The sequence below is a fragment of the Streptomyces sp. NBC_01244 genome (genome assembly GCF_035987325.1).
GTDB lineage: Bacteria > Actinomycetota > Actinomycetes > Streptomycetales > Streptomycetaceae > Streptomyces.
Genome location: NZ_CP108488.1, coordinates 6,905,448 through 7,020,790, shown reverse-complemented (window position 1 = coordinate 7,020,790; position 115,343 = coordinate 6,905,448). Strand labels below are relative to the sequence as shown.

Annotated in this window: 90 protein-coding genes, 2 pseudogenes and 1 riboswitch (2 of these 93 cut by a window edge); of the genes and pseudogenes, 29 read left to right on the top strand and 63 right to left on the bottom strand. The window is 72.4% G+C overall.

Going from position 1 to position 115,343, the window contains the following annotated elements; translation table 11 throughout:
- The 5 genes from OG247_RS31505 to OG247_RS31485 form a co-directional block, all read right to left on the bottom strand.
- Positions 1–200 carry the 5' portion of a response regulator gene (locus OG247_RS31505; protein ID WP_327255348.1) on the bottom strand. The gene continues 487 nt to the left of window position 1, outside the view, so 200 of the gene's 687 nt are visible here — the first part of the coding sequence; its start codon is at positions 198–200; its stop codon lies off the left edge, out of view.
- The gene (locus OG247_RS31500; RefSeq protein WP_327255347.1) at positions 197–2,821 is read right to left on the bottom strand and encodes a sensor histidine kinase KdpD; all 2,625 of its coding nucleotides are present in this window, start codon (positions 2,819–2,821) and stop codon (positions 197–199) included. Before OG247_RS31500 ends, OG247_RS31505 begins: the two co-directional genes overlap by 4 nt.
- Before the next feature lie 199 nt (positions 2,822–3,020).
- Positions 3,021–3,809: a DUF3710 domain-containing protein gene (locus tag OG247_RS31495; RefSeq protein WP_327255346.1), complete on the bottom strand. Its 789-nt coding sequence runs from the start codon at positions 3,807–3,809 to the stop codon at positions 3,021–3,023.
- 1 nt (position 3,810) lies between these two features.
- Positions 3,811–4,344: a dUTP diphosphatase gene (dut, locus tag OG247_RS31490; RefSeq protein WP_327255345.1), complete on the bottom strand. Its 534-nt coding sequence runs from the start codon at positions 4,342–4,344 to the stop codon at positions 3,811–3,813.
- Positions 4,344–4,928: a PaaI family thioesterase gene (locus tag OG247_RS31485; protein WP_327255344.1), complete on the bottom strand. Its 585-nt coding sequence runs from the start codon at positions 4,926–4,928 to the stop codon at positions 4,344–4,346. Before OG247_RS31485 ends, dut begins: the two co-directional genes overlap by 1 nt.
- Before the next feature lie 58 nt (positions 4,929–4,986).
- On the opposite strand from OG247_RS31485, the gene OG247_RS31480 reads away from it, so the two are divergent.
- On the top strand, positions 4,987–5,448 hold the full coding sequence (locus OG247_RS31480; protein ID WP_327255343.1) for a DUF3093 domain-containing protein: 462 nt from the start codon (positions 4,987–4,989) through the stop codon (positions 5,446–5,448).
- 66 nt (positions 5,449–5,514) lie between these two features.
- On the opposite strand, the gene OG247_RS31475 is transcribed toward OG247_RS31480, so the two are convergent.
- From OG247_RS31475 to OG247_RS31460, 4 genes are all read right to left on the bottom strand, one after another.
- Positions 5,515–6,492 carry a hypothetical protein gene (locus OG247_RS31475; RefSeq protein ID WP_327255342.1) on the bottom strand — a complete coding sequence of 326 codons (978 nt, stop codon included), beginning with the start codon at positions 6,490–6,492 and terminating at the stop codon, positions 5,515–5,517.
- 12 nt (positions 6,493–6,504) lie between these two features.
- On the bottom strand, positions 6,505–6,801 hold the full coding sequence (locus OG247_RS31470) for a DUF4193 domain-containing protein (protein WP_112451146.1): 297 nt from the start codon (positions 6,799–6,801) through the stop codon (positions 6,505–6,507).
- Between the two features lie 384 nt (positions 6,802–7,185).
- The gene (locus OG247_RS31465) at positions 7,186–8,430 is read right to left on the bottom strand and encodes a sensor histidine kinase (RefSeq protein ID WP_267820394.1); all 1,245 of its coding nucleotides are present in this window, start codon (positions 8,428–8,430) and stop codon (positions 7,186–7,188) included.
- Between the two features lie 5 nt (positions 8,431–8,435).
- Positions 8,436–9,089 (bottom strand): response regulator transcription factor, encoded by a 654-nt coding sequence (locus OG247_RS31460; protein ID WP_112451148.1) that lies wholly within the window; start codon positions 9,087–9,089, stop codon positions 8,436–8,438.
- Between the two features lie 270 nt (positions 9,090–9,359).
- Between OG247_RS31460 and OG247_RS31455 the strand changes: the two genes are divergently transcribed.
- On the top strand, positions 9,360–9,533 hold the full coding sequence (locus OG247_RS31455; protein WP_204357838.1) for a hypothetical protein: 174 nt from the start codon (positions 9,360–9,362) through the stop codon (positions 9,531–9,533).
- A gap of 148 nt (positions 9,534–9,681) precedes the next feature.
- On the opposite strand, the gene OG247_RS31450 is transcribed toward OG247_RS31455, so the two are convergent.
- Both OG247_RS31450 and OG247_RS31445 read right to left on the bottom strand, forming a co-directional pair.
- Positions 9,682–10,485, bottom strand: a complete 804-nt coding sequence (locus OG247_RS31450) for an inositol monophosphatase family protein (RefSeq protein ID WP_442813672.1) — start codon at positions 10,483–10,485, stop codon at positions 9,682–9,684.
- A 67-nt stretch (positions 10,486–10,552) separates the two neighbouring features.
- Positions 10,553–11,728 carry a ferrochelatase gene (locus tag OG247_RS31445; protein WP_327255341.1) on the bottom strand — a complete coding sequence of 392 codons (1,176 nt, stop codon included), beginning with the start codon at positions 11,726–11,728 and terminating at the stop codon, positions 10,553–10,555.
- A gap of 191 nt (positions 11,729–11,919) precedes the next feature.
- On the opposite strand from OG247_RS31445, the gene OG247_RS31440 reads away from it, so the two are divergent.
- Positions 11,920–13,182 (top strand): MFS transporter, encoded by a 1,263-nt coding sequence (locus OG247_RS31440; protein ID WP_327255340.1) that lies wholly within the window; start codon positions 11,920–11,922, stop codon positions 13,180–13,182.
- Positions 13,127–14,461 (top strand): D-arabinono-1,4-lactone oxidase, encoded by a 1,335-nt coding sequence (locus OG247_RS31435; protein ID WP_327255339.1) that lies wholly within the window; start codon positions 13,127–13,129, stop codon positions 14,459–14,461. The genes OG247_RS31440 and OG247_RS31435 overlap by 56 nt, the downstream gene beginning before the upstream one ends.
- 26 nt (positions 14,462–14,487) lie before the next feature.
- Here OG247_RS31435 and OG247_RS31430 read toward each other — a convergent pair whose 3' ends face one another.
- Positions 14,488–15,339: a hypothetical protein gene (locus OG247_RS31430; protein ID WP_327255338.1), complete on the bottom strand. Its 852-nt coding sequence runs from the start codon at positions 15,337–15,339 to the stop codon at positions 14,488–14,490.
- Between the two features lie 537 nt (positions 15,340–15,876).
- Between OG247_RS31430 and sepH the strand changes: the two genes are divergently transcribed.
- Positions 15,877–16,890 carry a septation protein SepH gene (sepH, locus tag OG247_RS31425; protein ID WP_327255337.1) on the top strand — a complete coding sequence of 338 codons (1,014 nt, stop codon included), beginning with the start codon at positions 15,877–15,879 and terminating at the stop codon, positions 16,888–16,890.
- Positions 16,891–16,944: 54 nt separating this feature from the next.
- Here sepH and OG247_RS31420 read toward each other — a convergent pair whose 3' ends face one another.
- Positions 16,945–17,805 (bottom strand): sulfurtransferase, encoded by an 861-nt coding sequence (locus tag OG247_RS31420; RefSeq protein ID WP_327255336.1) that lies wholly within the window; start codon positions 17,803–17,805, stop codon positions 16,945–16,947.
- A 194-nt stretch (positions 17,806–17,999) separates the two neighbouring features.
- Here OG247_RS31420 and OG247_RS31415 point away from each other — a divergent pair, with 194 nt between their 5' ends.
- On the top strand, positions 18,000–18,794 hold the full coding sequence (locus OG247_RS31415) for a VOC family protein (RefSeq protein WP_327255335.1): 795 nt from the start codon (positions 18,000–18,002) through the stop codon (positions 18,792–18,794).
- Between the two features lie 4 nt (positions 18,795–18,798).
- On the opposite strand, the gene OG247_RS31410 is transcribed toward OG247_RS31415, so the two are convergent.
- Positions 18,799–21,321 carry an MDR family MFS transporter gene (locus tag OG247_RS31410; RefSeq protein ID WP_327255334.1) on the bottom strand — a complete coding sequence of 841 codons (2,523 nt, stop codon included), beginning with the start codon at positions 21,319–21,321 and terminating at the stop codon, positions 18,799–18,801.
- Between the two features lie 145 nt (positions 21,322–21,466).
- Between OG247_RS31410 and OG247_RS31405 the strand changes: the two genes are divergently transcribed.
- Positions 21,467–22,486, top strand: coding sequence for a TIGR00341 family protein (locus tag OG247_RS31405; protein ID WP_327255333.1), 1,020 nt, complete (start codon positions 21,467–21,469; stop codon positions 22,484–22,486).
- Positions 22,487–22,528: 42 nt separating this feature from the next.
- Here the strand turns inward: OG247_RS31405 and OG247_RS44920 are convergent.
- Positions 22,529–22,909, bottom strand: a pseudogene (locus tag OG247_RS44920) (MgtC/SapB family protein); the annotation flags it as partial.
- 161 nt (positions 22,910–23,070) lie between these two features.
- Positions 23,071–23,430, bottom strand: coding sequence for an ArsR/SmtB family transcription factor (locus OG247_RS31400; RefSeq protein WP_327255332.1), 360 nt, complete (start codon positions 23,428–23,430; stop codon positions 23,071–23,073).
- A gap of 138 nt (positions 23,431–23,568) precedes the next feature.
- On the opposite strand from OG247_RS31400, the gene OG247_RS31395 reads away from it, so the two are divergent.
- The 5 genes from OG247_RS31395 (at position 23,569) to OG247_RS31375 (ending at position 31,603) form a co-directional block, all read left to right on the top strand.
- Positions 23,569–24,954 carry an MFS transporter gene (locus tag OG247_RS31395; RefSeq protein WP_327255331.1) on the top strand — a complete coding sequence of 462 codons (1,386 nt, stop codon included), beginning with the start codon at positions 23,569–23,571 and terminating at the stop codon, positions 24,952–24,954.
- Between the two features lie 156 nt (positions 24,955–25,110).
- Positions 25,111–26,520, top strand: a complete 1,410-nt coding sequence (locus OG247_RS31390; protein WP_327255330.1) for a DUF11 domain-containing protein — start codon at positions 25,111–25,113, stop codon at positions 26,518–26,520.
- An 80-nt stretch (positions 26,521–26,600) separates the two neighbouring features.
- Entirely contained in the window at positions 26,601–28,742 is a 2,142-nt protein-coding gene (locus tag OG247_RS31385; RefSeq protein ID WP_327255329.1) for a lectin-like domain-containing protein, read from the top strand.
- A 132-nt stretch (positions 28,743–28,874) separates the two neighbouring features.
- Complete coding sequence (locus tag OG247_RS31380; protein ID WP_327255328.1) at positions 28,875–30,965, top strand: DUF11 domain-containing protein; 2,091 nt, start codon at positions 28,875–28,877, stop codon at positions 30,963–30,965.
- Between the two features lie 200 nt (positions 30,966–31,165).
- A complete protein-coding gene (locus OG247_RS31375) occupies positions 31,166–31,603 on the top strand; it encodes a DUF7144 family membrane protein (protein WP_327255327.1) in 438 nt (145 codons plus the stop codon).
- 117 nt (positions 31,604–31,720) lie between these two features.
- Here OG247_RS31375 and OG247_RS31370 read toward each other — a convergent pair whose 3' ends face one another.
- Both OG247_RS31370 and OG247_RS31365 read right to left on the bottom strand, forming a co-directional pair.
- Entirely contained in the window at positions 31,721–32,230 is a 510-nt protein-coding gene (locus OG247_RS31370; protein WP_327255326.1) for a DUF3291 domain-containing protein, read from the bottom strand.
- A 31-nt stretch (positions 32,231–32,261) separates the two neighbouring features.
- The gene (locus OG247_RS31365; RefSeq protein ID WP_327255325.1) at positions 32,262–32,978 is read right to left on the bottom strand and encodes a helix-turn-helix transcriptional regulator; all 717 of its coding nucleotides are present in this window, start codon (positions 32,976–32,978) and stop codon (positions 32,262–32,264) included.
- Positions 32,979–33,220: 242 nt separating this feature from the next.
- Here OG247_RS31365 and OG247_RS31360 point away from each other — a divergent pair, with 242 nt between their 5' ends.
- A complete protein-coding gene (locus OG247_RS31360; RefSeq protein WP_327255324.1) occupies positions 33,221–35,203 on the top strand; it encodes a CASTOR/POLLUX-related putative ion channel in 1,983 nt (660 codons plus the stop codon).
- A gap of 63 nt (positions 35,204–35,266) precedes the next feature.
- Here OG247_RS31360 and OG247_RS31355 read toward each other — a convergent pair whose 3' ends face one another.
- The gene (locus OG247_RS31355; RefSeq protein WP_442813671.1) at positions 35,267–37,240 is read right to left on the bottom strand and encodes an FAD-dependent oxidoreductase; all 1,974 of its coding nucleotides are present in this window, start codon (positions 37,238–37,240) and stop codon (positions 35,267–35,269) included.
- Between the two features lie 388 nt (positions 37,241–37,628).
- Here OG247_RS31355 and OG247_RS31350 point away from each other — a divergent pair, with 388 nt between their 5' ends.
- The 3 genes from OG247_RS31350 (at position 37,629) to OG247_RS31340 (ending at position 42,225) form a co-directional block, all read left to right on the top strand.
- Positions 37,629–39,239 carry a phospholipase A2 gene (locus OG247_RS31350; RefSeq protein ID WP_327255322.1) on the top strand — a complete coding sequence of 537 codons (1,611 nt, stop codon included), beginning with the start codon at positions 37,629–37,631 and terminating at the stop codon, positions 39,237–39,239.
- Between the two features lie 204 nt (positions 39,240–39,443).
- A complete protein-coding gene (locus tag OG247_RS31345; protein WP_327255321.1) occupies positions 39,444–41,831 on the top strand; it encodes a proprotein convertase P-domain-containing protein in 2,388 nt (795 codons plus the stop codon).
- A 238-nt stretch (positions 41,832–42,069) separates the two neighbouring features.
- The gene (locus OG247_RS31340; protein WP_327255320.1) at positions 42,070–42,225 is read left to right on the top strand and encodes a hypothetical protein; all 156 of its coding nucleotides are present in this window, start codon (positions 42,070–42,072) and stop codon (positions 42,223–42,225) included.
- Positions 42,226–42,237: 12 nt separating this feature from the next.
- Here the strand turns inward: OG247_RS31340 and OG247_RS31335 are convergent, their stop codons facing one another.
- Positions 42,238–45,246: an AfsR/SARP family transcriptional regulator gene (locus tag OG247_RS31335; protein ID WP_327255319.1), complete on the bottom strand. Its 3,009-nt coding sequence runs from the start codon at positions 45,244–45,246 to the stop codon at positions 42,238–42,240.
- A gap of 147 nt (positions 45,247–45,393) precedes the next feature.
- On the opposite strand from OG247_RS31335, the gene OG247_RS31330 reads away from it, so the two are divergent.
- Positions 45,394–46,197, top strand: a complete 804-nt coding sequence (locus tag OG247_RS31330) for an AfsR/SARP family transcriptional regulator (protein WP_327255318.1) — start codon at positions 45,394–45,396, stop codon at positions 46,195–46,197.
- Positions 46,198–46,216: 19 nt separating this feature from the next.
- Here the strand turns inward: OG247_RS31330 and OG247_RS31325 are convergent, their stop codons facing one another.
- Together OG247_RS31325 and OG247_RS31320 are read right to left on the bottom strand one after the other, a co-directional pair.
- Positions 46,217–46,807, bottom strand: a complete 591-nt coding sequence (locus tag OG247_RS31325; RefSeq protein WP_327255317.1) for a hypothetical protein — start codon at positions 46,805–46,807, stop codon at positions 46,217–46,219.
- Positions 46,808–46,957: 150 nt separating this feature from the next.
- On the bottom strand, positions 46,958–48,220 hold the full coding sequence (locus OG247_RS31320) for a sensor histidine kinase (RefSeq protein ID WP_442813670.1): 1,263 nt from the start codon (positions 48,218–48,220) through the stop codon (positions 46,958–46,960).
- Between the two features lie 217 nt (positions 48,221–48,437).
- Between OG247_RS31320 and OG247_RS31315 the strand changes: the two genes are divergently transcribed.
- Positions 48,438–49,019 carry a GlcG/HbpS family heme-binding protein gene (locus tag OG247_RS31315; protein ID WP_327255316.1) on the top strand — a complete coding sequence of 194 codons (582 nt, stop codon included), beginning with the start codon at positions 48,438–48,440 and terminating at the stop codon, positions 49,017–49,019.
- Between the two features lie 111 nt (positions 49,020–49,130).
- Positions 49,131–49,727, top strand: coding sequence for an ankyrin repeat domain-containing protein (locus OG247_RS31310; protein ID WP_327255315.1), 597 nt, complete (start codon positions 49,131–49,133; stop codon positions 49,725–49,727).
- Between the two features lie 8 nt (positions 49,728–49,735).
- On the opposite strand, the pseudogene OG247_RS31305 reads toward OG247_RS31310, so the two are convergent.
- From OG247_RS31305 to OG247_RS31295, 3 genes and pseudogenes are all read right to left on the bottom strand, one after another.
- Positions 49,736–50,068 (bottom strand): annotated as a pseudogene (locus OG247_RS31305) (thymidine kinase); the annotation flags it as partial.
- Between the two features lie 507 nt (positions 50,069–50,575).
- Positions 50,576–51,289: a DUF4386 domain-containing protein gene (locus OG247_RS31300; RefSeq protein ID WP_327255314.1), complete on the bottom strand. Its 714-nt coding sequence runs from the start codon at positions 51,287–51,289 to the stop codon at positions 50,576–50,578.
- A gap of 120 nt (positions 51,290–51,409) precedes the next feature.
- The gene (locus OG247_RS31295) at positions 51,410–51,847 is read right to left on the bottom strand and encodes a DUF4345 domain-containing protein (protein ID WP_327255313.1); all 438 of its coding nucleotides are present in this window, start codon (positions 51,845–51,847) and stop codon (positions 51,410–51,412) included.
- Between the two features lie 87 nt (positions 51,848–51,934).
- Between OG247_RS31295 and OG247_RS31290 the strand changes: the two genes are divergently transcribed.
- The gene (locus OG247_RS31290; RefSeq protein WP_327255312.1) at positions 51,935–52,555 is read left to right on the top strand and encodes a TetR/AcrR family transcriptional regulator; all 621 of its coding nucleotides are present in this window, start codon (positions 51,935–51,937) and stop codon (positions 52,553–52,555) included.
- Between the two features lie 139 nt (positions 52,556–52,694).
- On the opposite strand, the gene OG247_RS31285 is transcribed toward OG247_RS31290, so the two are convergent.
- Positions 52,695–53,294: a thymidine kinase gene (locus OG247_RS31285; RefSeq protein ID WP_327257708.1), complete on the bottom strand. Its 600-nt coding sequence runs from the start codon at positions 53,292–53,294 to the stop codon at positions 52,695–52,697.
- 372 nt (positions 53,295–53,666) lie between these two features.
- Between OG247_RS31285 and OG247_RS31280 the strand changes: the two genes are divergently transcribed.
- Positions 53,667–54,182, top strand: a complete 516-nt coding sequence (locus OG247_RS31280) for a hypothetical protein (protein ID WP_327255311.1) — start codon at positions 53,667–53,669, stop codon at positions 54,180–54,182.
- Positions 54,183–54,909: 727 nt separating this feature from the next.
- Here the strand turns inward: OG247_RS31280 and OG247_RS31275 are convergent.
- The 4 genes from OG247_RS31275 to OG247_RS31260 all read right to left on the bottom strand — a co-directional run bounded on the left by OG247_RS31275 (position 54,910) and on the right by OG247_RS31260 (position 60,457).
- Positions 54,910–55,560, bottom strand: a complete 651-nt coding sequence (locus OG247_RS31275; RefSeq protein WP_327255310.1) for a thymidine kinase — start codon at positions 55,558–55,560, stop codon at positions 54,910–54,912.
- A gap of 52 nt (positions 55,561–55,612) precedes the next feature.
- Positions 55,613–56,821, bottom strand: coding sequence for an alkaline phosphatase family protein (locus tag OG247_RS31270; protein ID WP_327255309.1), 1,209 nt, complete (start codon positions 56,819–56,821; stop codon positions 55,613–55,615).
- The gene (locus OG247_RS31265; RefSeq protein WP_250746479.1) at positions 56,821–57,417 is read right to left on the bottom strand and encodes a DUF5998 family protein; all 597 of its coding nucleotides are present in this window, start codon (positions 57,415–57,417) and stop codon (positions 56,821–56,823) included. The genes OG247_RS31270 and OG247_RS31265 overlap by 1 nt, the downstream gene beginning before the upstream one ends.
- Before the next feature lie 85 nt (positions 57,418–57,502).
- The gene (locus OG247_RS31260; protein WP_327255308.1) at positions 57,503–60,457 is read right to left on the bottom strand and encodes a bifunctional acetate--CoA ligase family protein/GNAT family N-acetyltransferase; all 2,955 of its coding nucleotides are present in this window, start codon (positions 60,455–60,457) and stop codon (positions 57,503–57,505) included.
- Positions 60,458–60,641: 184 nt separating this feature from the next.
- Between OG247_RS31260 and OG247_RS31255 the strand changes: the two genes are divergently transcribed.
- Complete coding sequence (locus OG247_RS31255; RefSeq protein ID WP_250746483.1) at positions 60,642–60,923, top strand: HPr family phosphocarrier protein; 282 nt, start codon at positions 60,642–60,644, stop codon at positions 60,921–60,923.
- A gap of 295 nt (positions 60,924–61,218) precedes the next feature.
- Here OG247_RS31255 and OG247_RS31250 read toward each other — a convergent pair whose 3' ends face one another.
- From OG247_RS31250 to OG247_RS31235, 4 genes are all read right to left on the bottom strand, one after another.
- Positions 61,219–61,884: a GntR family transcriptional regulator gene (locus tag OG247_RS31250; protein WP_327255307.1), complete on the bottom strand. Its 666-nt coding sequence runs from the start codon at positions 61,882–61,884 to the stop codon at positions 61,219–61,221.
- Positions 61,885–62,098: 214 nt separating this feature from the next.
- Positions 62,099–62,893 (bottom strand): M23 family metallopeptidase, encoded by a 795-nt coding sequence (locus OG247_RS31245; protein ID WP_327255306.1) that lies wholly within the window; start codon positions 62,891–62,893, stop codon positions 62,099–62,101.
- Positions 62,894–62,905: 12 nt separating this feature from the next.
- Positions 62,906–63,065, bottom strand: a riboswitch (cyclic di-AMP (ydaO/yuaA leader).
- A 239-nt stretch (positions 63,066–63,304) separates the two neighbouring features.
- Positions 63,305–64,672 (bottom strand): M16 family metallopeptidase, encoded by a 1,368-nt coding sequence (locus tag OG247_RS31240; protein ID WP_327257707.1) that lies wholly within the window; start codon positions 64,670–64,672, stop codon positions 63,305–63,307.
- A 20-nt stretch (positions 64,673–64,692) separates the two neighbouring features.
- On the bottom strand, positions 64,693–66,054 hold the full coding sequence (locus OG247_RS31235; protein WP_327255305.1) for a M16 family metallopeptidase: 1,362 nt from the start codon (positions 66,052–66,054) through the stop codon (positions 64,693–64,695).
- A gap of 248 nt (positions 66,055–66,302) precedes the next feature.
- Here OG247_RS31235 and OG247_RS31230 point away from each other — a divergent pair, with 248 nt between their 5' ends.
- The gene (locus tag OG247_RS31230) at positions 66,303–68,759 is read left to right on the top strand and encodes a DNA gyrase/topoisomerase IV subunit A (RefSeq protein WP_327255304.1); all 2,457 of its coding nucleotides are present in this window, start codon (positions 66,303–66,305) and stop codon (positions 68,757–68,759) included.
- 117 nt (positions 68,760–68,876) lie between these two features.
- Positions 68,877–70,979 carry a restriction endonuclease gene (locus tag OG247_RS31225; protein ID WP_327255303.1) on the top strand — a complete coding sequence of 701 codons (2,103 nt, stop codon included), beginning with the start codon at positions 68,877–68,879 and terminating at the stop codon, positions 70,977–70,979.
- A gap of 16 nt (positions 70,980–70,995) precedes the next feature.
- Here the strand turns inward: OG247_RS31225 and OG247_RS31220 are convergent, their stop codons facing one another.
- Entirely contained in the window at positions 70,996–72,111 is a 1,116-nt protein-coding gene (locus OG247_RS31220; RefSeq protein ID WP_327255302.1) for a CobW family GTP-binding protein, read from the bottom strand.
- 181 nt (positions 72,112–72,292) lie between these two features.
- Positions 72,293–73,453: a citrate synthase gene (locus tag OG247_RS31215; RefSeq protein WP_327255301.1), complete on the bottom strand. Its 1,161-nt coding sequence runs from the start codon at positions 73,451–73,453 to the stop codon at positions 72,293–72,295.
- Between the two features lie 79 nt (positions 73,454–73,532).
- On the opposite strand from OG247_RS31215, the gene OG247_RS31210 reads away from it, so the two are divergent.
- A complete protein-coding gene (locus OG247_RS31210) occupies positions 73,533–74,786 on the top strand; it encodes a citrate synthase (RefSeq protein WP_327257706.1) in 1,254 nt (417 codons plus the stop codon).
- 79 nt (positions 74,787–74,865) lie between these two features.
- Here OG247_RS31210 and OG247_RS31205 read toward each other — a convergent pair whose 3' ends face one another.
- The 6 genes from OG247_RS31205 to OG247_RS31180 all read right to left on the bottom strand — a co-directional run bounded on the left by OG247_RS31205 (position 74,866) and on the right by OG247_RS31180 (position 85,598).
- A complete protein-coding gene (locus OG247_RS31205) occupies positions 74,866–76,482 on the bottom strand; it encodes a glycoside hydrolase family 13 protein (protein ID WP_327255300.1) in 1,617 nt (538 codons plus the stop codon).
- Positions 76,483–76,564: 82 nt separating this feature from the next.
- Positions 76,565–77,440: a carbohydrate ABC transporter permease gene (locus OG247_RS31200; protein WP_327255299.1), complete on the bottom strand. Its 876-nt coding sequence runs from the start codon at positions 77,438–77,440 to the stop codon at positions 76,565–76,567.
- Between the two features lie 15 nt (positions 77,441–77,455).
- Positions 77,456–78,364: a carbohydrate ABC transporter permease gene (locus tag OG247_RS31195; RefSeq protein ID WP_327255298.1), complete on the bottom strand. Its 909-nt coding sequence runs from the start codon at positions 78,362–78,364 to the stop codon at positions 77,456–77,458.
- Positions 78,365–78,468: 104 nt separating this feature from the next.
- On the bottom strand, positions 78,469–79,869 hold the full coding sequence (locus OG247_RS31190; protein WP_327255297.1) for an ABC transporter substrate-binding protein: 1,401 nt from the start codon (positions 79,867–79,869) through the stop codon (positions 78,469–78,471).
- A gap of 234 nt (positions 79,870–80,103) precedes the next feature.
- Positions 80,104–81,123, bottom strand: a complete 1,020-nt coding sequence (locus OG247_RS31185) for a LacI family DNA-binding transcriptional regulator (protein WP_243331733.1) — start codon at positions 81,121–81,123, stop codon at positions 80,104–80,106.
- Positions 81,124–81,305: 182 nt separating this feature from the next.
- The gene (locus OG247_RS31180) at positions 81,306–85,598 is read right to left on the bottom strand and encodes a galactose-binding domain-containing protein (protein WP_327255296.1); all 4,293 of its coding nucleotides are present in this window, start codon (positions 85,596–85,598) and stop codon (positions 81,306–81,308) included.
- A 215-nt stretch (positions 85,599–85,813) separates the two neighbouring features.
- On the opposite strand from OG247_RS31180, the gene OG247_RS31175 reads away from it, so the two are divergent.
- Together OG247_RS31175 and OG247_RS31170 are read left to right on the top strand one after the other, a co-directional pair.
- On the top strand, positions 85,814–87,445 hold the full coding sequence (locus OG247_RS31175; RefSeq protein WP_327255295.1) for a sensor histidine kinase: 1,632 nt from the start codon (positions 85,814–85,816) through the stop codon (positions 87,443–87,445).
- A gap of 56 nt (positions 87,446–87,501) precedes the next feature.
- Positions 87,502–88,194 carry a DUF7342 family protein gene (locus OG247_RS31170; protein WP_327255294.1) on the top strand — a complete coding sequence of 231 codons (693 nt, stop codon included), beginning with the start codon at positions 87,502–87,504 and terminating at the stop codon, positions 88,192–88,194.
- A gap of 46 nt (positions 88,195–88,240) precedes the next feature.
- Here the strand turns inward: OG247_RS31170 and OG247_RS31165 are convergent, their stop codons facing one another.
- From OG247_RS31165 to OG247_RS31155, 3 genes are all read right to left on the bottom strand, one after another.
- Positions 88,241–89,833, bottom strand: a complete 1,593-nt coding sequence (locus OG247_RS31165; protein WP_327255293.1) for a solute symporter family protein — start codon at positions 89,831–89,833, stop codon at positions 88,241–88,243.
- Positions 89,830–90,378: a DUF485 domain-containing protein gene (locus tag OG247_RS31160; protein ID WP_327255292.1), complete on the bottom strand. Its 549-nt coding sequence runs from the start codon at positions 90,376–90,378 to the stop codon at positions 89,830–89,832. Before OG247_RS31160 ends, OG247_RS31165 begins: the two co-directional genes overlap by 4 nt.
- Positions 90,379–90,554: 176 nt before the next feature.
- Complete coding sequence (locus OG247_RS31155; protein WP_327255291.1) at positions 90,555–92,675, bottom strand: DNA gyrase/topoisomerase IV subunit B; 2,121 nt, start codon at positions 92,673–92,675, stop codon at positions 90,555–90,557.
- 446 nt (positions 92,676–93,121) lie between these two features.
- Here OG247_RS31155 and OG247_RS31150 point away from each other — a divergent pair, with 446 nt between their 5' ends.
- Entirely contained in the window at positions 93,122–93,358 is a 237-nt protein-coding gene (locus tag OG247_RS31150) for a DUF7455 domain-containing protein (protein WP_327255290.1), read from the top strand.
- A gap of 107 nt (positions 93,359–93,465) precedes the next feature.
- On the opposite strand, the gene OG247_RS31145 is transcribed toward OG247_RS31150, so the two are convergent.
- The 9 genes from OG247_RS31145 to OG247_RS31105 form a co-directional block, all read right to left on the bottom strand.
- Positions 93,466–94,425: a S1 family peptidase gene (locus OG247_RS31145; protein WP_327255289.1), complete on the bottom strand. Its 960-nt coding sequence runs from the start codon at positions 94,423–94,425 to the stop codon at positions 93,466–93,468.
- A 130-nt stretch (positions 94,426–94,555) separates the two neighbouring features.
- The gene (locus OG247_RS31140) at positions 94,556–96,157 is read right to left on the bottom strand and encodes an RNA polymerase sigma factor (protein WP_327255288.1); all 1,602 of its coding nucleotides are present in this window, start codon (positions 96,155–96,157) and stop codon (positions 94,556–94,558) included.
- A 483-nt stretch (positions 96,158–96,640) separates the two neighbouring features.
- Complete coding sequence (locus OG247_RS31135; protein WP_327255287.1) at positions 96,641–97,582, bottom strand: FadR/GntR family transcriptional regulator; 942 nt, start codon at positions 97,580–97,582, stop codon at positions 96,641–96,643.
- Between the two features lie 150 nt (positions 97,583–97,732).
- Positions 97,733–99,529, bottom strand: coding sequence for an ATP-binding cassette domain-containing protein (locus OG247_RS31130; RefSeq protein WP_327255286.1), 1,797 nt, complete (start codon positions 99,527–99,529; stop codon positions 97,733–97,735).
- A 206-nt stretch (positions 99,530–99,735) separates the two neighbouring features.
- Positions 99,736–100,482, bottom strand: a complete 747-nt coding sequence (locus tag OG247_RS31125; RefSeq protein ID WP_250748883.1) for an NUDIX hydrolase — start codon at positions 100,480–100,482, stop codon at positions 99,736–99,738.
- A 135-nt stretch (positions 100,483–100,617) separates the two neighbouring features.
- Positions 100,618–102,618 (bottom strand): glycogen debranching N-terminal domain-containing protein, encoded by a 2,001-nt coding sequence (locus tag OG247_RS31120; protein WP_327255285.1) that lies wholly within the window; start codon positions 102,616–102,618, stop codon positions 100,618–100,620.
- Between the two features lie 317 nt (positions 102,619–102,935).
- On the bottom strand, positions 102,936–104,234 hold the full coding sequence (locus OG247_RS31115; RefSeq protein ID WP_327255284.1) for a DUF4192 domain-containing protein: 1,299 nt from the start codon (positions 104,232–104,234) through the stop codon (positions 102,936–102,938).
- 94 nt (positions 104,235–104,328) lie between these two features.
- Positions 104,329–104,574 (bottom strand): hypothetical protein, encoded by a 246-nt coding sequence (locus tag OG247_RS31110; protein ID WP_327255283.1) that lies wholly within the window; start codon positions 104,572–104,574, stop codon positions 104,329–104,331.
- Positions 104,575–104,632: 58 nt separating this feature from the next.
- Positions 104,633–106,783: a RecQ family ATP-dependent DNA helicase gene (locus OG247_RS31105; RefSeq protein WP_327255282.1), complete on the bottom strand. Its 2,151-nt coding sequence runs from the start codon at positions 106,781–106,783 to the stop codon at positions 104,633–104,635.
- A gap of 361 nt (positions 106,784–107,144) precedes the next feature.
- On the opposite strand from OG247_RS31105, the gene OG247_RS31100 reads away from it, so the two are divergent.
- Positions 107,145–107,771 (top strand): hypothetical protein, encoded by a 627-nt coding sequence (locus tag OG247_RS31100; protein ID WP_327255281.1) that lies wholly within the window; start codon positions 107,145–107,147, stop codon positions 107,769–107,771.
- A 218-nt stretch (positions 107,772–107,989) separates the two neighbouring features.
- Here the strand turns inward: OG247_RS31100 and OG247_RS31095 are convergent, their stop codons facing one another.
- The 9 genes from OG247_RS31095 to OG247_RS31055 all read right to left on the bottom strand — a co-directional run.
- Complete coding sequence (locus tag OG247_RS31095) at positions 107,990–108,586, bottom strand: hypothetical protein (RefSeq protein ID WP_327255280.1); 597 nt, start codon at positions 108,584–108,586, stop codon at positions 107,990–107,992.
- A gap of 59 nt (positions 108,587–108,645) precedes the next feature.
- Entirely contained in the window at positions 108,646–109,356 is a 711-nt protein-coding gene (locus tag OG247_RS31090) for a ribonuclease HII (protein WP_327255279.1), read from the bottom strand.
- Positions 109,357–109,480: 124 nt separating this feature from the next.
- Complete coding sequence (locus OG247_RS31085) at positions 109,481–109,672, bottom strand: hypothetical protein (protein ID WP_327255278.1); 192 nt, start codon at positions 109,670–109,672, stop codon at positions 109,481–109,483.
- A 161-nt stretch (positions 109,673–109,833) separates the two neighbouring features.
- Positions 109,834–111,522, bottom strand: coding sequence for a DUF4153 domain-containing protein (locus OG247_RS31080; RefSeq protein ID WP_327255277.1), 1,689 nt, complete (start codon positions 111,520–111,522; stop codon positions 109,834–109,836).
- Positions 111,523–111,694: 172 nt separating this feature from the next.
- Positions 111,695–112,609, bottom strand: a complete 915-nt coding sequence (locus OG247_RS31075) for an ADP-ribosylglycohydrolase family protein (protein ID WP_327255276.1) — start codon at positions 112,607–112,609, stop codon at positions 111,695–111,697.
- Between the two features lie 11 nt (positions 112,610–112,620).
- Positions 112,621–113,280: a histidine phosphatase family protein gene (locus tag OG247_RS31070; RefSeq protein ID WP_327255275.1), complete on the bottom strand. Its 660-nt coding sequence runs from the start codon at positions 113,278–113,280 to the stop codon at positions 112,621–112,623.
- 121 nt (positions 113,281–113,401) lie between these two features.
- Positions 113,402–114,007, bottom strand: a complete 606-nt coding sequence (locus tag OG247_RS31065) for a YdbC family protein (protein WP_250748831.1) — start codon at positions 114,005–114,007, stop codon at positions 113,402–113,404.
- Positions 114,008–114,039: 32 nt separating this feature from the next.
- Positions 114,040–114,864 carry an arylamine N-acetyltransferase family protein gene (locus OG247_RS31060; protein ID WP_327257705.1) on the bottom strand — a complete coding sequence of 275 codons (825 nt, stop codon included), beginning with the start codon at positions 114,862–114,864 and terminating at the stop codon, positions 114,040–114,042.
- 86 nt (positions 114,865–114,950) lie between these two features.
- Positions 114,951–115,343, bottom strand: the final stretch of a protein-coding gene (locus OG247_RS31055) for a hypothetical protein (protein WP_327255274.1). Its footprint extends 726 nt past the window's final position; 393 of the gene's 1,119 nt are visible here — the last part of the coding sequence; its start codon lies off the right edge, out of view; its stop codon occupies positions 114,951–114,953.

The window sequence follows — 115,343 nt, the reverse complement described above, 5'->3', positions numbered from 1 at the left end:
AGCCCCTTGATCACCTCGATCCCGTCCATATCGGGCAGCCCAAGGTCCAGCACGACCACGTCGGGGTGTCGGGCGGCCGCCAGTTCCAGGGCGCTCGCCCCGTCGGCCGCCGCGTCGACCTCGTACTTGCGCGCCTTCAAGTTGATCACGAGGGCTCGGACGATCTGAGGTTCGTCGTCCACCACGAGCACCCGGGTCATTGAGGTCCTGCCTTCTGTCGTATCGAATCGAGATCAAAATCCGCCGGGTGCCCCCCGGCCCCGTCCGGCGCGCTGTGCCCCTCGCCGTCCACGCTCACGTGGATCCGCTGCCGCCCGCCGGTCACCGCCCGCAGCGTGAGCACCATCGTGAGCCCGCCCCCGGGGGTGTCCTCGGCCTCCAGGGTGCCGTCCATGGCCTCGGCGAAGCCGCGCGCGACGGCCAGCCCGAGCCCGACCCCGGCGCCGCGCGGCGCGTCGCCGTGCCGCTGGAACGGGGCGAAGATCCGGCCCTTGGCCTCGTCGGGCACGCCCGGCCCGCGGTCCACGACCCGTACCTCGACCCGGTCGCCGAGGAAGCTGGCCGCCACCAGCACCTGCTCCCCGGGCGGGCTGTACTTCACCGCGTTCTCCACCACGTTGGCCACGGTCCGCTCCAGCAGCCCCGGATCCACCGCCACCATGGGCAGGGTCTCGGGGACGTCCAGCAGCACGCTGTCCTCGGGTACGCCGCCCAGCGCCATCGGGACCACCTCGTCGAGGTCGATCTCGCGGATCAGCGGGGTGACGGTGCCGGTCTGGAGCCTCGACATGTCGAGCAGGTTGCCCACGAGGTGGTCGAGCCGGTCGGCGCCGTCCTCGATGCCCTCCAGCAGCTCGGCGCGGTCCTCCTCGGACCATTCCACGTCGTCGGAGCGCAGGGAGCTCACGGAGGCCTTGATGGAGGCCAGCGGCGTACGGAGGTCATGGCTGACGGCGGCCAGCAGCGCGGTCCGGATCCGGTTGCCCTCCGCCATCCGGCGGGCCTCCTCCGCCTCGCCGACCAGCCGCTGCCGGTCGAGCACGACGGCGGCCTGGGCGGCGAAGGCGCCGAGCACGCGGCGGTCCTCGGCGGGCAGCACCCGCCCGGACAGGGCCAGCGCCATGTGGTCGCCGATCGGCATGTCCACGTCGGCGTCCTCGGGGCGGGTGACCGGGTTCGGGCCGACGCTGCCGGCCGGCCGCCAGGGCTCGACGTCGCTCTCGCGCTCGAGCAGGGCCACCGACTCCATGGCGAAGGTCTCGCGCACCCGCTCCAGCAGCGCGTCCAGGGTGGTCTCGCCGCGCAGCACGCTGCCGGCGAGGAAGGAGAGGATCTCGGACTCGGCGCGCAGCCGGGCGGCCTGGTGGGTGCGGCGGGCGGCGGCGTCGACGACGGAGGCCACGGAGCCCGCGACGCCGAAGAAGACCGCGATGGCGACGATGTTCTTGGGGTCCGAGATGGTGAAGCGGTGGATGGGCGGGGCGAAGTAGTAGTTCAGCAGCAGGGAGCCGACGGCGGCGGAGGCCAGCGCCGGCCAGAGCCCGCCGAGCAGGGCCGCGGCCACGGTCAGGGCCAGGAAGAGCAGCATCTCGTTGGCGAGGCCGGGGTCGCTGTCGACGTGCGTCAGCACCGCCGCGAGCAGCAGCGGCAGGATCACCCCGGCCACCCAGCCGGCCACCAGCCGGGTCCGGCCGAGCCGGGCCGCCGAGCGGGCCACGGGCCGCAGGCCCCGGCCCTTGGCCACCTCCTCGTGGGTGACGATGTGCACGTCGAGGTCGGGCCCCGAGTCGCGGGCGACGGTGGCCCCGACTCCGGGGCCGAAGACGTACCGCCAGGAGCGGTGGCGGCTGGAGCCGAGCACGATCTGGGTGGCGTTGACCCCGCGGGCGAATTCGAGCAGCGCCTCGGGCACGTTGTCGCCGATCACGTGGTGAAACGTTCCGCCGAGGTCCTCGACCAGCGTCCGCTGGACCGCGAGCTCCTTGGGCGAGGCCGCGGTCAGCCCGTCGCTGCGGGCGATGTAGACGGCCAGGATCTCGCTGCCGGACCCCTTGGCCGCCACCCTGGAGGCGCGCCGGATGAGGGTGCGCCCCTCGGGCCCCCCGGTGAGGCCCACGACGATCCGCTCGCGCGCCTGCCAGGTCGAGCGGATGTTGTGCTCGCCCCGGTACTGCTGGAGGTACTCGTCGGCCCGGTCGGCGACCCAGAGCAGCGCGAGCTCGCGCAGTGCGGTCAGGTTGCCGGGGCGGAAGTAGTTGGACAGGGCCGCGTCGACCTTGTCGGACTTGTAGATGTTGCCGTGCGCCATGCGGCGGCGCAGGGCCTGCGGGGACATGTCGACCAGCTCGATCTGGTCGGCGCGGCGCACCACCTCGTCCGGGACGGTCTCCCGCTGCCGCACGCCGGTGATCGACTCCACCACGTCGCCCAGGGACTCCAGGTGCTGGATGTTGACGGTGGAGATCACGTCGATCCCGGCCCGCAGCAGCTCCTCCACGTCCTGCCAGCGCTTGGCGTTGCGCGAGCCCGGCACGTTGGTGTGCGCCAGTTCGTCCACCAGGGCTATGGCGGGCTTGCGCGCGAGCAGGGAGTCCACGTCCATCTCGGTGAAGGCGGCGCCCCGGTACACGAGCTCCTTGCGCTCCACCTGCTCCAGACCGTGCAGCATGACCTCGGTGCGCGGCCGCCCGTGGTGCTCGACGAAGCCCACGACGCAGTCGGCGCCGCGCTCGATCCGGCGGTGGCCCTCCGAGAGCATGGCGTACGTCTTGCCCACGCCGGGGGCCGAGCCGAGATAGATCCTGAGCTTGCCGCGTCCCATGCGCCCATTCTCCGGGACGTCCACCCCGTTCACGCGCCGATGACCGGCCGCGGGCGGATCTCTGACGGTTCCCTGACGCCCGACACCGACACCGACACCCACGGGCACGGGCACGGGCACGACCGTACGGCCGCGGACACGGCTGTGGGCCGCACCCCCGGAGGGGTGCGGCCCACAGCCGCGATCGATCGAGCCGGGGTCAGCGGACCTCGGTGATCTCCGGACCGCGCTCCAGCTGGCCCATGCCACCGCCGAAGCGGGAGCCCTCCTGGTCACCGGCGTCGTCGGTCTGCACGCCGTCCGGCACCATCTGCGCGTCGTTCGGCAGCTTCAGGACGATCGGGTCGCGCGGGGCCATCGGGCCCTCGCCGCGGACCACGACGGTGTCCAGGAAGATCCGCTCCAGCACCCCGGCCGACTCCGGACGCACCGCGCCCTGGCCGGAGATGACACCGCGCAGGAACCAGCGCGGGCCGTCCACCCCGACGAAGCGGACCAGCTGGGCGCCGGTCTGCCCGTCCGGGAGCGGTACGGGGACCTGCGCGCGCAGCTCCCAGCCCAGCGGACCCTCGACCTCGTCGATGATGCCGCCCTGCTTGGTGATGCCCTCGGCGATCTCCTCACGGACCTCGCCCCAGATGCCTTCCTTGCGGGGCGCGGCGAAGGCCTGCAGCTGCACGGCACTGTCGCCGAGCACCACGGTCGCGGCGACGATCGCGTCCCCGGCGACCTCGACCCGCAGCTCCATGCCCTCGACACCCGGTACGAGGATGCCGCCGAGGTCGACCCGGCCTTCCTCGGGGTTGCCGGGGACCTCGGAGATGTCCCACGGGCCGTCGGGACGCGGGGCCGGCGGCAGGTTCACCCTGCGCGGCTGGACCGCGTCGTTCTCCGTGCCGTCCTGCTCATCGGCACCGACGCCGTCGACGACCTGCTCGGCCGCGCCGCCGTCCTTGACGGAGTCGTTCTTCTTGCGACGTCCGAACACGTCACTGTCCTTCCCGGTCGGATACGACCGAAGCGTAGCCATTCCCACCCTGCTGACCAGCGCCGGATCCGGCCACGGCCGCATGACCACCGGTGGAGCCGAAACCCCCCTCGGCCCGCGCCGAGTCGGGAAGCTGCGCCACCTCGCGGAAGCGCACCTGCTCGACTCGCTGGACAACCAGCTGGGCAATGCGGTCGAAACGCTCGAACCTGACGCTCTCGCGAGGGTCGAGGTTGACCACGATCACCTTGATCTCCCCACGGTACCCGGCATCCACCGTCCCGGGGGCATTCACGAGTGCGAGCCCGCAGCGTGCGGCCAGGCCCGAGCGCGGGTGCACGAAGGCGGCGTACCCCTCGGGCAGCGCGATGGAGATCCCGGTGGGCAGGACCGTCCGCTCCCCCGGCTCCAGCTCCGCGGCCACGGTGGTGACCAGATCGCAGCCGGCGTCGCCGGGGTGCCCGTAGGCCGGAATCGGCACCTCCGGGTCGACGCGCCGGATGGCCACGTCCACGCCGGTGTTGTTGTCAGACATCAGGGGTTCACCTCGAAGGCGCGTGCGCGCCTGACCTGGTCCGGGTCGGCCATCGCCGCCCGGATCTCCTCGGGCCGTCCGTTGTCGATGAAGTGGTCGACCTTCACTTCGATGAAGAGGGCGTCGGCGCGCAGTGCGACCGGCCCCTGCGGTCCGCCTATTCGGCCGACCGCGCTGGAGTAGATCTTCCGGCCGGCGACGGCGGTGACCTCGGCCTCCAGGTACAGCACCGTGTCCACGGGCACGGGCCGGACGAAGTCCGTCTCCAGCCGGCCGGTGACGGCGATGACGCGCAGCAGCCAGTTCAGGGAGCCCAGGGTCTCGTCGAGCGCGGTGGCGAGGACGCCTCCGTGCGCGAGGCCGGGCGCACCCTGGTGGGCCGCCTTGACGGTGAACTCGGCGCTGACGCGCACGCCCTCCCCCGCACGGGCCTCCAGGTGGAGTCCGTGCGGCTGGCCGCCGCCGCAGCCGAAACAGTGCTCGTAGTGCGCGCCGAGCAGTTCGCCGGGGGCCGGGGCATCGGGGTGCCGCACCGGCGCCGTGGCATCGGCGGGGGGCGTCAACGCTGTGTTTCGTCCACTCACAGCCGCAGACCTTACCCGCGCGGCTACCCGCCGGTCGCCTCGTGGCAGGCTTGGCCGCATGCAGCCCTCCCCCGCGCACCACGACGAACGCCTGACAGCCCCCCGTTCCTGGTGGGCCGTCGTCGCCCTCGCCGGCCTGGCCTGCGCGCTGATGCTGTTCCCGCTGGGCACGCTGCCGCTGCTGGCCGGGCTGGTCGGGGGCACCGCGCTGACGGGGCTGATGGTGAGTTCGTACGGTTCCCAGCGGGTGCGCGTGGTGGGCGGCGCGCTGGCCGCCGGGGAGGCCAGGATCCCGGTGGCCGCGCTCGGCGACCCGGAGGTGCTGGACGAGGAGGAGGCCCGCGCCTGGCGCACGTACAAGGCCGACACCCGCGCCTTCATGCTGATGCGCAGCTACGTGCCGACGGCGGTGCGCGTCGAGGTGACCGACCCGGCCGACCCGACCCCGTACGTCTACGTCTCCACCCGCGAGCCGCGGGCCCTGGTGGCGGCCATCCGCGCGGCGCAGGGCCGGGACTGACCCCGGCCGGGCTCGGACCCGGGGTTCGGCGGCGCCGGGCTCGGTCCCTGGGGGCAGTCCCCGGGCTCAGTCCCCGGGGTCGACGGCCCGCGGGTCGACGGCGCTCGGATCGGCGGTGCTGGGGTCGATGGCCCGCGGGTCGAACATCCGGCCCTCGACGGCGGCCCTGACGCCCTCGGGAAGGGCCTCGGCGGGCCGCTCCAGGGGCGGGAGCTGCGGCAGCGCGTTCCACTGCACGGCGCGGGTCCGCAGGTCCGTACGTACCTTCTCGGCGAGTTTGCGGGTGTCGCGGCGGTTCATGACCGCTCCGACCGCGGCGCCGACCATGAACGGCATCAGGTTGGGCAGGTTGCGGAACATCCGCTTCATGATCTGCTGGCGCAGTTCGCGCTTCATCTGGCCGCCGAGGGCCGCGTTCAGCGTGGTCGGCTTGGTCAGGTCGACCCCGCGCTCCTCCGTCCACGACGTGAGGTAGGCGACGCTGCGCTCCTTGAGGCCGCCGGGCGCTCGCAGGCCGTAGACCTCGTGGAGTTCGGCGATGAGCTTCAGCTCGATCGCGGCGACCGCGGTGATCTCGGCGGCCAGCTCGGCCGGCATGGCGGGGGGCACGGGCAGCATGGCGGCCGCGCCGATCCCGGCGCCGACCGTGGAAGTGGCGTTGGCGGCGCCCGAGATCAGCTTGTCGGCCAGCTGATCGGGCCCGAGGCCCGGGAACTGCGCGCGCAGGGTCGCGAGGTCCCGAACCGGAACGCGCGGTGCGTTCTCGATGACTCGGTCGGTGAGGTAGAGGGCGGCGGCCCTGGCACTTTCGCCGCCCTTGCGCACACCGTTCTTGACGGCTTGCAGCCGACGGACCCCGGAGTGCTTCCGGGGCCCCTCGCCGGCCTCGGAGGCCGACGGCACCGCCTCGGCGGTGTCGGGGAGCACGGCGGGTACGCCGGGGGCTCCAGGGCCTGTTCTCAGGCCCTCGGTTCCCTCGCGCGTCTCCGCCGGATCACCAGCTTTTCGGAAGCGCCGCTTCCGAAAGGGTGTCGAGCCAGTCACGGCCGACGCCTCTCAGTCGCATTCGCGGCAGATCGGCTGACCGTTCTTCTCGCGTGCCAGCTGGCTGCGGTGGTGCACCAGGAAGCAGCTCGTGCAGGTGAACTCGTCGGCCTGCTTCGGCAGGACCCGTACGGCCAGTTCCTCGTTGGAGAGGTCTGCGCCGGGCAGGTCGAGGCCCTCCGCGTTGTCGATTTCGTCCAGGTCGACGTTCGAGGACGACTTCTCGTTGCGACGAGCCTTCAGCTCTTCGATGCTGTCGTTGTCTACGTCGTCGTCGGTCTTGCGCGGGGTGTCGTAGTCCGTTGCCATAGTTCGCTCTCCCCCTCTGGGATTTAGCGGGTGTCTCAGCGCACGTAACGCGCGAGAGGCCGGACTTGTGCCCGACCTGAGGCGGAGATTTTGCCTCACATCAAGGTCTGTTACTCAATCGACACCCAGCCGCACATTCGGAAGAGCGATTGGCTGGGATGACGACCGGGACCGTACACGGTCCGGGGGCCGTCTTGCACAAACGCCACCCCATGTATTTCCCGCCGCTAGGGGGGCCGGAAACCCGGACTTCCCGGGCTTTCCGGCCCCGCCAAGGTCACTGAACGCATATGACCGGACACTCGACACTGTGATCGATCGCACAGAAGTCACTGCCTTCATGACCCAAGCATTCAGCCAACAGCGAACACGGGGTGGTCGCGCTCACAAGGGCAGAGTGACACGCATCACGAGGCCACCGCCCTCGCGCGGGACCGCCTGGATCCTCCCGCCGTGTGCGCGCGCCACGGAGCGCGCGATGGAGAGGCCGAGCCCGACACCCTTGTCGCTGCCCGTGCGCTCCGTACGCAGCCGTCTGAAGGGCTCGAAGAGGTTGTCCACCTCGTACGCGGGAACCACGGGACCCGTGTTCGATACCAGCAGGACAGCCTGCCCGTGCACGGCCTCGGTGGTGACCTCCACCCAGCCGCCCTCGGGCACGTTGTAGCGAACGGCGTTCTGCACCAGGTTGAGCGCGATCCGCTCCAGCAGCACACCGTTGCCCTGGACGACGGCCAGCGCGCGCTCCCCGCGGATCTCCACGCCCTTGGCCTGCGCCTCCCCGCGCGCCTGGTCGAGGGCGCGCGAGGCCACCTCCGCCAGGTCCACGGGCTTGCGCTCGATGATCTGGTTGTCGCTGCGGGCCAGCAGCAGCAGGCCCTCGACCAGCTGCTCGCTGCGTTCGTTGGTGGCGAGCAGGGTCTTGCCGAGCTGCTGGAGCTCCACTGGAGCCCCGGGATCGGAGAGGTGCACCTCCAGCAGCGTCCGGTTGATGGCCAGCGGGGTCCGCAGCTCGTGCGAGGCGTTGGCCACGAACCGCTGCTGGGCCGTGAAGGCCCGCTCCAGCCGGTCGAGCATCTCGTCGAAGGTGTCGGCGAGCTCCTTGAGCTCGTCGTCCGGGCCGTCGAGCTCGATCCGCCGGGTCAGGTCGGAGCCGACGACCCGGCGGGCGGTCCGGGTGATCTTGCCGAGCGGCGAGAGCACCCGGCCGGCCATCGCGTAGCCGAAGGCGAAGGCGATGATGCTCAGGCCCATCAGCGCCATCAGCGAGCGGCTGAGCAGATCGTCCAGCGCGTGCCGGCGCTGTTCGAGGATGCACGTGTTGATCGCGGCGTTGAACTGGTCGGGCATCTGGCCCGTACCGCTCACGCCGGGACAACTGCTCGTGACCTGGATCGGGCCGCCGCCCACGATCGTGAACGGCAGCGCGTTGCCCTGCCGCAGCGCCTGCGCCGACAGCAGGTAGATGATCGACAGCAGCAGGATGCCGGCGATCAGGAACATCCCGCCGTACAGCAGCGTGAGACGTATCCGGATGGTCGGCCGCAGCCAAGGGAAGGGACCCTCGGGCTGGCCGGGGTCCCAGGTCGGTTTCGGTGGCGCCGCCGGTGGCGCCGGGGTCGCGGCCACCCGCGTCAGATCCGGTAGCCGGAACCGGGGACGGTCACGATGACCGGCGGCTCCCCCAGCTTTCGGCGCAGCGTCATCACCGTCACGCGCACCACGTTGGTGAAGGGATCCGTGTTCTCGTCCCACGCCTTCTCCAGGAGCTGCTCGGCGGACACGACCGTGCCCTCGCTGCGCATGAGGACCTCCAGCACCGCGAACTCCTTCGGCGCCAGCTGCACCTCCTTGCCCTCGCGGAACACCTCGCGCCGGTTCGGGTCGAGCTTGATGCCGGCGCGCTCCAGCACGGGGGGCAGCGCGACCGTGGTCCGGCGGCCGAGGGCCCGTACCCGGGCGGTGAGCTCGGTGAACGCGAAGGGCTTGGGCAGGTAGTCGTCCGCCCCGATCTCCAGGCCCTCGACCCGGTCGCTCACGTCGCCGGAGGCCGTCAGCATGAGCACGCGGGTGGGCATGCCGAGCTCCACGATCTTCCGGCACACGTCGTCGCCGTGCACGAGCGGGAGATCCCGGTCGAGCACGACCACGTCGTAGTCGTTCACTCCGACGCGCTCCAGGGCCGCGGCGCCGTCGTACACGACGTCCACGGCCATGGCCTCCCGGCGCAGTCCGGTGGCCACCGCATCGGCGAGCAGCTGCTCGTCCTCGACGACGAGTACGCGCACGTCGTTTCCTTCCTCAGAGCCCGTCAGGGCAGGGGTGTCATGTGGCCTCCATCCTGCCCCTTTCGCCGGTAAACCGGCTGTAAGACGCCGCTCGCCGGTGGCCGGGGGGCGACTCGGGAGGTGACTCCAGGGACGGAAGTGAGGATTCCCTCGCCTTACGAGGTTTCTGGGGCCAAGGCGGCGGGGAGGACGACTTCACACCCCGAACACCTCCCTGACGGCGCACTGCCACGTGCCGCCGCCGACCCACGAAGAGGGGGCGAACCCATCATGGACGCATTCACCGCGGGTCTCCTGCAGCGCATCAGGAGCACACAGTCGGACCTCAGGCAGGCTCGCGAGACGGGCGACGACTTCCTCGTGGAAGTGGAACAGGCGGAGCTGGAAGACCTCCAGCGCATCGCCGCCGATCACGGCGTTCCGGTCACCGTCTCCGCCTGCTGATTCCAGCCGCCGTACCCACACCCCCCGGACCCCGGAGGCCGCCACCCGGCCGCCGGGGTTCCTTCATGCCCTGTGACGTGCCCTGTGACGTGCCCTGCTGCGTGCCTGTGACGTGCCCTGGAGCCCGTCCCGGGGGGCCGGCGCCCGCTCAGTCGTGCCAGGCCCCGGCTTCCTCCAGCAGCGGCCGCAGCGAGGCGAACACCGCGGGGGTCGCGGCCAGCGCGAGCTCGCCCGAGGCGGGCTCTCCGGGCCTGCCGCCCGTGACCGCGCCGGCCTCCCGCGCGATCAGCTCGCCCGCCGCCAGGTCCCAGGGGTTCAGCCCGCGCTCCCAGTACCCGTCCAGCCGTCCGGCGGCCACGTCGCACAGGTCGATCGCCGCCGAACCGCCGCGCCGGACGTCCCGGACCAGCGGGATGATCCGCTGCGCGACGTCGGCCTGGTGCGCCCGGCGGCTCTGGACGTACGCGAATCCGGTGCCGATCAGCGCCTGGTCCAGCGGGGCGGCCGGCCGGCAGGCGAGGCGGACCCCGCCCAGCCAGGCCCCGCGGCCCAGCACCGCGTGGTACGTCTCCCCGCGCATCGGCGCCGCCACGACCCCGGCCACCGTCCGGCCGCGGTACTCGGCCGCGATGGACACGCCCCAGGTCGGCAGCCCGTAGAGGTAGTTCACCGTGCCGTCGAGCGGGTCGATGACCCACCGCACGCCGCTGGTGCCCACCGATTCGGAGCCCTCCTCGCCCAGCAGCCCGTCCTCGGGCCGCCGCTCCCCGAGGATGCCGGTGATCAGCTTCTCGGCCGCGATGTCCATCTCGGTCACCACGTCGATCGGGCTCGTCTTGGTCGAGGCGACCGCCAGATCGGCGGGCCGCCCGTCCCTCAGCAGCGCGCCCGCCCGGCCGGCCGCCTCCAGGGCCACGTCCAGCAGTTCGGTCTTCAGTTCTTCGGAGATCACGTCTTCGGAGATCACGCCCGGCTCCCGTTCCTCGACTCGTACGGACTTCACTGCGCTCACCGGCCTGCTACGCGTAGGGGCTGTCCACGCCCGCGGCCGCCGGCCGGGGTCCGCGCGCCGGGCAGCAGCCCACCGCGCACAGGTCGTGGCCGGCTCCGAGCAGCCCGAGCGCGCAACGCTCCACGGCCTCCCCGCGTTCCGCCGCGGCCCGCTCCAGCACGAGGTCCCGTACCGCCGCCGCGAACCGGGGGTCGGCGCCGACCGTGGCCGAGCGGGCGACGGGCAGCCCCAGCTCGGCGGCCTTCGCCGTCGCCTCCGTGTCGAGGTCGTACAGCACCTCCATGTGGTCCGAGACGAAGCCGATCGGCACCATGACCACCGCCGGGGCGCCCGCCGTGTGCAGGGCCTCCAGGTGGTCGCAGATGTCCGGCTCCAGCCACGGGACGTGCGGGGCGCCGCTGCGCGACTGGTAGACGAGCTCCCAGGGCAGCTCGGTGCCGGTCTCGGCGCGGACCGCGTCGGCGATCAGCTTCGCGACGTCCAGGTGCTGCTTGACGTAGGCCCCGCCCTCGCCGTTCGCGGTGTGGTCCTCGACCGGGCCGGAGGTGTCCGCGGCCGCGTTCGGGATGGAGTGCGTGGTGAAGGCCAGGTGCGCGCCGGAGCGGACCTCCTCGGGCAGCGAGGCCAGGGAGGCGAGCACCCCGTCGATCATGGGCTGCACGAAGCCGGGGTGGTTGAAGTAGTGCCGCAGCTTGTCGACCTTCGGCAGGTCGGCCTCGGCCACGCCCTCCTCGACCAGCAGCGCGAGCGCGTCCGCGAGGTTCTCGCGGTACTGCCGGCAGCCCGAGTACGAGGCGTAGGCGCTGGTCGCGAGCACGGCGATGCGGCGGCGCCCGTCGGCGGCCATCTCGCGCATCACGTCGTTCAGGTACGGGGCCCAGTTGCGGTTGCCCCAGTAGACCGGCAGGTCCAGCCCGTGCCCGGCGAAGTCCTTGCGCAGGGCGTCCAGCAGCTCGCGGTTCTGGCCGTTGATCGGGCTGACGCCGCCGAAGCCGAAGTAGTGCTGCCCGACCTCCTTGAGCCGCTCGCGCGGGATGCCGCGCCCGCGCGTGACGTTCTCCAGGAACGGCACGACGTCGTCGGGCCCCTCGGGGCCGCCGAAGGACAGCAGCAGGAGGGCGTCGTAGGGGGCGGCGGGGCCTTCGGCCGAGCCGGGGGCGCAGGCGCGGAGCTGGTCAGACATGCTTCGAATCCTGCCACCCGCCGCCGCCGCGCGGAAAACAGGCCCGGCGTCCGGGACCGCTCGGCCCGGGGTACGGACCGCTCGGCCCGAGGTACGGGCCCCTCCGGCCGCTGTCCGGTTCCTCCCCGCGCGGGCGGCTTGGGTGCGGCCGTAACCTGTATGGGCCAATGACGTCCCTTACGGAGGGCACCTTGCCCAGTCCCTACCGCGCGATCTTCGCCGCCCCCGGGAGCCGGGGCTTCAGCGCGGCCGGCCTCATAGGCCGGCTGCCGCTCTCCATGGTCGGCATCGGCATCCTGACGATGATCTCCGAGCTCACCGGCCGGTACTCGCTGGCCGGCGCCCTCACCGCCACCCTCGCGCTCTCCGCCGCCGCGATGGGCCCGCAGGTCTCGCGCCTGGTCGACCAGTACGGCCAGCGCCGCGTCCTGCGCCCGGCGAGCCTGCTCGCGGTCCTCGCCGTCTCCGGGCTGCTGCTGTGCGCGGCCAACCACGCGCCCGACTGGACGCTGTTCGTCTTCGCCGCGCTCGCGGGCTGCGTACCCAGCGTGGGCGCGATGATCCGGGCCCGGTGGACGGCCATCTACCGGGACTCGCCGCGCGAACTGCACACGGCGTACTCCCTGGAGTCCGTCCTGGACGAGGTCTGCTTCATCTTCGGGCCGATCCTGGCCATCGGACTCTCCACCACCTGGTTCCCCGAGGCGGGCCCGCTGGTCGCCGCGGTCTGCCTGCTGGTGGGCGTGTGGTGGCTGACCGCGCAGCGCGCCACCGAGCCGGCCCCGCACCCGCGCGGCGAGGACGCCGACCGGGCCTCGGCGCTGCGCTCCCCCGGACTCCAGGTGCTGGTGGCCACCTTCGTGGCCACCGGGGCCATCTTCGGCTCCATCGACGTGGTCACGCTGGCCTTCGCCGAGGAGCAGGGGCACAAGGCGTGGGCCAGCTTCATCCTCGCCGTCTGGGCGGTCGGTTCCTGCCTCGCCGGCATCGTCTTCGGCCTGCTGCACCTCAAGGGCAAGGCCGAACGCAGGTGGGTGCTGGGCATCTGTGCGATGGCCGTGAGTATGATCCCCCTCCTACTGGCCGGGAACCTTCCGTTTCTGGCCGTGGCGCTCTTCGTTTCGGGCCTCGCCATCGCTCCCACGATGATCACCACGATGGCCCTGATCGAGGCGCACGTACCACGCGCGAAGCTGACCGAGGGGATGACCTGGACGGGCACCGGGCTCGCGGTCGGGGTCGCGCTCGGGTCCTCCGTGGCCGGCTGGGTCATCGACGCCGCCGGCGCGAAGACCGGGTACGTCGTCTCCATCTCGGCGGGGGCCGCCGCGGCGGCGGTTGCGTTCGCGGGTTACCGCCGGCTGACGAGGCCGGCGCAAGGGGAGGAGCCTTCCAACGATGGCGACGACGGGGACAACAGGCAGCAGCGGGACACGGACCGCCGCGTGGCATAACTGGGCGGGCAACGTCAGCGCGACGCCCGCGCGCGTGGTCACCCCGGCATCGGTCGGGGAGCTCCGGGAGGCGGTCCGCCGGGCCGCCACGGACGGGCTGAAGGTGAAGGCGGTCGGCACCGGCCACTCCTTCACCGCGGCCGCCGCGACCGACGGCGTACTGGTCCGCCCGCAGGCGCTGGCCGGGATCCAGGTGATCGACCGGAACGCCGGGACCGTCACCGTGGCGGCGGGCACGGTCCTCAAGGACCTCAACCTGGCCCTCGCCGAGGAGGGCCTGTCGCTCACCAACATGGGCGACATCATGGAGCAGACGGTCTCGGGCGCCACCAGCACCGGAACCCACGGAACCGGCCGCGACTCGGCCTCCATCGCCGCCCAGATCCGCGGGCTGGAACTGGTCACGGCGGACGGGGCACTGCTCACCTGCTCCGAGAAGGAGAATCCGGACGTCTTCGCGGCGGCCCGCCTCGGCATAGGAGCCCTCGGCGTCGTCACCGCGATCACCTTCGCCGTGGAACCGCTCTTCTTCCTGACCGCCCGTGAGGAGCCGATGACCTTCGACCGGGTGACGGCCGAGTTCGACCAGCACCACGCGGAGAACGAGCACTTCGAGTTCTACTGGTTCCCGCACACCGGCAACTGCAACACCAAGCGCAACAACCGCAGCCAGGGCCCGGCCGCCCCGCCCGGAGCGGTCTCCGCCTGGGTCGAGGACGAGCTGCTGTCCAACGGCCTCTTCCAGGCCGTCAACTCCTTCGGCCGCGCCGTCCCGGCGGCCATCCCCTCCATCGCCCGGATCGCGAGCCGCGCCCTGTCTGCGCGCACCTACACGGACATCCCGTACAAGGTGTTCACCAGCCCGCGCCGGGTGCGGTTCGTGGAGATGGAGTACGCCCTTCCGCGCGAGCGCGTCGTCGAGGCGCTGCGGGAGCTGAAGGCCATGGTGGACCGCTCCGGCCTGCGGATCAGCTTCCCGGTGGAGGTGCGGACGGCTCCGGCGGACGACATCACCCTGTCGACGGCCTCGGACCGCGAGAGCGCGTACATCGCGGTGCACATGTACAAGGGCACCCCGTACCAGGCCTACTTCACGGCCGCCGAGCGGATCTTCACCGAGTACGGCGGACGGCCGCACTGGGGCAAGGTGCACACGCGCGACGCGGAGTACTTCGCCCGGGTTTACCCGCGCTTCGGGGAGTTCACCGCGCTCCGGGACCGGCTGGACCCGAACCGGGTCTTCGGCAACGACTACCTGCGGCGCGTTCTGGGGGACTGAGCCTCGGGGACTGAGCCCGGGCGACCTCAGGGCGTCTGCGACTCCTGGCCGGCGCCCGTGCCGCTGCCCGTACCGCTGCCCGGTGTCGGCTTCCCGGTGCCCGGCGTGGGAGTCGGGGTCGGGGTGGGCGTCGGGGTCGGCGTGGGCGTCGGAGTCGGGGTGGGGGTCGGGGTCGGGGTGGGGTCCGGTGAACCCGAGGGGTCCGGGTCGGGCTTCGGGGTGTGGTTGCCGTTCGAGTGCGAGGGGCTCGGGGAGTTCCCGGTGTCCGGGGTCTTCCCGCCCTTCTCGCCGGCGCCCGTGCCCGACGGGCCCTCGGGCCGGTCGGGCTTGTGGTCGCGGGCCGTTCCGACGCCGCCGGTGAGGAGCGTCTTGCCGTCCGCGCTCACCGAGGTGCCGGCCACCGCCTCGTAGGTCCCCAGCCCGCCGAGCGCTATGGCGAAGGCCGCGCCGGAAGCCACTGCCGTCCGCTTCCAGCCCCGCATCCGGGTGCCGTGGACGGTGCCCGCGCCGAACTCCTCGTCGGGCAGCGGGCCGCCGCCGGAAACGGTGCCCAACAGCATCGTGCCGTCCGGTGCCCGCCCCGCGGGGGTGGCACCGGGCCCGTCGACGGGGACCTGACGGGCCTTCGGCCGGGCCGTCTCGCGGAGCTGGTCGCCGGTGCGGCGGAAGAAGTGCTGGATGACGGGTCCGCCCGCGGTGGCCACCACGCTCACCACGCCGGCGCCGAGGATGGTCCCGTAGACGCCCATCTGCGAGGCCAGCAGGGCCGCCGCGACCGTGGCGAGGGAGGAACCCGCGACCTGAGCCGCACTCAGATCGAGCTTCTTCTTCTCCTTCTCCCGCTCCGGTTCCACGTCCAGCACCGTCTTCTGACCCATCGCCATCCCCTGCGTGTCCTGCCCCTCGCGCTCCAACGCCTTCTCCCGTTACTGACACATCAGCGAAACGGATAGTTCCGTTTCCGGAGATTCTGTGAAGCAGGACACCCGAAAACGGGCGCACGCGCAGGTCCGGCCGGATGCGGCCCCGATCCAGGGCAGCCCAACTCCCGCCGTCCGAGACAAGTTCGGCGGCGCGGCGGTCCACCCGGGTGGCCCGAATGGAGTACTGTGGCGAGCCCTGGGGCCGTCCTTCCTTTCGGATGTCCGGACTCGGGAGAGGGGCCGGCTGATGGAAAAACGGCACTCGAGACCGGCGATGCCGCGGTTTTGCACGGGATCCTGCTGCGCACAGTAATCGTTCGGTCACTGTGCGTGCCCAACAGGTAACCGTGCCATAACAGCGATCAAGGGCGCATGCCCGACACGCCGGTTTAACTCGGCAAGGTAGTGGCAGGCTGCACCCGGGCAGGCCACACTCGACTAGCGGAAGCAGCGACGCACGTGACGTCGGCAGGCACCACCCGGGAGGTCCCCATGCCCGAACTGCGTGTCGTGGCCGTCTCAAATGACGGCACACGACTGGTGCTCAAGGCTGCGGACAGCACGGAGTACACGCTTCCGATCGACGAGCGTCTCCGGGCTGCCGTGCGCAACGACCGTGCGCGCCTGAACCAGATCGAGATCGAGGTGGAGAGCCACCTCCGCCCCCGCGACATCCAGGCCCGCATACGGGCCGGTGCCTCCGCGGAGGAGGTCGCTCAGCTCGCCGGCATCCCCGTCGACCGCGTACGCCGCTTCGAGGGCCCCGTGCTCGCCGAGCGCGCGTTCATGGCGGAGCGGGCCCGCAAGACCCCCGTGCGCCGGCCCGGCGAGAACACCGGTCCCCAGCTCGGCGAGGCCGTGCAGGAAAGGCTCTCGCTGCGCGGGGCAGAGAAGGAATCCGTCCAGTGGGACTCCTGGCGCCGCGACGACGGCACCTGGGAGGTCCTGCTGGTCTACCGGGTCGCGGGCGAACCGCACTCGGCGAGCTGGACGTACGACCCGCCGCGCCGGCTGGTCGTGGCCGTGGACGACGAGGCCCGCTCGCTGATCGGCGAGTCGGACGACCTGCCGGCGACCCCGGAGCCGAGCTTCCCGTTCGTGCCGAGGATCGCGCGGCTGCCCCGGGACCGGCCGCTGGACCGGGCGCTCGACCGTCAGATGGAACGCCCCACGCCGCCCCCTCCGCCGGAGCCGGAGGCCGAGGAGGAGCGGGACACGCTGACGGCCCTGCTCGAGGCGGTACCGAGCTTCCGCGGCGACCTGGTCGTTCCGGAGCCGGTGACGGAGCCGGAGGTGGAGGAGCCGCCCGCCGCTTCGGCGTCGGCCGGTGCGGGTTCCGCGTACGCGGACGTCCTGATGCCGCGCACCGTGGCGGGACACCGGGACCGGCTGACGGGCACGACCGACCGGCAGGCCGAGGCCGACGGGGTCCGACCGGGCCGCCGCGCGGCGGTGCCGAGCTGGGACGAGATCGTCTTCGGCACCCGCCGCAAGAAGCAGGAGTAGCACGGGTCTTGCCCGGTCCCCGATGGGGGCCGGGCAAGATCTGAAAGAGACGCCCTAGCCCGGCAGTTCGCCGACCGCCACCTCGCGCGTCGGGTCCGCGGACCATTCCGACCAGCTGCCCGCGTACAGCGCCGCCGGGATGCCCGCCGCCGCCAGGGCCAGGACCTCGTGGGCCGCCGAGACGCCCGAGCCGCAGTAGACACCGACCGGGGTGGCGGTGTCGGCGTGCACGCCGAGGCCCTCGAAGCGGGCCCGCAGGGCGTCGCGGTCCAGGAGCAGCCCGTCGGGTCCCGCGTTCTCCGTGGTCGGCGCCGACAGCGCCCCCGGGATGTGGCCACCGACCGGGTCGATCGGTTCGACTTCGCCGCGGTACCGCTCGCCCGCCCGTGCGTCCAGCAGCACACCCGTCCGGGCCAGCGCCGCCGCCCCGTCCGCGTCCAGCAGTCCGATGGCACCCGGATTTGGCTTGAAATCGCCCTCGCTCACAGGAGTGATCCCGGCCGACAGCGGACCGTCACCGGCCTTCCACGCGGTCAGGCCCCCGTCCAGGACCCGTACGCGCGGGTGACCCGTCCAGCGCAACAACCACCACGCGCGCGCCGCGGCCCAGCCCTGGCCGCCGTCGTACACGACCACCGGCACGTCCGCCGAAACCCCGGCCCGCCTCATCACCGCCCCGAACTCCTCCGGATCCGGCAGCGGGTGCCGGCCGCCGGAGCCCGCCGGACCTGCCAGTTCCGCGTCGAGGTCGACGTAGACGGCGTTCGGGAGGTGTCCGGCCTCGTACTCGGGCCGCAGGTTCGGGCCTCCGAGCTGCCAGCGGACGTCGAGGAGCACCGGCGGCAGCGGGCCGGCCAGCTCCTCCTTCAGGTCGGCGGCGGAGACGAGCGGGGAGCGGGGCGGGTTCGCAGTCATGCGGGCCATTTTGCTCCCCGCCACACACCCCGCGTAACAAGCTGTACATCGACGGGCCGGGACGGGCCGCACTGATCCGGTCATCTCTCCCGGCTCCCGCGAAACCCGGCCGGTCGGGGCGCGCCGGGCCCCCCGGAGTGGAAGCATCAGCTCCGGGAAGGGTCACGAGCGTGACGACGGAGGAGACGGCTGACATGACCGAGGCATCGGAAGCAACGCGGCGCACGCCCGGCACGCCGTGCTGGGCGAGCCTGATGGTGCACGGCCTCGGGACGACCGAGGAGTTCTACGCCGACCTGTTCGGCTGGGAGTACGAGCCCGGCCCCGAGCAGCTCGGCCCGTACGTCCGGGCCATGCTCGGCGGGCGGGAAGTGGCCGGCATCGGCGAGATGCCGCCGGACCGGCAGCTCCCGGTGGCCTGGACCACGTACCTGGCCACGGACGATGCCGACGCCACGGCCGAATCCATCCGCTCCTGCGGCGGCACGGTCGCGGTGGGCCCGCTCGACGCCGGGATCGCGGGACGGGTGGCGATCTGCTCGGACCCGCTGGGCGCGATCTTCGGGCTCTGGCAGGCGGCGTCCCACCTCGGCACCCGGCTGGCCGGAGGGCCCGGCACCCCGGTGTGGCACGAGCTGGTCACGCAGGACACCTCGACGGTCGGGAAGTTCTACGAGCACGTCTTCGGCCACGAGGCCCTCGCGCATCCCGGCGCGGGCGATGCCGCCGACGAATTCGACTACCTCACCCTGTCCCTGCGGGGCCGGCCGGTGGCCGCCGTGCACGGGGTCGGCCGCTCGCTGCCCCACGACCGGGGGCCGCACTGGATGACGTACTTCGAGGTGGAGGACACCGACGCGGCGGCCGCCCTGGTCCTGCGGCTCGGCGGCCGGATCGTCCAGCCGCCGCGCGAGGGGCTGAGCGGCCGGCTGGCCGTGGTCACGGACCCGGAGGGCGCGGTGTTCACGCTCGTACGCGGCCGGGGCTGATCACCTACCGGGACGGCCCGGCGGCCTGCGGAGCGTCGCTCCGTGAGGGCCTGGCGTTCACCATCAGGCCGGCGAGGAGGGCCGCGAGCAGCACTCCGCCGAACGCCCACCAGAGGGTGGCGGTGTAACCGCTCACCAGGTACTCGTCCACCTCGTCGTACGACCCGGCCCGCGAGCGGCCGGCGAAGACGGCGGCGAGCACCGCGCCACTGATCGCCTCGCCCAGGTGGAGGGCCGTCATGACGGCCGCCGAGGCGGCCCCGACGTGCCGCGGGGCGACGCCGTTGGTCGCGGTGGCGAGGATCGGGGCGAAAGCCAGGCCGGTGCCGAGGCCGGCGAGGATCGTGCCGGGCAGCACCCGGGCCTCGTACACGCCGTTGACCTCCAGGCCGGTCAGGAGCAGCAGCCCGGCGGCCGTGAGCACCAGCCCGGCCGCGATCAGGACGTTGGGCGCGGCGCGGTGGAGCAGTCGGCCGGAGATCTGGGTGGATCCGATGACGACTGCCGCGAACATGGGGAGCAGGAGCAACCCGATCACGCTCGGGGCGTAGCCGAGTACGTACTGCAGGTGGAAACTCACGGACAGGAACAGGATCAGGAGGCCGGCCCCGGCCAGGAGCAGGGCGAGGAGGCTGCCGGCGCGGTTGCGGTCCCCCAGGACGTACGGGGGCAGGAGCGGGTGCGCAGACCTGGTCTGCCGCTGCAGGAAGACCGCGAGCAGGACGGCGCCGACCGCGACCGGGAGCAGCGCCAGGGGGGCGCCCCAGCCGTGCGACTCGCTCGCGCCGAGGCCGTAGACGAGGGCGGCGACCGCGCTGGAGCCGAGCAGCACGCCGGGCACGTCGAGGCGGGCGCCGCCGGGGGCCGGGCGGTCGTGCGGCAGGGCGAGGGCGCAGATCAGGGCGATCACCGCGATGGGGACGGCGGCGTACAGCGCCACCTCCCAGGCCAGGCCCTCGACGAGCCATCCGCTCGCGAACAGCACGAGCGCGGAACCGCCGCCCACGAGCGTGGCGTAGATCCCGAATGCCTTGCCGCGTTCCTTGGGGTCGGTGAAGCCCGCGGCCACCAGGGCGAGTCCGGCCGGGGTCACCAGCGCGCCGAAGACGCCCTGCAGGACGCGGGCCGCGACGAGCACCCCGCCGGAACCGCCGGCGGCGCCGAGCGCGCAGGCCGCCGCGAATCCGACCAGGCCGATGAGCATCGTCCGCCGCCGCCCCAAGAGGTCCACGAGGTGCCCACCGAACAGGAGCACCGCGCCGAAGGCGACCACGTACGCGGTGAAGAACGGACCCGGGCCGTCGATGCGGAGGTCCCTGTGGAGGCCCGGCAACGCCGCACTGAAGAGCGTCGCTTGGAACACCACCATCAGCTGCGCGAGAGCGGCCACCGCCAGGCCCCGCCAGCGCTTGGAGTGTGGGGAGGCGGACTCCCCGGAGGCCGTGGAAGGCGTCGCGGTCCAGCCGCCGCCGGTGGGGACCGGGGGCGGCCCGAACCCCTGCGCGGGGCCGAAGTCCGCGGGGGCCGTGGGGGCGTACTCGGGCGGCGGGGGCACGGGGAGCCAGGGCTCGGGGCGCGCGGACGGGACGCGGGGGTCGGCCTGCGCGGCGGGGGGCTCGGCGGGCATCGCGGGGGCGAAGTCCAGCAGCTCGGCGGCGTGGCGGCCGAGTTGGGCGAGCACCGTGCCGGGAAGCCATTCCCCGGCCCGGTCCGGCGACGTGCGTTCGACCACCTGCCGGGGCGTGGGCCGCCGGGCCGGGTCCTTGTGCAGGCAGGCGCGTACGAGCTCGATGAGCTCCTCCGGCACGCCGGTCAGGTCCGCCTCCTCCTCGGCGACCCGGAAGAGGTGGGCGTTCAGGCCGGTGTCCGCGGCGCCGAAGAGGAGCCGTCCGGTGGCGGCGTAGACGAGGACGGCCCCGAGGCAGAAGACGTCGCTGGCGGGGGTGAGTTCGAGGCCGCGGACCTGCTCCGGCGACATGAACCCGGCCGAGCCGATCAGCATGCCGGTGTGGGTGAGCAGGCTGTCCCCGGCGAGGCTGTCCATCGCCCGGGCGATGCCGAAGTCGATGACGCGCGGGCCGTCGACGGTGACCAGGACGTTGGAGGGCTTGAGGTCGCGGTGGATCAGGCCCGCCTCGTGCACGGCTTGCAGGGCGAGGGCGAGCCGGTTGGCGAGGGTGCGCACCGAGTGCTCGGGCAGCGGCCCGAAGTCCTTGGCGACCACGGCGTGCAGGTCGGGCCCCGGGATGTACTGGGTCGCCACCCAGGGCACGGCGGCCTCGGGGTCCGCGTCGAGCACGGCCGCGGTCCAACTCCCGCCCACCCGACGTGCGGCGGCCACTTCCCGGGCGAAGCGCCTGCGGAACTCCGGGTTCCCGGCGTACTCGGCCTGCACGACCTTCACCGCGACGGTGCGCCCGCCCTCGGAGCGGCCGAGGTACACCAGGCCCATGCCGCCGGCACCCAGCCGGGCGATCAGACGGTACGGGCCGATACGGGTCGGGTCTTCGACGATCAGCTGATCCACGCGATGAGGATAGTGCGGCTATCCAATGCGTGCAGGCGCATTGACGGAATCGGCAGAACGCGCAGGGAGCCGCACTCTCCTTCACCACCCACACGACAGAACGGAACATATGATGACATTTCATCAACCATGAGGGCAGGCCGTCATGCCACGAGTCGACGCCACCGCCGCGGACCGGATGGTCACGGCCCTGTTCATCGAACGCGCCTGGCGCAGCCCCAGCTCCACCCGCTTCTGGGTCCTGCTCGTACTCGCGGCGGTCATCGCGTCCGCGGGCGTCGTCGGGGACTCGACGGCGACCGTGATCGGAGCGATGATCGTCGCCCCGCTGATGACCCCGATCCTCGGCAGCGCGCTCGCACTGGTCCTCGCCGACCGGCACCAAGTGGTGCGCTGCGCGCTCCTGGTGCTCGGCGGGGCCCTGACGGTGGTGGCCATCGGCATGCTGATGGGGTGGCTCGTGTCGCCGCCCGACGCCTTCGCCTCGAACAGTCAGGTCTCCTCGCGCATCAGCCCCCGGCTGATCGACCTGGTCGCCGCCCTGGCCACCGGAACGGTCGGAGCCTTCGCCCTGGTGCGCTCCGACATCTCCGACACCCTCCCGGGGGTGGCGATCGCCATCTCCCTGGTGCCGCCCCTGGCCGTCACCGGGCTCCTGATCACCACGCACCGCTTCCACGACGCGAGCCAGTCCGCGCTCCTGTTCGCCACCAACGTCGCGGCCATCGTCGCCACCGGAACGGTGGTCTTCCTCGCCTACGGGGTCCGGGCCGGCGCCGGGGAGGCCGGCATCGCGGTGGGCGCGTTCCGCGGCCGGACCCTGGCCGCGGTCGCGGCCATCGTGCTGCTGGTCGCCGTACCGCTCAGCGTCGGCACCCTCTCCGTCGCCCGGGACCGCGCGCTCGCGGCGAACGCGCGGCCGGTGGCCGAGCGGTGGGCCGCCGCGGGCAACTGGCAGATCGCCTCGGTCGAGGCCCGCAGCGGAGTCGTCGTGGTGGGCGTACTGGGACTGCCGCCGCAGCCCGCCCCCACCGCGCTGCGCGAAGCGCTGGACCGCCAGGGCATGCGGGACGCCGCGCTCGAACTCCACCTGGTCGGCGGGCGTACCCACTGGTGCCCGGCGGACAGCGCCACGTGCACGGTCCGCGACTCCTCCCGCACCTGATCCGGCCGGGGGGAGGCAGGGGATGTGGCGGGTCTCCAGCGCCAGGATCACGAAGGCCGTGGCCGAGGCCGCCAGCGCGAGGCGGCCTTGACCGGCGGCCGCGCCGATCGCGGCCGCCGCGAAGATCGCTCCGGCAGTGGTCACCCCGTGGACGAGGTCGCCCTCGGTGCGGCTCTGCCGGAAGACCAGGCCGCCTCCGATGAACCCGACGCCGGTGACGACTCCCGCGAGGGCGTTGGGTGCGCCGTCCAGGGCGAGAACGGCCACGAGGGCGGCGCCCACGCCGATCATGGAGAAGGTCCGGTTGCCCGCGACGGCCCCCCTCAGGGTGCGTTCGAAGCCGAGGAGGTAGGTGAGGGCGAAGGCCACCGTGAGGTGGCCGATCGTGACGAGGGTGGAGGTGTCCGTCTGTCGGTAGTCCATCGGCCGCCCTTCCGGTGTCTCCTACGCACTCCCGCACGCCCGTGCGCACTCCCGTGCACTCCCGTGCACTCCTGCGCAGGGGGCGGCACGAGGCGGCACGGCTGTCCGTGCCAGTAGAGCGCGCGGGGGCCGGCCGGGGCGCCGGGCCCGCCGCCGCGGGGTCAGTTGTGCGGGGCCGTTCCGCTGACCCGGTGGTCGGCGTGGCTGAGGGCTTCCAGGACGAGTCGGCGCAGATGCCCGTCGCGCAGGCTGTAGTGGATGCGCCGGCCCTCGCGGCGGGTGTCGACGAGGCCCGCCAGCCGCAGTTTCGCCAGGTGCTGGCTCACCGCGGTCCTCGACGCGGCGCAGCGCTCCGCTAGCGAGCCGACGTCCGACTCCTCCTGGGCGAGCAGCCACAGGAGGTGCAGCCGGGTGATGTCCGAGAGCATCGCGAAGACCTCGGTCGCCTCGGCGAGACGCGCCCTGTCGGGATCCCGTAGGTGCGCATCGGGTGCAGGTGGCTGAGGTTCGCGAGCTGGCATACCCCACAGGGTAGGTCGCTCCGCGGAGGCGCAGGGGGAGGGCGGAGCCGCAATCCACCAGACATGTGCGCAGATGCGCATGTGTGGATACATTGGAGGCCTCGCCCTCGCCCATCCACCCGGCCCGGAGGGAACCGCATGCCGAGCGTGCTGCGCGACCGCACCTACCGCCGCCTGTTCGGCGCCCAGGTCATCGCCCTGACCGGCACCGGCCTGGCCACCGTGGCCCTCGGCCTGCTCGCGTACGACCTCGCGGGCGCCGACGCGGGTTCGGTGCTCGGGACGGCGCTCGCGATCAAGATGGTGGCGTACGTCGCCATCGCCCCGGCGATCGCCGCGGTGGCCGACCGGCTGCCGCGCCGGGCCCTCCTGGTCGGCTCCGACCTGGTCAGGGCGGGGGTCGCACTGTTCCTGCCGTTCGTGGGCCAGGTGTGGCAGGTCTACGCCCTGATCTTCCTGCTGCAAACCGCCTCGGCCGCCTTCACCCCGGCCTTCCAGGCCCTGATCCCCGACGTCCTGCCGGAGGAGCGCGCCTACACGCGGGCCCTGTCCCTCTCCCGGCTCGCCTACGACCTGGAGAGCCTCTTCAGCCCCGCGCTCGCGGCCGCGCTGCTGTCGGTGGTCAGCTACGACCGGCTGTTCCTCGGTACGGCGGCCGGCTTCCTCGCCTCGTCCGCGCTCGTGGTGTCCGCCGCCCTGCCCCGGCGGGCGCGGGCCGTCTCCGCGTCGGGTCCGGGCGGGTACGCCAAGGCCACCGCGGGGACGCGGCTGTTCCTCCGCGCCCCGCAGCTGCGGTCCCTGCTGGCGATGAACCTCGCGGTCGCGGCCGCCGGAGCCGTGGTCACGGTCAACTCCGTCGTGTACGTACGGGACTTCCTGGGGCTGTCCGCCGAGTCGGTCGCCCTCGCCCTCGGCGCGTACGGAGCCGGGTCCATGGCCGTGGCCCTGGCACTGCCGCGAATCCTGGAGAACCGCCCGGACCGGCGGGTGATGCTGACCGGCGCCCTGCTGCTCCCCGCGGCCTTCGGCGCCCTCGGCTTCATCACCTCCGCGCACGGCGGCGGTTGGCGCTGGCCCGCGCTGCTGGGCACCTGGGCGGCCTTCGGGGCGGCCTGCTCGATGGTGCTCACGCCTGCGGGCCGGGTGCTCCGGCGGGCCACGCCGGAAGGGGACCGCACCGCGGTGTTCGCCGCCCAGTTCTCCCTGTCGCACGCCGCCTGGCTGCTGACCTATCCGCTCGCGGGCTGGGTCGGCGCGAAGGGCGGGCTCGGATGGGCGACGGCGGCCCTCGGCGCGATCGCACTCGCCGCCGCGGCCCTCGCCGCCCGTCTGTGGCCGGCCGCGGCCGGGCACCCCGGCTGCGCGGGGGCGGAGGCGGAGGCGGGCCGGGGCCACGTACACGAGCACGAGCACACCGGGCTGACGCCCGGGCATCCGCACCTCCACGGGGCCCGCCGGGCCGGGGCGGGGTGGCGGCACAGCCACCACCACTTCACCGACGAGCTGCACGCCGCCCATGGCTGACCTGGGGAACGTACGACCGACGGACTGAATTCGATCACCCATTAGTCATAAAGGATCACGCCCGATGCACCCTTCCTGACCATTTGTGTGAATAGATCACCGCACTGGTCCTCCTTGGGCGAGTCGTCTCCCCCCGAAGGGCACCCGATGCGACGTGTGGCGAGAAGCCGCGCCGACGGCCCGTACCGGCACCGGCGCACGGTGACCGCCTTCTCCGTGGTGGCGGCCTGCTGCTTCCTCTCCGCGGCGCCTTCCGCGGCGTCGGACCCTGCGGACCCCGGCACCACGGTGTCCGAGTCCGCGTCCGCGTCCCCGGAACCTTCGGTGTCCGCCGTACCGCCGACGCCTGCCGCCGGTACGGGGCGGGTGGACGGGTCCGGGCCGGACACCGGAGCCGCTGCCGGCTCGCGGCTGCGGGAGAGCGCGGATCTGGCGGTGTCGGGCACGCTGCGGCCGACGGCGGCCGACGGCCCGGGCGACCGGGACGACCGGGACAACCGCGAGAACGCCGCCGCGGCGGGCCGGGAGACGTTCGACTACGTCGTGACGGTGACCAACCGGGGACCGTCCACCGCCCGGGAGGTGCGCGTCACCGACCGGTTGCCGCTCGCCCTGGAATTCGTCTCGTCCCGCGACGGCTGCACCGCGAGCGGCCGGACGGCGGTGTGCGGGCCGTTGGCCACGCTGGCGGTGGGCGGCTCGCACGCGTGGGTGATCACCGTGCGGCTCGCCGCCGGCTACCGCGGAGACGGTACGGACATCGTCAACGAGGCGGTCGTCGACGCGGCCACGTCGGACCCGGACTCCCGGAACAACACGACCTCCCTGACCGGCCTGGAAATCCCGCCCAGTGCGCGGACCGCGGATCTGTCGATCCGCAAGACGGCGGTGCTCGGAGAGGGACGGGAACACGTCCGGCCCGGCGAGAAGTTCACGTATCTGATCACGGTGCGCAACGCCGGCCCGGCAACGGCGCGACAGCTCCAGGTCACCGACCTGCTGCCGTCGTCGCTGACCCTGCTCTCCTCACCCGATGACTGCGCGGTCGCGAAGGACGGGGACCGGCTGGTGGTGTGTCCGCCGCTGGCGCGCCTGGCGGCCGGCGAGAAGGCGGAGTACCGGATCACGGTCCGTACCGTCACCCGGGACCGGGCGGCCCAGCCGCCGCCCGAGAAGTGCGCGCCCATCGAGAACGTCGCCCGTGTCACCTCGGCGAGTTTCGACCCCGACCTCTCGGACAACGCCAACGGGCCGGGGACCACCGGGCCGGGCGGCGGGCGGCTGTGCCTCGTGTCCGGAGGGCGCGGGGACCAGCACGACGGGCACGACGGGCACGACGGCCGGCACGACGGTCGTGAGGACAGCCGCGAGGACGGTCACGGGGACGGTCGCGGGGACGGCCACCACGGCCGCGACGACCACCACGACGGCCGCGAGCAGCACGGCGGCCGCGGCGACCTGGCCGACTCCGGGGCCACGGTCCCGGCCTGGCTGCTCTGGGCCTCCACCGCGCTGGTGGCCGCGGGAGCGGCGCTGCGGGCGGCGTTCCGGGTGCGGCGCCCGTGACCTGCTGTTCGCCGCGGCCCCCGCGGCGAACGACCTCCGCAAGCCCCACCGCAGCGCGAGAAGACGAGGAACGTTCCGGTATGACGATGCCCCGGAGTGCCCGGAGTGCCCGGAGTGCCCGGTGGCGCAGGGCCGCCGCCGCCTTGCTGTGCACGGCGGCGCTGGTCCTGCCGGCAGCCCTCGCCGCGCCCGCGACGGCCGGCACGGCCGCCTCCACCGACCCCGCCGGCGGCCCCCGGCCCCGTGCGCTCGCCTTTCCCGTCAACGAGAACTTCGACAGTTCCACCAACCTGGGCGGCACCAGCGGCAACGCGAGCTATCCGGACGGCGGCGGCTGGCTGCGGCTGACGTCCGCGAGCTCCACCCAGGCCGGCACCTGGAAGCTGAAGGACTCCTTCCCCACCACGCTCGGCATCCTCGCCGAGTTCAGGTACGCGAGCTACGGGGGAACCGCCTTCGAGGGAAAGCGCGGTGACGGGCTGTCGTTCTACCTCGCCGACGGCGCGGCGGCCGACGGGACCGGCTCTTCCGGCGGAGCCCTCGGCTACGCCTGTTCGGGTGCGGCGGACACCTGCGCGACATCGGGCGTACCGGGCGCCTATCTCGGCATCGGGCTGGACGAGTTCGGCAACTTCTCCTCGAACACGGTCGGAAACGGCGGCCCGGGCGCCCAGCCCAACAAGATCGTGGTGCGCGGCGGAGGCACCGGCAGGACGGGGTACCGCTTCGCCACGTCCGCCGACGGGCCGGGCAAGACCGTGGAGACGGGCAGCCGCGCCAAAGAGCGCACGGTGCGCGTCTCCCTGCTGCCCAGCGGTACGAAGATGCTGCTGTCGGTGTGGTCCGACAGCGGCCCCGGCACGGCCATGACCCAACTGATCACCGACTTCGACGTCACGGGCATCACGGGTCAGCCGAAGCTGCCGGCCACTTTCAAGGTGGGATTCTCCGGGAGCACCGGCGGCGCCACGAACATCCACGAGATCGACGACCTGCGCATCAACGTGCCGGCCGACCTGACCATCGCCAAGACGGGCTCCCCCGCGAGCGTGTCCGCCGGCGGCGGACCGGTGACCTACACCCTGGCCGTCTCCAACAGCCAGGCCAACGAGGTCACCGGCGCCGCCGTGCGCGACACCGTTCCCGGGCTGACCGACGTGACCTGGACCTGCCGCGCCAACACCGGCGGAACCTGCGGGAGGGCCTCCGGCAGCGGGAACGCCCTGGACACCACGGCCGACTTCCAGCGGGGCGGCTCCGTCACCTACACGGTCACCGGTACGGCGCCGGCCCAGCCCGTCACCCTGTCCAACACGGCCACCGTGACCGCCCCGGCGGACCGTACGGACACCAATCCGGCGGACAACAGCTCCACCGCGGCCGCCACGGTGGTGACGGCGCGCGCCGATGTGGCCGCGGAGAAGGAGGGGGTCGGCCCCGGACCGGTGGTTCCGGGCCGGGAGTTCGCGTACCGGATCACCGCACGGAACCTGGGGCCCTCCCACACGACCGCGGTCCAGGTCTCCGACACCCTTCCCGGGCCGCTGCGGTTCGTCTCCTCCGCCGACGGGTGCACGGCCTCGGGACAGCAGCTGTCCTGCCCGGTCCGCGATCAGCTGAGCGCCGGGACGAGCACCTCGTGGACCGTACGCGTACGGCTGGACCCGGCCTACCAGGGCGACGGATCGGACCTCGGGAACGTCGCCTCCGTCCGGCACGCCCTACCCGATCCGCAGCCCGCGAACGACACCAGCGCGGCCGCCGCCCCGCCGGGCGGGGTAGCGGCCCCCCAGGCCGACCTGTCGCTGGTGAAGGCCGTCGAGACCCGCTCCCCCGTGGCACCCGGGGAGACCTTCACGTACACGGTGACCGTGCGCAACGACGGCCCGTCGGTGGCCCGGAGGGTCACGGTCGCCGACCCGCTGCCGACGGCGCTCGCGTTCGTCGCGTCGGCCGGAGGCTGCACCGCCGTCGGCCGGGACGTCACCTGCGGTACGGCGGCGACCCTGGACCCGGGCGGGGTCCGGTCGTGGACCTTCACCGTGCGCCTCGACCCGGCGTACACCGGTGACGCGACGGGCCCGCGGAACACCGCGACCGCCCGCGCCGACACGGCCGATCCGAACCCGCTCGACAACAGCGGCTCCGGCGGTGTGCCCGGCGGGCGCGTCCGCCCGCCGAGCGCCGACATCGAGCTCGCCAAGCGCGCGACGGCGGGCTGACCGGGCGCCTCCCCTGACCGAACCGCCCGGACTCCCAGCACTCCCAGGACTCCCCGGACTGCCTGGACTCCCCCGAACTCCCGTACAGCTCTCCCTGTACGGTCCTCCCGCACGAAACGGAAACGATGCGCGATGACGACGACACCAGGCCGGCGGCCGGCGGTGTGGGCCGTGGCTCCGCTGCTCTGCGCCGCGGCCCTGTGGGCCGGACCGGTCCCCGGGGCCGCCGCCCTGCCCGGCGGCGGGCCTACGGTCGAGGTGACCACGCTGCGGGCCAAGGCCCCCGGTGACCTGATCACCTACACGCTGACCGCGAGGAACAAGGGCCCGTCGGTGGCCCGGAAGGTCACCGCCACGGACAAGCTCCCCAACGGGATCTCCTTCGTGGGCTCCTCCGACGGTTGCACCGCCGTCGCGCAGACCGTCACGTGCGGGCCCGAACCGCAGCTTGCCGCCGGGGAGACCAAGAGCTGGAGCTTCCAGGCCCGGCTGAGCCCCTCGTACCAGGGCGACGGGTCCGACCTCGGCAACAGCGCCACGGGCAGCTCCGAGGCCACCGATCCCGACCCCGCCAACAACAAGCCGGATCCGGTGCTGCCTCCGGGGCCCTTCGATCCCGTGTCGGACCTGGCCACGGTCAAGACCCCGCTGGGCGCGGGGCCGACGGTCCCGGGCCAGGAGTACGAGTACGAGGTCCGTACGACCAACAAGGGCCCCTCGGACGCGCGCAACGTCGTGGTGACCGACGCCCTGCCCGTCGGGCTGGCCTTCGTCTCCTCGGCCGACCCGTGCACGGCGTCCGGACGCACCGTCACCTGCGGTCCGCTGGCCCGGCTCGTCCCCGGCGGCGAGGTGGTGTGGACCTTCAAGGTGAAGCTGGACGCCGCCTACTCCGGTGACGGCAGCGACCTGCGCAACACGGCGACCTCCGCCTCCGCGTCCAAGGAGCCGGAGCCCGCCGACAACACCTCGCAGGCCGTGCTGCCGCCGGGCGGGGTCACCGCCCCGCAGGCCGACGTGTGGACGACCAAGCGGACGGCCGACAGCACTCCCGTCGCCCCCGGACAGACCTTCGACTACGTGGTGAGCGCGACCAACGACGGCCCGTCCCGGGCCCTCGGCACCGCCATCACCGACAAGCTGCCCGCGCAGCTCGCCTTCGTCTCCTCCCCCGACGGCTGCTCGGTCACCGACGGTACGGTCAGCTGCGGCCCGGTGGCCGTACTGGAACCCTCGGCATCCCGGACCTGGCGGTTCACCGTCCGCCTCGACAGCAACTACACCGGCAACGGATCCGACATCCGCAACACGGCGACCGCCGGCTCGCGGACCAAGGACCCCAAGCCGGAGAACAACACGAGCAGCCCGGCCGGCCTGCCCGGCAGCACCGTCAACAAGCCGACCGCGGACCTGGAAGTGGTCAAGGAAGCCGTCGGTACGAAGCCTCCGGTGCCGGGCGAGACCTTCGACTACCGGATCCGGATCTCCAACAACGGCCCGTCGGCCGACGCCTTCAACGTCAAACTCACCGACGCGCTCCCCGAGGGCCTCTCGTACGTGACGTCCTCCCCGGCCGGATGCACCGCCGCCGGACACCTGGTGGCGTGCAAGCGCACCAGCCCGCTCAAGGTCGGCGAAACGGTCGAGTACCTGCTCACCGTCAAGGTGGACCCCGCCTACGCCGGAGACGGCAGTGACCTGAAGAACACCGCACAGGTGACGGCCGACAACATCGACCCGGCGAGCGGGAACGACACGAGCACCGCGACCGTGCCCGGCGGGCACGTCACGGCGCCCGCCGCGGACCTCGCCATCACCAAGAAGCCCGTCCAGACCAGCCCCGTGGCCCCGGGCGAGACCTTCGACTACGCCCTGACCGTCACCAACAACGGCCCCTCCCAGGCCGAACAGATCACGGTGTCCGACACACTGCCGACGGCGCTGAGCTTCGTCTCGGGCGACGCCACGTGCACCTCCGGACGGACCGTCACCTGCGGCGCCCTGCCGCGGCTGGCGCCCGGAGCGTCGATGACCTGGGTGATCAAGGTGAAGCTGGACCCCGAGTACACGGGGAACGGCTCCGACATCCGCAACACCGCCACCGTCGACTCCCTGACCGGCGACCCCAAGCCCGCGAACAACACGAGCGCGGCCGCCGGCCCGCCCGGCGGCACGGTCAAGGACCCGACGGCCGACCTGGAGGTCGGCAAGACGACCCCCTGACCAGCAACTCGTACGGAAGGCCGGCAGGGCACCCCGCCCCGCCGGCCTTCCGGCGTACGCCCTGCGCGACGGCGCCGCGGGACCGGGACACCGTACGAATTCACCCGAATGGCGGCGCTCGAATGTCCCCGCGCGCCCCCGCCACGGACGCTGGGCGCAGCGCAGGACCCTCGGCGTCCCGCCCGACGAAGGAGCCTCCCGTGGCACAGGCAACGCCCCCCAGCAGGGCCCCCAACAGCAGGTACACCGCCGACGAGAACCCGTGGGCGACGAGCGGCACCGTGTTCGCCGGTGTGCTGATGCTCGTGGAAGGCGTCCTCGGCATCCTGAAGGGAATCGTCGGCATCGCGAACGACGACGTCTACGCGAGGGTGGGCGACTACACCTTCAAGTTCGACGTCACGGCGTGGGGCTGGATCCACCTCGTCCTGGGCATCGTGCTCGTGGTCGTGGGTGCCGGCATCCTCAAGGGCGCGGACTGGGCCAGGGTCACGGGCGTGGTGATCGTCGCGCTGGACATCATCCTCAACTTCCTGTGGCTGCCCTACACGCCGCTCTGGGCCCTCATCTCGATCGCCATCGGCGTCTTCATCATCTGGGCCCTGTGCACGGACAAGAACCGCTTCACCGCCTCCTGAACGACGTACCGGGCGTCCTTCACGGTCCGCGTGCCCGCAGGCGGTCGGGCGGGGTGGACGGGAAGGACGCCCGGGAGGGCCGCCGGGGAAGGCCGCCCGGGCTTCGGCGTCCCTGCTTCAGACCGCCGCCGAGTCCCCGGCGGGCGTCGGCCGCACGCTCCGGGCGGCCTCGGCCGCGGTGTAGGAGGAGGCGAAGGTGAACGCGCGCGGGGACGGCCCGTGCGCCCGCAGGTCCGCCAGCTGCTCCAAGGCCTCCCCGACGGTCGGGAGGTGCCCGGCGGGGACCCACCAGAGCACCATGTGCGCCTCGACGTGCCGTTCGAACCATTCGCGGCGCCGCCGCATCACCTCCAGGTGGCCGCTGCGGTAGGCGAAGTCCCACAGCGCCTCCTGGGTCTCCCACACCGACAGGTTGACGATGACGTTCTCGCCCGCCGGGCGCAGGCCGGTGGCGTCGGCCGCTCCCTCCTCAGCGAGCCGCCACACGAAGCCGGGCGCGCCGTCGGCGGCGGTGTTGACCGGGTCGAGCATCTCGACGAAGGGCGCCACGCGCGGGTCGTCGAGCGGGTGGCGGAGCGTCGCGACGTTGAGTTGGGCGAGGTGGGCGGCATGCGGGGATGCGGTCATGGCCTCATCCCAGCACGAGCCGTTTTCTATGTCAATCATCATTGTTTTTAGAAGACTCGACCACCACGCAGCACTCCCCCGGCCGGGCGTCCATCCGGGCGCGGACGGGACCGTCCGCACCGAGCAGCCCCTCCAGGAGCGCGAGGTTCATGCCGCAGACGAGGGGAGGGAAGCGTTCGGCGACGGCGTGAAAGGGGCAGTTGCGCATACGGACGACGCGTGCGGCTGCCCCGGGCGCGCCCTCGACGCCTTCGGCGTCCCGAGCATCCTCCGCGCCCTCGGCGCCTTCCAGGTGCGGTTCGTAGCCGCGGGCGGCCAGCATCTCCATCGCCTCTTCGAGGCCCCCGCAGGGCGCCGCCGAGCCGCGCAGGGCCTCACCCCGGCCGCGGGCGGCCGCGCAGAGCCCTGCGTCCAGCCCCGCTTGCTCGGCGGCCTCGGCCAGCAGCTCGGCGACCGTGCGGTAATCGCGGGCGGGCAGCGACACCGACAGCTCGACCCGCGCCCGCGTGTACACCTTGGCGGGACGGCCCGCCCCCGGCCCCGAGCGGCCCGTCAGCCGGCGGCTGCCACTCTCCAGCAGCCCGGCCTCGGTCAGCCTGTCCAGATGGTGCGCGGCAAGCGTGCGCGCCACCCCGGCCGCCTCGGCGGCCTCGTTGCGGCCGACTTCACGACCCTGCGCCACCACGTACTCGTACAGGCGGCGCCGCACCGGATCCTGCAGCACCGCGATCACATCGATGTCCTCCACCCGGCCATTCTAGGAACAACGCAGGTTGGAGAAAGAAAAGCGGACCGGCCACACAGCACGCTTCACCTGAGCCGAAGTCCGCCTCCGCCCGCCTCCGCCCGCACGGAGGTCATCCGAGATGCGTTCATACCTCTGAGTGAGGTCGGTGGGGATCACGGGGGCGGGAGCGGACTTCTGCCTAGGGTGGCTCCCGGCGGTACGCAGCCGCTCCGATCCGCGCGTCGACTCATACGGGAGCTTGTGTGGCGCAGCAGCACACGACGTCACTCCGGCTCCGTCTCCGGTACCGCTTCGACCATCTGCTCTCGGGCGGGACGACCGCACTCATCGGCTGGCTCGCCCTGGCCTGCCTCGCCGTCGTCCTTCCGGCCAGCGCGGTCCTCGTCTGGTCCGACCGGGCCGCCCCGGCCACGCTCTCCGGCCGGCTCACCGCCGTGTGGGTCAGCGTCGGCCAGACCCTGAAGATCGGGGGTGCGGTCGGCTCCCCGCTGTACGTGCTGGCCTCCGTATCGCTCGCGCTCGTGGCGCTGCTCTTCGTGTCGACCCTGGTCAGTCTGATCACCACGGGCATCAACCGGCGCATCATGCTGCTGCGCCGGGGTCACTCCACGGTGCTGGAGGCCCGGCACACCGTCGTACTGGGGTGGTCGGACCAAGTGTTCCCCGTGATCGGGGAACTCGTGGCGGCCAACGCGAACCAGCGCCGCTCCGCCATCGCCGTACTCTCCCCGCAGGACAAGGTGTGGATGGAGGAGGAGATCTCCGCCCGCGTCGGCGAAGGCGGCAGGACGCGGATCATCTGCCGCAGCGGGAGCACCACCGACCCGGCCGAGCTGCGCCGGGTGAGTCCGCGCACGGCGAGGGCGGTGCTGGTGCTGCCTCCCACCGGGGACACCGGGGACGCCCACGTGGTGAAGACCCTGCTCGCCCTCGACGCGGCCGTCCACGGCTCCGGGGAGGCGGAGGGAGAGGCGAAGGGGGAGGCGGTGGTGGTCGCCGCCGTCCGTGACTCCCGCAACCACCTGACCGCCAGGCTGGCCGCCGGGCCCGCGGGGCACGTCCTGTGCGTGGACGACATCGTCGCCCGGCTCCTCGTCTCGACGGCCCGGCAGCCCGGTCTCTCGCTGGTCTACTCGGAGTTGCTGGACTTCGACGGCGACGAGTTCTACCCGGTGGCCCCCGGGGACCTGGTGGGGCGTCCCTTCGGCGAGGCGCTGCTGTCGTTCGACACGTCCTCGGCGGTCGGCCTGCTGCACGGCGGCGGGAGCGTCACCCTCAATCCGGATCCGGGGGCGACGATCGGCCCGGCCGACCGGATCATCGTCATCTCCCGGGACGACGACACGGCCGTACGGGCGGACGCGGCCGCCCACGTCGAGGACGACGCGATCGTGACGGCCGCACCCGCGACCGCCCGGGCCGAGCGCCTCCTCCTGCTCGGCTGGAACCGCCGCGCCCCGCTCGTCATCGAGCAGCTCGACCAGTACGTGGGCCCGGGGACCACCCTGGACGTCGTGGCGCTCGGCGTGCACGCGGCCACGGGCGGCGCCCGGGGCGTCACGGCCGCGCGGTCCCGCCTCGAAGTCTCCTTCCACGACGGTGACATCACCGACCCGCTCACCCTGGCCAAGCTGGACGTGCCCTCGTACGACGGTGTGATCGTGATCGGTGAGACGGAGCCCGAGGCCGTGGACGGGGCCGTGGACGGGGCCGCGGCCGCGCCCATCTCCTCCCTGGCTCCGGTGACGGATCCGCAGGCGCGGGCGGACGACAGGACACTGGTCACCCTGCTGCACCTGCGGGCCATCGGGGACACCGCGCGGCGGGACATCGCGCTCACCACCGAGATGTCCGACGACGGAAACCGGCTCCTCGCACCGGCTCAGGACGGCGCCGACTTCATCGTGAGCGGCAGGCTGATCAGCCTGCTGATGACCCAGATCTCCGAGAGCCCGTACCTCGCCGCTGTCTTCGAGGAGCTGTTCGACGCGGAGGGGCACGAGTTCCACCTCAAGCCGGCCACGGACTACGTACGGGCCGGTCATGAGGTCTCGTTCGCCACCGCCGTCGAGGCGGCACGGCGGCGCGGGGAGTGCGCGGTGGGCTACCGGCTGCGGGCGCGGAGCACGGCGGGCCCCGACTACGGGGTGCGGATCAACCCCGACAAGCGCCTGCGCGTCCGCTTCTGCGCGGAGGACTCGCTGATCGTGCTCGCCGAGAGCTGACGGCTGCCGGCCGGCCGGGCGGCAGCCAACCGCTGACCGCCGGCGCCGCCGTCGGGGCCGCCGCTACGCCGTGTGCACTTCCAGGGCGGTCCGCACCGCGGATTCCAGGGCTCCCTCGATCCACGCGGGCTTGATGGAGGTGTGGCATCCGGCGAAGTGCAGGTTGCCCTCGGCCTTGCGGACGTGCGGGAAGAGCTCGGTGTGCTGGCCGGGCAGCAGTACGGACGCCTCACCGTAGGCGTACGGGTCGCGCATCCAGGACTGGGTGCGGCCGACGCCGGTGTAGAACACCTCGACGCGCTGCCCGAACACCTCCTGAACTCCGGCGAGGGCGCGCGGGTAGCGCTCCTCGTCGTCCAGGGAGTCCCACTTCAGGGCGTCGTCCGCCCAGCTGTAGGAGGCGAGGATGACACCGCCGGCGCTGCCCTCGACGGGGTAGGAGGGCTGGAACATGAAGCGGTTGGGGTTGTCGGTCACCGAGCCGCCGCCGACGACGCGGGCGGCCTCGGGCTGATCGCGGGTGACCACGCGGCTGGCGGCGTAGTGGGAGCGCTGGCCCGCGGAGATGTGCCCCTCGGGCACGGAGGGGTGGGCGCCCAGCAGGGTTCCGTTCGCCGGGCTCTGACCGGTCTGGTACTTGCGGTAGAGGCCGGGCTGCACTGCCTCCAGCTCGCGCTTCCAGTCGGCCTCGTCGAACTCCCACCAGCGGCGGCTGAATTCGAGCAGCACCTTGGTGGCGGCGTCGTAGTGCAGCTCGGTGACCGCGCGCCGCTTGCCGTACGAGAGCGCCGGGGTGATGGGGATGTGGCGCAGCCCCGAGAAGGGGACGGTGATGACGGCGGTGTCGGCGGTGAAGGTCTCGCGCCGCACGGGGCTGCCGCCGCGGCCCTCGGAGACGGTCTCGACCGTGACCTTGCCGTCGCCGTGGACGATGCGGGTCACCCGGCGATCGAGGCGTACGAGGTCCTTGACCCGCGCGTACATCGCGTCGGCCAGGGTGGCGGTGCCGTCGGGCAGTTCGTAGAAGGCGGTGTCGGGGCTGATCAGCGAGGCACCGATGAAGCTGTGCACGAAGGCGAGGTGCAGGCGGGAGGTGAGGTTCTCGACCGTTCCGATCAGGTCGATGGTCCGCTCGTCGAGCTTGGCCTCCTCCGTCAGGAAGCGGTACATCGACATGTGTCCGTAGCGCTGGATGACGCGCGCCCAGCCCTCGACGAGGTCCTTGTCCTTCTTGCCGTCGATCTCCCCCCGCACGGGGGCGAAGGCGTCGCGGACGATCTTGGATGCGGGCACGGACTCGTACGCCTGCGGTACTCCGAAGGAACGATTGAGCGCCTGCGGGGCGCGCGCGTAATCGGCCCGGCGGACGCGGATGCCGTTGACGTGGATCCAGGTCCGGTAGGCGGGACGGCCGGCCGCGTCGACGTCGACCAGGTGGAAGCGCCTGCGCTTGAGGCCGAGACCGTCCATCAGCCCGGTGACCAGCGGGTGGCTGTCGGGGATGCGCATCGCGCCGGCCTCGGCGTACTGCTTCGGGTCGGCGAAGGCCGGGGCGGCTTTCTCGTGGCCGCCGGTGCGGAAGGTCTTGATCCGGCCGCCCACCCGGTTGGCGTTGGCCTCGATGACGGTGACCTTGTGTCCGGCCTCGCGCAGGAGGTGCGCGGCGGTGAGGCCGGCCGGCCCGGCGCCGACGATCAGCACCTTCTTGCCGGGGCGGCGCGAGCGGGGCAGGCCGTTCCTGAGCAGGATGTCGGCGTAGCGCGGTACGAGCGGCTGGTCCTCGTCGTCCCGTACGAGGATGGCCCGGGCCACGGTCAGGCAGGTGCTCCAGTCGGCGACGGCGGCGCCGGGGACGGCCTGCGAGGTCTCGGCGGAGGTGACGGCCACCGTCAGCCCGCCGGCCGCCGCGACGGCTGCCGCGCCGGCGATGACGGTACGGCGGGAGGGCCGGTGGGAGGGCCGGTGGGAGGGCGCCGGCGCGGGCTCGCCGGATGCTCCGGAAGCTTCGGGGGCTGGGGAGTTGGCATCGGGATCCATGATCATGACCCAACTCTTGCCGCCCGCCCGGGCCCGAAGGGCCAGAAGAGGCCCCCGCGGGCAAGGACCACCCGGACGTGCGAAGCGCTCCGGCTCGTGCTGACGAACTGGCTTTCGTACCAGCGACCTTGGAGCCTGCGGCCGTGGTCGACCGGGAGGGCGTCCGGGGAGCGGGCGCCGCGCGGGCGGGACGGGAGCGTCACCGTACGGGCAACCGGGCGCCATCGAAGGGGTATCGGGGCGGGCGATGGCGGAGGCATAACGGATCGAAGGGGCCGGTTCCTAAGTTTCTCGTTGCCGGCCGAGAACGACCGGTTCGAACAGGCGAAACAGGGGCCGCCCGCGAGGGCCTGGACCGCATGCCGCCGGTGACCCGAAGGAACCGAACGTGCGCAGAATCGCGCTTCCCGCAGTGACGGCACTGTCACTGGCCCTGCTGCTCCCGCAGTCCGCCATCGCCGAGGACGTCCCCTCCCCGGCGCTGGAGGCCGGGGAGACCCGGCTGATCGGCCCGGGTACGTACCAGTCGGTCGACGACACCTTCCAGATATCCGAGAACGACGTGTCGTACGGCCTGATGAGCCGGACCCACACGGTGGACGGGAGCGCGGCGGGCGTCGCCCAGGCCCAGGACGCCCCGGCCGCCCGCGCCGACCTCGGGGTGTTCGGTCCGAGCTGGGAGGCCGAGTTCGTCGGCGGCCAGCTGAACCGCAAGCTGGTCCCCGGCTCCGGTTCGATCACCACCACCGACCTGGACACCGCCGAGTCGGTCCGCTACGACCTGACCGACTCGGTGGCCGGCGCCAACGGCGGCAGCATCAACACTTACAAGGCGTCCGACGGTTCCACCCTGGTGGAGAGCGTGCAGTGGGACGACCTCGCCGGCGTGCTGAAGACCACGGTCACCGAGACGCTCAACGTCAACCTCACCCAGGCCGCCTCCGGTGACGACGTGCCGCTGGACTCCTCCGGGAACCCGATCCCGGCTGCCTCCCTGAAGCCGTCCTACACCTGGAAGCAGGTCGGCGGCAGCGGCGACAACTGGCGGGTGACGGCGGTCGGCAGCGCCGCCTTCAAGCAGACGACGGTCACCTACGACAGCACCGGCCGCGTCTCCACCGTCAAGGACCCGGCGCGTGCCGACGTCCCCGCGCAGACCGTCAAGGTCAACTACGCGGCGGCCACCACCGCATCCGGACAGACCCTCGGCGATGTCGCGGGCCAGGTCAAGGACATCACCGTCACCGTCGGCCAGACCGTGCAGACGCTGGCCCGCTACTCGTACGACGGCTCCGGCCTGCTCCGCAAGGTCGACGACCCGGCGGCCGGCAGCCAGCTCAACACCTACAGCTACGACGCCTCGGACCGGGTGGTCGCCGCCTCCGCCGAGGACGGCGCGTCCTGGCAGCTGACCTACTCCGGTGACGTGGCCGCCCCGCAGTCGGTGGAGACCACCGGGATCCGCCCGGAGGCCGGCAGCGCCGTCCAGGGCGCCCCCAGCGAGGCGACGCCGGACGGCGTCGCCCCGGCCGCCGAGGACTTCACCGGCGGCGAGATCACCTCCGCCCAGGCCTACCCGAGCTACTGCTCCCGGCCCGAGTCGTGGATGTGGTACCAGTACAGCGGCTGCTCGACCAAGGTCGCCCACTACGGCTGGCACAACCCGAGCTGGCGCACCACCCCGACCGGCGCCAAGATCAGGGGCATCTCGGGGGACCACTGCAGCAACAGCCCCGACAAGCCCGGCGGCTGGGACTTCCGTGCTGCTTGCGACTCGCACGACTACGGCTACGGAACCATCGGCAACGCGTACAAGGGCTACCGCTACTACCTGGACACCAACAAGGGCATAGCCACCGACGTCGCGTTCTACAACATCCTGTACAGCAACACCTGCCCGGCGTACTTCTGGAAGAGCGCCTGCCGGTCCACCGCGTACACGTACTACACCGCGGTCTTCTACAAGGGCCGCCCGAAGAACGGTGCCAACGCCACCTGACGGGCAGCGCCACCGCAGGGGGACCGGGCAGTGCAGCGAGCGACGCTGCCGCCCCGTCCCCCGCCCCCGGGGCCTGAGCACACGGCCCCGCTCCCCTGAACTTCCAGCCCTGAACTCGCGGGCTTCACATGCGAGTTGCCCCCCTCCTCTCCTTCTTTGCCGCCGCGGCACCGCCCGCTCGGTGCCTACTCCCTGGAGCCTGTCGTGAAGAGATCTGTTGTGGCCGTCGCGATGGCCTCGGGCCTGCTGCTCGGTGCAGTGCCCGCGGGCCTGGTGCCCCTGGTCGGGACGGCCCCGGCGGCGGCGGCCGGCGAGGTCCCGGTGGATCCGGCGCTGGAGACCGGGACCGCGGGCGGCGGCACGGTCCGGGTGAACGTGGTGACCCAGACCCGCTCCGGCGTGGCCACGGCCGCCGCGGCGGGCGAGACGGAGGTGGCGTACGACCGGCTGCCGATGGTCACCCTCACGGTGGGCCAGGCGGGGCTCACCCAACTCCGCTCCAACCCGGCCGTGGTGAGCGTGACGGAGGACGTCCCGGTCCCCGCGATGCTGGACGGCTCGACGGTCCGGATCGGCGCGGACAAGGCATTCGCCGCCGGCGCCACCGGGGCGGGCACCGCGATCGCGGTGATCGACACCGGTGTCGCGAAGAACCACCCCTTCCTGAGCGGCCGGGTGACGGCCGAGGCCTGCTTCTCGGTGAACGACGAGAGTTACGGCGCGACCAGCCTCTGCCCGAACGGCGAGGCCTCCCAGGAGGGCACCGGCAGTGCCGACGCCGACACCGGCAGCTGCGCGGAACTGGGTGCGGCCTGCTCCCACGGCACCCACGTGGCGGGCATAGCCGCCGGCAACGGGACCGGTCTGAGCGGCGCCCCCAAGCGCGGGGCGGCCCCGGGCGCGAACATCGTGGCGATGCAGGTGTTCTCCCGCTTCGACTCCGACGACTACTGCGGCGCCGGCAACAGCCCCTGCGTGCTGAGCTTCACCAGCTCGCAGGTCAAGGCGCTGGAGAAGGTGTACGCGCTGAAGCAGTCCGGCACGGACATCATCGCGGCCAACATGTCGCTGGGCGCCGGCCGTTGGACCACGGGCTGCGACACCGACCCCCGCAAGTCCGTGATCGACAGCCTGTACTCGGTGGGCGTGGCGACGGTGGTCGCGGCCGGCAACAACGGGTACGGCGACGCGGTCAACGCCCCCGGCTGCGTCCCGTCGGCGGTGACGGTCGGCGCGACGACCAACGACGACCAGGTGGCCTCGTTCAGCAACCGCGGCCCGCTGCTGGACGTGATGGCACCCGGCGCGGCCGTGGTGTCCTCGGTCCCGGGCGGCGGCTACGCGGCGAAGAGCGGCACCTCGATGGCGGCCCCGCACGTGGCGGGGTCCCTGGCGGTGCTGCGACAGAAGTACCCTGCGCAGAGCCTCGCGAACCTGGTGGCGATGCTGGGCACCACCGGTACGCCGATCACGTACACCGGCGCCGTCACCCCCCGGCTCGACCTCGGCAAGGCCGTCGTCGGCACGGCCGCCCCCGAGCCGCAGCCGGCCGCCCGGCCGCGACCCTCCCAGGTCTTCGACGACACCGACCGGCCCATCCCGGACCCGGGCACCCTGGAAGCCCCGCTGACCGTCACCGGGGTGCCCGGCAACGCGCCCAAGGCGCTCCGGGTCGAGCTGGAGGGCACCCACCCCTGGCGCGGCGACCTCAAGATCGACCTGGTGGCCCCCGACGGGAAGCTGTACCGCCTGAAGTCCACCTCCGGCACCGAGGGGGCCGGCGCGCTCGGCGGCTTCACCGTCGACGCCTCCGCCTCCCCCGCCTCCGGCACCTGGAAGCTTCAGGTCCAGGACACGTCGGCCGGCTCCAAGGGCACCCTCCTCGGCTGGTCGCTGAACTTCCCCACCCCCTTCGCCATGACCGGCAACCTGAGCGTCCCGGACGGCGGTTCGGTCACCTCCGGCCTCGCGGTGGCCGGCATCGGCGGCCAGGCCCCGGCCGCCCTCCAGGTCGCCGTGGACATCACCCACGAGTGGCGCGGCGACGTCCGGATCGATCTGCTCTCCCCCGACGGCCGGACCTACCCGCTGCGTTCGGACTCCACCGCCGCCACCGAGAACGGCGGGGTGCTCCGCGAGACCTACCGGGTGGACGCCTCCGCCTCGCCCGCTGACGGCACGTGGACGCTGAAGGTCTCCGACCCGTACACCGGCTCCGTCGGCACCCTCAACGCCTGGTCGATGACGTTCCCCGCGTACGAGGTGCAGACCCCGCACTCGGTCCCCGACCCGGGCACCATCGAGGTCCCGGTGACCGTCACCGGCATCGCGGGCAACGCGCCGACGAAGCTCCAGGTGTACCTGCACGCCACCCACACCTGGCGCGGTGACCTGGACGTCCACCTGGTCGCCCCGGACGGCAAGGCGTACCTGGTCAAGGAATCCGTGGAGGGGGAGGGCAACGGCGTGATCCAGCAGGTCTACACGGTGGACGCCTCCGCCTCCCCGGCGAGCGGGGTGTGGAAGCTCCGGGTCGAGGACATCTCGGCCGGCTCCTCCGGGACGCTCGACCACTGGACCCTGAAGTTCTGACCGGTCCCGCCCCCCGAATCACCGGGAACCGCTCCCGAACGCCCGGCCCCCGGCTTCCGCTGCTGGGGGCCGCGGCCTTTCCGCAGGTGGGAGGGCAGGGAAGGAGAAGCGATAGCGGTCCGATAAGGATACGAAGTCCCACTCCCCTACCGTCTGTTGATGTCAGAGTGAGTCGCCCGGGGAACGGACCGGCAAGGGGCCGGAGTCCGGTGGGCGAGGGGTGAGAGGGAGTGGGGACATGGGGAACGGGCGTCTGGTCAAGGCGGTTGTGACGGTCGCGGCGGTCATCGCGGGTGTCGTACTGGCGGCCGGGACGGCGGTGGCCGGCGGCACGGCGGTGACGGCCGCGGCCGGTGGGACGACGGTCGTCGTGCAGACCGAGCCCTGGGACTGAGCGGCGGCCGGGTCAGGCCTCCTGCGGGAGCTCCGCGCCCGGTGCCCGCGCCTCCTCGATTTCGACCCGGAGCAGGTGCAGACGGCCCAGCAGGACGGTGCTGCCGGTCTCCTCGGCCAGGGCGAAGGCGGCGGCGAGGTCCTCGTCGGCCCGTTCGGCGCGACCGGCCCGCAGGCGGGCCTCGGCCAGACCCAGCAGGACGTAGGCCATGCCGAGCCGGTCGTGCTTGGCGCGGACGATCCCGGCGGCCTCGGTCAGGGCCTCCTCCGCCTCCGGCAGCCGCCCGGCCGCGAGCAGGGCCCGCCCCAGTCGGTGGAAGGCCTGGGCCGCGCCCCGGGTCGCGCCCAGCCCCCGGGCCAGCGCGACCGCCTCCCGGCCGAGGCGTACGGCCTCCTGCGAGTCCCCCGCGTCCAGGGTGATCTGGGCGAGGTTGTTGAGCGCGTGGGCCTGCGCGGAGAGGTCCCCGGCGGCCCGCAGCGCGGGCAGCGCCCCGTCCAGGAGTGCACGTGCCGCGCCCGCGTCGCCCCGCTGGCGGACCACCACGGCCAGCTTGCAGGCGTTCAGCGCGGCCCCGTAGACCTCGCCGCCGGCCCGCAGTACGGCGTCCGCCTCCTCCAGGAGCCGTACGGAGGCCTCCGACTCGCCCCGGTACAGCAGTGCGGCGCCCAGCTCGCCGAGCATCACGCCCTCGCCCTGCCGGTCCCCGGCTGTCCGGGAGGCCGCCAGGCCCTCCTCGCAGAGGCGGCGCCAGTCGTCGGTGTTGCTGCGGATCTCGCAGAAGCCGACGGTGGAGGCGGCCAAGTCCCAGGCGAGCGCGGCGAGCCCCAGCCGGGCGGACTGGGTGACGGCCGCCACCAGGCAGTGGCGTTCGGAGTCGAACCAGTCCAGCGGGCGGGCCAGCAGGTCGTCCAGGAGGTCCCGGTCGACGTGCGGGCGGGGGGCCGGTCCGTGCACCACGGAGTGGTCGCCGCCGTACTCGCGGCGGTGGGCGGCCTCGGCGACGGTCAGCCAGCTGTGCAGCGCCCGGTCCCGGGCCGCCTCTGCGGCCGGGCGGTCGGGGTCCTCCTGGGCGCGTTCGCGCGCGTAGAGGCGGAGCAGGCTCTGGAAGCGGTAGCGGTACTGGCCGGTGGCGTCCGGGCCGGAGACCTCCAGGAGGTGGGCGTCGGTGAGTTCGTCCAGGTACTGCTCGGCGGTCTCCACGGGGCAGTCCAGGAGGGCGGCCACGGCCCAGGCCGGCACGTCGGGGACATCCAGCAGGGAGAGCCGCCGGTACACGGAGGCCAGGCGCGGCGACAGGCAGCCGTGGCTCAGTTCGAAGCTGGCCCGGACCCGGCTTCCGCCGATGCTGAGTTCATCCAGGCGCCGGTGCTCGTCGGCGAGCCGGTCGGCGAGGCGGCGCACGGTCCAGTGGGGGCGGGTGGCCAGCCGTGCGGCGGCGATGCAGAGGGCGAGCGGCAGCCCGTCGCAGAGTTCGGCCAGCCTAGCCGTCTGCGCGGGGGAACCGGCGGTGCGGCCGCCGGTGACGATCCGGTCGAGCAGGGCGGTGGAGTCGGCGTGGTCCAGCACGCCGAGCGGCACCCGCACGGCGCCGTGCCGCAGCACCAGCTCGTCCATGTTCTCCCGGCTGGTGACGACCACGCAGCAGCCGCCGTTGGCCGGCAGCAGCGGGGCGACCTGCGCGAACGAAGAGGCGTCGTCCAGGACGAGGAGGACCCGGCGGCCGCGCAGCAGCCTGCGGTAGAGCGAGATCCGGGACGCCTCGCCCTCGGGCAGCCGGTCGTCGGCGCCGAGCGAGCGCAGCAGACGGCCCAGGACCTCGCCGGGGGTGGCCAGGGCGGAGCCCAGGTCCACGTGGAGGCAGCCGTCCGGGAAGGAGGCGGCCGCGCGGTGCGACCAGTGCACGGCCAGCGCGGTCTTGCCGATCCCGGCCACCCCGGTGACCAGGGCGACCCGGGGCGGCGCGCCGTCGGGGCGGCCGTCCAGCAGGGCGTCGAGGACCTCGGTCTCGCCGGAGCGGCCGGTGAAGGAGGGGATGTTCGGGGGGAGGTCGGACGGGGCGAGGGACAGGGTGGGGCGGCGGTCGGCGGGGGCCCCGCCCGGGGAGTCCGTGGGCGAGGTCTCCGGCTGGTCCTGCGGCCGGCCGTGCGGCTGATCCTGCGGCTGGTCCCGCGGCTCCCGGTCCTGCGGCTCCTGGTCCGTTACGGGTGCGGCGGGCACGGCCGGCGCGACGGCCGCGAAGGACTCGGGCACGGTCGTCGGGGCCGCGATGGCCGGGTCCTCGCGGAGGACCGCGTTGTGCAGCTCCCGCAGTGCGGTGCCGGGTTCGAGCCCCAGCTCGTCGACGATCAGCTGGTGCCCGGTGCGGAAGGTCTCCAGGGCGTCGGCGCGGCGGCCGGAACGGTATTGGGCGAGCATCAGCGAGTGCCGGGTGCGCTCCCGCAGTGGGTGTTCCCTGACCAGGGCTGCCAGTTCGGCGGTGAGCTCCTGGTGCCGGCCCAGGGCGAGCCGCAGTTCGGCGTGGCCGTCCAGCGCGGTCAGCCGCTGCTCCTCCAGCCAGCACGCCTCCTGCTCCAGCGCGTAGCCGGGCAGACCGTCAAGGGCGGGGCCCCGCCACAGGGCGAGGGCCCGCCGGTAGGCGTCGGCGGCCTCCGCCGGGCGGCCGGAGCCCGCCAACGCGGAGACCTGCCCGGTCAGCGAGAGGAAGTCCACGAGGTCGAGTCCGTGACCCTCCGTGTCGAGCCGGTACCCGGGGTGGGAGGTGACGATGACCTCGCCCTCGACGCCCGCCTCCCGGAACAGCTTGCGCAGCTGGGCGACGCAGATGGAGATCTGGGTCCGGGCGGTGGGCGGCGGCGAACCGTCCCAGACGGTTTCGGCGAGCTCGTCCACCGAGACCGTTCGGCCGTGCCGCAGCAGGAGCAGGGCGAGCACCGCACGCTGACGGGCACCGCCGAGCCGGATCTCCCGGTCTTCGCAGGTCACCCGGAGTGTCCCGAGCAGACCGAACCGTATGGACGCCAACCCCGGGCCCTCCCCCTGAAAGTTGTCATGATCATAATCGGTGGGGCACGGATTGGGCAGAGGAACGGCCCGCCCGAATCGGCGGTACGGACCGCCGATAAGCGGCCGATATCAGGAGGATGCACCGCCCGCCTACGGTCGCTCCCCATGACGCACTTCCTGGAGACGACACTGCTCGGACCGGTCCGCATCCGGGCCGCGTCCGGGGGCGCGGAGAACGCGCTGGGCGGCGCGGGACACGCCCTGGACGGCGCGGAGAACGCACTGGGCGGTGCGAAGCCCCGCACGGTCCTCGCCGCACTGCTGCTCGCCGAGGGACGGGTCGTCCCCGACAGCCGCCTGATCCGCGCCCTGTGGGGCGAGCGCCCCCCGGCCCGCTCCGTCGCCCAGCTGCACACCTACGCTTCGCGGCTGCGCGCCCCGCTCGACGGGGCCGCCCGGCTGGAACGGGTGGGACGCGGCTACCGCCTGTCGACCGCCCCCGGACAACTGTCCTGCGATCACCGCCTGTTCGCGGAGCGTGCCGCGCTCGGTGGCACGCTGCTGCGGCAGGGGGACGCGCGACGGGCCGCCGCCGTCCTGCGTTCGGCGCTCGGCCTCTGGCAGGGCGAGGCCCTGGCCGACACCACCGAGCAACTGGCCCAGGAGGAGCGCCCCTGGCTGGAGGAGGCCCGGCTGACCGCCCTGGAGGACCGGGCCGAGGCGGAGCTCGCCGGCGGGCTGCCGCACGGCCTGGTCGCCGAACTGACCCGACTGGTGGCCCGGTACCCGCTGCGGGAGCGGCTGCGCTGCCTGCTGATGACCGCCCAGTGCCGTGCGGGCCAGCCCGCGGCGGCCCTGCTCCAGTTCCACTCCGGCCGGGAACTGCTCGCCGACCGGCTGGGCGTCGACCCCGGCCCGCTGCTCACCCGCACCTTCCAGCAGGCCCTGGCGGGTGAACTCGCCGCCTGAACCGGATCGTTGACGCCTCTCAGCCGGGCAGCAGGGCGAGGGCGGCCGGGGCGTCCGGCACGTGGGCGGGGTCTTCCAGCGCCGCCAGGACGGCGTCCACGGCCTCGTACGTCCACTCCGGGCAGCTCTCCCCGGCCGCCCGCCACAGCCAGAGGAGGGCGGCCCCGGCGTAGCAGAGCGCGTACCGGGCGGCGAAGCTCCCGGCGGCAGGGCCCCCGGGGAGGTCCCCGAGCTCGGCCAGCTCCCAGTGCAGCCGGTCGGCGGCCCCGGTGAGCCGGTCCGCGCGGGAGGCCATCGCACTCCCCACCGACTCCCGGCTCAGTACGGGCAGGGACTGCACCAGGGCGCAGCCGCGCCCGTCGTCCGACCCGTCGACCGACCCGTCGGCCGGGCCCGGGACCGCCGCCTCCCCGGGGAGTCCGGCCGCCGCACGGAACAGGGCCCCACCGTCGGTCCGTTCGCCCGCGAAACCGCGCACCAGCTGCGGAATCCGCTCCAGGAGGGCGGCGGGCGGCCCCTGAAGCACGGCGGAAGTCACCGCGGCCTGGCCGGGCAACAGCCGTACGGTGCCCGCGGCGTACTCGAATAAGGCGTCCCGCGCCGTCCCCATGTTCGCTCCTCCCACCGGGCCCCAGGGTGCGGGGCCGAAGGACCAGCGTCGCGGAGGAGGCTGCACGGGTTCTGTATTTCCTCCGCACTCCCCACTCCGCACCCCCCGTGCCCACTCCCTGCCTTCTCCGGCCGGTGCGCGCCCGATGGCTCAGGGGACGGGGGCGGGGACGGGGACGGCGGCGGTCAGGACGGCGCCCTCGCCGGGCGCCGACTCGATGGTCAGGGTCCCGCCGAGCTGGCGCATCCGGGCCCGCATCGCCGGGACGCCGTGTCCGCGCGCGCCGGACGGGGCCTCGGGGAGGGCCGTGGGGTCGAACCCGTGCCCGTTGTCGGCCACATCGAGGACGACCTGGTCGTCGAGCCTGGTGAGGGTGAGCGCGGCAGTGGTGGCGCCGGAGTGCTCCCGCACGTTGGCCAGCGCGCCCTGGGCGATGCGGAGCAGCGCGGACTGCACGCGTTCGGGCAGCGGGGTGAGGCGCCCGCCCGCATCGATGTGGACGCGCACCGCGAGCCCCGCGCCGGACTCCCGTTCGGCGAGGGCGTGCAGCGCGGCGTCGAGGCCGCCGCCGTGGGCGAGGTCGGCGGGTGCGAGGTCGTGCACGAAGCGGCGGGCCTCGGCGAGGTTGAGCTCGGCGATGGACGCGGCGGTGCGGAGGTGACCGCGGGCCTTGGCCGGGTCGGATTCCCAGGTCCGGTCGGCGGCCTGGAGCAGCATCTGCTGGCTGGACAAGCCCTGAGCGAGCGTGTCGTGGATCTCCATGGACAGCCGTTGGCGTTCGGCGAGGGTGCCTTCGCGGCGCTCGGTGGCGGCGAGCTCGCGGCGGGTGCGGACGAGGTCGTCGATGAGGGCGTGCTGGCGGACCGCTTGCCGCTGCATGTGGAGGAAGACCGCAGTGGTGAGCGCGGCGACGGCGGCCGGCCCGATCACCAGGTCGAGGTTGAAGCGGGGGGCCAGCGTCAGCTGCGCGAAGATCACGAAGAGCGTGAGGAACGCGACGAGGACGTACGCGGCAACGGGCGGCAGCGTGCGCAGCACGGAGTAGAAGAGGGGAACCGCGACCCACGCGAAGCTGGGCGCGAGAAGGACGAGGACGGCCCACGCGGTGACGACCATCCCGAGCCAGGCCAACCGGGGAGCCGGAGGCCACGGCATGCCTCCCCGGCCCGGGTCCGCCTTGACCTCCGTGACGGGGCCCAGCAGGTAGAGGACGGCGAGCACGACGGCGAGGGCGATCACCCAGGGGGCACGGGCCTCCTGGGTGTGCCGCTGGACGAAACGGACCATCGACGTGCCGACCAGCACGAAGAAGGTGACGCGCATGACCAGGGCCAGCCACCGGTCGTCCGGATCACTGCCGGAGTCGGAGGGGGCGCTGGGGTCGGGCCGCACGTGCACCTCTTGACATCGGATCCCGGAACCGGACAAACAGTCACATTGTCGCCGACCGGGGCCGTGCCGGGGTAAACCGATCGGATGACCCGCGTGTCCCCCCTCCTACCCGCCGCACGCAGCCGGCCAGTCGACAGGTCGGGGCCGCCGCCGGGCCCAGGATGGATGTCAGAGCGGGGCAGCCGGAACGGACGGCCCCACCCCTCCCCCCTCCCCCCTCATCAAGGAGTCGGCGCACATGAAGCAGGTCAAGAAGGTCTCCCGGCGCACCGGTGCGATCACCGGCGGCGCCCTGATCGCGGCCCTCGCCCTCGGCGGCTTCGGCGCCTACGCCGCCGGCGCCGCCCCGGCCCCGGCTCCGGCCCCGGCCCCGGCCGCCCAGGCCGGTGCGAAGACGGATGTCAAGAACAAGAACCTGACCCGGTCGACCCACCTGACCGTCGACGCCGCCACGAAGGCCGCCCGGACGGCGCTCGACGCCGCGAAGAAGGAGAACCAGCGCGTCACCGTCGCAGTGGTGGACCGCAACGGCGACACCATCGTCACGCTGCGCGGCGACGGCGCCGGCCCGCAGTCCTACGAGGCCGCCCAGCGCAAGGCCTACACCGCCGTGTCCTGGAACGCCCCCACCTCCGTGCTGGCCGGCCGCCTCGCCCAGACGCCGGCCCTGAAGGACATCCCCGGCACCCTCTTCCTCGGCGGCGGCGCCCCGGTCACCGCGAAGAACACCCCGCTCGCGGGCATCGGTGTCGCGGGCGCACCCTCCGGCGATCTGGACGAGAAGTTCGCCCAGGCCGGTGTCGCGGCGCTGAACAAGTAGCGCCGGACGAGCCACGCTGGGCACGTAACAACCCCCGCCCGAGGCGTGCGTACGAGGACGAGGACGGCCCTGGCCGCGCTACGCGCCCTGACCCACCCGAGGAGCACCCCCATGACCCCTGCCGACCGAGCCCTGCTGGCTGCCGCCGGCGAGGGCGACGCCGACGCCGTGAGCGCGGCACTCGCCGCCGGCGCCGACATCGAGGCCCCCGACGAACACCGCCGCACCCCGCTCCTGCTCGCCGCCCTCGGCGACCACGTGGCGGCGGCCGAGGTCCTCGTCGCGGCCGGCGCCGACCCGAACACCCAGGACGACCGCGAGGACAGCCCCTGGCTGGTCACCGGTGTCACCGGCAGCGTCCGCATGATGCGTACCCTGCTCCCGGCCCGCCCCGACCTGACCCGGCGCAACCGCTTCGGCGGCATCGCCCTGATCCCCGCCGCCGAACGCGGCCACGTCGACTACGTGCGCGCCCTGCTCCGGGAAACCGACATCGACGTCGACCACGTCAACCGGCTCGGCTGGACCGCACTGCTCGAAGCCGTCATCCTCGGCGACGGCGGCCGCGCGCATCAGGAGATCGTGGAACTGCTCATCACCGCCGGCGCCACGGCGCACCTTCCGGACGGCGACGGCGTGACCGCGCTGGAACACGCGGACCGCCGCGGATTCACACAGATCGCCGGCCTGCTCAGGTCCGTGCGGTAGGTGGGGCGTCAGCCGTGGTTGACCGGGAGGACGTCCGGGGAGAGGGCGCCCGCGTGGGCGGAGGCCGAGGTCATCTGCTTGCGGTGGCGGCGGCAGAGGACCTCGTAACCGATCTCCTCCGCCGGGCGGTTCACGTCGCCGACCACGACCTGGGCGCCTTCGACCACCATCTCCCCGCCCACCGTGCGGGCGTTGTGCGTGGCGCGGGCCCCGCACCAGCACAGGGCCTCGACCTGGAGCTACTCCAGGCGGTCCGCCAGCTCGATCAGGCGCTGCGAGCCGGGGAAGAGTTTGGTGCGGAAGTCCGTGGTGATGCCGAAGGCGAAGACATCGAGGCCGAGAATCTCCATGGCGACGCGGGTTGCGCGTACGAGTCCTGCATCGTCGGTGGAGAGGCCGACCAGCCCGAGGATGAGTTGGGCGATCTCGATTCCCACCCAACCGACTGCCACCGTCACGTGGAGGGTGCGGATCGCCTTGCGCCATCGCTGGGACAGGCGCCGAACCCTTCCGGCGGCGGGCTGTGTTCGGGGACGGTGCGCCGGGCGGGCTGCCGAAGCGGAGGCGTTGCCCTCTGCCGCTGCGCTGCCCGCGCTCGCGACGGGCCCGGGGTGCTTCTTGCTCACGGTAGGCGTCAAGTGTCGCGCCTCCGACCGTCGTCCAGGCCGCCGACGAGGGCGGCGCGGTCCAGCCAGGGGTGGGTACCCGGTTGCCGCGCATGGCGGAACTGCGTGTACGGCGCCGAAGCCGGGCCAGGGAGGGCAGCAGCAGGTCGGATGCGAGCAGCGAGGGGCCCGCGCCGATGGGGAGCTGCCAGGGCGAGCGCAATCGTTTGGGCGAGGCGGCGGTCATGGGTTCCACCCCGGTGCGGTCGGGTGCGAGCGGAACAGTGCGATCGCGGCCCACACCAGCCATGCCAAACCACCGAAGCGGACGACGGGCAACAGATAGCCGAAGTCGAGGACGAGGAGCGTGAGGGTGGCGGCCAGTCCGGCGGCGGCGATGACCAGCCCGGTGGTGGCGCAGGCTCGCGGCAGGAGCCCGCTCCCGCGGGCTGCCAGGGAGGTGCCTGCCGCCAGGAGAGCGAAGGACACGGCGTACCCGACACCGCCGGCGAGGAAGGACAGGTCTGCCAGGGCACGGGCCAGGGCTGCGGGTGCCTCTTGCGGAAGCCGGCCGAGGGTCCAGGTGAGCGCGGCGCTGGAGGCCAGCGCGCCACTGGCCATCAGTCCGCCGGCGAGGACTGTCGCCGCCGCGGCGCCCTGGTCCTGCCCCTGCCGCACCAGCCGGGCCAGGGTGGCGGCCACGGGCACCAGGAGCACGGCGGCGACGAGCAGCAGGAAGGCGCCCAGGTCGATCGCGGTGCCGTGGTCGCGTACGTACTGGCGCAGGATGTCGTCGCCGGGGGCATCGGGCTGCGGGGATGCACGGTTGGTGACGACGTACGCGGCGGTCAGTACGGCGTAGGAGAGCGAGACGGTGAGCAGCGCTACAGCGCCGCGCGGGCGCATGGCCGCGCCCCGAAGCAAGGCTGCACGGGCCTCGCGTAATGATGTGGGCATGACAGCTCCTCGGTCATCGGTGAAGGGATTCGGCAGGGGCTTCGACGGGCGGCGTGGATGTGAAGCCTCGATGTCGGGCATCCCTGCAGCGCGGCGGGGTGTGGCGCCGGGCGGCGCGGGTCAGGCAAGGTCCGGAAGAGAAGGCCCGGCGGCCGGCGCACCCGCAGGCCGCCGCTCCCGGGACGCCCGCTCGTCGGCATCCGCCAGCCAGAACCAGACGGGCGGGAAGACCAACTCGATCACGGTCAGCGCCACCTGGAATGAGTGTGGCCACCCATGCACCGCCAGGGACAGCAGCCGCCCCACACCACCCAGCAGGAACACCGCCGCGAGCCAACGCACCGCCTTCGCCGGGACGGGGTCCTGCCGGGCCGCCCACAGCCAGACCAGCCCGTACCCGGCGAAGATCGCGCCGAAGAACCGGCCAAGGCTGTCCAGAGTGGGGCCGGCGTCAGCCTCGCCCGGAATCGCGGCATTGCCGCCGACCACGTGGAACAGCCCGATCGCCATACAGGCGAGGCCCATCACCCATGCGAAAACCCGGAGTGCCTTGGCCATGACTCCACCCCACTTAGTTGACGTGCGTCTACTTAACTTCAGGGTAGCCCTCCCAAGTAGACGCGTGTCAAGTAGTAATCTGGGTGCATGCCGCCCCGCCGACGCTTGCCCCCCGCCGACCGCCGCGCCCAACTGCTCACCGTCGGAGCCCAGTTGTTCTCCGCCGCCGCCTACGACGACGTACTGATGGAGGACGTCGCCCGGCAGGCCGGCGTATCCCGCGCCCTGCTCTACCAGCACTTCCCGAGCAAGCACGCCCTCTTCGCCGCGGTCTACCAACAGGCGACCGACCGGCTGCTGGAGGCGACCACATTCGACCCCGGCGCCACGCTCGTCGAGCAGCTCGCCCAGGGCCTGGACGCCCACTTCGACTACTTCATCGCGAACCGCCACGCCGTCCTGGCCGCGAACCGGGTGCTGGCCGGCGACCCCGTCATCCAGACGATCATGACGGACGAGCTCGACGCCCTGCGCTCACGCCTGCTCGGCGTGCTCCCGCTCGCCGACGCACGCACGCACGCCGCCGTCTCCGCGGTACTCAAGGCCTGGCTCGTGTTCGTCCAGGTGCTGTGCGTGGACTGGCTCACGCACGAGACCTGCACCCGCACCGAACTGCGGGACACCTGCATCGGCGCAGCGGTCGGCGCCCTGCGCCCCTTGCTCTCCGAGGACCCCGCCCCCGACTGGCCGCCCGCCCTGCCAGCCTGAACCAGCCCGACCGGCGGGCCACCGGCCTGACTGCGATGTCACCGTCCGGTTGGATGGTGCCGGGGTGGACGTTCTGCACGAAGAAGTCCCAGAGGCCCTGCCCCCACTCGAATCCCGGCGCGGATCACGGAACGGAGTATCAGGCGTGGTTGATGGGGAGGACGTCCGGGGAGAGGGCGCCGGCGTGGGCCGAGGCCGAGGTCATGCGCTTGCGGTGGTGGCGGCGGCAGAGGACCTCGTAACCGATCTCCTCCGCCGGGCGGTTCACGTCGCCGACGATGACCTGGGCCCCCTCGACGACCATCTCGCCGCCTATCGTGCGGGCGTTGTGCGTGGCGCGGGCGCCGCACCAGCACAAGGCCTCGACCTGGAGCTGCTCCAGGCGGTCCGCCAGCTCGATCAGGCGCTGCGAGCCGGGGAAGAGCTTGGTGCGGAAGTCCGTCGTGATGCCGAAGGCGAACACGTCCAGCCCGAGGTCGTCCACGATCCGGGCCAGCTGGTCGATCTGGGCCGGGGCCAGGAACTGCGCCTCGTCCACGATCACGTAGTCCGCCTTGCCGCCCTGCGAGATCTGGGCGACGAGATACGCGTACAGGTCCATGCCCTCCGGCGCCTCCACCGCCTCCGTCACCAGACCCAGCCGGGACGACAACTTGCCCTCGCCCGCCCGGTCGTCACGCGTGAAGATCACACCCTGGAGTCCCCGCGCATCACGGTTGTGGGCGATCTGGAGCGCCAGTGTCCTTTTACTTGGGCATCCACCATGTGTGAGGAGCGTCGCTACGTCACCGCCCCCGCCGACCGTGACCTCGGCCCACCGCACCGACTGGCGCAGAGACTCGGTATTGGCCCCACGCTCCCTTCGCGACCGGGTTGACGGTCCGTCCGCTGGACCGCACCAGCCCGACCGCGTACCGCTTGAACTCCTGCGAATACCGGGCAACACCCGCCAGAACGCCTCCGTCTGGCACACAGGGCGCCGCCCTCACCGGCTTGGTGTCATGAGGCACCACTGACGCCCAGTCCTCGCTGGGACTTGCGGTCGGTTGCCCGCCCAGCGCAGGTACAGTGCCGAAAATCTGTGAGGAACTCGAATGAGTGGGGTGGGACCATGGTGGCCATTTGGGTGGTCAAGGCAGGCGTAAGTGGCAAGTACTCGGGGGAGATGCGCGCTCGGGGCATCGCGGCGTACGACGCCCACAAGGTCCAGGAAGACGTCAAGGACATCGATCGCGTCGAGGATCTCGCCCAGCGCCTGTTCAAGGCAGAGATGCGGAAGCAGATAGACAACGAGGAGGCCACCTGGCTGACGTGCCTCAACGTCTGGGGCCCACAGCTCTGGGCGTTCATCCACGAAATCAAGGAAAGCGACTGGATCGTCATGCCGACGGGAAGGAAGGGAACGGCCTACGCCTTCGGGCAGGTCAGAGACTCCTACCGATACGACACAGAACTGCCCGAAGTAATGGCCCACGCCCGCGATGTTGCCTGGAGGCGGGATGACGTACACGCCTCCGCCCTCGGGAGAGAGCGGGTCACATCGATCCACGAGCAGTCGAGGACCGTGTACCGGCCCTCAGCCCAGCAGGCCCTGATCACGTTCACCCAGGGCCTCCCCACCGGCTGACGCCGCCGTTCCGGGATCCGTGGCCCCGGCCCTCCCACGTGGGAGGGCCGGGAAACTCCCTCAGGTGCGGCACGAGTCTCCGACGCCATGCCCTAGGACAAAGCAGCGGCAGGATACCTACCCCGCAGCTGGAGCGGTCTCGGGATCTCGGACAGGGACAGGCGGACGCAACGTAGGATCGCCTCCTTCTTGGCCCGAACGCCTCCGTGACCGCCTGCGCGTTCAGGCCCCTTGCGTAAGCCTCCACGATCCGGTCAGGTCCCGGACGCCCTCGAGTTGATCTTGAAGATGTCGTCCATCACGACCACTCCCTCTGGATCGCAGGTCGGACCTCTGGTAGACCTCCTCCGCGACCGCCGTGCCGGGAGTGTCCGGCGAGCCGCGAAATTTCTTCGATCGGGACCCGGCTGTCGGAGAGCCGCGAGACGCTCCCCCCGCTACTGCCGCGCGCACGATCCATGGGCGGCTACCCATGGATCCAGAGACGCGGCTCGCAAGCGGAACAGGCAGGGCGTCTGCGGTGCCGAAGGATGCAGGATGCGGATTGACCGCCGCGGCCGCGTACGCGAGATCGGCGGTTCGAACGTTGATGACGTCCTTCGAGCACACCGCGAGGTGGCACAGCCTAGAGGCGAGCAAAGTAGTGGATCTGACTCAGCGAATCGTTCTATCTGCTCGCCATGGTCGCGATGGGGTCGACACCCCCCAGATAGCCACTGCAGGACGGTCAGGCGTGGTTGACCGGGAGGACGTCCGGGGAGAGGGCTCCGGCGTGGGCCGCGGCCGAGGTCATGCGCTTGCGGTGGTGGCGGCGGCAGAGGACCTCGTAGCCGATCTCCTCCGCCGGCCGGTTCACGTCGCCGACGACGACCTGGGCGCCCTCGACCACCATCTCCCCGCCCACCGTCCGGGCGTTGTGGGTGGCGCGGGCTCCGCACCAGCACAGAGCCTCCACCTGGAGCTGCTCCAGCCGGTCCGCCAGCTCGATCAGGCGCTGCGAGCCCGGGAAGAGCTTCGTGCGGAAGTCCGTGGTGATGCCGAAGGCAAAGACGTCCATGCCGAGGTCGTCCACGATGCGCGCCAGCTGATCGATCTGCTCCGGCGCGAGGAACTGGGCCTCGTCCACGATCACGTAGTCCACCCTGCCGCCCGCCGAGAGCTGGGCCACCAGGTACGCGTACAGGTCCATGCCCTCCGGCGCCTCCACCGCCTCCGTCACCAGACCCAGACGGGAAGACAGCTTGCCCTCGCCCGCGCGGTCGTCACGCGTGAAGATCACACCCTGGAGTCCGCGCGCGTCGCGGTTGTGGGCGATCTGGAGCGCCAGTGTGCTCTTTCCGCAGTCCATCGTTCCGGAGAAGAACACCAGCTCGGGCATGGGGAGTACAGGGCCTTTCGAGGGGAGGTGAGGGAGGGGGACGGCGGCGGCGTCAGGACCGGATCTCGAGCAGCGGGACGAGCTGCTCGGCCGGGGTCATGGAGCCGTGCATGCCCGCGAGGGCCGATTCGTTGGGCTCGGCCCGTGAGGCGGTGATCGCCACGTCTGCCTGGGCGGCGGCGATCACGTCGCCGATGCGGCCGAGGACCCGCTCGTCGCATTCGCCCGGTGCCCCGAACCAGCCCAGGTCCAGGGCTTCCGCCCGGCTCGCGACCCAGAAGCGGTCACCGAGGACCTCGCGCCAGACGGTCAGGACGTCGGCCTCGGCTCCCGGTACGGCGTACACGTGCCGGGCCCGGCCCTCGCCGCCCAGCAGGGCCACGCCCGCGCCGAGTTCCCAGTCGTCGTCGTAGTCGATGCGGGAGTCCTCGTCGAAGGGGACGTCCACCATGCCGTGGTCGGCGGTCACGTACAGCGCGGTGCGGGGAGGGAGTTGCTCCGCGAGCCGCTGCACCAGCCGGTCCACGTACATGAGCTGGCCGCGCCAGGCGTCGGAGTCGACGCCGTGCCGGTGGCCGGCCCCGTCGAGCTCGCTGTAGTACGTGTACACGAGCGAGCGGTCGCCGGCCGCGAGCCGCTCGGCCGCGAGGTCCATGCGCTCCTCGCCGGTCATCCGGCCGAGGAAGGTGCCGCCGCTCAGCGCGACCTTCGTGAGCGGGGTGGTCTGGAAGGCCGGCGAGGACACCTGCGCCGTGGCCACCCCGGCCGCGTCCGCCTGCTGGAAGACGGTCGGGTACGGCTGCCAGGGCTTGGGCGGGGTCCACGGATGCCAGCGGAGCTGGTTCATCAGTTCGCCGGTGGCGGGGTTGCGCACGGTGTAGCCGGGCAGGCCGTGCCGTGCGGGCGGCAGGCCGGTGCCGACGGAGGCCAGCGAGGTGGCGGTGGTCGCCGGGAAGCCCGCGGTGATCGGGCGGCCGGTGCCGCCGCGCGAGCTGCCGAGGAGCGAGGTGAGGTACGGGGCCTCGTCCGGGTGGGCCTTGATCTGCTCCCAGCCCATGCCGTCGACGAGGAACACGCAGTTCCGGTCGGCCGGGGTCAGCTCGGCGATCGAGGCTTCGAAGCCGGGTACGCCCTGGCCGGCCACGAGGGTGGGCAGCAGGTCGGCGAGCGAGCCGGTGCCGTAGTGCGGCACCGGGGCTCCGGCCAGGTCCAGCAGCTCGGGCTCGTCCTGCCAGCTCTGCGCGGCGGAGTACGACGCCATCAGCGGGCGGGGGTGGAGGTGGCTGCCGTTGCTTCGGAGAGCGCCTGGGCGAAGACCAGGGTCTGGCGGACCGCCTCGGGGCCGTCGCCGGCTTCGCTGACGCGCAGGCTGAGGTCGTCGGCGGTGGAGTTGCCGGTGTAGCCGTGGTCGGCGTCGCAATTGGCGTCGCCGCAGGCGGCGGGCTCCAGGTCGATGCGCGAGACCGCGCCCCAGCCGATGGTCAGGACGACCTCGCGGGGCAGGGTGCCGGGGGTGTAGGACTCCGGGTTGGCGACGACGCGGCTGAGCACCACGGAGGAGATGCTGGCCAGCTTGACCGACTCCGTGGAGGTGGTCGCGTACGGGGAGGGGGACCCTGCGTCGGCGGCCTGCTCGTCGGTGTGGCTGACGATGAAGCGGTTGCCGGTCAGGACCAGCACGGTGACGTGCCGGCGCACCTCGTTGGAGTCGAAGGTCGTCTCCTGGTGGACCAGGTACGACGAAATCGGCTCGCCGCCCACCGCGGCCTCCACGGCCTCGGCCACGAGGGCCGGGTAGTAGCCGCTGCGCTCGATCGCCGTGCGCAGCCCCTGGGTCGTCGTACCGGATTTCGCCATGAGGTCCATCCTAAGGCCCGTATGGGGCACCTCGGCCGCCCTGGGGCCCGTCGTCAAAGTGCCGTCTGCCCCGCGGCCCCGGACCTCAGTAGCTGGGCAGGGTCCGCGGGCCGAGGTCGCCGCGGGCGGGCGGGTGGGCGACGCGGACGCTCGCGCTGAGCACGGACAGCCCCTCGGTGGCTACGACGACGGGCTCCAGGACGACCCCGACCACCTCGGGGTGGTCGTCGACGAGGCGGGAGAGCCGCAGGAGCAGCTCCTCCAGGGCGGGGGTGTCCACGGGGTCGCTGCCGCGCCAGCCGAAGAGCAGCGGGGCGGTGCGGATCGAGCGGATCAGGCTCGCCGCGTCCTTGTCGGTGGCGGGAACCAGCCGGTGGGCGGTGTCGCCGAGCAGTTCGGAGGCGACCCCGGAGAGCCCGAACGACAGTACGGCGCCGGCGGCGGGGTCGATCACGGAGCGGATGACGGTGTCGACGCCCCGGGGGACCATCGACTGGACCACGGGGAGCAGCTCCTGCGGCTTGCCCAGCGCGTGGGTGAGCTCCTCGTACGAGCGGCGCAGCTCGGCCTCGGTGGTGAGGTCGAGGCGGACCCCGCCGAGGTCGGCGCGGTGGCGCAGGTGCGGGGCGGTGGTCTTGAGCGCGACGGGGTAGCCGAGGACCGCGGCGGCGCGGACCGCGGCGTCCGCGCTGGGGGCCGGGAGGGTGGAGAGCACCCGGATCCCGTACCGGGCGAGCAGCTCGCGGGCATCGGGGGCGTCCAGGGTCGCCACCTCCTCCTCCCCTACGCCGGCCAGCAGGCGGGCGAGCTGCCCGGCGGCTCCGCCCTCGTCGATGTCCTCGAACTCGGGCACCTGCCCGACCTCGGCGATGCCCCGGCGCCACTGCCCGTAGCGGACGGCTTCGGCGACGGCCTTGACGGCCCGCTCGGCGGCGGGATAGCTGGGGATCCGGGCGGTTCCGGGAGCGGGCGCGGCCGCGCTCCCCGCGGCGCCGGAGGCCGGCTCCGGCTCGGTGGCGGAGGTAATGGCGGGGGTAGTGGCGGGGGCGGCGGGGACGGGCACGGCGGCGGCCGCGGCCCCGGAGGCCGGGTCCGGGTCCGGGTCCGGGGCGGCCCCGGAGGCCAGGGCCGCGAGGGCCGTCGCGGTTGTCGGCAGCGTGGCGGGCGGCGCGTCCGCGAGGGCCGTCGCGGCGTCCGGCGCCGTGGCCGGTGCCGTGGCCGCCGAGAGGGCCTCCGCCAGGGCGCCCAGCTCCACGTGGACTACGGCGACGGGCTTGCCCGGATGCCCGGCGGCGGCCGCACGCAGGGCTTCGGCCAGATCGTCGGCGAGCGCGTGCTCGCTCACCCACGGGATCGCGGTGACGACGACGGCGTCGGTGTCCGGCGAGGCCAGCGCCGCGGAGACGGCCGTGCGGAAGTCCTCCGGCGAGGCGGCCGTGGTCAGGTCGAGCGGCGCCAGCGGCCGCAGCCCCTCCGTCAGGCAGGCGTCGTAGGTGAGGACCCCGAGCGATTCGGAGTTGCCGAGGATGGCCACCCGCGGCCCGGCCGGTACGGGCTGCGAGGCCAGCAGCAGGCCGACGTCCACCAGCTCGGTGACCGTGTCGACCCGGATGACGCCGGCCTGTCGCAGCAGCTCCGAGACCGTCGCCTCGGGCAGCCGCGTGCCGGGGACCACGTGTCCGGCGGGGGTGTACCGGCCCCCCTTGGCGACGACCACCGGCTTGACGGCCGCGGTGCGCCGGGCGAGCCGGGTGAACTTCCTCGGGTTGCCCAGGGTCTCCAGGTACATGAGGGCGACGTCGGTGGCCTCGTCGTCGTACCAGTACTGCAGGATGTCGTTGCCGGAGACGTCGGCCCGGTTCCCGGCGGAGATGAAGGAGGACAGCCCCTCCCCGCGCCGCAGCAGCCCGGAGAGCAGCGCGATCCCGATCGCCCCGGACTGGGTGAAGAGGCCGACCCTTCCCCGCGCGGGGGCCGGAGCGGGGGCCAGGGAGGCGTTCAGCTCCACCTCGGGGGCCGTGTTGATCACCCCGAAGGCGTTCGGTCCGATCAGGCGCATCCCGTACGAGCGCACTTGCCGCACCAGTTCGCGCTGGCGGGCCAGGCCCTCGGCCCCGCTCTCCCCGTACCCGGCGGACAGGACGACCAGTCCCTGCACCCCGTGTTCGCCGCAGGCGGCGACCGCGTCCGGGACCCGGTCCGCCGGGACCGCGATGACGGCGAGGTCGACCGGGGCGCCGACGGCGCCGAGCGTGGGGTAGGCCCGTACGCCGTCGAGCAGATCGCGGGTGACGGCCTCGTTGACGGCGTAGAGGTGGCCGTGGAAGCCGCTGTCGCGCAGGTTGCGCAGGGCCGCCGCGCCCACGCCCGCGAGGGAGCGGCTGACTCCGATCACCGCCACCGAGCCGGGGGCCAGCAGCCGCTGCACGGAGCGGGCCTCGGCGCGCTGTTCGCGGGCGCGCTGGACGGCGAGGGACTCGGCGGTCGGTTCGAGGTCGAGGGTGAGGTGGACGGAGCCGTCCTCGAAGCTGCGCTTCTGCTGGTAGCCGGCGTCGGTGAACACCTTGATCATCTTGCCGTTGGCGGGCAGCACCTCGGCCGCGAAGCGGCGGATCCCGCGTTCGCGGGCCACCGCGCCGATGTGTTCGAGCAGGGCGGAGGCGACTCCGCGGCCCTGGTGGGCGTCCTGCACGAGGAAGGCGACCTCGGCCTCGTCGGAGGGTCCGGTGGCCGAGCGGCCGTCGGCGCCGATCCGGTCGTAGCGGACGGTGGCGATGAACTCGCCGCCGATCATCGCGGCGAGGCCGACACGGTCCACGTAGTCGTGGTGCGTGAAACGGTGCACGTCGCGGTCGGAGAGCCGGGGGTAGGGGGCGAAGAACCGGTAGTACTTGGACTCGTCCGAGACCTGCTCGTAGAAGCTGACCAGCCGGCCCGCATCCTCGGTGGTGATGGGCCGGATCCGGGCCGTTCCGCCGTCGCGAAGGACCACGTCGGCTTCCCAGTGGTCCGGGTACGAGGGGTCGGACTCGGTCGTCATGGGGTCACCTTAAGGCTCGAACGGTTCGAGTGGCCCGGGCGCGGCGCACCGGGCAAGCTGACTGGAACCAGGGCAAGCTGGGGTAGGTCGAATGGCGGGAAACTCGGGCCGAAGGTCGGTTCGACCATTCCGGACGCCGTGAGAGACTGGTCTAGACAACCGTAAGAACCTGAAGGGCATCACCATGGCAGAGCGCCGCGTCAACGTCGGCTGGGCCGAGGGCCTGCACGCTCGTCCCGCCTCGATCTTCGTCCGCGCGACGACCGCTTCCGGCGTCCCGGTGACCATCGCGAAGGCCGGCGGCGACCCCGTCAACGCCGCCTCCATGCTGGCGGTTCTGGGCCTGGGCGCCCAGGGCGGCGAGGAAATCGTCCTCTCGTCCGAGGCCGACGGCGCCGAGGCCGCGCTCGACCGCCTCGCGAAGCTGGTCGCCGAGGGGCTCGAGGAGCTTCCCGAGACCGTCTGACCCTTCGGGTTCGACCCGCAGGACTCGCAGACTTGCAGGACTTGCAGGACTTGCACGGCGAAGCCGTTGCCCCCGACCGTCAGGGTCGGGGGCAACGGCTTCGCTGCGTTTCGCGCGGGAATCGAGAATCCGGCCGGCCCGCCGGTTCGCCGGCCCGGGCGGAAATACGGAAGTACACACACCGCTATTCCGTCAGACCGCTATTTCGGCACACCGGTTCCGGCGGCGGAACAAAGCGCGAGGCACCGGGCATCAATTACCCGCCCGGATATCCCACCTTTGTATACGGGCTTTGTTAATGCGGAACGCTTGCCGTGTTTACGGCAGGTTGCAAAGTCCTCACGCGCAGCCGGTGCGCCCCCGCCGCCCGGTCCACGTGCACCGCGGTCAGCGCCCGGGCCCGCTCGGCGTCACCCCGGGCCACCGCGTCCACGATCGCGCCGTGCTCCGCCCAGGACTCCACGGGCCGCACCGGGGCCTCCACCACGTACATCCACGCCACCTTGTGGCGCATCTGGGTGAGCAGCGCGATCAGCCCGGGGCTGCCCGAGGCCTGGGAGAGCGTCTCGTGGAACCAGCCGCCCAGGGAGCGCAGATCCTCCCCCTGCCCCCTCCTGGCCCGCTCCTGGCCCAGCCTGACCAGGCCGCGCAGCACCTTGAGGTGGGCCTCGCTGCGCCGCCTGGCCGCCCGGGCGGCCGCGAGGGGCTCCAGGAGCATCCGCAGCTCCAGGAGGTCGGCCGCCTCCTGTTCGGTCGGCTCGGCCACGCAGGCGCCCGCGTGCCGCCTGGTGGTCACGAACCCCTCGGACTCCAGCGTGCGCAGCGCCTCGCGCACCGGAACGCGCGAGACTCCGTACCGGCGGGCCAGCACCTCCTCGGTCAGCCGGCCGCCGGGCCCGAACACCCCGGAGACGATGTCGTCGCGGATCGCTGTGCATACCGTGTGCGCGGGAATACGCAAGACCGGACCTCCGCCTTTTTCGTATGACTGTGCGCGTTGCGACTCTATTGCAACACACGATAATTTCCGAGGGCGGCCGGAAATACGAAACATTCACAGAACGCGGAACGCGGAGCGCGAAGCCCACGACGAGAAGGCCACGGCGAGATGCGCGAAGGCCCCGGCTCGAAGAGAGCCGGGGCCTTCGCGGAAGACGTGCGGTGGGGCGAGCGGGTCAGACGGTGACGCCGTGCGAGCGCAGGTACGTGACCGGGTTGATGTCCGAACCGTAGTCGGCGCCGGTGCGGGCCTCGAAGTGCAGGTGCGGGCCGCTGGAGTTGCCGGTGGAGCCCGACAGGCCGATCTTCTGGCCCGGGGTGACCTGCTGGCCGACGGAGACGCTCAGCGAGGACATGTGGCCGTACTGGGTGTACGTGCCGTCGGCGTGCTTGATGACGACGTTGTTGCCGTACGCGCCGCCGTAGCCCGCCTCGACCACGGTGCCGAGGCCCACGGCGTGCACCTCGGTGCCGGAGGCGGCGCGGAAGTCGATGCCGGTGTGGCTGCCGGAGGACCACATGCCGCCACCCGCGTGGTACTGGGTGCTGACGTAGGTGTTGTCGAGCGGCGACACGAAGGTGTTGAGGCGCTTGCGCTCCTCTTCGCGGGCGGCGCGCTCGGCGGCCTCGCGCTCGGCCTTGGCCTGCGCTTCGGCCTTCGCCTTGGCCTCGGCGGCCCGCTGCCGGGCGTCGGCCTCCGCCTGCGCCTTGGCGGCGGCGGCATCGGCCGCGCGCTGCTGGGACTGGGCCTGGGCCTCGACGTCACCGGCGAGCTCGTCGGCCACCACGATGGTGTTGAGGGCGCCGGTGTCCTCGACGGAGGGGGACTGGTCCGCGGCGAACGCGGGACCGGCCAGGGAGCCGACGACGCCAGTGGCGGCGAGGGCGGCTATGCCGGCGTAGCCGGCGGTCCTGCGGCTCATACGGCTCGGACCACGGTGCTTGCCGGCGGCACTACTGCCAAACGCCATGAAGGGGCTGATCCTTTCCTTCCCTCTCGCCTACCGGGTTAGCTGACGGGTTCGGAGCAGGAAGGTCTCCTACGGGCCCCCTCTTGCGAGGCGGTCCGATTCACCCCAGGGACACAAGTGGGTCCCCGGCTCCCCAGGCTCGCGCCTGACGGGGACTCGGCGATCGCTGTCCGGTGCCGCGGACGCGGCGGTTACAACTGACGAACAGCACGGCCGACGCTAGGCGGATCATCAGCCAATCACCAAACAGACACGCCCTTTTGTTGCGTACGCCACACCACATACAAGCAACCACACCACTAAAGGGACAATGCAGACGAAAGGGGCCCTGGTGGGCAATCCACCAGGGCCCCTTGCCCGAAACCCTTGTACGGCCGGTCAGTTGGCGCCCCGCCGGCAGTCAACGGACGGTCAGTTGGTGACCACGGTCACTTCGCCGATCCCCAGGGCCCGCACCGGCTCCGCGATCTGCGAGGCGTCACCGACCAGCACGGTGACCAGCCGGTCCACCGGGAAGGCGCTGACGACCGCCGAAGTGGCCTCCACGGTCCCGGTTTCGGCGAGCCGCGCGTACAACTGCGCCTGGTAGTCGTCCGGCAGCTCCTGCTCGACCTGGTCGGCGAGCGTGCCCGCGACGGAGGCCGCCGTCTCGAACTTCAGCGGGGCCACGCCCACCAAGTTCTGCACGGCCACGTCCCGTTCGGCGTCGGTCAGGCCGCCCGCCGCGAGGGTGCGCAGCACCGTCCAGAGGTCGTCCAGGGCCGGGCCGGTGTTCGGGGTGTCCACCGAGCCGCTGATGGCCAGCATCGAGGCGCCCTTGCCGTCGGCGGTGGAGCGCAGCACCTGGCCGAAGGCGCGCACGCCGTACGTGTACCCCTTCTCCTCGCGCAGCACCTTGTCCAGCCGGGAGGTGAGGGTGCCGCCCAGGCAGTACGTGCCGAGCACCTGGGGCGCCCAGACCCGGTCGTGCCGGTCGGCGCCGATGCGGCCGATCAGCAACTGCGTCTGGACCGCGCCGGGCCGGTCCACGATGACCACGCGGCCCGTGTCGTCGGCGGTGATCGGCGGGACCGGGCGCGGGGCGGTGGTGTCACCGGTCCACGCGCCCAGGGTGTCGGCCAGGACGGCGTCCAGGTCGATTCCGGTCAGATCGCCGACGACCACCGCGGTGGCGGTCGCGGGGCGCACGTGGGCCTCGTAGAAGGCGCGTACGGCCGCGGAGTCGATGCGGGCGACCGTCTCCTCGGTGCCCTGGCGCGGGCGGGACATCCGCAGGGAGGCCGGGAAGAGCTCCTTCGAGAGCTGCTTGGCGGCGCGGCGCTGCGGGTTGGCGCTCTCGTGCGGGATCTCGTCGAGCCGGTTGCGCACCAGCCGGTCGACCTCGGCGTCGGCGAAGGCCGGTGCGCGCAGCGCCTCGGCGACCAGGCCCAGCGCCTTGTGCAGGCGGGAGGCCGGGACCTCCAGGGAGACCCGCAGGCCGGGGTGGTCGGCGTGCGCGTCGAGGGTGGCGCCGCAGCGCTCCAGCTCGGCGGCGAACTCCTCGGCGGAGCGCTTGTCGGTGCCCTCGGACAGGGCACGGACCATGATCGTGGCCACGCCGTCGAGGCCCTCGGGCTCCGCGTCGAGCGGGGCGGCGAGGTTGATCTCGACCGCGACCACCTGCTGGCCCGGGCGGTGGCAGCGCAGCAGGGTCAGGCCGTTGGCCAGTACCCCGCGCTCGGGGGCCGGGAAGGCCCACGGCTGCGGCTCGCCGGCCTCGGGGCGCGGGTGGAAGGTCATCGTGACGGCTGCGGTGTCGCTCACTGCTCCGCCCCCTCGTTCTCGTCGCTCGCGTCGGTCTCTTCGGTCTCGTCGGTGTCTTCCGCCGCGATCGGCTCGTAGACGAGCACCGCGCGGTTGTCGGGGCGCAGTCGGGCCGCGGCCACGGCCTGCACCTCCTCGGCGGTGATGTCGAGGACGCGCTGGACGGCGGTCAGGGCGAGCTGTGGGTCGCCGAACAGCACCGCGAAGCGGCACAGTTCGTCGGCGCGGCCCGCCACCGTGCTCAGCCGGTCCAGCCACTCGCGCTCCAGCTGGGCCTGCGCGCGCTCCATCTCCTCGGCCGTCGGGCCCTCGGCGGCGAACCGCGCGAGCTCCTCGTCGACGGCCGCCTCGATGGCGGGTACCTCGACCCCGCTGGAGGTCTTGACGTCCAGCCAGCCCAGCGAGGGCGCCCCGGCGAGGCGCAGCATGCCGAAACCGGCCGCTACGGCGCTCTGGTCGCGGCGCACCAGGCGGTTGTGGAGCCGGGAGGACTCGCCGCTGCCCAGGACGGTCAGCGCCACGTCGGCGGCGTCGCATTCGCGGGTGCCGTCGTGCGGGAGCCGGTAGGCCGCCATCAGCGCGCGGGCCGGGACCTCCTCGACGACCTCCTCGCGCAGCTGCTCCCCCATGATCTCGGGCAGCGAGCCGTCGCGCGGCGGCTGCTTGCCGTCGTGGCCGGGGATGGTGCCGAAGTACTTCTCGACCCAGGCGAGCGTCTTCTCGGGGTCGATGTCGCCGACGACCGAGAGCACCGCGTTGTTGGGCGCGTAGTACGTACGGAAGAACGTGCGCGCGTCCTCCAGGGACGCGGCGTCCAGATCGGCCATGGAACCGATCGGGGTGTGGTGGTACGGGTGGCCCTCCGGGTAGGCCAGGGCCGTCAGCTTCTCGAAGGCCGTGCCGTACGGGACGTTGTCGTACCGCTGGCGGCGCTCGTTCTTGACGACGTCCCGCTGGTTCTCCATGGACTCGTCGTCCAGGGCGGCCAGCAGCGAGCCCATCCGGTCGGCCTCCAGCCACAGCGCGAGCTCCAGCTGGTGGGTCGGCATCGTCTCGAAGTAGTTGGTCCGCTCGAAGCTGGTGGTCCCGTTGAGGGAGCCGCCGGCTCCCTGGACCAGTTCGAAGTGGCCGTTGCCGGAGACGTTCTGCGAGCCCTGGAACATCAGGTGCTCGAAGAGGTGAGCCAGGCCCGTACGTCCCTTGACTTCGTGGCGCGAGCCGACGTCGTACCAGAGGCAGACCGCGGCGACCGGGGTCAGGTGGTCCTCGGACAGCACCACGCGCAGGCCGTTGGCCAGCCGGTGCTCGGTCGCTGTGAGGCCGCCGGAGCCTGCGTGAGCTGTGGCCGTGTGACCCATGGGCATGTGGTCCCTTCGATCGCGATGCAAAGATTCCTGTCAGACCTGCCACTGTATGCAAGCGCGTCGGGGCGCGGAGAAGTTCCCGGCCCAGTCCTGGGTCGGAGTCGGCGTTGTCGGTGCCTCGGGCCACAATGGTCCGCGTCACCCCTGTCCGAAACCGCCCGCCCGACCGTCCCAGCCCCGTCCCACCCCCACCCCGTGAGAGCTCAGCTCATCCCGATTCTTGGTTAAGGAGCCGCGCAGCGATGGCCCGCCGCAGCACGAAGACCCCGCCGCCGGAGGATTTCGAGGAGAAGATCCTCGACATCGACGTCGTCGACGAAATGCAGGGCTCCTTCCTCGAGTACGCGTACTCGGTGATCTACTCCCGCGCCCTGCCCGACGCCCGCGACGGCATGAAGCCGGTGCACCGGCGCATCGTCTACCAGATGAACGAGATGGGCCTGCGCCCCGACCGGGGGTACGTGAAGTGCGCCCGTGTCGTCGGCGAGGTCATGGGCAAGCTGCACCCGCACGGCGACGCGTCGATCTACGACGCCCTCGTGCGCATGGCGCAGCCCTTCTCCATGCGGCTCCCGCTGGTCGACGGCCACGGCAACTTCGGCTCGCTCGGCAACGACGACCCCCCGGCCGCGATGCGGTACACCGAGTCGAAGATGGCCGACGCCGCCTCGCTGATGACGGACGGGATCGACGAGGACACCGTCGACTTCGCCGCGAACTACGACGGCCAGGAGCGCGAACCGGTCGTCCTGCCGGCGGCGTACCCGAACCTGCTGGTCAACGGCGCGTCCGGCATCGCCGTGGGCATGGCCACCAACATGGCCCCGCACAACCTCGGCGAGGTCATCGCGGCCGCCCGCCACCTGATCCGCTACCCGGAGGCGGACCTGGAAGCGCTGATGCGCTTCGTACCGGGTCCCGACCTGCCCACCGGCGGCCGGATCGTGGGCCTCTCGGGCATCAAGGACGCCTACGAAAACGGTCGCGGCACCTTCCGGATCCGCGCCACGGTGGCCCTGGAGGACGTGACCCCGCGCCGCAAGGGGCTGGTCGTCACCGAACTGCCCTTCACGGTCGGCCCCGAGAAGGTCATCGCGAAGATCAAGGACCTGGTCGGCTCCAAGAAGCTCCAGGGCATCGCGGACGTCAAGGACCTCACGGACCGCTCGCACGGCCTGCGCCTGGTCATCGAGATCAAGAACGGCTTCCACCCCGAGGCCGTGCTGGAGCAGCTGTACAAGCTGACGCCGATGGAGGAGACCTTCGGCATCAACAACGTCGCGCTGGTCGACGGGCAGCCGCTGACGCTCGGCCTCAAGGAGCTGCTGGAGGTCTACCTCGACCACCGCTTCGAGGTCGTGCGCCGGCGCAGCGAGTTCCGCCGCGGGAAGCGGCAGGGCCGCCTGCACCTGGTCGAGGGCCTGCTCGTGGCGCTCCTCGACATCGACGAGGTCATCCGGATCATCCGGGACAGCGACAACTCCGCGCAGGCCAAGGAGCGCCTGATGGAGCGCTTCTCGCTGAGCGAGATCCAGACCCAGTACATCCTGGACACCCCGCTGCGCCGGCTCACCCGCTTCGACCGGATCGAGCTGGAGTCCGAGCGCGACCGGCTGGCCGGCGAGATCGACGAGCTGACCGGGATCCTCGACTCCGACAGCGAGCTGCGCAAGCTCGTCTCGGCGGAACTGGCCGCGGTCTCGAAGAAGTTCGGCACGGAGCGCCGTACGGTGCTGCTGGAGTCGGCGGGCACGGCGGTCGCGGCGGTCCCGCTCGAGGTCGAGGACACCCCGTGCCGGGTGCTGCTGTCCTCCACCGGGCTGCTCGCCCGCACGCCGAACGCCGACCCGCTCCCCGAGGAGGAGGGCGGTGCGCGCGCCAAGCACGACCTGATCGTCTCGCAGGTCGCCGCCACCGCGCGGGCGGACGTCGGCGTGGTCACCTCGTACGGGCGGCTCCTGCGGCTGGCGGTGATCGACCTGCCGCAACTGCCCGACACCCACGCCGCGCCGAACCTGGCGGGAGGCGCCCCGGTCACGGAGTTCCTCTCCGCGCTGGAGCCCGACGAGAAGGTCATCTGCCTGACCTCGCTGGACGAGTCCGGGCAGGGTCTGGCGCTCGGCACCGAGCAGGGCGTGGTCAAGCGGGTCGTGCCGGACTATCCGGCCAACAAGGACGAGCTGGAGGTCATCACCCTCAAGGACGGTGACCGGATCATCGGAGCGGTCGAGCTGCGCACGGGCGAGGAAGACCTCGTCTTCGTCACCGACGACGCCCAGCTGCTGCGCTACCCCGCGGGCCAGGTCCGTCCGCAGGGCCGCCCGGCGGGCGGCATGGCGGGCATCAAGCTCGCGGACGGCGCAAAGGTGATCCACTTCTCGGCGGTGGATCCGGCGCGCGAGGCCGTGGTGTTCACGGTGGCGGGCTCGCACGGGACGCTGGACGACTCCATGCAGTCCGGGAAGCTGACCCCGTTCGACCAGTACCCGCGCAAGGGCCGGGCCACCGGCGGCGTGCGCTGCCAGCGCTTCCTGAAGGGCGAGGACGTCCTGCTGCTGGCCTGGGCGGGCGCATCCCCGGTCCGCGCGGCGGCGGCGAACGGCACTCCGGCCCTGCTGCCGGCCGTGGACCCGCGCCGTGACGGCTCGGGCACGGCGCTGCCGTCCGTGGTCGCGGCGCTGGCGGGTGCGGCGCTGTAGGAGGTTGCAGGTCATTCGGGTGGTGCTGCCGTGACGACTGGGCGGACGTACCACCCGAATGGCGACTAGTGTTTTCCCTCTTGGCACTGTCGGGTGGGGCGGGGAGACACAGAACTGATGAGTCGTCGGGCGGGCGGATTGATCAGTGACTGGGCGGAAGCCCAGCGCCGGACGCAGCAGACGCAGCTGATCCAGCAGCGTGAGGCCGAACGCCGGCAGCGGACGTACGAACGGGACGTGGCCCGGGGTCAGCGCCAGCAGCAGGCCGCCCACAAACAGCACCGCGAGGCCGAGGCCCGGCGGGCGACCGAGCAGCTCGATGCCCAGGTCGCGGCCCTGCAGGGGCTGTTGGCCGCCGGCTGCCGGGCCCCGGCGTTCCGGCTGGCCGACCTCGTCAGGCCCGAGCGGCTCGAACCCTTCGATCCCGGGACCCTGGCACACCCCGTACCGCTGCCGCAGCTGCACCACTTCCAGCAGCAGAGCAGCGGCTGGACGCTGGGCTCGAACCGGCGGGCGCAAGCGGAGCGGGAGGCGCACGCCCGGTACACCCAGGCCTGGCAAGAGGCTCAGGCCGCGGAGGCCCAGCGGAGGCAGCAGCTGGCGGCGTACCGGCAGCAGTACGACCGCTGGGCGGCCGAGCAGCTCGCCGGGATCCGCGGGCACAACGGCGGGCTCACCGAGCTGGCCGGGGCGCTGCGCGCGGGCGACGCGGAGGCCGCGGTGGAGTACTTCTCGGCGGCCCTGTACGCCTCGGCCGGCTGGCCGGAGAACCTACCGCGACAGGTGTCGGCGGCCTACGACCCCGCACGGCGCCAGCTCGTATTGGACTGGGAACTGCCCGGCTACGAGGTGGTGCCGGAGGCCAAGTCGGTGCGGTACGTGCCGAGCACGGACCAGGACAAGGAGACGGCCCGCCCGGCCACGCAGCGGCGGGCGGTCTACCGGGACCTGCTGGCGCAGTGCGTGCTGCTGGTGGTGCGCGATCTGTACGCCGCCGACGAGTTCGGCGTGCTGGAGTCGGTCGTCGTCAACGGATTCGTGGACGCCCACGATCCGGTGACGGGACGGGAAGCGCAGCTCGTACTGGCCTCGGTGTCGGCGGCGCGGTCCGCTTTCACCGGGCTGCGGCTGGAGCTGGTGAGCGCGGTGGACTGCCTGGTGGAGGGGCTGGGCGGGCAGTTGTCCGCGCGGCCGGACCAGTCGGCCGTCGTCCGCCCGGAACGCCGGCCCGGCGAGGTCGGCGGTGTCGTCAGCCACGGCGGGCATGCGGGCCGCGACCAGCACGAGAACGAGGACGACGAGCCGGACCTCTTCGCGATGGACCCGATCGCCTTCGAGAACCTGGTCGCGGAGCTGTTCCGGGCGATGGGCATGGAGGCGGTGACCACGCAGCGGTCCGGTGACGGCGGCGTGGACATCGAGGCGAACGACCCGTCCCCGATCACGGGCGGGCGGATCGTGGTGCAGGTCAAGCGCTACCGCAACACCGTGTCACCGACGGCGGTCCGGGATCTCTACGGCACGGTGCAGGACAAGGGCGCGAACAAGGGGGTGCTGGTCACCACCGCGACCTTCGGCCCCACCTCGTACACCTTCGCCAACGGCAAGCCGCTGGAGTTGGTTCCCGGGGCCGCGCTCGTGGAGCTGCTGCACCAGCACGGGCTGCGCGGCCGTCTCGGCCCGGGCGCGGCGCCCTCGATACCGGCCCAGCGGGCGGCCGAACCGGAGCCCGCCGAGGATCACAACGTGCTCGGCATGTCCTGGGCGGGGTCGGTCGCGCTGGACGTGTGCGCGCTGGTCTGCGAAGGCAACCGGGTGCTGAGCGAGGACCACTTCGTTTTTTTCAACAACCCGAACACCCCCGACGGTTCGGTACGGACCCACGCGCACGCGGCGCCCGACAAGGCGGCACTGCTGGTCGTCTTCGACGCGTTGCCGCAGCGGGCCGACCGGCTGGTCCTCGTCGCCGCGATCGACCCCGAGGTCAATCCGCACGCCGATCTGGCCGGCTTCACCGACGCCCGGATCCGGCTGCTGGGGCCGGCCGGCGAGGAGCTGGGCCGGCTGGAGGTCTCCGACGGCCGCGCCGGGGAGACCGCCCTGGTCCTCGGCTCCTTCCGGCGCCGTCCGGGCGGCGACTGGGACTTCGTCCTCGGCGGCAAGGGCTACCGGGGCGGCCTGGAACCCCTCCTCGGCGACTTCGGCATCGAGGTCGCCTGAGCGCCGCCGGCTGCTCTCAGAAGTCCTCGGGGTCGGCGTCCGGCTCGGGCTCCGGGCCGGGCTCGGGCTCCTGCGCCGCCGGGCGGTCCACGTAGCGCAGGACTCCCCACATGGATTCCGGTCCGGCTCGCCACGGCTCCGGTTCGCGGCAGCTCTCCAGCTCGCGGAGCAGGGCGGGGCCGTCGGTGCCCGAGCCGATCAGGACGAGCTGCGTCAGGCGCGGTTCGCCCCGGCCCCAGGGGTGCGGGGCGAAGCGGAGGAAGCGGCCGACCGCTTGGACCTCGTAGCGCTCCTCGTGGCCGGGGACGCCGAAGTGGACCGAGCCCTTGATCCGGTAGAGGCCGGCCGGGCGGCGGTCGAGGAACTCGATGAACCGGCGCGGACCGAGGGCCTGCTCGGACACGAACTCCGTGCTCGCGTAGGCGGCGTGGACGTGACCGGAGTGATCATCGCCATCGCCGTCGTGGCCGTCGGCGTGGTCGTGCGCGTGCGCCAGCAGGTCCTCGAAGGAGAGCTGGCCGCGCGTCTCGGTCCACGGGCGGCGGTCGAAGAGCAGTTCCGGGTCGATCCGTCCGTGGTCCGCGCCGACGACCGGGATCCCCGGTGCGCAGAGCGCGGCGAGCGCGCCCTCGATCCGGGTGCGTTCGGCGGCGTCGATCCGGTCGGTTTTGTTGAGCACCACCAGGTCGGCGACGGCCAGGTGCCGGTCGGTCTCGGGGTGCTTGGCCCGGGTCGCGTCGAATTCCGCCGCGTCGACGATCTGCACCATGCCGCCGTAGCGGACGGCCGGATTCTCGTTGGCGACGAGCATCCGGACCATCTCTTCGGGCTCCGCCAGCCCGCTCGCCTCGATGACGATGACGTCGATGCGGTGGACGGGGTCGGCGAGCTTCTCCAGGTACGCGTCCAGCTCGCTGCCGTCCACCGCGCAGCACAGGCAGCCGCCGCCGAGGGAGACCATCGAGTCGCCGACCTGCCCGGCCACCGACATCGCGTCGACCTCGATGGAGCCGAAGTCGTTGACGACGACCCCGATGCGGGTGCCGCCCCGGTTGCCGAGGAGGTGGTTGAGGACGGTCGTCTTGCCGGATCCGAGGAAGCCGGCGAGGACGATGACGGGGATGCTGTTCACCCGGTCGATCGTAGCCAGTGCTTTGGCCGGGAAGGTTTGCCGGGGCGCGGCGTCCGGTGCGGTGCATCGCAAGGCGGAGGACCACGGCTCGTACCGGACGTACTTCCGTGGTCCGACAACGCGGCGAGGTGCCGTGCCGGGCGTCGCGCCCCGGCAAACCATCCCAGTCACAGCACTGGCGTCAGCCGAGGGCGGGGACCGGCTGTGGCGGGGTCGGGCCGGTGTAGCGGGCGGCCGGTCGGATGATCTTCGAGTCGGCGGCCTGCTCCAGCACGTTCGCGCTCCAGCCGACCACGCGGGCCGCGCAGAAGGTCGGCGTGAACATCTCGCGCGGCAGCCCGCACAGCTCCATGACCACGCCCGCGTAGAACTCCACGTTGGTGTGCAGTTCCCGGCCCGGCTTGAGCTCGGCGAGGATCTCCTCGACGTGCCGCTCGACCTCCACGGCGAAGTCCACGAGCGGGCCGCCGAACTGCAGGGCGATCCCGCGCAGCATCCGCGAGCGGGGGTCCTCGGTGCGGTAGACGGGGTGTCCGAAGCCCATGATCCGGTCGCCCGCCAGGACCCGCTCGCGGATCCACGGGTCGATCCGGTCGGCCGTGCCGATGGCGTCCAGGGTGTCCAGGGCCCGGCTGGGGGCGCCGCCGTGCAGAGGGCCGGAGAGCGCGCCGACCGCCCCGGTGAGGCAGGCCGCGACGTCTGCGCCCGTGGAGGCGATCACGCGGGCGGTGAAGGTGGAGGCGTTGAAGCCGTGGTCGATCGTGGAGATCAGGTACCGCTCCACCGCGCGGGCCCTGACCCGCTCGGGTTCCCGGCCGGTCAGCATGTAGAGGTAGTTGGCGGCGTGGGGGAGGTCGTCCCGCGGCTCCACCGGTTCCAGCCCCTGGCCGAGCCGGTACAGGGCGGTGAGCAGGGTCGGTACGGCGGCGCAGGCGGCCAGCGCGTCGGCGGCCCGGCGTTCGGGGGTCAGGTCGTAGAGCGGGCGGAAGCCGGCGCTGGCGCCGAGCAGCGAGAGCGCCGTGCGCAGTCCGGAGAGCGGGCCGGACAGGGCGGTGGCGCGGGCCAGGGCGGGCAGGGCGTCCCGGACTTCGGCGGGGAGCCGGCGCAGCGGGGCGATCTCGGCGGCGAAGGCGGCCCGTTCGGCGGCGTCGGCCGGCAGGGTCCCGCGGAACATCAGGTGCCACACGTCCTCGAAGGTGCGGCTCCCGGCGAGCTCGACGGCCGAGTACTGGCGGTAGTGGTAGAAGCCCTCACGGCCTCGGACGTCACCGAGCCGGGTCTCGGTGACCACGACTCCCGCGAGTCCGCGGGGGCTTTCGGCGGGTACGACGGTGGTGTTCATGGATCGACCATCCACGATGGACTCAATCACTGTCAATATTGATCCGATCAATATATGTAGGGTGTGCGTCATGAGCGTCATGAACGACGAGCCCGGTGAACGAAGGATCGCCACCCAGGAAGCGGCCCGGCTGCTGGGGGTGAAACCCGCGACCGTGTACGCGTACGTCAGCCGCGGCCAGCTCACGAGCCGCCGCGACCCGGTCGGACGCGGCAGCAGTTTCGACGCCCGCGAGGTGGAGGCCCTGGCCCGGCGCAGCCGGCGCGAGGCGGCCGGGCCCTCCGGTTCCGCCGCCTCCGCCGGGGAGCTCTCCGTACGCACCGCGCTCACCCTCATCGAGGCCGACCGCTACTACTTCCGCGGTGTGGACGCCGTGGAGCTGGCCTCGCGGTACCGCTACGAGGAGGTCGCCGAGTGGCTCTGGACGGGGACCCTGGTGCGCGGGGCCCGGTTCACCGCTCCCCCGGAGTCCCTCGCCGCGGCCCGGCGGGCCGTCGCCGCGCTGCCCGAGCACAGCGGTCCCATCGACCGGCTGCGGGTGGCCGTCGCCGCCGCGGCGGTCGCGGACCCGCTGCGCTTCGACCTGTCCGCGCCGTCCGTACTGGGCTCCGCGCGCTCCCTGATCCCCACCCTGGTCGGCGCCCTGCCCGAGGTGGGCCCGGCGCAGTGGGGCGGGGACGGCCGCCTCTCCCGGCAGCTGTGGCCCCGGCTCTCCGCCCTGGACCCCGATCCGGACGCACTGGCTGTGCTCGACCTGGCCCTGGCCCTGCTGACCGACCACGATCTGGCCGCCTCGACCCTGGCCGTACGGGTGGCCGCGTCGGCGCGCGCGCATCCGTACGCGGTGGTCTCGGCCGGGCTCGGCGCGCTGGAAGGCCCCCTGCACGGCGCGGCCGGGCGGCTCGCGCACCGGATGCTCACGGAGGTGCTGGAGCGCGGCGGCGCCGCCCCGGTGGTGGCGGAGTACCTGCGGGCCGGGCGCCGCGTACCCGGGCTCGGGCACCGGCTGTACGCGGCCGAGGACCCGCGGGCGACGGCGCTGTTCGCTCGGCTGGAGCCGCTGGCGCAGGCCGGTCCGGCGCTGGGCGCGGCGCGCGAGGTGGCCGGGGTGATGGCCCGGCACGGCGGCGGCCTGTACCCCAACGTGGACCTGGCGCTCGCGGTGCTGACGGTCTCCTGCGGGATGGCCCCGGAGGCCGGGGAGACCGTCTTCGCGGTGGCCCGTACGGCCGGGTGGATCGCGCACGCCCTGGAGGAGTACGAGGAGCGCCCGCTGCGGATGCGACCGAGCGGGCAGTACCACGGGCCCCGCCCGCCACAGCCGTTGCCGTGACGGGCGGGGTGTTCCCGGGTGCTCGAAGGCCGGGCGGCCGACGCGGGGAACAGGTGGTTCGGGCGGTCCGGCCGCGGCGTCAGGTCCGCAGCCAGACCGCCGTGTCCTGCCCGAGCAGCCCCTCCGCATCCAGGGCGGAGCTGCTCAGCAGGAGGCTCGTGTGGGCCGGCAGCGGGACCGGCTCCGGGGACAGGTTGGCCACGCAGACCAGCCCGTCGGGGCGGCTGAAGGCGAGCACACCGGGCGGAGCGGGCAGCCACTGAAGCGATCCGCCGCCGAAGCCGGCCGCGGCGCGGCGCAGGCCCAGGGCCGTCCGGTAGAGGGTGAGCATCGAGGCCGGGTCCCCGTCCTGCCGGTCCGCGGCGTACTGCGGCCAGGTCGCCGGCTGGGGCAGCCAGGGCTCGTTCCAGGGCTCGGCGGTCCACGGCAGCGGGACCCTGCACCCGTCCCGTCCGGGGTCGGTGCCGCCGGACCGGAAGTGCATGGGGTCCTGGATCCGGCCGAGCGGGATGTCGGCCTCCGGAAGCCCCAGTTCCTCGCCCTGGTACACGTAGACGGCGCCGGGCAGGGCGAGGGTCAGCAGGGCGGCGGCGCGGGCCCGCCGGGTGCCGAGCACCAGGTCGGCCGGGGTCCCGAAGGCCTTGGTGGCGAAGTCGAATCCGGTGTCGGCGCGCCCGTAGCGGGTGACCGTACGGGTTACGTCGTGGTTGCACAGCACCCAGGTCGCCGGGGCTCCGACGGGGGCGTGTTCGGCGAGGGTCTCCTCGATGGAGGTGCGCAGCCGGCCGGCGTCCCACGGGCAGCTGAGGAAGGAGAAGTTGAAGGCGGTGTGCAGCTCGTCGGGGCGCAGGTAGCGGGCGAAGCGCTCGGAGTCCGGCAGCCAGACCTCGCCGACGAAGATGGCCCCGTACTCGTCGGCGATGGCCCGCCACGAGCGGTAGATGGTGTGCAGGTCGTCGCGGTCGATGTAGGGGTGGATCTCACCGGGCCCGGGCGGCCACGGCTCAGCCGAACGGCCGGCCAGGTCGGGCAGGGCCGGGTCCTTGGCGAGGAGGGCCGCGGAGTCGATCCGTACGCCGGACACTCCCCGCTCGAACCAGAACCGCAGGACTTCCTCGTGTTCCCGGCGGACGGCGGGGTGGTCCCAGTTGAGGTCGGGCTGCTCGGGGGTGAAGAGGTGCAGGTACCACTCCCCGTCCGGTACCTGCGTCCAGGTGGCCGCGCCGTTGAACTGCGAGGGCCAGTCCCCCGGCGGCAGTTCGCCGTTCTCGCCGCGGCCGGGGCGGAAGTGGAAGAGCTCCCGCTCGGGACTGCCGGGGCCGGCGGCGAGGGCGGCCTTGAACCAGGCGTGCTGGTCGGACACGTGGTTCGGGACGATGTCGACAATGGTGCGGATGCCCAGCTCGCGGGCTTCGGCGATGAGCTTCTCGGCTTCGGCGAGGGTGCCGAAGGCGGGGTCGATGGTGCGGTAGTCGGCGACGTCGTAGCCGCCGTCGGCGAGCGGGGAGAGGTACCAGGGGGTGAACCACAGGGCGTCGACGCCCAGTTCGGCGAGGTAGGGGAGGCGGGCCCGGACGCCCACCAGGTCACCGGTGCCGTCCCCGTCGCCGTCGGCGAAGCTCCGTACGTACACCTGGTAGATGGCGGCCGAGCGCCACCAGTCGGCGGCGTTTTCGGGCAGGGGAAAGTCAGCCACGGAGGGGTCCTTTCACGGCGTTCTTTTCACAGCGGTCTTTTCATGGGGGGCGACCGGGCACGGCGGCTGTGCGGGGTGGCGCTCACCCCTTGAGGGAACCTGCCGTCAGGCCGCTCATGATGTTGCGCTGGAAGATCAGGAAGATGATGAGCGTGGGCGCCGAGGCCATCGCGAGCGCGGCGACGAGATGGTTCTCGGGCACTCCCCTGGCGAGTGAGTAGATGCCGACGTTGAGCGTCTGCAGGGCCGGGTCGGGGAGGGTGAGCATCGGCCAGAGGAAGTCTTTCCAGACCCCGACGACGGCGAAGATCGAAACGACGCCCAGGATGGGCCGGGACATCGGCAGGACCACGGAGCGCAGGGTGCGCAGGGCGGAGGCTCCGTCGATGGAGGCGGCGTCGAGGATCTCGCCCGGGATGGAGTCGAAGAATCGTTTCAGAAGGAAGATGTTGAAGGCGTTCGTGACCGAGGGCAGCCAGATCACCCAGGGCGTGTTGAGCAGGTTCCGCTCGATGAGCGGCATGTCCAGGACCGTGAGGTACTGCGGTACGACGAGGACGGTGGCCGGGATCATCAGCGTGGCCAGCATCATGCCGAGGACGGCCTTGCCGAAGACCGGCCGGAGCTTGGACAGCGAGTAGGCGGCGGCCACGTCGAGGACGAGCTGGAAGGCCAGGGCGCCGAAGGCGTAGTAGAGGGTGTTGAACAGCAGCTTGGCGAGGTCCATGACCTCCCAGGCCGCCGAATAGTTGCCGGGGTGCAGGGAGTCCGGCACCACGGTCGGCGGCACCTGGGTGAACTCCGCCGTGCTCTTGAGGCCGTTGACGACCATCCAGTAGAGGGGCCCGAGGAAGACGACCGTGAAGCCGATGACCACCAGGGCCAGGACGGTCCAGTAGACGGCCTTGCCCCGGGGACGGCCGAGTTGGGCCGGCGATATGAGCGTGCGCTCTGACATGTGAGGGTGCTCCCGTCAGTTCTCGTTGTCGCGGCTCAGCCGGACGTACACGGCGGAGAAGCCTGCGAGCAGGACGAGCAGGCACAGGCCCAGGGCCGCGGCGCCGCCGTACTGGTTGAAACTGAACGCGTACTGGTAGATGAGGACGACGACGGTGGTCGTCGACCCTTCGGGGCCGGCGCCGCCCGTGAGCATGAACGGCTCGACGAACACCTGCATCGTCGCGATGATCTGCATGAGCAGCATCAGCGAGAGGATGAGCTTGGTCTGCGGGATCGTGACGTACCAGATCTTGCGCAGCACCCCGGCTCCGTCGAGCTCCGCCGCTTCGTAGAGCTCCCCGGGGATGCCCTGGAGGGCTGCCAGGTAGATCAGGGTCGCGCCGCCCATGTTCATCCACGTGGAAGCGATGACGACGGAGAGCATCGCGGTATCGGTGGATTGCAGCCAGTCTCGCGCCGGGAGGTGCAGGAATTCCAGAATCCTGTTGAAGACCCCGTAACCGGGGTCGTAGAAGTACTTGAAGAGCAGGATCGAGGCCACCGGCGGCATCATCACCGGGAGGTAGACCAACAGGCGCAAGTAACCCTGCGCGTGCCGGAATTCGTTGAGCACGATCGAGACCACGAACGGGACGGCGAAGCCGAGTACCAGCGCGAGCCCGCTGAAGAGGAGGGTGTTGCGCCAGGCCTGCCAGAACGCCGGGTCGTTGAAGACGTAGCGGAAATTGTCCCAGCCGACCCAGTGGACGGCTCCGCCCTCGGTCTTCTGGAAGGCCAGCAGGAACTCCCGGACCATCGGGTACCAGGAGAAGAAGGAGAAGCAGAGGACGGCGCCGATCAGAAAGCCGTGCGCCGAGAGGTTCCGCTTGAACGCCCGGAGGAAGTCCTCACGAGAGGTACCGGACAGGGTGGGAGCCGACATCGCCGCTCGCTCCTTGGTGGGTCGTCGCCGTCGATTTGCGGGTACGGGGCCTGCGGGCGGGTCCGGGCCGGGGAGGCAGCCCGGACCTCCCCCGGCCGGTGCCCCTACTGGTTGGCCAGCACCTGGTTGACGGCCTTCTCGGCCTCCGCGAGGAGCTGCGTCGTGTCGGCGTCCTTGTTGGTCAGGACCCCCGACATCACCTTGTCGAGGACCTTGTAGACCTCCTGGGCCTTCGCCGGCTCGGCCTTGCCGGCCACCGGGTTGTCCAGGAAGGACTTGAAGTTGACGACCGGCATGGTGGCGCTGGCGGCCTTCAGCTCATCGTCCTTGGCCTTGCTGGCACCGGTGAAGAAGGCGGGCTGAGGAAGCCCGACCGGCAGACCGTCGGTCTTGGAACGGTCGTACTGGAACTGCCCCTTGCCGACCGAGAGCGTCTTGAAGTTCAGCCAGGCGATGGCCGCCTTGATCTTGTCCGGCGAGCTGCCCTTCTTGATCATGTAGCCGTTGCCGCCGGCCAGCGTCGCGGCGCCGCCGGGGATGGGGCCCATGCCGAAGTTCTCGTACTTGCCGGCGAGCTGCTGGACCATGTACGTGATGTCGTCGGGCGCGGCGAGGAACATGCCGAGCTTGTCCGAGGCCATCTGCTTCTGCAGGTCACCCCACTTGAGCAGCTGGGTCTTGCCCATGCTGTCGTCCTCCCAGCGCATGGCGTGGAGGTTGTCCACGACCTGCTTGCCGGTCGCGTTGTTGAAGGCGGCCTTGCCGTCGGCTCCGACGACGTCGCCGCCCAGGCCGTACATCGCGGCCGTGAAGTGCCAGCCGCCGGTGTTCTCGACGCTGTACTCGCCGTAGCCTGCGGTGCCGTTGCCGAGCGCCGCGATCTTCTTGGCGGCCGCCCGGACCTCGTCCCAGGTGCGCGGGGGCTGGTCGGGGTTGAGGCCCGCCTGCTGGAAGAGCTTGCGGTTGATCAGCAGGCCCATCGTGTAGTTGCTGGTGGGCAGGCCGTAAAGCTTGCCGTCCTGCTTCAGGGTGTTGACGACGTTCTTGTCGATGTCGTCGATGCCCGGAACCGTCTTGGCCGTGACGTACGCGGAGATGTCCTCGGCGCCGTCGTTGTCGAGGACCTGCTTGAGGTCCGTGAAGTAGGCGTAGAAGACGTCCGGCTGCGACTTGGCCTTCAGCATCGCGGTGAACCGCGGGGGCTCCAGGCACTGGCCGGGGGTGGAGCGGCCTTCGATCGTGACGTTCGGGTAGGTCTTGTTGAACTCCGCCACGTCCTCCTTCCACTGCTTGAGCTCCGCCTTCTTCGCGGCGGGCGGCATGCAGTCCATGGAGATGGCGACCTTGGTCTTGGGGTCGAGCGGTGCGGAGACGTCCGAGGAATCGCCGGACGGCTGCTCCTTGGGGTCGTCTCCGTTGCTGCTCGTGCCGCAGGCCGCAAGGGCGGTGACGGCGAGCGCCGAGACGAGGGCGATCGCGGTGGTGCGGCGGATGTTGGTTCTCATCGGTGGTCCCCTTCGAGCATCGAGCAGGAGGCGTGGGGCCTGTAAGGAGGCGAGCGCGGCACACTCAACCACCACCGACAGATGAACGCAATATCTCGCGCAGATTTCGCAAGAGATTGGCAATAGGACGCCGGACTACCCCGACCTTGAACGCAAAACAGGGCCCCGGAACGTCAGTGAGACGTCACGGGGCCCTGCGGCCGGGGCTTGGACTCGATGGAGCCCTGTGGGGCGCTACGCGGGACGGGGGCGCGGGACCTGCGCGGTGGAGCCGCGCACGACGAGCTCCGGCTCGAAGAGCAGCTCTCCGGGCTGCACGGCGGCCCCCTGGATCTGCGCGGTGAGCAGCTCCACGGCAGCCCTGCCCATGGCCTCGATGGGCTGCCGGACGGTGGTCAGCGGGGGTTCCGTGCAGTTCATGAAGGCCGAGTCGTCGTACCCGACGACGGAGACCTCGCGGGGCACGTCCAGCCCGCGCCGGCGGGCCGCCCGGATGGCCCCCAGGGCCAGGGGGTCGCTCGCACAGATGATCCCGGTCACCCCGCGGTCCAGCAGCCTCGACGTGGCCGCGTGGCCGCCCTCCAGGGAGAACAGCGCCCGCTCCACGTGTGCGGCGGGCAGCTCGGTGCCGGCCGCCGCGGCGACCGCCTGGGCGGCCACCAGCTTGCGCAGGGAGGGGATGTGGTCGGGCGGGCCCAGCACCAGGCCGATGCGCTCGTGGCCCAGGGAGGCCAAGTGGCGCCAGGCCTGTTCGACCGCGACGGCGTCGTCGCAGGAGACGCACGGGAAGCCGAGGTCCTCTATCGAGGCGTTGATGAGCACCACCGGGACCTTGCGGTCGTGGAGCAGCCGGTAGTGCTCGTGCGGGGCGTCGGCCTGCGCGAAGAGCCCGCCGGCGAAGACGACGCCGGACACCTGCTGCTGGAGCAGGAGCTCGACGTAGTCGGCCTCGGAGACCCCGCCCGTGGTCTGCGTGCAGAGCACCGGGGTCAGCCCCTGCTGGGCCAGCGCGCCGCCGATCACCTCGGCGAAGGCCGGGAAGATCGGGTTCTGGAGTTCCGGCAGGACCAGGCCGACCAGCCGGGCGCGTTCGCCGCGCAGCTGGGTGGGGCGCTCGTAGCCGAGGACGTCCAGGGCGGTGAGCACGGACTGGCGGGTCGCCTCCGAGACGCCCGGCTTGCCGTTGAGCACCCGGCTGACCGTTGCCTCGCTGACCCCCACCTTCTTCGCCACTTGAGCAAGTCGTCGCGTCATGAGCGCAAGAGTAGCGCAAACAATGCAAGTTCCTTGCAGTTCGATTACGGCCAGTTTGGCCCATCGGAAACCGGCGCGGAACCCCCCGCGCCCCACCGGCCCCGGCCATCCCCCGCACGGCGAGCGGCGGGGCACCCCGAAGGGATGCCCCGCCGCTCACGTTCCCCCGTACCGGCCGCCCGCTAGGGCAGCTGGTTGATCTTGAACGTCGAGGTCGTGTTCCGTACGTCCACGGCGTTGTCGCTCATCTTCAGGTTCTGGATGGTCACCTCACCCACCGCCGGCCCCTGTCCCGCTTCGGGCATCTCGTTCGCCCAGAGACCGAAACCGGACTTGGCGTCGAAGGCGTCACCGCTCTTCTTCGCCCCCGTGATGGTGATGTCCTTCAGAATGGTGTCCTTGATGGGATTGACCGGCTGGCCGCCGACGTACTGCGTCTGGAACATGATTCCGCTGTAGGTCGGATCGACGATGTCCACGTTGTTGATGCGGATTCCCTGGAACACCTTGGAAGCCGAGAAGATCCAGATTCCGGGGAAGGTCTGCGCCCCCCAGAAATGGCCTCCGGCCCGGACGATCGAGATGTTCTCGAAGAGCGTCGGATCGGTCCCGAACCCGTTCATCGGATACCCGAAGTCCAGCGAGCTGATGGTGATGCCCGAGTAGACGAGGATGTCCGCGATGTAGATGTTGCGGAAGGTGTTGTTGAAGCCGCCGTAGACGGCGACACCGGCCGCGCGCCAGGTGAGGATGGCGCTCAGGTTCTCGTAGACGTTGTTCTTCATGTCCGCGCCGCCCGCGTCGATGGCGGAGAACAGCGCGAAGCTGTCGTCACCCGTGGAACGCGCCTCGATGTTGGCCACGAGGTTGTCCGTGCTGCCGTTGGTCATGTTGATGCCGTCGGCGAAGGTGTCGCGGATCCGCGAGTTCTTGATCGTGATCCGGTCGGTGTTGGCGCCCCAGTAGAGGCACACCTGGTGCTCGTTCCAGACGTTGTCGATGGTCATGTCGGTCACGTTGGCGAAGTCGAAGACCTTGCCCGGACCGTCGATGCGCGAGGTGTAGTTGCCGAAGTAGGCGAAGCCCGTGAAGGACGATCCCTTCGCGGTGCCCTCCGCGCGCCATCCGTTGTCGGTGTTGTCCTGCGTGGACGGGGCGAGGAAGCGGGTGAACCACGGTCCGGCGCCGACGACCTGCACGGCCTTGCCGTACACCTGGAACTTGCTCGCCGTGGCGTAGTCGCCCGGCGGCAGATAGACACCCACGAGCTTGCCCGTGGTGTCCATGCGGACTTTGTCCAGGGCGTTCTGCACGTCCTGGTGGGTGAAGCCGGCGGGCACCGTGTAGGTCGCCGCGTCGGGGTTGGGGATCACCGTGGCCTGTTCCAGGCTCACGAAGTCGATCGCGTAGGTGGTGGTGTTCGCCGCGTCCTTCTGAAGGCGGATCTTGCTGCCCTGCGGGACTGTCTCGCCGAGGAGGATGTTGGCCTCGTCGTAGATGTGCCGCGGGGCTCCGGCGCTCGGCGCGTTGCCCGGGCCGGCCTCGGCCCCGTAGAGCCAGGCGTACTTCGAGGTCAGCGGCAGGGCCTTCTTGAGGACGCCGTTGACGTAGACGTTGATGGTGGAGTCGATGCCGCCGCCGCCCGGGGCGTCCGGGATGGAGAAGCGGGTGACCAGGGTGTTGGTCGCGGCCCTGGTGGTGAACTCGACGTACTCACCCGTCGCGTCCAGGTTCACGGCCTTGCGGCCCGAGGCCTCGCCGGCGATGTCACCGACGGTCCGGTTGGGGCCGACGACGTTGGCTCCGCCGCCGACCACTCCGTCCTCCGCCTCGTAGGTGTCGAAGGGCATGTTCGCCCCGCGGCCGACGAAGAAGGGCTTGGTGGAGGTGTTGTTGGCGCGCTTGACCGGCAGTTCGTTGGCGTCGTCGGCCAGCACCACCTTGACGGTGTACTTGCCGTTGGCCGCCGTCCAGTTGCCGAGGGCGATCGGGGCCGAGGAGGCACCGGCCGCGAGCGCGCCGCTGAAGGATCCCGTCAGGGTGCGGATGGTGGCGCCGCCCGCGTCCTGCAGGGTGAGGGTGACGTTGTGGGTGCCCGCCGCGGCGGCCACGGTGCCCTGGTTCTTGACATTGACGGAGAAGTTCACGGACTGGCCGGCGGACGGGGCGCTCGGCGACCATCCGACGGACGAGGCCACCAGGTCCGAGCTGTCGACCGGGCGGACCACGAGCGGGGAGCCGGTGAGGCTGTTGTTCGTCTCGTTCTGCTCGATGACCGTGTTCGCCTCGTCGACGACCGCGCTCAGCGGGTAGCTGCCCGCGTCGCGCGGGCCGATCCCGGCGGTGACGTCGGCCGTGGCGCCGGCGGCCAGCGCGGGCACATTGGCGGAGGCGACCTTGGAGCCGCCGAGCTGGAAGGAGACGGAGGTCGCCGCCGCCGGGGCCGGGCCGGTGTTCTTGACGGTGGCGGACAGGGTGACGGAGTCCGACTCGACCGGGGTGGCCGGGCTGGCGCTCACCGCGGTGACCTGGAGGTCCGGGTTGGGCGCCGCGACGCCCATGACCTGGAACTCGGCGATCTGGCCGTTGGAGGAGCCGGTGTTGGAGGTGAAGCGCAGCTGCACGTCCGCGACCCGGGCGTTCACCGGGATGGTGACGGTGTTGGAGCCGGAGGCCGGGTTGAAGACGTAGTCCTTGGCGGCCACCAGGCCGGTGACGCCCGAAGCGCTCTGCTCGCGGCCGAGGACCTGGATGTTCTGGGTGCGGGTGCCCCAGCTGCTGTCCGGGTTGAGCTTGAGGACCAGGCGGTCTACGTCGGCGTTGGACCCGAGCTTGACGGTCAGCGTGCTCGGGTAGGCGCCGCCCGCCCCTTCCCAGTAGGTGGAGGTGCTGTTGTCGTTGGCGTTCTCCGCGACGAAGGTGTGGATCACGGAGGAGCCCTCGATGGGCTTGCCGACGGCCAGGTTGGAGCCGCCGCCTGTGCCACTGCCGTTGCGGGTCACGGAGTTGCTGTCACCGGAGCGGTTGCCCGCCGCGTCCTTGGCCCGGACGAAGTAGCTCACGGTGGCGGTGGCCGGCTGCGTGTCCGTGTAGGTGGTCACGTTCCCCGCGACCGTGGTGAGCAGCAGGTTGTTGGCGAAGACCTCGTAGCCGGTGACGCCGACGTTGTCGGTGGATGCCTGCCAGGTCAGCTTGATCTGGCCGGAGGCCGGCTCGGTGAAGGCCAGGGCGCCCGGGATGGTCGGGGCCTGGGTGTCGCCGGTGTCGCCGGCTCGGGTGACGCTGTTGCTGTTGGCCGACTGGTTGCCGGCCGCGTCCTTGGCCCGGACGTGGTAGGTCACGCTCGCCGAGGCGGGCTGGGTGTCCGTGTAGGTGGTGACGTTGCCCGCGACGCTGGTGCGCAGCTGGTTGTTGGCGTAGACGTCGTAGCCGGTGACGCCCGTGTTGTCGGTGGCGGCGTTCCAGGTGAGCTTGATCTGTCCGGTCGCGGGCTCGGTGTAGGCGAGCGCCGTCGGGGCGGCCGGGGCCTGGGTGTCGCCGGTCGTCGGGCCGTAGATCTCCAGCTCGGAGAGCTGCCCGCCGGGCTGTACGGAGTTGGCCGATATCCACACCCGCACGTAGCGGGTAGTGGTGGCGTCGAAGGTGACGGTCACCGCGTTGGCGGCGGCGGCGTTGAACTCGTAGGCCTTGGACGCCGTCAGGTCGGTGTATTCCGTCCCGTTGGCGCTGCCCTGGATCTTGAGGGTCTGGGTGCGGGGGCCCCAGTTCTCGGGCAGCTTGAGGACCACGCGGTCCACGCGGACGGAGGAGCCCAGGTCGGCCTGGAGCCACTGGGGCATGGCGTTGTTGACGCTCTCCCAGTAGCTGGCGGTGTTGCCGTCGCCGGCGTTGCCCGGCACGTAGACCTGGGTGTTGCTGCTCGCGGTGAAGGTCTTGCCGAGGGCCAGGTTGGTCCCGGAGTCACCGGGGGCGCGGACCTCCAGCTCGGAGAGCTGGGCGGCCTGCCAGCCGGTGTTGGCGGTGACGTCGATCCGCACGTACCGGGCCTGGGTGGCCGGGAAGCCGATGGTGACCACGTTTCCGGCGCCCTGGCCGAAGGTGTACGTCGCCGAGCTCACCAGGGTGCTGAAGCTGGTGCCGTCGGCGCTGCCCTGGACGGACAGGGTCTGGTTGCGGCTCTCCCAGGAGGCGGGGAGCTTGAGCACCACCTGGTCGACGCGGGTGGTGGCTCCGAGGTCGGTCTGCACCCATTGCGGGAAGGTGCTGCCGGCGCTCTCCCAGTACGAGGACTGGTTGCCGTCCGTGACGTTGCCGGCCGTGTAGGCGCCGTTGGTACTGCTCGCCGTGGCGGGCCTGCCCGCCGAGACGCTCGGTCCGCCGGCGGCCACGGCGGTCAGAGCGGGCCAGCCCAGCATCAGCAGGGCCGTGCTGATCAAGGCGGCCAGGGTCCGCCATCTCCAGTTGTGCCTTCTCATATGTCCTCGTCCCTCGACATGAACTTTCTGAACCATGGGAGATAGGAATTTGCAGTGTGCGGTGCGAGAGTTGCAGAGCTTTGGCGAGTCGTCTACATCTCTGACCGCACTTTCCCACCGTCATCGCTTGCGCAAGCTGGGCGCAAATAACGCAAGCCATTTGCGTGAGGGGGAGGAATTCCACTTATGCCCGAACCGCCCTACCGTTCGTACTCATGCGGTCCCTGCGGTTCCCCCACATGAGCCCTCGGCGGCTCGGCCTCCCCCGACGGGCCGCCTCCCAGATCCTGATGACGCAGCTGGCCATCGCCGCCGGGGTCCTCGCCCTGGCCACCGGCCTCTTCCTGGCCCCGCTGAGCTCGCAGCTCGACGACCAGGCCATGCGGCGTGCCCTGGCCATCGCCCAGAGCGCCGCCGCCGACCCCTCCCTGGCCACCGGCCTCATCAGCTCGGCCCCCTCACCGGACAGCCCGGTACAGGCCTCGGCGGAGCGGATCCGCTCCGCCACCGGCGCCGAGTACGTGGTGGTCCTGGACCTGGACGGCATCCGCCGCTCGCACCCGAGCCCCGACCGCATCGGGCGCCGCGTCTCCACCGACCCCGGCGACGTCCTGGCCGGCCGCGAAGTCATGGAGATCGACGAGGGCACCTTGGGCCGCTCCGCGCGCGGCAAGGTCCCCCTGCTCGCCGCCGACGGCGAGCTCGTCGGCGCCGTCTCGGTCGGCATCGCCTACGACAGCGTCCAGGGCCGCCTGCTGGGCGCCATCCCGGGCCTGCTCGCGTACGCGGGCGGGGCCCTGGCCGCGGGCGCCCTCGCCGCCTACCTGCTCTCGCGCAGGATCCAGCGACAGACCCGCGACCTGGCCTTCTCCGATATCGCGGGTCTGCTCGCCGAGCGCGAGGCGATGCTGCACTCCATCCGCGAAGGCGTGATCGCCCTCGACCGGGACGGCCGGGTCCGGCTGGTCAACGACGAGGCGGCCCGGCTGCTGGGTCTCGCGCCCGAGGCCGCCGGCGTCGTGGCGGGGCGCGCGCTGGACGAGGTGCTCGGCGCCGGCCGCACCACCGACGTCCTCACCGGCCGGGTCACGGGCCGCGACCTGCTCACGGTCCAGGGCAGCAGGGTCCTGGTCGCCAACCGGATGCCCACCGAGGACGGCGGAGCCGTGGCCACTCTGCGCGACCGCACCGAGCTGGAGCACCTGGGCCGCGAGCTCGACTCCACCAAGGGCCTCATCGACGCCCTGCGCGCCCAGGACCACGAGCACGCCAACCGGCTCCACACCCTCCTGGGCCTGCTGGAACTGGGCCTGTACGAGGAGGCCGTGGAGTTCGTCACGGAGGTGGCCGGCGTGCACCGCAGCACGGCCGAGCAGGTCACCGAGAAGGTGCAGGACCCGCTGCTCGCCGCCCTGCTGATGGGCAAGGCCACGGTCGCCGCGGAGCGCGGGGTCCCCCTGCGGCTCGCCGATTCGGCCCTGCTGCCCGACCGCCTCGTCGACCCGGGAGGTCTGGTCACCATCCTCGGCAACCTCGTCGACAACGCACTGGACGCCGCGGTCGGCTCGCCCGCGCCCCTGGTCGAGGTCGACATCCGGGCGGACGGCCGCACGGCGGTCCTGCTGGTCCGCGACAGCGGCCCCGGCGTCCCGGTGGCACGCCGCGAGGAGATCTTCACCGAGGGCTGGTCGACCAAACAGCCCCCGGCCGGCGCCCACCGCGGACGCGGGCTCGGTCTCGCCCTGGTGCGCCGCCTGGCCGAGCGGCAGGGCGGCACGGTCCGGGCCGGCGAGGCAGCGGACGGAGGGGCGGAGTTCTCCGTCGTACTCCCGGAGGCCCTGCGATGAACGATTCCAGCGCGTTCAGCACATCCGGTGCATCCGGTGCATCCGGCAGTTTCGGCGTGTTTGACGTACTGATCGTCGACGACGACATGCGTGTTGCCCGGATCAACGCGGCCTACGTGGCCAAGGTTCCCGGCTTCCGCGTGTCGGCCCAGGCCCATTCCGCGGCGGAGGCGCTGGCCCTCCTCGACTCACACCCGGTGGACCTGATCCTCCTCGACCACTACCTCCCCGACGAGAACGGCCTCGACCTGGTCCGGCGCCTGCGCGAGCGCGGCCACCGCACCGACGTGATCATGGTGACGGCCGCCCGCGACCTGGCAACCGTCCAGGCCGCGATGCGCCTCGGCGCCCTCCAGTACCTGGTCAAACCCTTCACCTTCGCGGGCCTGCGGACCCGGCTGGAGGCCTACGGGGCCCTGCGCCGCACCCTGGACACGGGCGGCGAGGCCGAACAGGCGGAGGTGGACCGGATCTTCGGCGCCCTTGCCTCGGCAGGCGCGGACGCCCCGAGCGACCTCCCCAAGGGGCACTCCCCCACCACCGCCGACCTGGTCCGCGGAATCCTGCGCACGGCCGAAGGCCCGCTCTCCACCCAGCAGATCGCCGACCGCGCGGGGATCAGCCGCCAGACCGCCCAGCGCTACCTCAAGCTCCTCGACCGCACCGGCCGCGTCACCCTCGCCCTGCGCTACGGCGAAACGGGCCGCCCGGAACACCGTTACGCCTGGCGCCCTACCACCACGGGCTGACCCCGGCCGCCCGGTCGGCCGATCCCGCTCCCCCGCCGCGCCGGCCCTACACCGCACCGGCCCCGGTCAGCGCGCGGACCTCGGTCTCCGCGTGCCGCCGCTCGTCCGGTTCCTCCGCCGAGGTCGCGGTGCCCAGCCAGCCCGCCAGGAAGCCCAGCGGGATGGACACGATGCCCGGGTTCTGGAGCGGGAAGAACTGGAAGTCCACACCCGGGAACAGGGATTCGGGGCTGCCGGAAACCACCGGTGACAGCGCCACCAGCAGCACGGCCGGGAGCAGCCCCCCGTACACCGACCAGACGGCGCCCCGCGTGGTGAACCCGCGCCAGAACAGCGAGTACAGGAGCACCGGCAGGTTCGCCGAGGCCGCCACCGCGAAGGCCAGGCCCACCAGGAAGGCCACGTTCAGGTCCTGCGCGAGCAGTCCCAGCGCGATCGCCACCGCCCCGATCCCGACCGCGGCCACCCTGGCCACCGCCACCTCGCTGCGCTGCCGGGCGTGGCGGCGCTTGAGCGAGGCGTACAGGTCGTGCGCGACGGAGGCCGACGAGGCGAGGGTGATCCCCGCGACCACCGCGAGGATGGTCGCGAAGGCGATGGCCGCCACGAAGGCGAACAGCACCGCGCCGCCCGTCGAGTCGGCCCCGCCGCCCAGGAAGGCCGCGAGCAGCGGAACCGCCGTGTTCCCGGAGGCGTTGGAGGCCCTGACCTCCTCCGGCCCGAGCAGCGCCGCCGCGCCGAAGCCGAGCACGATGGTCATCAGGTAGAAGCCGCCGATCAGCCCGATCGCCCACACCACCGACCGGCGGGCCGCCCGTGCGGTGGGCACGGTGTAGAAGCGCGACAGGATGTGCGGCAGTCCGGCCGTGCCCAGGACCAGGGCGAGCCCGAGGCTCATGAAGTCGAAGCGGGCCGTCCAGTCCCCGCCGTACTTGAGCCCGGGGCCCAGGAACCGGTCGCCGTGCCCGCTGCGCTCGGCGGCGCTGCTGAGCAGCTGGTCGAAGTTCCCGTGGAAGCGCAGCAGCACGAGCACCGTCAGGGTGATCGCCCCGCCCATCAGCAGCACGGCCTTGACGATCTGGATCCAGGTGGTGGCCCGCATGCCGCCGAAGGACACGTAGATCACCATGAGGGCGCCGACCCCGATGACGGTCAGCGTCCGTGCGGCCCGGCCCGAATCGGCGAGCAGCAGGCCCACGAGGCTGCCGGCGCCGACCATCTGGGCGACGAGGTACAGCACGGAGACGACCACCGACGAGGTGCCTGCGGCGATCCGGACCGGCCGCTCGCTCATCCGCGCGGCGACCACGTCGGCGAGGGTGAACCGGCCGCAGTTGCGGACGAGTTCGGCGACGAGGAACAGGACGACCAGCCAGGCGACGAGGAAGCCCACCGAGTACAGCAGGCCGTCGTAGCCGAAGAGGGCGATGAGGCCGGAGATGCCGAGGAAGGAGGCGGCGGACATGTAGTCACCGGCGATGGCGAAACCGTTCTCCATCGGCGAGAACAGCCGCCCGCCCGCGTAGAACTCCTCCGCCGAACCATGCCGGTTGCGGCTCACCCAGGTGGTGATGCCCAGGGTGACGGCGATGAAGACGCTGAACAGGAGCAGCGCCAGCGTCTGGTGCTCCGTGGTCACCGGCCCGCCCCCCGTGCCCGGGTGCGCTCCCCGGCATCCGCCCGGCGGACCTGCTCCTGCTCGAAGACCGTCCAGCGCAGGTCCAGCGCCGCGCGGTCGCGCCGCAGCCGGGCGTGCCGGGCGTAGGCCCAGGTCAGCAGGAAGGTGCTGAGGAACTGGCCGAGACCAGCCAGCAGGGCCACGTTGACGGACCCGAACACCGGCCGGGCCATCATGCCGGGCGCCGTGGTGGCGGCGATCACGTAGGCCACGTACCAGAGGAAGAAGCCGACGGTCGCGGGGACGACGAACCTCCGGTAGCGGCCGCGCACCTCCTGGAAGGCGGCGCTGCGCTGCACTTCGAGGTAGATGTCGGACGCTGCGCGCGCGGGTGCGCCGCCGGGGCCGGAGCTCGGGGGTGACGTTTCCGCTCCGCCGCCCGGCGCTCCGCCGGACCCCTCGCCCACGCCGGCACCCTCGCCCTCACCCCAACCGACGGCCAGCGCGTCGTACCAGGGGTCGTCCAGCCGGATCGTTCCGGCATCACGACCTTCGTGCTTGTCCACCGAACTCTCCTTGTCCGCCGCCGCAGTGGCCGCGTGCCCACAAGGATGTGCGGGAGGGACGGTTTCCGGACTGGTGTCCCGGTGCTCTTCACTCCATCAGGTGATGGAGTGAAGAGCACCGGTGTGCCAGGGCCACGGAAGTGCCACCGGGGGACCCCCGGTGGCCCCGGGTCCGTTCAGGCGTCGATGCGCGAGCGGTCCAGGGTGGCGGCGGAGCTGGTGATGAACTCCTTGCGCGGAGCCACCTCGTTGCCCATGAGCAGGTCGAAGACCGACTCGGCCGAATCCAGGTCGCCGATGTTGATCCGGCGCAGGGTGCGGAAACGGGGATCCATGGTGGTCTCCGCCAGCTGATCGGCATCCATCTCGCCGAGGCCCTTGTAGCGCTGGATCGAGTCCTTGTACCGGATGTTCTTGCGCTGGTACTCCAGCAGGTTCTGGCGCAGCTCGTTGTCCGAGTACGTGTAGACGTACTTGTCCTGGCCCTTCTTCGGCTGGACGAGCTCGATCCGGTGCAGCGGCGGCACGGCGGCGAAGACCCGGCCCGCCTCGACCATCGGGCGCATGTAGCGCTGGAAGAGCGTGAGCAGCAGGCAGCGGATGTGCGCGCCGTCCACATCGGCGTCCACGAGCAGGACGATCTTCCCGTACCGGGCGGCGTCGATGTCGAAGGTCCGGCCCGAGCCGGCTCCTATGACCTGGATGATCGCCCCGCACTCGGCGTTCTTGAGCATGTCCGAGACCGAGGACTTCTGGACGTTGAGGATCTTGCCCCGGATGGGCAGCAGCGCCTGGAACTCGGAGTTCCGGGCGAGCTTTGCCGTACCGAGGGCCGAGTCCCCCTCGACGATGAAGAGCTCGCTGCGCTCCACGTCGTCACTGCGGCAGTCGGCCAGCTTGGCGGGCAGCGAGGAGGACTCCAGCGCGGTCTTGCGCCGCTGCGCCTCCTTGTGCTGGCGGGCCGCGATCCGGGTCCGGGCGGCCGCGACGATCTTCTCCATCACGGAGCGGGCCTGCTGCTTGTCGTCCCGCTTGGTGGAGGTCAGGAAGGCCTTGAGCTCCTTGGCCACGACGGCCGCGACGATCCGGGTGGCCGCCGAGGTGCCGAGCACCTCCTTGGTCTGGCCCTCGAACTGCGGCTCGGCGAGGCGGACGGTGACGACCGCCGTCATGCCTTCCATCGCGTCGTCCTTGACCACGTCGTCCTCGGCGACCCGCAGCAGCTTCGCGGAGCGCAGCACCTCGTTCACGGTCTTGGTGACCGAGCGCTCGAATCCGGAGATGTGGGTGCCGCCCTTGGGGGTGGCGATGATGTTCACGAACGACTTCACGTTCGTCTCGTACCCCGTGCCCCAGCGCAGGGCGATGTCCACGCCGAGCTCACGGGTGACCTCGGTGGGGGTCATGTGGCCTCGGTCGTCGAGGACCGGGACGGTCTCCTTGAAGATTCCGGTGCCGGTCAGGCGCAGGACGTCACAGGCCGCCTTGTCCTGGGCGAGGTACTCGCAGAACTCGCTGATGCCTCCGTCGAAGCGGAAGGTCTCCTCGGTCTTGCCGGCTCCTTCCAGGGCCCGCTCGTCGCGGACCACGATGGTCAGGCCGGGCACGAGGAAGGCCGTCTGGCGGGCGCGCTGGTAGAGCGTGTCCAGCGTGAGCTTGGCGTCCTTGAGGAAGATCTGCCGGTCGGCCCAGTAGCGGATCCGGGTGCCCGTCTTGCCCTTGGCGATCCGCTTGCCCTTGCGCAGACCGTTGGCGGGGTCGAAGGGGCTGTCGGGGCCCTGCTCGGTGAACATGCCGGGGACGCCGCGGCGGAAGCTGATGGCCTGCGTCGCGCTGCCCCGGTCCACCTCTACGTCCAGACGCGCCGAGAGGGCGTTGACCACGGAGGCGCCGACGCCGTGCAGGCCGCCGGAGGCCGCGTACGACCCGCCGCCGAACTTGCCGCCGGCGTGCAGCTTGGTCATGACGACCTCGACGCCGGAGAGGCCGGTCTTGGGCTCGACGTCCACGGGGATGCCGCGGCCGTTGTCGCGGACCTCCACGGAGGAGTCCTCGTGGAGGATCACCTCGATGTGGTCGCAGTACCCGCCCAGGGCCTCATCGACCGAATTGTCGATGATCTCCCAGAGGCAGTGCATGAGGCCCCGGCTGTCGGTGGAGCCGATATACATGCCGGGGCGCTTGCGGACGGCCTCGAGGCCTTCGAGGACGAGCAGGTGCCGCGCGGTGTAGTTGGAGCCGTCCCGGTCTGCTCCGGTCAGCAGTGCGCTGGAAGGCACGGACGTGTCGGCGGTCACGCAGTTCGCTCCTCGCTGAATTTCTTTTCTGGCCCGGTCGGGCGCAGTGGTGGCTCGGTTGCCGTTGGAAGGGTACCGAGGCCTGGTAGAGCCGATGCAACGCCATCCCAGCCCCTTCACCAGCCTAGTGCAGGTCCGTACGCATGTTCGATCCCCCGTGAGGGTGAAGCAAACATCACGTTCCCTTCCACGCATGAACCATTTAGTGTTCGGGCACGTCCTCATGAACAACCGGCACTCAGCCGGAGAGGGCAGAACTGCGACAAGCGAACGACCTGACAACGCGAAACCGTAAAGCAACGCAATACGGCTCCTTCGCCGCCAACCGGCAACGGCCGGCCAGCTTCGGAAGGAAGTTTCGAGGAAAAGCCGCGAGCGGGAACGTTTTCGGCCTGGTTGGATGTTGACCCTGGTACGACAGCTCGTCGAGCTAGAGAAGAGGCGACGTGACTACTGTTCTGACACCCGCGACCCCGCTGACGGCCGCTGACCGATGCGACCGTTGCGGCGCCCAGGCATATCTGCGCGTCGTCCTGCTGAGCGGCGGTGAACTGCTCTTCTGCGCCCACCACGGGCGCAAGTTCGAGCCGGAACTCAAGAAGATCGCCGCGGAAATACAGGATGAGACCGAGCGGCTTACGTCCGCTCCGGCGGCCAGTGCCGCCGACCCCGAGGACCGCTGACACAAGGCCTACACCTCGCATCCGACGAGCCAGGACCGGCGAAGCCGGTCGACGGGCGGTATCTCTGCGACCCAGAGAGACCGCCCGTCCTCATGTCCTGATGGGGTTCAGCGCTTCGGCGTGGGCCGGTCCCCTGCCGCGAGGCCCCTCCCGGGCCCCTGAGCGGGGCGTACGCCCATCCCCAGGACTCCGCGGGCGCCAGGACGGCCCAGATCCCCCCGGGCCGTCTCCGGGCCGCTGGCGGAATCGGCGACGAAGCCGATCAGCGGTGCGATCCGCGTGTACACCCCCGGGCTGTCCGCGCGCCCGCAGCCGCGCCCCCAGGACACCAGCCCGATGAGCCGACCCTGGGCCACCAGGGGACCTCCGCTGTCCCCCTGGCAGGCGTCCTTGCCGCCCGCGCGGTCGCCCGCGCACACCATGGAGTCGGCCCGGTACTGACCGTCGGCGTCTCCCGGGTAGGCCCGCCCGCACACCTCGTCCGCCAGCACCGTCACCCCGGCGGCCCGCAGCCCGTAGGCGTAGTCGCCGAATCCGCTCGTGTCGCCCCAGCCGTATACGGCGGCCTCCGTGCCGGCCCCGTACGCCGGATTCCCGAGCCCGGCCATCGGCAGCACGTTCTGCGCGGCCACGGCTTCGACCAGCTCCAGGACGGCCAGGTCGCCGGCATTGCTGCCGGGGTCGTAGGCCGGATTCACCCGGGCGGAACGCACCGCGATCTCCCGGCCCTCGCTCGCGCGCAGCTCCGTACGCCCGGTGATCACCCGGAAATCACGGACGGAGTCCACCGGGCCTCCCAGCACCTGACGCCCCAGGCAGTGGGCCGCGGTCACCACCTTGGTCGTGGTGACGAGGACGCCCCCGCAGAACTGGCCGCCGCGCGTACCCCCGAACCGGTCACGGCTGGCGAGGGCCACGACCCACGGGGCATCGGCCACCTTCACCGGCCTTCCGCCGATCACCACGCTGTCCGCGGCAGCTCGCGGCGCCTGGGAGAGCGGCGCCGCCGCCGCTCCCGCCGCCAGGGTCAGCGCTCCCGCCAGGACACGGGCAAAGGGACGACGCATGAGGCCTCCTGACTCCGAGTGTGCATGACTCCACTCAGAGTGGGACGCCCGGTGGCCGTGCGCACCCGCGCGGCCACCGGCGATGACCGGCCGCGAACCCCTCGCCGCATCCGGTGCGGACCGGTCCGGCCTAGTCGAGGTAGTCGCGCAGCACCTGGGACCGGGACGGGTGACGGAGCTTCGACATGGTCTTCGACTCGATCTGGCGGATGCGCTCACGGGTGACCCCGTAGACCTTGCCGATCTCGTCGAGCGTCTTGGGCTGGCCGTCCGTGAGGCCGAACCGCATCGAGACCACGCCCGCCTCGCGCTCGCTCAGCGTGTCGAGCACCGAGTGCAGCTGCTCCTGCAGGAGCGTGAAGCTCACGGCATCGGCCGGTACGACCGCTTCGGAGTCCTCGATGAGGTCTCCGAACTCGCTGTCGCCGTCCTCGCCCAGCGGGGTGTGCAGGGAGATCGGCTCGCGGCCGTACTTCTGGACCTCGATGACCTTCTCGGGGGTCATGTCGAGTTCCTTGGCCAGCTCCTCCGGGGTGGGTTCGCGGCCCAGGTCCTGGAGCATCTGGCGCTGGACACGGGCCAGCTTGTTGATGACCTCGACCATGTGCACCGGGATGCGGATGGTGCGGGCCTGGTCGGCCATGGCCCGGGTGATCGCCTGCCGGATCCACCAGGTGGCGTACGTGGAGAACTTGTAGCCCTTGGTGTAGTCGAACTTCTCCACGGCGCGGATCAGACCCAGGTTGCCCTCCTGGATCAGGTCCAGGAAGAGCATGCCGCGGCCGGTGTAGCGCTTGGCGAGGGAGACCACGAGGCGGAGGTTGGCCTCCAGCAGGTGGTTCTTGGCCCGGCGGCCGTCCTCGGCGATGATCTCCAGCTCGCGCTTGAGCTTGGGCGCCAGCTTGTCGGAGTTGGCGAGCTTGTCCTCGCCGAAGAGTCCGGCCTCGATGCGCTTGGCGAGCTCGACCTCCTGCTCGGCGTTGAGGAGCGGAACCTTGCCGATCTGCTTCAGGTAGTCCTTGACGGGGTCGGCGGTGGCGCCGGCCACGGCGACCTGCTGGGCCGGGGCGTCGTCCTCGTCGTCCGAGATGACGAAGCCCTTGCTCTCGGCGCCTTCCTCCTCGTCCTCGGACTCGGCCTTGGCGGCCCCGCCGCCCTCTTCGGCGGTCTCTTCGTCGCCCGCCTCGTCGGCGTCCTTCTTGGCGGCCGTCTTCTTCGCCGTCGTCTTCTTGGCCGCGGTCTTCTTGGCGGCCGTCTTCTTCGCCGCCGTCTTCTTCGCCGCCGTCTTCTTGGCGGCGGGCTCGGTCGCGGTCCCCTCCGCGAGGGCGTCGGCGGCCGCGTCCACGGGGTCCGGTTCCGCCGTCCCGGCCGCCGCGTCCGCCACGGCCACGGCCGGCGCGGCCTCCGTCTTGGCCGCCGCCTTCTTGGCGACGGGCTCGGTGGCCGTCCGCTTGACGGGGCTCTTCGCTGCGACGCTCTTGCGGGTGGTGCGCTTGGGCGACTCCGCGGCACTGACCATCAGCGTCACACCCTCTTCCTCGAGGATCTGGTTGAGGCTGCGCAGAACATTCTTCCACTGGGTCGCAGGAATCTGGTCAGCCTCGAAGGCCCGACGCACGTCATCGCCGGCGATCTGCCCCTCGGCCTTGCCCCGCTCGATGAGCGCCATCACAGACTCGGAATCGGCGATCTCCGGCGGGAGCGTACGGGATGTGCTGGCCGACACGAACAACCTCTCGGAACGATGGAAACGGCTTCCGACCCCGGCCTGGTGGTGCTGGACCGGAGCCGACGACCACCGACTGGGGATGGGCCGGGGGCGCGGGCAGGGGCCGGGGAGCTGCACAGCACCCGCAAGGGCTGCTGTCTTCCCTCCGTCGGCCATCACCTCTTAGGTCATCGCGTGACCTCGCTGAGCGTTACGCCCAATCTTCGTGGCCCGAGTCACACCCCGTTTGATGCCATGCCGGTCATACCGTTATTTCTGCACGCCCGGTGTGTCCGAACACGCCCCGTTTCGCGGGCCGGACGACTCCCCGGAAGCGGAGTCCCGGCGACCGCGGACCGGAGCCGGGAGCCGGCCGGGGCTCTCGGGGCCCGGACGGGGAGCCGGACTCCGCTGCCGCCGGACCCTCCCCGGACCGGGTCCGGGGGTGCCGCTCGGGACCGGCTCCCCCTCGACACGCCCACGCCCCTGCCCGTGCGCTGCGGTCCGTCAGTGCTCGCGCGGGGCGGGAACCACGCGCTCGACCTCCGGATGCACCGTCAGAAGCTGACGCATGGCGTTCTCCGCGCCCACCGCGTCGCCGGCGGCGAGGCACTCGACCATGCGCGCGTGGTGCGCGACGCAGGTCTCGCTGGGACGGTCGCAGGAGGTGACGGGACTGCCGGACACCTGCAGGGCGGCGGAGACGATGCCGGAGAGGTGCTCCAGCATGCGGTTGGCCGCGACCTGGATGAGCAGGGCGTGGAACTCGTTGTCCGCACGCGCGAAGGTGATCGAATCGCCCTGCCCGAGGGCGTGTCCCATGATCTCGACCATGTCGGCGAGGCGCTGCTGGATCTCCGGGCGGCCGTGGCCGGCGGCGAGGCGGGCGGCGAGCGGCTCGATGGTCCAGCGGAGCTCGCCCAGCTCGCGGCGCTGGTCGTCGCGCTGCGGGCCGAAGGCGCGCCACTCGATGATGTCGGGGTCGAGCAGGTTCCAGTCGGCGACCGGGCGGACCCGGGTGCCGACGTTGGGGCGGGCGCTGACGAGGCCCTTGGCCTCGAGGACCCGCAGCGATTCGCGGACGACGGTACGGGAGACCTCGAAACGCTGTCCGATCTCCTCGGGGACCAGCGGGCGGTCCGCGCCGAGGTCGCCGGAGACGATCATCTGGCCGAGTTGCTGGACGAGTTGGCCGTGCAGGCCGCGGCCGCGGCTGCCCGCGGCGCGGCGGCCGACCCGGCTCAACTCGACGTCGGATCCGTCCCAGTGGGGCACTCCCACCCGGTCGGCCCCCGAGGCCTCCGGGTAGGGGTAGCGGTCGAGTTCGCCCGCGCCGGCGAGGCCGGAATCGGCATGGCGGGCGGCGGTCATCATGGTGTGCGCAAGGGTACTCACGAATCCTTTGTCGGCCGTGTCTCCGTGACCCTTGAGGTCTTTGGTGAAAAGCACACGAAAGGGTGATCGGTGCCACCTACGCAATTGACGACTTATCGTAAAGAACCGGGCCTTTTGCGGGGAGTTGCGGTCCGCCGGGCTTGATGTGGTCCACAACGGTCCCGTTGGGTCCGGACCGGCGCCGGAACGATCACCAACGATCCCTCACAAACGGACCCGGCCGCGCAGTCCTGTGAACCCATAGGCGCACAACAGGACCATCAGCGACAACACCAGCGCGGTGCCCACCGGTTGGGCCATCACCCGGATCGCCCCGAGGACCACCCGGTCCGCCTCCGGCGGCCACTGCGCCCAGGCCAGGCCGCGCAGCCGCTCCGCCAGCCCGGTGACCGGGTACGCGGACGGGCCGTCCAGGGCCTTGCGCACCAGCGGTACGACCATCACCGGTACGGCGAGCACCGCCGCCAGCCCGGCGGAGGCGGACCGGAAGACACCGGAGGCCAGGACTCCGGACCAGGCGCAGCCGATGAGCAGCCCCGCCCAACTCGCGGCCGGGGAGACCCACTCCACGGGCGTACGGAGCGGTCCGCTGCCGAACACCAGTGTCAGGGCGGCCGCGTCGGCGGTCACGGCGAGGGCGCCGAGGAGCAGCGCCACGGCCGCGCTGACGCCGAGTTTCGCCGTGAGCAGCCCGAGCCGGCGCGGGACGGTGCCGCGGTCGGCGGCGAGCGCGGGGTAGCGGTACTCCTCGCCGAAGGCCAGGGCTCCGAGCAGTCCGGCGCCGAGCGCCGCGGGCGGCAGCGGGAGCAACTCCGGCCAGGCGGCGAGCAACCGATTCTGCGGGGTGTGGCCGATCCGCGCCAGGACCAGCGCCGTGACGACGGAGACGGCGACGACGAAGGCGGCGGTGAGTGCGGGGGTTGCGGTGCCGAAGAGCCGGTGCAGCTCGTAGCGCAGGGGCCGCAGCGGGCCGCCGAGCCGGCGCGCGGCCGAGGTGGGGCCCCCGGCGCGTGCCGGGCGGGGCCGGTCTGCGGCGCCCGCTCCGGGCGCGGCCGGTGTTGCGCCGGCCGCCGCGGCCGGGGCCCCGGATCCGGCGCGATCCCGGGCGCGCGGCAGCGACGGCTGCGCTCCCGCGTCACCGGTCTCGTCGGCGAGTTGGTGGACGAGCACACCGTGCCGGAAGGCGGCTTCGCCGACCTCGGCGCAATTGCTGCCGTAGACGGACAGCCGGCTGCCGCTCTCCTCCACGATCTCCACCGTGCGCTGGGCCGCCCGAGCTTCCCGGCCGAGTACGTCGGCCAGCCGGGCGGCGTGCGGGGTGCGCACGGCGACCCGCGGCCGGAGCCGGGTCCGGGCGAACTCGGCGGCGTCCTGGTCGGCGACGAGCCGGCCCGCCTCGATGCTCACGACCCGGTCCGCGCTGCGGGCGGCCTCCTTCGCGTCGTCGGTGGTGAAGAGCACCGCGCCGCCGAGGGAGGCGTGGCCGCGCAGCAGCCCGTACAGCCAGCTCCGTTCGCGGGGCGAGAGCCCGGCGGAGGGCTCGTCGAGGAGGAGCGTGCAGGGGTCGGCGAGCAGGGCGGCGGCCAGAGCGACCCTGCGCTCCATGCCGAGCGAGAGCGACCCGAGCCGCTGGTCGCGCAGTCCCGCGACGCCGACGACCTCCAGCATCGCGTCGGCACGCGCGGCCGGCACGCCGGCGGCGGCGCAGAGCATCCGCAGCTGGCCGCGCACGGTGCGCGAGGGGTTGCCGGGGAGATCGCCGAGGAGAACGCCGACCTCACGGCCCGGATGCGGGATCCGGTGCAGGGGGCGCCCGCGGAAGTAGGTGACTCCGCGGCCCGGTTCGAGTTCGAGCATGAGCCGCAGCGCGGTGGTCTTGCCCGAGCCGGGCTCGCCGAGCAGTGCGGTCACGCTCCCGGGGCGGGCCTCGAAGGTGAGGTCGTCCACGAGGGGCGGGAGGTTTCGACGGGGGGTGCTGGTGAGTCCGATGGCCTGGAGCATCGCTTCTCTCGCGGGGGGTGAGACCGCTCTGCGGCAGGGTGAATACCGCTAACAAGATAACGCGATATGTCCGATTTGAGGCGCAGCCGGTACCGAAGCGTGCCCGTGTCGGCGCCGTGGCCGTTTCCCACGGAGGCGCGAGCCCCGATACCGGCTGGTTCACCGGCTCGGGTGGCGATCCGCGGGCGGTGCGGGGCGCCCGGGTCTCAGACTTCCGGGCGCAGCATCGGCGGGTTGAGCAGCGTTGCCCCGCCGGCCCGGAACAGCTGGGCGGGACGGCCGCCCTGACGTGTCGTCGTCCCCCCGGCCGGCACCAGGAACCCGGGGGTGCCGGTGACCTTGCGATGGAAGTTCCGAGGGTCGAGGGCGACTCCCCAGACCGCTTCGTAGACCCGGCGCAGCTCGCCGACGGTGAACTCGGGCGGGCAGAAGGCGGTGGCCAGCGAGGAGTACTCGATCTTCGAGCGGGCCCGCTCGACCCCGTCGGCGAGGATCTGCTCGTGGTCGAAGGCGAGTCCGGCGCCGGTCTGGCCGTCCGTGGACAGAAGTTCGTCGACGGGGGCCCAGCGCGCACTGTTGGCATCGCCGCCGGCCCGGGGCGCGGGCAGATCCGGAGCCAGCACCAGATGCGCCACGCTGACCACGCGCATGCGCGGATCCCGCTTCGGATCACCGTAGGTCGCCAGCTGTTCGAGGTGTGCCCCGTTGCCCACGTCCGGAGCGGCCGGGTCGTGGGCGCAGAGGCCGGTCTCCTCGGACAGCTCGCGGGCCGCGGCCGCCGACAGGTCCTCGTCCCCGCGCACGAAGCCGCCGGGCAGCGCCCAGCGTCCCTGGAACGGCTGCTCACCCCGTCGGATGACCAACGCGCAGAGCGCATGGCGCCGCACGGTGAGCACGACCAGGTCGACGGTGACGGCGAAGGGCGGAAAGGCCGACGGGTCGTAGGGCGACATGCCGCGATCATAGTCGTCTGCCTGACGATAAACAGAGCTTTGGAGATCTTCTGACCACGGAACCGACCACGGAAGCGGAAGCCCGGGGCCGATCCGGCCCGATCGGCAGGGCGCCCCCTCCGCGCCCGGTTGCCCCTACCCGCCCAGTTGCAGTGCATCGGCGGCCTCCTCCACCATGCCCAGGCCGAGCCGGCTGATCCGGACGGCGAAGGGTTCCCCCGAAACCCGCAGTCCCGAGAGACGGAGCCCGCCGAGGGGGGCGCCGGGGAGCGGTACGAGGGCGACCGTGCCGGCGGGGGCGTCCGGGCGGATCCCGGCCAGGGCGGTCAGTACGTGGATCCCCGCGGCAGCGGCGACCGCCGCCGGCCGGCAGGCCGCCGGATGCGGAAGCGGGGCGCTGCCCTCGGTGCGCTGCTCGGCGGCGTACATCTCCGGGAGGCGGTACCCGAAGCCCTCCGCCGCGTCCAGCAGGCCCCGCAGCAGCCCCGTGGCCTCCTTCTCGAAGCCCGCCTGGGCCAGGCCTGCCACGGCGACCGCGCTCTCGTACGGCCGCACCGCGCCCGAGCGGTACCCGAACGGGTTGTGCCCCGGCTCGCGCAGTGCCATGCTCCGCAGCCCCCAACCGGAATCCATGGCGGGGGCTGCGAGCAGCCGGGCCAGCTGCTCGGTACGGACCCGGTCGAGCAGCCCCGGCGCGAGCCGGCCGCCTCCGAGCAGCCCGGTGTCCAGCAGGTGGGCGGCGGCCCCCGTCAGCCGGGGCAGGGGCCGCCCGTCGGGATGCAGGGCCGCCGCGGGCCGGCCTCCGTCGGGGCCGTCGACCCAGAACCGGGCTGCGAACCGCTCCCGCAGCCCGGCGGCCCGGTCCCGCCACTCCTCGGCTCCGGGCCGACCGCACCCGGCGAGCAGGTCGGCCCCGAGGAGCGCGGCCCGATGGGCGTGGGCCTGGGTTTCACAGCGCCGGGGTCCCGGATCGGGATCGGCCAGGAAGCCGTCCTCCCCGAAGGCGCCCCGGAGCCATTCCAGGCACCGCTCGGCCGCGGGGAGCAGCAGGGCCACCTCCGCCTCGGGCATCCCCCAGCGCCGGGCTTCGGCGAGGACCGCGGGGAAGGCGAGCGTCGCCTCGGTCCCGGTGCATCCCGGGGGCAGCTGTGGCCCGGCCCCGCGGAGCGGCCCCGGGATCTTCCCTGCGTCGGCGCCCCGCCCCCCGGTCTGGGTCCGGGCCAGGATGCGCAGGGTCGCGGCGGCCAGTCCGGTGCCGAGCGGGAGCGCCATGCGGGCGGCCCACAGGGATTCCGCCGGGGCCAGTCCCAGCCGCCACGGCACTCCGGCCGCCGCGTAACTGTCGGCCGGTTCCTTCGGGTCCCTGAGCAGCAGCGCTCCCAGGTCCTGCACGCTCGTGCGCAGCCACGCCTCGGCCCGCGGGTCGTCTCCCTCCGCGCGGGCGTCGTCGGACAGCGGATTGGCCACCTGCCCGGCGGGGGCGCGGGCCCCTCGGTCCCGGGTGGTCCGCAGTTCGATGGTGCGGGATTCGCCGGGGCGCAGTTCGAGCTGCCAGCGCAGCAGCCCGGCCGAGGCCAGCGCGTCGTCCGGGGGCGGCTCCGCCGCGGTGACGGCCTGGGCCTCGCCGTTGGTCCAGCGCAGCCCTGCGGCGTGCACCGCGGCGGGCAGCTCCGGCCCGGCCCGGCCGGCGGCCACCTCGGCCAGCTCCGCCAGGTCGGTGCCGAGCGAGACCTCGACCGGGATCCGCAGGGGCCGGCCGGTGAAGCTGCGCAGGGTGATCCGCTCGGTGCCGTCGGCGTGCCGGATCCGCTCGACTCCGACGTCGGGATCGGGCCCGGGCTCCGCTCCGGTCCGCACGGTCGCGGTGAAGGAGGCCCGGTCGGCGCCGAGGCTGCGGGCCTGGACCGCGACGGGATCCCGCCCGCCGACGCGCAGCACACAGCGGGACAGCAGCCGGAGCCCGGCGCGGTAGATCCCGTCGACCCCCCGCCCGGTGAGCTGGCCGTGCTCGGGCGAGATGACCAGGCACGGCGCGGCGACGCAGAGGACGGCACCGTGCACGGGCGGCAGGTCGGCCCTGCCGGAGGGAGCTACGCGGGCGGGGGCCACGCGGGCCCGGGGTACGGGGTGGGACATGGGTCGCCTTGTCTGCGCTCCGGGTGGATCGGCTGGGCGGCGGCGCGGCCGGGTCCCCACCACCCCCCAGCGCAACGCCCCCGCCCCCGCCCGGGTCACGGGCCCCGGTGGGGGCTGCGCCCGGCGGAGCACCGGCCTTCGCGGGGGCCGCCGCCGCAGGACCGCTCGCGCCCCGTCCCGCAGCCACCGCCGGAAACCGGACCCACGGCCCTCCCCCCGGCCGTGCCCCGGGGCCGCACAGCCGCCTCCGTCCCGGCCCCGGACCCGACCGCGGACCCCGACCTGGTCCATGCAGCTGCCCCGGCCCCGGCCGCGCTTCACTGCTCGCTCCCCGCGGTGCTGCCTGACTCGCGGCGGCTGCTCGTCCTGCCCGGGCGGCCGGGCGGCCTGGTGACGGCGCCCGCCCGCCGGGGTCCTGCGGGCAGGCGCCCCCGGCGCGGCTCCCGTCGCCGCCGCTCCTCCCGCAGGCACTCCCGCAGCCCCTCCGGGTCGATCCCCTCGTTGCAGGCGTGGTGGAGGAGCTGCGCGAAGCGGTACCCGTCGTCCGCCCGCAGGGCCAGCCCGAGGGCGATCCTGGCCGTCGGCTCGTCCCCGGTGGACCAGGAGACCCAGCCCGCCAGGGTGAGGGGAGCCGCCGCGTGTTCCCCGTAGGCCCCGACGCAGCGCCGGGCCAGGGCCCGCCACAGCCGCAGGGCGGGTGCCGCCTCCTCGCCCTCCATCCACTCGGCGGCGATATCGCGGATCTCGCGGTCCTGGAGCCCGAGGATCAACGAGGCGGCCTCGTCGTGGCCCAGTAGCGCGTCGTCCCAGGCATCGGCTCCGGGGCCGCCTTCGGCCGGCGGGGCGAGGGTCATGCGCTGGATCAGCGCGCGGGCGAGCAGGACGGTCTCGGCCCCCACTTCCTCCCGGGTGGTCCCGTCGAGGATCTTCGGGACCAGCGCGACGGCAGCGCGGTCAAGGGCGCCTTCCATCTCGCCGGCCACCGTCCCGCGCAGCGGTGTCAGCCTGTGCTCGATCTCCCGGAGGGAGCCGCGCACCTGGAGTCCGGCGAAGGTGGCCGCGGCGGCCATCACCGAGGTGCCGGGCGCGGCCAGCGCACTGCCCTCGGCGGGGCAGCACCGCTCGTCGGGGCAGCAGTAGGACCAGTACCGACCGGCGGAGAGGCACAGGGCCTCCAGTACGGGGACGTCCAGAGCCCCGCAGGCCAGCCGGATCCGCTGGGCGAGCGGGCGCAGCCTGGTCATCACCCGCTGCGCGCTGTCGCCGCGGGGCGGATCCTGACAGAGGAAGACGATGATGCCGTCGGGCCTGGCCCCGCGCCGCACACTGCCGCGGATCAGACAGTCGGCGACCTGCCGGGCGGTGTCCTCCCATTCCTCGGGAGCCGCGGGGATGCCCACCCGGAGCCGGCCGCCGAAGCGGCCGGCCTCCCCGTGGACCGCGACCATGACGAGGGAGTCGCTCGGATGGAAGCCGAGCATGTAGGGCAGTGCGTCGGCCAGTTCGGCCGGACTGCGCAGGGTGATCCGGGACGCGTCCACGCCTCCGGACGGACGGGTGGACGAGGGGGACGAGGGGTCGGACGGGGTGCGTGCTGCTTCGTGATTGTTCGTCATGTCCCGAAGGTCCCGTGTCCGGCACGATCCGGAAACCCCTGTGGATAACCCCTGACGGACCCGCCCGAATCCGAACGGACCCCGAAACGGCCTCCTATCGCGGCTCTTGGACCCGCTTGTGCCCGAACAACCTGAACAGCCCGGCCAGCCGGGTGTAGCTGTTCCCGATGACTTCGGCGAAGACGACGGTCCGGCAGCCCGGGCGCGCCCGGTTCTCCTCGACGAAGCCGAGCCCCTTTCCGTTGCCGACCGGTCCGACGATCAGGTTCGGCAGGGTGCAGGAGAAGTGCAGGTATGTACCGGTCCTGACTTGGCGAACAGTTGCCAGGGACTGCCGCACGAATGGGCCGCACACCGGCCGGCCGCCGGGGCCGGCCGCCGAGGCCCGCCGGGCGCCTTCAGCCCGCCAGGGCGAGGGTCAGCGGAAGCACCTGCTCGGCTCCGCTCTGCCGCAGGAGGCGTGCGCCCACGGCCAGGGTCCAGCCGGAGTCGGCGTAGTCGTCGACGAGCAGGACCGGTCCCGGGGTGGCGGCCAGGGCGGCGGCGAGTTCCTCGGGGACGGCGAAAGAGGCGGCCAGGGCGCGCAGCCGCTGGGCGGAGTTGCTGCGGTGTGCGCCGTACTCGCCCGCCTGCGCGGTGTAGGCGAGGCTGCCCAGCAGCGGGAGCCGGCCGACCCGGGCCAGGCCCTCGGCGAGCGAGCCCACCAGCCGCGGGCGGGAGCGGGAGGGCATGGCCACGATCCCCACGGGCCGGGCCATCGAGCCGCCCGCCCAGCCACCCGGCGATCGGGCCCAGTCGGCCACCACCGTCACCACGGCCGCCAGTACGTCGTCCGGCACCGGCCCGTCCGCGGCCTGCTCCGCCAGGAGCGGGCGAAGGCGGTTGCCCCAGCCGATGTCCGACAGCCGCCCCAACGCCCGCCCGGTGGCCGCCTGCTGGCCCACGGGGATGCGGCCCTTGAGGTCGACGCCGACCGCGGGCATGCCCGAGGGCCACATCCGGCGGGGCTCGACCTCGACCCCCGGACGGTCCAGCTCACCGGTCGCCTCGTCGAGTGCCCCGTGGGACACGGCGGGGTCGAGCCAGGGCCCGGCGCAGGAGTCGCAGCGGCCGCACGGGGTCGCCTTCTCGTCGTCGAGCTGGCGCTGCAGGAACTCCATCCGGCACCCCGTGGTCGCCACGTAGTCCCGCATGGCCTGCTGCTCGGCCTGCCGCTGCCGGGCCACCCACTCGTACCGCTGCGCGTCGTACGCCCACGGCTGTCCGGTGGAGGTCCAGCCCCCCTTCACCCGCTTGACCGCACCGTCCACGTCCAGGACCTTGAGCATCGTCTCCAGCCGCGAACGCCGGAGGTCCACCAGGGGCTCCAGCGCCGGCAGCGACAGCGGACGGCCGGCCTGTTCCAGTACGTCCAGGGTCCGCCGGACCTGCTCCTCGGGCGGGAACCCCACCGAAGCGAAGTACGCCCAGATCGCCTCGTCCTCCCGCCCAGGCAGCAGCAGCACGTCGGCGTGGTCCACACCGCGCCCCGCACGACCCACCTGCTGGTAGTAGGCGATCGGGGACGAGGGAGAGCCCAGGTGCACGACGAACCCCAGGTCCGGCTTGTCGAAGCCCATCCCCAGCGCGGAGGTCGCCACCAGGGCCTTCACGCGGTTCGCGAGCAGATCCTCCTCGGCCTGCAGCCGGTCGGCGTTCTCCGTCTTCCCCGTGTAGGAGGCCACCGGATACCCGCGCTGCCGCAGGAACGCCGCGACCTCCTCCGCGGCCGCCACCGTCAGCGTGTAGATGATCCCCGAGCCCGGCAGGTCCCCCAGCCGCTCCCCCAGCCACGCCAGCCGGTGCGCCGCGTTCGGCAGCTCCAGTACGCCCAGCCGCAGGCTCTCCCGGTCGAGGGGGCCGCGCAGGACCAGAGCGCCCCCGCCTCCCGTGCCCAGCTGCTCTGCCACGTCCGCCGTGACCCGTGCGTTGGCCGTCGCGGTGGTGGCGAGCACGGGGACGCCGGGGGCGAGCTCGGCGAGCATGGTGCGCAGCCGGCGGTAGTCGGGGCGGAAGTCGTGGCCCCAGTCGGAGATGCAGTGGGCCTCGTCGACGACCAGCAGGCCGGTCGTGGCGGCGAGCTTGGGCAGCACCTGTTCGCGGAAGTCCACCGAGTTGAGGCGCTCCGGACTCACGAGGAGGACGTCGGTCTCGCCCCGCTCGACCTCCCCGTAGATCGTCTCCCACTCCTCCGGGTTGGCCGAGTTGATCGTCCGCGCCTGGATCCCGGCCCGGGCCGCCGCATCGACCTGGTTGCGCATGAGCGCCAGCAGCGGCGAGATGATCACGGTCGGGCCGGCGCCGCGACGGCGCAGCAGGGCCGTCGCCACGAAGTAGACCGCCGACTTGCCCCACCCCGTGCGCTGCACCACCAGCGCCCGCCGGCGCTCCTCCACCAGGGCCGACACCGCCTGCCACTGGTCCTCCCGCAGCCGCGCCGAACCCCCCGGGGCACCGACCAGCTCAGCGAGGATGGCATCGGCTTCAGCGCGGAGCTCCAGGTTGTCCATGCCCCCATGCAACCCGATGCCTAGGACAATCGGCCAATTCACCCAGCGTGACGTCCGGCCCACAGGCCTTCCGCCGCGGCGCGTGACCGCCGCGACGGAAGGCCGCCAGGGAGCTGTTTCCCCTGGTGCCGGTGCTCAGGCCCGGACCGAATGAGTCATCTTCGGCGTGGCGGGGCAAGGATATGAACGGCATACCGGCGAATTCCGGTCGGCGGCTCCAATTGCTCGTTGCCGCATGCTCACGGGCCACGCGAGAATTGTCCTGCTCCCGCTCGGCTCGACGGCGCTCTCCTGGGCCGTGCCGCGGCGCGCCCGCACTCCAGCTGTGCCCGTTCGCGGGCGTGTACCCGAAGGGAGGACCGTGACCTTCGGATTCGCCCCGCCCTCGACCACGTCCCTGAGAACGGCCACCGGCGGCGCCAGCCGGCACGGCAGGCTGCTGGAACCCTCCGATTGGACGGCGTCGGGCATCCCCCTGCTGCGCAATCCGCGCGAGGTCGTCAGCGGACTGCACTCACGGCACAGCCCCGCCCCGTCCACGGCGGTGATCGCCGTGCTCGGGCCCGAGGAGCGGCTCGTGGCCAGCGCCTCCTTCGTTCAGCGCTCCACCGCGGCCGACGGCTGGGAGTACCGCAACGCCCTGCTGTCCCGGCTGCGCCGGGTCCTTCCGCACGACCTGCGCCGGCGGACCCCGGTACGGACCGCGGTGCTGCTGTTCTGCCGCGACGGCGACGAGCGCTGGACCGAGGAGGACGGCGCCTGGATGTGGGGGCTGCGGGACGCCTGCACCCTGCACGGGCTGCGCTGCGGCGCGTACATCACGCTGACCCGGGGCGGCTGGCACGTACTGGGCGAAGGCCGCGGCGGCCGGAGCCCCGGCTCGAACTCCCGGCCCGAGCGCCTCGGCGATACGCCGTCCGAGTTCGCCCCGCTCGCCCTGCGCGGCGGCGGAGCCACGGAGGCCCTGCGCCGCACCGCCGCACGCTGAGCCCGTACGGTCGCACCGCCGCGCTGAGCCCGCGCCGCAGCACCGAGCCCGTGCCGCCGCACCACCGCGCCGCCGCACACGGAGCACGCGGGGCCCCGTACCCGGGAACGACCAACGGCCGTACACCCGAAACGGGCGTACGGCTGGTCAGGCCTCGGACTTCGGCAGGGCCGGCCACCGGCCCGCCCCACCCCTCGACCGTACGGGAGTACGGGGCGTCAGACGCCCGCACCCAGCACGGAGTTGATCTGCTGCGGCTCGCCGCACACGATCAGGAGCGCACCGGCTCGCGCGAGCGCGACCGGCAGGGCTCCGGCAGCCGCGTCGGCCGGTCCGCCGTTGGCCGCGAAGACCACGACGGGACGGCCCGCGGCGCGCTGAACCTGCGCGGCGTCCGCGTAGAAGACGTCGTCACGGGCATCGTGCAGGGCCCAGTACGCGGCCTCGCCGAAGGACAGCTCGTGCGCGGCCCACGGGTGCGGGTCGCCGGTGGTGAGCACCAGGATGTCGCCGGGCGCACGCCCGGTGTCGAGCAGCAGGTCCACGGCCTCCTCGGCCGCGTCCAGCGCGCCCTCGGCGGATGCCGGGATCAGCTGGACCTGCGGTACGGATGCGGAGACCGAGGGCGCGGTGGCGGCTGCGGGAACGCGGGTGGCCTGCGGCTTCCGCGGCGCGGGCGGTGCGGGCCTGGGGGCGGGACGGGGACCGGGTACGGGGCGGGGGGTCTGCGCGGTGCGGCTCGCGGCCGGCGTGACGCGGGGACCCTGGGCACTCTCGTGAATCTGAGGCTCCTCGGGGGCGGGGGTGAGAGGCATGAGCTGATATCTATCAAACATCGGTGCGAAACGTACCGGTTGGTGGCACGTGCGTGCGATCAGAAATCGAAGCCGAGTTGGCCTCCGTTTTCCAGCTCCATCGATTCCTCGCTGCGGCGCACCTTCTTGAGGTGGCTCCAGCGGGGCAGGGCGTCAAGGTAGGACCAGGAGAGCCGGTGGTACGCGGTCGGACCCTGCTCCTCGAGCGCCGCCCGGTGCACGGGCGAGGGATATCCGGCGTTGGCGGCGAAAGCGAAGTCCTGGATTCCGCCGCCCTGTTCACCGATTTCGGCCATCATCCGGTCGCGCCGGACCTTGGCGATCACCGAGGCCGCGGCGACGGCGACGCAGGACTGGTCGCCCTTGATCACCGTCCGGACCCGCCAGGGCGCACCGAGGTAGTCGTGCTTGCCGTCGAGTATCACCGCGTCGGGCCGCACGGGCAACGCCTCCAGGGCGCGCACCGCGGCGAGGCGCAGGGCGGCGGTCATCCCGAGTTCGTCGATCTCCTCGGGGGACGAGTGGCCCAGGGCGTAGGCGGTGACCCAGTCCTCCAGGACGCCGACGAGCGCGTCGCGGCGCTTGGGGGTGAGCAGTTTGGAGTCGGTGAGTCCCGCGGGCGGCCGGCGCAGACCGGTGATCGCCGCGCAGACGGTGACGGGACCGGCCCAGGCCCCTCGTCCGACTTCGTCGACCCCGGCGATGACCTTGGCGCCGGTGGTCGCCCGGAGGGAGCGTTCGACGGTGTGAGTGGGTGCTTCGTACGGCATGGCGCCAGCAAGGTTACGCCGCCCCGGGCCGCCTGCACACCCCGCCCCCTCCCCGCCGCGCCGTCGCCCCCCTCTCCGCCGCGCCCCGGCCACCTCCGCGCCGCGCCACCCACCCCGCCCCGTCTCACACCCTGGGCAGCGGCGCCGTCACCCCCTCGACCATCTCGGCGACTTCCGCGTCCAAGCATTCACTCCCGCACACCTTCGCCCGGTTCGCCATCGACGCCGGGATGACCTCGACGAGAAGCGGACCGGTCACGTCCGGCCGGACGTCCCTCCGGTTGCTTTCAGGGCACACAAACTCACCGATCAGCACGTGCGCCCGTCCGTACCGCCCGGCCCGGACCGGCTCGCGGAACCGATCCGCATCCGTGGGATCGCACTCGCGAAGCACCGCTGGCCCATGATGCTCGACTACTCCAACGCGGCATGGAGAATCGCCCGTTCGAGTCTCCACCACCGACCCGTCCGGGGTGATCAGTACTCCACCCGGCTCCCGAAGGTCCCCAGGCTCCTGCACTCCTCGTACGAGGCGCTCACCCCGCGCTCGCTCAGGATCTCCCGGGCCCGGCGCTCCCCCAGGCTCGTCGCGTACCAGGGTGTGCGGCCCGCCCCCGCCAGCTCCCTGGCGATCCCGCGCAGGGCGCAGGAACGCCGGGGCTCGGGCAGCCGGTCCAGGGCGGGTACCGCGTCCGCCGACAGGGACTGGAAGTAGGCCAGGTCGATCTTGCCGTCCTGCTCGTACCGCGTGACGTTGCCCTCCGCGATCACCCCGTCCGGAGACATCATCCCGAAGGCCAGTACGGCCGCCACGGCGCTCCCCGCGACCGCGCGCGGCAGCCAGCGCGCGCCGAACAGCCCGCCGGCCATGATCAGTACGATGACCAGCCCGAGCCACAGCTCCACACCGGCGACCGACAGCCGCAGCCTGGTCAGGCCGTACGCGTCCACGTACAGGTCCATGCGGCGGAGCGCCGAGGCGACGACCACGAGGGTCAGCACGCAGAGCGTGCCGAGCACGACGCGCACCAGCCGCCGGTCGCCCGCTCCGCCCCGCGGGGCCCAGCGCAGGGCCAGCGCGATGACGGCGAGGGTGAGCAGGGTGGCCCAGAGCAGCTGCCAGAAGCCCTGGCGCGCGTACTCGGCGTAGGTGAGGCCGGTGGCCTCCAGGACCTTGCGGTAGCCGCCGAAGAGGACGGCGAGCTGGACGGCGTTGAAGGCGGCGAAGAGCAGGTTCAGCACGATGAGCGGAAGGGCCCACTCCACCCGGGAGCGCGCCTTCCCCGGGCGCACCTCGATGCGGTCCCAGCGGGAAGGGGCGGCCGCCGCGCGGGCGACGGCGATCGCGACGACGAGACCCAGCGCGAAGAGCAGGAACCGCACCGGGCCGCCCATACCGCTGATGTCGGGGGTCAGCCCGCTCAGCAGGTCCGCGAACGCGGCGTCGGCGGAGGCGAACAGCGTGCCGAAGAGCGCCAGCAGGACCACCGCCACCACGACGGCCTTCGCCACCGGCAGCCAGCGCTCCCGGCGCCCCTCGCCGCGCGAGCGCAGGCCGCTCCAGACCCAGCGCACCCCGAGGACGGCGGAGTCGAGGAGGCCGACCGGCCCGAGCAGGATGCCGGGCCAGCTGCGGCTGCCGTGCAGGGCCAGGGCGCCCGTCAGGAGGGCCGCGAGCAGGGCCGTCACGGCCGGCCAAGCGGAGGCGCGCAGGGCGGGCACGGCGAGCAGCGCGAGGCAGCCCAGCACCCAGAGCGCGGTCCACGGGCGCAGCCTGCGGCCGGCCGCGCGGGCGGCCGCGTAGGCGGCGAGCAGCGCCGGCACCACCGCGAGCAGCAGGCCCGGCCCCAGCCCCTCGCCGAGGAGCAGGGAAGCGGCGATGCCGGAGGCGAGTACGGCGCCCAGCACGACGGCCGGTACCGGTCCGACCGCGGCCGGGCGCGCGGCCTCGGCCCAGGCGAGCGGGGCCATCGACCAGGCACCGGAGGCGGCACGCTCCTTGCGCAACTGGTGGGCCCGCCAGGCCTTGGGATCCCAGCCGGGCGGTGCGGGCGGTGCCGGTGCGGGCGGTACGGGCGCGGGCGGAGCGGACCCTGCGTCGGCCCCCGCACCCGCGGCACCCGCGGCACCCGCGGTGTCCGCCGTCTCGGCGTTCTCTGCTGACATCGGGTTCCCCTCCCCTGTCGGCCGCCCCCGGCCATCAGGCGGGGGTGGCGAAGCCGACAGAGTAGGCCGGTCGCATGCAGTTTTGAACAGGCTCAAAAGAGGCCTGTGGCAGGACCGTGACAAACGGAGGGGTACGAACCGGCGCGGACCGCCGCCACCCCCGCTCCTCCCCCTACCCCGCCGCCTCCGGCAGCCAGGCCGGCAGTGCCTCGGTCCGGGCCAGCCAGGCCTGCGGCAGCACCGCGTCCCCGCGTGCGCCCAGCACTCCGCCGACGATCGCGCAGGTGGTGTCCACGTCTCCGCCCACCTGGGCGGTGGTCCAGAAGGCCCGCTCGTAGTCGTCCAGGCCCCGTGCCGCCGACCACAGGGCGAACGGCACGGTGTCGTGGGCGCTGGTGCGCCGCCCGCAGCCCAGTACGGCGGCGACGGTGGTCGCGTCGCCGTAGTCGAGCATGTCGCGCGCGCGCCGCACCCCGGCGCCCACCGCGCTCCGCGGGACCAGCGCGATCACGCCGTCCAGCAGGTCGGCGGCCTTCGGCGGCCCGGCCGGATCGGCCGCCAGCGCGGCCGCGGCGGCCACGGCCATGGCGCCGCACACCGCTTCGCGGTGCTGGTGGGTGGTGTACGCGGAGATCTCCGCCTGGTGCGTGGCCTGTTCCGGGTCGTCGGCGTACCAGGCACCCAGGGGGGCGACCCGCATGGCCGCGCCGTTGCCCCAGGAGCCCTGCCCGTTGAACAGTTCCGCGGCGAGCGTGCGCCAGTCCGCGCCCTCCCGGATCAGGCGCAGCATCCGGTTCACGGCGGGCCCGTAGCCGCGGTCGAAGTCGTGGTGGTGGGCGAAGGAGGCGGCCAGCGCGTCCTGGTCCACCCGGCCGTGCGCGGCGAGCACGGCCACCACCGAGCAGGCCATCTCGGTGTCGTCGGTCCACTGCCACGGATCGCTGCCGACGGGCAGCTCGCGCCGCTTGAGCAGCGGGTAGTTCACGGGGACGAAGTACTGGGATCCCAGTGCGTCGCCCAGGGCCAGCCCGCGGAGGCTGGCCATGGCGCGTGCGTAGCGCCCTTCGGGAGAGGAGTCAGCGGTCATCGCGCGTCACTCTAGCCGTCCAGGTCATAAGGCTCGGGTGTGGTCCACCGCTCAAACGGGCGGTCCATCCGGTACCGGCCGTCGGAACCCAGCATGAGCACCCGGTATTCGCCGTTGCCCGGGTTGGAGAGGGCTTCGAACTCGGCCACGGACCAGTGGAACCAGCGCATGCAGAACAGCCTCATCGTCAGGCCGTGCGTCACGAGCAGCACGTTCTCCGGATGGTCCGGGGCCTCGAAGCTGCGGTAGAGGCTCTCCAGGAAGGCCCCGACCCGGTCGTAGACGTCCGCGCCCGACTCCCCCTGCGCGAAGCGGTAGAAGAAGTGCCCGTACGCGTCCCGGTAGGCCTTCTGCAGCCGCACTTCCTCCCGCTCCTGCCAGTTCCCCCAGTCCTGCTCGCGCAGCCTCGGCTCCTCGCGCATCCGCACGCGCGTCGGGTCCAGGCGCAGCTCCCGGAAGGTCTGCAGGGTCCGGCGGTACGGCGAGACGTACGCGCTGACGTGCTCGTCCCCGAAGAGCTCGCGCAGGCGTCCGCCGGCCTCCGAGGCCTGCTCGCGCCCGGTGGGAGTCAGCCGTAGGGCGTGGTCGGGCTCCCGCTCGTACACCGTGTCATCGGCATTGCCCTCCGATTCCCCGTGCCGGACAAGGACGATGCGCCGTGGTCGTACCATCCCACGACCCTATTCGGCCATCGGCGGGCGCGCGGACCGGGCACGCCGTACGGCCCCGGCGGCGGCCCTGCGGCGGCCCGGCGGCCGGCTCTCCGGCGGGGGGCCGCCCGCGGCGTACGGGTCAGACCGTCCAGGAGGGTTCGAGGTCGACGACGTCCCCGGTGAGGGCCTCCACGTCGGCCTGGATCTGGGCGCGCAGCGACAGCCGCTCGACGCGCTCCTGCCGGTACTTGCCGTGTTCGGCCGCCGCGTGCCACATCGACAGCACCAGGAACTCACGGCCCGGAGCCTCGCCGAAGAGGCCACGGACCATGCCGGGCGAACCCGCCATGGCCGGGTTCCAGACCTTCTCCTGCATGAGCGCGAAATGGTCCACGCGGCCCTCCCGCACCCGGGTGTGGGCGACCCTGACGACGTCGGCGTCGGTGAACCGCGGCTCGAAGCCGGTCTTCACGTCGAAGCGGTGGTCGAAGAGCGTGACCCGCGCGTCGGTGTAGGTGCCGTTCTGCGAAGCGGCCAGCCGGTCGTGCGAGCGGGCCATGAAGGAGTCGTAGAAGGAACGGCTCTCCCAGAAGGTGAAGACGTGCGCCACCCCCTGCCGGCCCCGGCTCCAGCCGCCGCCCTGCCCCCGGAATCCCGGTTCCCCCGGCAGTCCCGCCCATTTGCGCTGCCCGCGCTCGAACCCGCGTCGGTCCGTCACCGTGCAGCGAATCCACTTGACCAGCACTGCGCCATCGTACGGTCCCGGCGGGGCCCGGGTCAGTCCTCGGCGCGGTACAACCGAAGGAGTTCGTCCGCGTCCCGCTCGGACAGCCGAAGCCCGAACTCCCGGCCGAGCAGGGCGAGCAGTTCCCCGGCCGCCACCTCCCGCCGCTCCATCCGTCCGTCGGGCAGCAGCCGGGAGAGCTCCCGGCCCACGAGGGCCAGCCGGGCGGCGTCGCCCGGGTACTGGACGATGGCCCGGCCGAGGAAGGAGGAGCGGGGGTGCGAGGAGCTGTAGTGGTTCAGCACCACGTAGTCGACGGGGTGGTAGGGCTGCGGGGCGAAGGCGTACAGGTCGCGCCAGACACCCTCGCGCCATGCGCAGAGCGCGAGGACCCCGTCCGCCTCCTCCCGGACGCGGAACACCCATTCCCCTTGCCGCACTTCGGCGCCGGGGCTCGCCAGCGGGACGGGCTCCCGCGGCCCCTGCCAGCCGAACCCGGCGTCACAGAGCCACGGCTCCCCCTCGACGGTGACGACGAGGACGGCGTGCGTCACCGCGAGCAGGGAATCCCCCCGGCTGCGGTTGCGGGCGCCACGTCCGGAGACCGCGAAGCCGATCCGCTCCAGGGCGGCTGCCAGCAGGGTGTTCTGCTCGTAGCAGTAGCCGCCGCGGCGCTGGTGCACGAGCTTGCCCTCGACCGTCTTGACGTCCAGCCCGACGGGGCGGCCGAACAACACGTCCAGGCTCTCGAAGGCGATCGCACCGGTGTGCGCCCGGTGTACTGCCTTCAACGTCGCGAGGTCCGCCCGGAGTTCCCCGCCCTCCCAGCCGACCCTCGCCAGGTAAGCGTCCAGGTCCAGCTCGTCACCGCTCCACATGCCTTCCACGACTCCCCCGCTCGACGCACCACGATCTTCAGGGATGCCCTGTCGCACCTCCCCGCACCATGGTCGCGTGGCGTGCGCTATTCCTCGGCATCCGGTTCTCGGTCAGGGAACGCATGCAGCCGCAACTGCGGCGCCCGATGGTCCGCCAGCCACTGCATCCGGCTGTCTGCCGCCGCGAGCCCGGCGCGTGCGGTCTTCGTCCACTGCTCTCGGTCGAGCACCTCCAGGTACGTCACACGGAGCGCCTCCTGTTGCTCCGCAGTGCACCCTGCGGCATGGGGAGACTTGGCAGTCAGGTGCTGAGCAAGCAACGCGACCGTGAAGTAGCGCTCGATGGTCGGACTGAGCGAACCCACATGTCGGGCATGGGCTTCGAGGACCGCGCCCGAGTGGGGGTAGTGGCCGAGGGTCAGTCCCATCCCACTGCAATCGCTCATCAGATGGAGTAGCCGACCGACGTGATCGACCAT

Bases quoted from the DNA above. Each gene is read 5' to 3' on its own strand.
- OG247_RS31500 (WP_327255347.1), bottom strand. From the start codon at position 2,821: ATGGGACGCGGCAAGCTCAGGATCTATCTCGGCTCGGCCCCCGGCGTG.
- dut (WP_327255345.1), bottom strand. From the start codon at position 4,344: ATGTCTGACAACAACACCGGCGTGGACGTGGCCATCCGGCGCGTCGAC.
- OG247_RS31480 (WP_327255343.1), top strand. From the start codon at position 4,987: ATGCAGCCCTCCCCCGCGCACCACGACGAACGCCTGACAGCCCCCCGT.
- OG247_RS31470 (WP_112451146.1), bottom strand. From the start codon at position 6,801: ATGGCAACGGACTACGACACCCCGCGCAAGACCGACGACGACGTAGAC.
- OG247_RS31455 (WP_204357838.1), top strand. From the start codon at position 9,360: ATGGACGCATTCACCGCGGGTCTCCTGCAGCGCATCAGGAGCACACAG.
- OG247_RS31445 (WP_327255341.1), bottom strand. From the start codon at position 11,728: ATGTCTGACCAGCTCCGCGCCTGCGCCCCCGGCTCGGCCGAAGGCCCC.
- OG247_RS31435 (WP_327255339.1), top strand. From the start codon at position 13,127: ATGGCGACGACGGGGACAACAGGCAGCAGCGGGACACGGACCGCCGCG.
- OG247_RS31430 (WP_327255338.1), bottom strand. From the start codon at position 15,339: ATGGGTCAGAAGACGGTGCTGGACGTGGAACCGGAGCGGGAGAAGGAG.
- sepH (WP_327255337.1), top strand. From the start codon at position 15,877: ATGCCCGAACTGCGTGTCGTGGCCGTCTCAAATGACGGCACACGACTG.
- OG247_RS31420 (WP_327255336.1), bottom strand. From the start codon at position 17,805: ATGACTGCGAACCCGCCCCGCTCCCCGCTCGTCTCCGCCGCCGACCTG.
- OG247_RS31415 (WP_327255335.1), top strand. From the start codon at position 18,000: ATGACCGAGGCATCGGAAGCAACGCGGCGCACGCCCGGCACGCCGTGC.
- OG247_RS31405 (WP_327255333.1), top strand. From the start codon at position 21,467: ATGCCACGAGTCGACGCCACCGCCGCGGACCGGATGGTCACGGCCCTG.
- OG247_RS31400 (WP_327255332.1), bottom strand. From the start codon at position 23,430: ATGCCAGCTCGCGAACCTCAGCCACCTGCACCCGATGCGCACCTACGG.
- OG247_RS31395 (WP_327255331.1), top strand. From the start codon at position 23,569: ATGCCGAGCGTGCTGCGCGACCGCACCTACCGCCGCCTGTTCGGCGCC.
- OG247_RS31385 (WP_327255329.1), top strand. From the start codon at position 26,601: ATGACGATGCCCCGGAGTGCCCGGAGTGCCCGGAGTGCCCGGTGGCGC.
- OG247_RS31380 (WP_327255328.1), top strand. From the start codon at position 28,875: ATGACGACGACACCAGGCCGGCGGCCGGCGGTGTGGGCCGTGGCTCCG.
- OG247_RS31370 (WP_327255326.1), bottom strand. From the start codon at position 32,230: ATGACCGCATCCCCGCATGCCGCCCACCTCGCCCAACTCAACGTCGCG.
- OG247_RS31355 (WP_442813671.1), bottom strand. From the start codon at position 37,240: ATGGATCCCGATGCCAACTCCCCAGCCCCCGAAGCTTCCGGAGCATCC.
- OG247_RS31340 (WP_327255320.1), top strand. From the start codon at position 42,070: ATGGGGAACGGGCGTCTGGTCAAGGCGGTTGTGACGGTCGCGGCGGTC.
- OG247_RS31330 (WP_327255318.1), top strand. From the start codon at position 45,394: ATGACGCACTTCCTGGAGACGACACTGCTCGGACCGGTCCGCATCCGG.
- OG247_RS31325 (WP_327255317.1), bottom strand. From the start codon at position 46,807: ATGGGGACGGCGCGGGACGCCTTATTCGAGTACGCCGCGGGCACCGTA.
- OG247_RS31315 (WP_327255316.1), top strand. From the start codon at position 48,438: ATGAAGCAGGTCAAGAAGGTCTCCCGGCGCACCGGTGCGATCACCGGC.
- OG247_RS31310 (WP_327255315.1), top strand. From the start codon at position 49,131: ATGACCCCTGCCGACCGAGCCCTGCTGGCTGCCGCCGGCGAGGGCGAC.
- OG247_RS31300 (WP_327255314.1), bottom strand. From the start codon at position 51,289: ATGCCCACATCATTACGCGAGGCCCGTGCAGCCTTGCTTCGGGGCGCG.
- OG247_RS31295 (WP_327255313.1), bottom strand. From the start codon at position 51,847: ATGGCCAAGGCACTCCGGGTTTTCGCATGGGTGATGGGCCTCGCCTGT.
- OG247_RS31290 (WP_327255312.1), top strand. From the start codon at position 51,935: ATGCCGCCCCGCCGACGCTTGCCCCCCGCCGACCGCCGCGCCCAACTG.
- OG247_RS31280 (WP_327255311.1), top strand. From the start codon at position 53,667: ATGGTGGCCATTTGGGTGGTCAAGGCAGGCGTAAGTGGCAAGTACTCG.
- OG247_RS31275 (WP_327255310.1), bottom strand. From the start codon at position 55,560: ATGCCCGAGCTGGTGTTCTTCTCCGGAACGATGGACTGCGGAAAGAGC.
- OG247_RS31270 (WP_327255309.1), bottom strand. From the start codon at position 56,821: ATGGCGTCGTACTCCGCCGCGCAGAGCTGGCAGGACGAGCCCGAGCTG.
- OG247_RS31265 (WP_250746479.1), bottom strand. From the start codon at position 57,417: ATGGCGAAATCCGGTACGACGACCCAGGGGCTGCGCACGGCGATCGAG.
- OG247_RS31260 (WP_327255308.1), bottom strand. From the start codon at position 60,457: ATGACGACCGAGTCCGACCCCTCGTACCCGGACCACTGGGAAGCCGAC.
- OG247_RS31255 (WP_250746483.1), top strand. From the start codon at position 60,642: ATGGCAGAGCGCCGCGTCAACGTCGGCTGGGCCGAGGGCCTGCACGCT.
- OG247_RS31245 (WP_327255306.1), bottom strand. From the start codon at position 62,893: ATGGCGTTTGGCAGTAGTGCCGCCGGCAAGCACCGTGGTCCGAGCCGT.
- OG247_RS31240 (WP_327257707.1), bottom strand. From the start codon at position 64,672: ATGACCTTCCACCCGCGCCCCGAGGCCGGCGAGCCGCAGCCGTGGGCC.
- OG247_RS31235 (WP_327255305.1), bottom strand. From the start codon at position 66,054: ATGGGTCACACGGCCACAGCTCACGCAGGCTCCGGCGGCCTCACAGCG.
- OG247_RS31230 (WP_327255304.1), top strand. From the start codon at position 66,303: ATGGCCCGCCGCAGCACGAAGACCCCGCCGCCGGAGGATTTCGAGGAG.
- OG247_RS31225 (WP_327255303.1), top strand. From the start codon at position 68,877: ATGAGTCGTCGGGCGGGCGGATTGATCAGTGACTGGGCGGAAGCCCAG.
- OG247_RS31215 (WP_327255301.1), bottom strand. From the start codon at position 73,453: ATGAACACCACCGTCGTACCCGCCGAAAGCCCCCGCGGACTCGCGGGA.
- OG247_RS31210 (WP_327257706.1), top strand. From the start codon at position 73,533: ATGAACGACGAGCCCGGTGAACGAAGGATCGCCACCCAGGAAGCGGCC.
- OG247_RS31200 (WP_327255299.1), bottom strand. From the start codon at position 77,440: ATGTCAGAGCGCACGCTCATATCGCCGGCCCAACTCGGCCGTCCCCGG.
- OG247_RS31195 (WP_327255298.1), bottom strand. From the start codon at position 78,364: ATGTCGGCTCCCACCCTGTCCGGTACCTCTCGTGAGGACTTCCTCCGG.
- OG247_RS31190 (WP_327255297.1), bottom strand. From the start codon at position 79,869: ATGAGAACCAACATCCGCCGCACCACCGCGATCGCCCTCGTCTCGGCG.
- OG247_RS31185 (WP_243331733.1), bottom strand. From the start codon at position 81,123: ATGACGCGACGACTTGCTCAAGTGGCGAAGAAGGTGGGGGTCAGCGAG.
- OG247_RS31180 (WP_327255296.1), bottom strand. From the start codon at position 85,598: ATGAGAAGGCACAACTGGAGATGGCGGACCCTGGCCGCCTTGATCAGC.
- OG247_RS31175 (WP_327255295.1), top strand. From the start codon at position 85,814: ATGCGGTCCCTGCGGTTCCCCCACATGAGCCCTCGGCGGCTCGGCCTC.
- OG247_RS31145 (WP_327255289.1), bottom strand. From the start codon at position 94,425: ATGCGTCGTCCCTTTGCCCGTGTCCTGGCGGGAGCGCTGACCCTGGCG.
- OG247_RS31130 (WP_327255286.1), bottom strand. From the start codon at position 99,529: ATGCTCCAGGCCATCGGACTCACCAGCACCCCCCGTCGAAACCTCCCG.
- OG247_RS31125 (WP_250748883.1), bottom strand. From the start codon at position 100,482: ATGTCGCCCTACGACCCGTCGGCCTTTCCGCCCTTCGCCGTCACCGTC.
- OG247_RS31120 (WP_327255285.1), bottom strand. From the start codon at position 102,618: ATGTCCCACCCCGTACCCCGGGCCCGCGTGGCCCCCGCCCGCGTAGCT.
- OG247_RS31115 (WP_327255284.1), bottom strand. From the start codon at position 104,234: ATGACGAACAATCACGAAGCAGCACGCACCCCGTCCGACCCCTCGTCC.
- OG247_RS31105 (WP_327255282.1), bottom strand. From the start codon at position 106,783: ATGGACAACCTGGAGCTCCGCGCTGAAGCCGATGCCATCCTCGCTGAG.
- OG247_RS31095 (WP_327255280.1), bottom strand. From the start codon at position 108,586: ATGCCTCTCACCCCCGCCCCCGAGGAGCCTCAGATTCACGAGAGTGCC.
- OG247_RS31090 (WP_327255279.1), bottom strand. From the start codon at position 109,356: ATGCCGTACGAAGCACCCACTCACACCGTCGAACGCTCCCTCCGGGCG.
- OG247_RS31080 (WP_327255277.1), bottom strand. From the start codon at position 111,522: ATGTCAGCAGAGAACGCCGAGACGGCGGACACCGCGGGTGCCGCGGGT.
- OG247_RS31075 (WP_327255276.1), bottom strand. From the start codon at position 112,609: ATGACCGCTGACTCCTCTCCCGAAGGGCGCTACGCACGCGCCATGGCC.
- OG247_RS31070 (WP_327255275.1), bottom strand. From the start codon at position 113,280: ATGGTACGACCACGGCGCATCGTCCTTGTCCGGCACGGGGAATCGGAG.
- OG247_RS31060 (WP_327257705.1), bottom strand. From the start codon at position 114,864: ATGTGGAGCGGTGACGAGCTGGACCTGGACGCTTACCTGGCGAGGGTC.